This is a genomic window from Streptomyces caeni (assembly GCF_042678285.1).
In the GTDB taxonomy this organism is placed as follows: Bacteria; Actinomycetota; Actinomycetes; order Streptomycetales; family Streptomycetaceae; genus Streptomyces; species Streptomyces caeni.
In genome coordinates, this window is sequence record NZ_JBHUDX010000045.1 from 1 (window position 1) to 80,784 (window position 80,784).

The 80,784-nt window shown below is 69.3% G+C and carries 66 protein-coding genes and 8 pseudogenes; 36 read left to right on the forward strand and 38 right to left on the reverse strand.

Annotation, left to right across the window (positions count from 1 at the left end):
• Positions 1–294 (reverse strand): S26 family signal peptidase (locus ACFSL4_RS15780; protein ID WP_381082930.1); only part of this gene is annotated, 294 nt, incomplete at its 3' end.
• Between the two features lie 743 nt (positions 295–1,037).
• Between ACFSL4_RS15780 and ACFSL4_RS15785 the strand changes: the two genes are divergently transcribed.
• The gene (locus ACFSL4_RS15785; RefSeq protein WP_381082932.1) at positions 1,038–1,565 is read left to right on the forward strand and encodes a hypothetical protein; all 528 of its coding nucleotides are present in this window, start codon (positions 1,038–1,040) and stop codon (positions 1,563–1,565) included.
• Between the two features lie 7 nt (positions 1,566–1,572).
• On the opposite strand, the pseudogene ACFSL4_RS15790 reads toward ACFSL4_RS15785, so the two are convergent.
• Positions 1,573–2,372 (reverse strand): annotated as a pseudogene (locus ACFSL4_RS15790) (IS5 family transposase).
• A gap of 210 nt (positions 2,373–2,582) precedes the next feature.
• On the opposite strand from ACFSL4_RS15790, the gene ACFSL4_RS15795 reads away from it, so the two are divergent.
• Positions 2,583–2,927, forward strand: coding sequence for a GNAT family N-acetyltransferase (locus tag ACFSL4_RS15795; RefSeq protein WP_381082934.1), 345 nt, complete (start codon positions 2,583–2,585; stop codon positions 2,925–2,927).
• A gap of 122 nt (positions 2,928–3,049) precedes the next feature.
• The gene (locus ACFSL4_RS15800; protein WP_381082935.1) at positions 3,050–4,018 is read left to right on the forward strand and encodes an LLM class flavin-dependent oxidoreductase; all 969 of its coding nucleotides are present in this window, start codon (positions 3,050–3,052) and stop codon (positions 4,016–4,018) included.
• 370 nt (positions 4,019–4,388) lie between these two features.
• On the opposite strand, the pseudogene ACFSL4_RS15805 reads toward ACFSL4_RS15800, so the two are convergent.
• A pseudogene (locus tag ACFSL4_RS15805) lies at positions 4,389–4,619 on the reverse strand (Tn3 family transposase); the annotation flags it as partial.
• A 250-nt stretch (positions 4,620–4,869) separates the two neighbouring features.
• Here ACFSL4_RS15805 and ACFSL4_RS15810 point away from each other — a divergent pair.
• Complete coding sequence (locus tag ACFSL4_RS15810) at positions 4,870–5,949, forward strand: BUD32 family EKC/KEOPS complex subunit (RefSeq protein ID WP_381083053.1); 1,080 nt, start codon at positions 4,870–4,872, stop codon at positions 5,947–5,949.
• A 67-nt stretch (positions 5,950–6,016) separates the two neighbouring features.
• Positions 6,017–7,138 (forward strand): annotated as a pseudogene (locus tag ACFSL4_RS15815) (IS630 family transposase).
• Positions 7,139–7,171: 33 nt separating this feature from the next.
• Here ACFSL4_RS15815 and ACFSL4_RS15820 read toward each other — a convergent pair.
• From ACFSL4_RS15820 to ACFSL4_RS15840, 5 genes and pseudogenes are all read right to left on the reverse strand, one after another.
• Positions 7,172–7,972 carry an inositol monophosphatase family protein gene (locus tag ACFSL4_RS15820; protein ID WP_381082937.1) on the reverse strand — a complete coding sequence of 267 codons (801 nt, stop codon included), beginning with the start codon at positions 7,970–7,972 and terminating at the stop codon, positions 7,172–7,174.
• A 138-nt stretch (positions 7,973–8,110) separates the two neighbouring features.
• Entirely contained in the window at positions 8,111–9,400 is a 1,290-nt protein-coding gene (locus ACFSL4_RS15825; protein ID WP_381082939.1) for an SWIM zinc finger family protein, read from the reverse strand.
• Entirely contained in the window at positions 9,397–12,339 is a 2,943-nt protein-coding gene (locus ACFSL4_RS15830; protein ID WP_381082941.1) for a DEAD/DEAH box helicase, read from the reverse strand. The genes ACFSL4_RS15825 and ACFSL4_RS15830 overlap by 4 nt, the downstream gene beginning before the upstream one ends.
• Positions 12,336–14,618, reverse strand: coding sequence for an IS1096 element passenger TnpR family protein (locus tag ACFSL4_RS15835; RefSeq protein WP_381082943.1), 2,283 nt, complete (start codon positions 14,616–14,618; stop codon positions 12,336–12,338). The genes ACFSL4_RS15830 and ACFSL4_RS15835 overlap by 4 nt, the downstream gene beginning before the upstream one ends.
• Positions 14,619–15,086: 468 nt before the next feature.
• Positions 15,087–15,242, reverse strand: a pseudogene (locus ACFSL4_RS15840) (mobilization protein); the annotation flags it as partial.
• Between ACFSL4_RS15840 and ACFSL4_RS15845 the strand changes: the two are divergent.
• Positions 15,241–15,413: pseudogene (locus tag ACFSL4_RS15845) on the forward strand (ectoine hydroxylase); the annotation flags it as partial. The pseudogenes ACFSL4_RS15840 and ACFSL4_RS15845 sit on opposite strands and share 2 nt — an antisense overlap.
• Positions 15,414–15,499: 86 nt before the next feature.
• On the opposite strand, the gene ACFSL4_RS15850 reads toward ACFSL4_RS15845, so the two are convergent.
• Positions 15,500–16,510, reverse strand: coding sequence for a GlxA family transcriptional regulator (locus ACFSL4_RS15850; RefSeq protein ID WP_381082945.1), 1,011 nt, complete (start codon positions 16,508–16,510; stop codon positions 15,500–15,502).
• 70 nt (positions 16,511–16,580) lie between these two features.
• Between ACFSL4_RS15850 and ACFSL4_RS15855 the strand changes: the two genes are divergently transcribed.
• The 3 genes from ACFSL4_RS15855 to darG all read left to right on the forward strand — a co-directional run bounded on the left by ACFSL4_RS15855 (position 16,581) and on the right by darG (position 20,391).
• Positions 16,581–17,888, forward strand: a complete 1,308-nt coding sequence (locus ACFSL4_RS15855; protein ID WP_381082947.1) for an MFS transporter — start codon at positions 16,581–16,583, stop codon at positions 17,886–17,888.
• Between the two features lie 708 nt (positions 17,889–18,596).
• Positions 18,597–19,292, forward strand: coding sequence for a type II toxin-antitoxin system toxin DNA ADP-ribosyl transferase DarT (gene darT / locus ACFSL4_RS15860; RefSeq protein ID WP_381082949.1), 696 nt, complete (start codon positions 18,597–18,599; stop codon positions 19,290–19,292).
• Between the two features lie 37 nt (positions 19,293–19,329).
• Positions 19,330–20,391, forward strand: coding sequence for a type II toxin-antitoxin system antitoxin DNA ADP-ribosyl glycohydrolase DarG (gene darG, locus ACFSL4_RS15865; RefSeq protein ID WP_381082951.1), 1,062 nt, complete (start codon positions 19,330–19,332; stop codon positions 20,389–20,391).
• A 117-nt stretch (positions 20,392–20,508) separates the two neighbouring features.
• Here darG and ACFSL4_RS15870 read toward each other — a convergent pair.
• A pseudogene (locus tag ACFSL4_RS15870) lies at positions 20,509–21,819 on the reverse strand (transposase).
• Between ACFSL4_RS15870 and ACFSL4_RS15875 the strand changes: the two are divergent.
• Positions 21,728–22,360: pseudogene (locus ACFSL4_RS15875) on the forward strand (tyrosine-type recombinase/integrase); the annotation flags it as partial. The pseudogenes ACFSL4_RS15870 and ACFSL4_RS15875 sit on opposite strands and share 92 nt — an antisense overlap.
• A gap of 261 nt (positions 22,361–22,621) precedes the next feature.
• Here the strand turns inward: ACFSL4_RS15875 and ACFSL4_RS15880 are convergent.
• Positions 22,622–23,170 (reverse strand): DUF1062 domain-containing protein, encoded by a 549-nt coding sequence (locus tag ACFSL4_RS15880; protein WP_381082953.1) that lies wholly within the window; start codon positions 23,168–23,170, stop codon positions 22,622–22,624.
• 647 nt (positions 23,171–23,817) lie between these two features.
• Here ACFSL4_RS15880 and ACFSL4_RS15885 point away from each other — a divergent pair.
• From ACFSL4_RS15885 to ACFSL4_RS15900, 4 genes are all read left to right on the forward strand, one after another.
• Positions 23,818–24,834, forward strand: coding sequence for an ATP-grasp domain-containing protein (locus ACFSL4_RS15885; protein ID WP_381082955.1), 1,017 nt, complete (start codon positions 23,818–23,820; stop codon positions 24,832–24,834).
• A gap of 151 nt (positions 24,835–24,985) precedes the next feature.
• Positions 24,986–28,015 carry an AfsR/SARP family transcriptional regulator gene (locus ACFSL4_RS15890; protein ID WP_381082957.1) on the forward strand — a complete coding sequence of 1,010 codons (3,030 nt, stop codon included), beginning with the start codon at positions 24,986–24,988 and terminating at the stop codon, positions 28,013–28,015.
• A gap of 126 nt (positions 28,016–28,141) precedes the next feature.
• Entirely contained in the window at positions 28,142–28,315 is a 174-nt protein-coding gene (locus tag ACFSL4_RS15895) for a hypothetical protein (RefSeq protein ID WP_381082959.1), read from the forward strand.
• 147 nt (positions 28,316–28,462) lie between these two features.
• The gene (locus ACFSL4_RS15900) at positions 28,463–29,176 is read left to right on the forward strand and encodes a response regulator (RefSeq protein WP_381082960.1); all 714 of its coding nucleotides are present in this window, start codon (positions 28,463–28,465) and stop codon (positions 29,174–29,176) included.
• Between the two features lie 4 nt (positions 29,177–29,180).
• On the opposite strand, the gene ACFSL4_RS15905 is transcribed toward ACFSL4_RS15900, so the two are convergent.
• Genes ACFSL4_RS15905 through ACFSL4_RS15925 form a run of 5 tightly spaced genes read right to left on the reverse strand, consistent with a single transcriptional unit; the run spans position 29,181 to position 37,508 of the window.
• On the reverse strand, positions 29,181–30,254 hold the full coding sequence (locus ACFSL4_RS15905) for an acyl-CoA dehydrogenase family protein (protein ID WP_381082962.1): 1,074 nt from the start codon (positions 30,252–30,254) through the stop codon (positions 29,181–29,183).
• A gap of 1 nt (position 30,255) precedes the next feature.
• Positions 30,256–31,410 carry an acyl-CoA dehydrogenase family protein gene (locus tag ACFSL4_RS15910; RefSeq protein WP_381082963.1) on the reverse strand — a complete coding sequence of 385 codons (1,155 nt, stop codon included), beginning with the start codon at positions 31,408–31,410 and terminating at the stop codon, positions 30,256–30,258.
• Positions 31,411–31,420: 10 nt separating this feature from the next.
• Positions 31,421–35,503 (reverse strand): non-ribosomal peptide synthetase, encoded by a 4,083-nt coding sequence (locus tag ACFSL4_RS15915; RefSeq protein ID WP_381083055.1) that lies wholly within the window; start codon positions 35,501–35,503, stop codon positions 31,421–31,423.
• Positions 35,504–35,508: 5 nt separating this feature from the next.
• Entirely contained in the window at positions 35,509–36,633 is a 1,125-nt protein-coding gene (locus ACFSL4_RS15920) for a M20/M25/M40 family metallo-hydrolase (RefSeq protein ID WP_381082965.1), read from the reverse strand.
• On the reverse strand, positions 36,630–37,508 hold the full coding sequence (locus ACFSL4_RS15925; protein ID WP_381082967.1) for a RimK family alpha-L-glutamate ligase: 879 nt from the start codon (positions 37,506–37,508) through the stop codon (positions 36,630–36,632). The genes ACFSL4_RS15920 and ACFSL4_RS15925 overlap by 4 nt, the downstream gene beginning before the upstream one ends.
• A gap of 248 nt (positions 37,509–37,756) precedes the next feature.
• Here ACFSL4_RS15925 and ACFSL4_RS15930 point away from each other — a divergent pair, with 248 nt between their 5' ends.
• The 8 genes from ACFSL4_RS15930 to ACFSL4_RS15965 all read left to right on the forward strand — a co-directional run bounded on the left by ACFSL4_RS15930 (position 37,757) and on the right by ACFSL4_RS15965 (position 46,046).
• Positions 37,757–38,488: a sulfotransferase-like domain-containing protein gene (locus ACFSL4_RS15930; protein WP_381082969.1), complete on the forward strand. Its 732-nt coding sequence runs from the start codon at positions 37,757–37,759 to the stop codon at positions 38,486–38,488.
• Between the two features lie 293 nt (positions 38,489–38,781).
• Positions 38,782–39,192, forward strand: a complete 411-nt coding sequence (locus ACFSL4_RS15935) for a hypothetical protein (RefSeq protein ID WP_381082971.1) — start codon at positions 38,782–38,784, stop codon at positions 39,190–39,192.
• Between the two features lies 1 nt (position 39,193).
• The gene (locus ACFSL4_RS15940; protein ID WP_381082973.1) at positions 39,194–40,246 is read left to right on the forward strand and encodes a BtrH N-terminal domain-containing protein; all 1,053 of its coding nucleotides are present in this window, start codon (positions 39,194–39,196) and stop codon (positions 40,244–40,246) included.
• 43 nt (positions 40,247–40,289) lie between these two features.
• A complete protein-coding gene (locus ACFSL4_RS15945; RefSeq protein ID WP_381082975.1) occupies positions 40,290–41,585 on the forward strand; it encodes a DegT/DnrJ/EryC1/StrS family aminotransferase in 1,296 nt (431 codons plus the stop codon).
• On the forward strand, positions 41,582–42,424 hold the full coding sequence (locus ACFSL4_RS15950) for a transketolase (protein ID WP_381082977.1): 843 nt from the start codon (positions 41,582–41,584) through the stop codon (positions 42,422–42,424). The genes ACFSL4_RS15945 and ACFSL4_RS15950 overlap by 4 nt, the downstream gene beginning before the upstream one ends.
• Entirely contained in the window at positions 42,421–43,377 is a 957-nt protein-coding gene (locus tag ACFSL4_RS15955; RefSeq protein ID WP_381082979.1) for a transketolase family protein, read from the forward strand. Before ACFSL4_RS15950 ends, ACFSL4_RS15955 begins: the two co-directional genes overlap by 4 nt.
• 30 nt (positions 43,378–43,407) lie before the next feature.
• Positions 43,408–44,694 carry an ATP-grasp domain-containing protein gene (locus ACFSL4_RS15960; RefSeq protein WP_381082981.1) on the forward strand — a complete coding sequence of 429 codons (1,287 nt, stop codon included), beginning with the start codon at positions 43,408–43,410 and terminating at the stop codon, positions 44,692–44,694.
• 26 nt (positions 44,695–44,720) lie between these two features.
• Positions 44,721–46,046: an aminotransferase-like domain-containing protein gene (locus ACFSL4_RS15965; RefSeq protein ID WP_381082983.1), complete on the forward strand. Its 1,326-nt coding sequence runs from the start codon at positions 44,721–44,723 to the stop codon at positions 46,044–46,046.
• A 311-nt stretch (positions 46,047–46,357) separates the two neighbouring features.
• On the opposite strand, the gene ACFSL4_RS15970 is transcribed toward ACFSL4_RS15965, so the two are convergent.
• From ACFSL4_RS15970 to ACFSL4_RS16010, 9 genes are all read right to left on the reverse strand, one after another.
• On the reverse strand, positions 46,358–47,869 hold the full coding sequence (locus ACFSL4_RS15970; RefSeq protein WP_381082985.1) for a pyridoxal phosphate-dependent decarboxylase family protein: 1,512 nt from the start codon (positions 47,867–47,869) through the stop codon (positions 46,358–46,360).
• Positions 47,866–48,852 carry an EamA family transporter gene (locus ACFSL4_RS15975; RefSeq protein ID WP_381082987.1) on the reverse strand — a complete coding sequence of 329 codons (987 nt, stop codon included), beginning with the start codon at positions 48,850–48,852 and terminating at the stop codon, positions 47,866–47,868. The genes ACFSL4_RS15970 and ACFSL4_RS15975 overlap by 4 nt, the downstream gene beginning before the upstream one ends.
• Positions 48,849–49,811: a quinone oxidoreductase family protein gene (locus ACFSL4_RS15980; protein WP_381082989.1), complete on the reverse strand. Its 963-nt coding sequence runs from the start codon at positions 49,809–49,811 to the stop codon at positions 48,849–48,851. Before ACFSL4_RS15980 ends, ACFSL4_RS15975 begins: the two co-directional genes overlap by 4 nt.
• The gene (locus ACFSL4_RS15985; RefSeq protein WP_381082991.1) at positions 49,811–51,280 is read right to left on the reverse strand and encodes a methylaspartate mutase; all 1,470 of its coding nucleotides are present in this window, start codon (positions 51,278–51,280) and stop codon (positions 49,811–49,813) included. The genes ACFSL4_RS15980 and ACFSL4_RS15985 overlap by 1 nt, the downstream gene beginning before the upstream one ends.
• Positions 51,277–51,750 (reverse strand): cobalamin-dependent protein, encoded by a 474-nt coding sequence (locus ACFSL4_RS15990; protein ID WP_381082993.1) that lies wholly within the window; start codon positions 51,748–51,750, stop codon positions 51,277–51,279. Before ACFSL4_RS15990 ends, ACFSL4_RS15985 begins: the two co-directional genes overlap by 4 nt.
• Before the next feature lie 42 nt (positions 51,751–51,792).
• Entirely contained in the window at positions 51,793–53,022 is a 1,230-nt protein-coding gene (locus ACFSL4_RS15995; protein WP_381082995.1) for a fatty acid desaturase, read from the reverse strand.
• Positions 53,023–53,162: 140 nt separating this feature from the next.
• Positions 53,163–53,438, reverse strand: coding sequence for a 2Fe-2S iron-sulfur cluster-binding protein (locus ACFSL4_RS16000; protein WP_381082997.1), 276 nt, complete (start codon positions 53,436–53,438; stop codon positions 53,163–53,165).
• A 38-nt stretch (positions 53,439–53,476) separates the two neighbouring features.
• A complete protein-coding gene (locus ACFSL4_RS16005) occupies positions 53,477–54,487 on the reverse strand; it encodes an NAD(P)/FAD-dependent oxidoreductase (protein WP_381082999.1) in 1,011 nt (336 codons plus the stop codon).
• Positions 54,488–54,494: 7 nt separating this feature from the next.
• Positions 54,495–55,466, reverse strand: a complete 972-nt coding sequence (locus tag ACFSL4_RS16010; RefSeq protein WP_381083001.1) for an alpha/beta hydrolase — start codon at positions 55,464–55,466, stop codon at positions 54,495–54,497.
• Between the two features lie 249 nt (positions 55,467–55,715).
• Between ACFSL4_RS16010 and ACFSL4_RS16015 the strand changes: the two genes are divergently transcribed.
• Positions 55,716–56,501 carry an SAM-dependent methyltransferase gene (locus ACFSL4_RS16015; RefSeq protein WP_381083003.1) on the forward strand — a complete coding sequence of 262 codons (786 nt, stop codon included), beginning with the start codon at positions 55,716–55,718 and terminating at the stop codon, positions 56,499–56,501.
• A 109-nt stretch (positions 56,502–56,610) separates the two neighbouring features.
• On the opposite strand, the gene ACFSL4_RS16020 is transcribed toward ACFSL4_RS16015, so the two are convergent.
• Genes ACFSL4_RS16020 through ACFSL4_RS16040 form a run of 5 tightly spaced genes read right to left on the reverse strand, consistent with a single transcriptional unit; the run spans position 56,611 to position 59,469 of the window.
• The gene (locus tag ACFSL4_RS16020; RefSeq protein ID WP_381083005.1) at positions 56,611–57,321 is read right to left on the reverse strand and encodes a 4'-phosphopantetheinyl transferase family protein; all 711 of its coding nucleotides are present in this window, start codon (positions 57,319–57,321) and stop codon (positions 56,611–56,613) included.
• Positions 57,314–57,487, reverse strand: coding sequence for a hypothetical protein (locus ACFSL4_RS16025; protein ID WP_381083007.1), 174 nt, complete (start codon positions 57,485–57,487; stop codon positions 57,314–57,316). Before ACFSL4_RS16025 ends, ACFSL4_RS16020 begins: the two co-directional genes overlap by 8 nt.
• Positions 57,488–57,523: 36 nt before the next feature.
• Entirely contained in the window at positions 57,524–57,754 is a 231-nt protein-coding gene (locus ACFSL4_RS16030) for an acyl carrier protein (protein WP_381083009.1), read from the reverse strand.
• Positions 57,755–57,766: 12 nt separating this feature from the next.
• Positions 57,767–58,591: an aminoacyl--tRNA ligase-related protein gene (locus ACFSL4_RS16035; RefSeq protein ID WP_381083011.1), complete on the reverse strand. Its 825-nt coding sequence runs from the start codon at positions 58,589–58,591 to the stop codon at positions 57,767–57,769.
• Positions 58,592–58,602: 11 nt separating this feature from the next.
• Positions 58,603–59,469: a diiron oxygenase gene (locus ACFSL4_RS16040; RefSeq protein WP_381083013.1), complete on the reverse strand. Its 867-nt coding sequence runs from the start codon at positions 59,467–59,469 to the stop codon at positions 58,603–58,605.
• A 365-nt stretch (positions 59,470–59,834) separates the two neighbouring features.
• Here ACFSL4_RS16040 and rocD point away from each other — a divergent pair, with 365 nt between their 5' ends.
• Both rocD and ACFSL4_RS16050 read left to right on the forward strand, forming a co-directional pair.
• Complete coding sequence (rocD, locus tag ACFSL4_RS16045; RefSeq protein WP_381083015.1) at positions 59,835–61,037, forward strand: ornithine--oxo-acid transaminase; 1,203 nt, start codon at positions 59,835–59,837, stop codon at positions 61,035–61,037.
• A 53-nt stretch (positions 61,038–61,090) separates the two neighbouring features.
• Positions 61,091–61,849, forward strand: coding sequence for an SDR family NAD(P)-dependent oxidoreductase (locus ACFSL4_RS16050; RefSeq protein WP_381083017.1), 759 nt, complete (start codon positions 61,091–61,093; stop codon positions 61,847–61,849).
• A gap of 206 nt (positions 61,850–62,055) precedes the next feature.
• On the opposite strand, the gene ACFSL4_RS16055 is transcribed toward ACFSL4_RS16050, so the two are convergent.
• The 4 genes from ACFSL4_RS16055 to ACFSL4_RS16070 form a co-directional block, all read right to left on the reverse strand.
• Positions 62,056–63,333, reverse strand: a complete 1,278-nt coding sequence (locus ACFSL4_RS16055; protein ID WP_381083019.1) for an MFS transporter — start codon at positions 63,331–63,333, stop codon at positions 62,056–62,058.
• 123 nt (positions 63,334–63,456) lie between these two features.
• Complete coding sequence (locus tag ACFSL4_RS16060; protein WP_381083021.1) at positions 63,457–64,728, reverse strand: ATP-grasp domain-containing protein; 1,272 nt, start codon at positions 64,726–64,728, stop codon at positions 63,457–63,459.
• 6 nt (positions 64,729–64,734) lie between these two features.
• Complete coding sequence (locus ACFSL4_RS16065; protein WP_381083023.1) at positions 64,735–65,619, reverse strand: [LysW]-aminoadipate kinase; 885 nt, start codon at positions 65,617–65,619, stop codon at positions 64,735–64,737.
• Positions 65,620–65,729: 110 nt separating this feature from the next.
• Positions 65,730–65,903: a lysine biosynthesis protein LysW gene (locus tag ACFSL4_RS16070; protein WP_234426526.1), complete on the reverse strand. Its 174-nt coding sequence runs from the start codon at positions 65,901–65,903 to the stop codon at positions 65,730–65,732.
• Between the two features lie 335 nt (positions 65,904–66,238).
• Here ACFSL4_RS16070 and ACFSL4_RS16075 point away from each other — a divergent pair, with 335 nt between their 5' ends.
• Both ACFSL4_RS16075 and ACFSL4_RS16080 read left to right on the forward strand, forming a co-directional pair.
• Positions 66,239–66,439, forward strand: a complete 201-nt coding sequence (locus ACFSL4_RS16075) for a hypothetical protein (RefSeq protein WP_381083025.1) — start codon at positions 66,239–66,241, stop codon at positions 66,437–66,439.
• A gap of 52 nt (positions 66,440–66,491) precedes the next feature.
• Entirely contained in the window at positions 66,492–66,755 is a 264-nt protein-coding gene (locus ACFSL4_RS16080) for a hypothetical protein (RefSeq protein WP_381083027.1), read from the forward strand.
• A gap of 320 nt (positions 66,756–67,075) precedes the next feature.
• On the opposite strand, the gene ACFSL4_RS16085 is transcribed toward ACFSL4_RS16080, so the two are convergent.
• The 3 genes from ACFSL4_RS16085 to ACFSL4_RS16095 all read right to left on the reverse strand — a co-directional run bounded on the left by ACFSL4_RS16085 (position 67,076) and on the right by ACFSL4_RS16095 (position 70,537).
• Positions 67,076–67,756: a 2OG-Fe dioxygenase family protein gene (locus tag ACFSL4_RS16085; protein WP_381083029.1), complete on the reverse strand. Its 681-nt coding sequence runs from the start codon at positions 67,754–67,756 to the stop codon at positions 67,076–67,078.
• Between the two features lie 132 nt (positions 67,757–67,888).
• Positions 67,889–68,932 carry an ATP-grasp domain-containing protein gene (locus ACFSL4_RS16090; protein WP_381083031.1) on the reverse strand — a complete coding sequence of 348 codons (1,044 nt, stop codon included), beginning with the start codon at positions 68,930–68,932 and terminating at the stop codon, positions 67,889–67,891.
• 297 nt (positions 68,933–69,229) lie between these two features.
• Positions 69,230–70,537: an MFS transporter gene (locus ACFSL4_RS16095; RefSeq protein ID WP_381083033.1), complete on the reverse strand. Its 1,308-nt coding sequence runs from the start codon at positions 70,535–70,537 to the stop codon at positions 69,230–69,232.
• 288 nt (positions 70,538–70,825) lie between these two features.
• On the opposite strand from ACFSL4_RS16095, the gene argC reads away from it, so the two are divergent.
• From argC to ACFSL4_RS16115, 4 genes are all read left to right on the forward strand, one after another.
• Positions 70,826–71,857 carry an N-acetyl-gamma-glutamyl-phosphate reductase gene (gene argC, locus ACFSL4_RS16100; RefSeq protein ID WP_381083035.1) on the forward strand — a complete coding sequence of 344 codons (1,032 nt, stop codon included), beginning with the start codon at positions 70,826–70,828 and terminating at the stop codon, positions 71,855–71,857.
• Between the two features lie 139 nt (positions 71,858–71,996).
• Complete coding sequence (gene cysC / locus ACFSL4_RS16105) at positions 71,997–72,560, forward strand: adenylyl-sulfate kinase (protein ID WP_381083037.1); 564 nt, start codon at positions 71,997–71,999, stop codon at positions 72,558–72,560.
• Entirely contained in the window at positions 72,557–73,519 is a 963-nt protein-coding gene (gene cysD / locus ACFSL4_RS16110; RefSeq protein WP_381083039.1) for a sulfate adenylyltransferase subunit CysD, read from the forward strand. Before cysC ends, cysD begins: the two co-directional genes overlap by 4 nt.
• A 2-nt stretch (positions 73,520–73,521) precedes the next feature.
• Positions 73,522–74,850 carry a sulfate adenylyltransferase subunit 1 gene (locus ACFSL4_RS16115; protein ID WP_381083041.1) on the forward strand — a complete coding sequence of 443 codons (1,329 nt, stop codon included), beginning with the start codon at positions 73,522–73,524 and terminating at the stop codon, positions 74,848–74,850.
• Between the two features lie 273 nt (positions 74,851–75,123).
• On the opposite strand, the pseudogene ACFSL4_RS16120 reads toward ACFSL4_RS16115, so the two are convergent.
• Positions 75,124–75,524: pseudogene (locus ACFSL4_RS16120) on the reverse strand (transposase family protein); the annotation flags it as partial.
• A 453-nt stretch (positions 75,525–75,977) separates the two neighbouring features.
• Between ACFSL4_RS16120 and ACFSL4_RS16125 the strand changes: the two are divergent.
• From ACFSL4_RS16125 to ACFSL4_RS16145, 5 genes are read left to right on the forward strand one after another with little or no spacing between them, the layout of a single operon-like run.
• On the forward strand, positions 75,978–76,325 hold the full coding sequence (locus tag ACFSL4_RS16125; protein WP_381083043.1) for a cytochrome P450: 348 nt from the start codon (positions 75,978–75,980) through the stop codon (positions 76,323–76,325).
• Positions 76,322–77,059 (forward strand): thioesterase II family protein, encoded by a 738-nt coding sequence (locus ACFSL4_RS16130; RefSeq protein WP_381083045.1) that lies wholly within the window; start codon positions 76,322–76,324, stop codon positions 77,057–77,059. Before ACFSL4_RS16125 ends, ACFSL4_RS16130 begins: the two co-directional genes overlap by 4 nt.
• Positions 77,052–77,795, forward strand: coding sequence for a hypothetical protein (locus tag ACFSL4_RS16135; RefSeq protein ID WP_381083047.1), 744 nt, complete (start codon positions 77,052–77,054; stop codon positions 77,793–77,795). The genes ACFSL4_RS16130 and ACFSL4_RS16135 overlap by 8 nt, the downstream gene beginning before the upstream one ends.
• A complete protein-coding gene (locus tag ACFSL4_RS16140; protein WP_381083049.1) occupies positions 77,789–79,015 on the forward strand; it encodes an amino acid adenylation domain-containing protein in 1,227 nt (408 codons plus the stop codon). Before ACFSL4_RS16135 ends, ACFSL4_RS16140 begins: the two co-directional genes overlap by 7 nt.
• On the forward strand, positions 79,000–80,283 hold the full coding sequence (locus ACFSL4_RS16145) for a thioesterase domain-containing protein (RefSeq protein WP_381083051.1): 1,284 nt from the start codon (positions 79,000–79,002) through the stop codon (positions 80,281–80,283). The genes ACFSL4_RS16140 and ACFSL4_RS16145 overlap by 16 nt, the downstream gene beginning before the upstream one ends.
• Positions 80,284–80,784: the final 501 nt, after the last annotated feature.

Consider the following 80,784-nt stretch of genomic DNA (forward strand, 5'->3'; position numbering starts at 1 on the left):
TGCCACACGTTCCAGCGACAACAAACGCGGCACTACGTCACATACCGCCCTCTGAGAGTGCTCGGGTGCGTCGATGAGCAGGACATCGCCCCGGCGTATCCCGCTCGCGTCGATCCGTTCGATGAACAGCTGATCGCCCTGACGGTACGTCGGTCTCATGGAGTCGCCCATGACGGTGGCCATCCTGTAGTTCGCGAGGGTATGCACGACGGTCCCTGCCAGGAGGGCCAACCCGACTGATGCCGGCACCCAAGCCGCGTCTCTCAACCTGCTGATCGCTCTTCGCCGCCGCATCGGCGTCCCTTCCTTGAGCCCCGCCCGACAGCTGTGCGGGCCGGCAGAGGCTATGCGGCCTCAGGGGGAAACGCACCCAGGTCCTGGGGGAGCGTGCCACTGTACGAACGACCTGGACGCCATGGGCAGCGACTGCCAGGCTCCGCCTGGGCCGACGGCGTACGGGGCCGGCCCCCACGAGCCGTGCCTGTCGGGGACGCGGCCCGAAGGCTGCTGCCGGGGCTCAGCGCGGCGCAGTGTCGTGGCGTCATGGAGCGTTGACGTCCATGCACATCGCCCCGTCAGTCATGAATCCGGAACCTGTGCGAACCCAACCCCGTACCGGTGGCCCGGCGTGCACGGATATTCGGCAGGTACCCACGGGTACTCGAGTACTGGCGCCAGGGCCCGGCCTGATCCGTACGGGTTGATGCCGGCGTCCTGGCCTTTGAGGGATCTCGGCGGTGCCGAGCGGCCCCCCCGGGCCGCCTGATGGCCCCTGGCCGCGGTGGGCGGCGGCGCCGAGGCCGGGAGGTGGAACGGCCGCTCGCCGGTGGCCTTCCGGGGCGGGAGCGCGCGATGAGTGACCCGCTGATCGCAGGGGTGGACGGTCCCGCCTCCAGCCCGGGCACGGTCGAGCCCGCGGCCCGTGAGGCGCACCTGCGAGAGGTGCCGCTCCGCATCGTGCGCGTTTTCGGCCGTCCTCCATCACATCCAGGCTCCGGGGTACGCTGCTCCGATCCCCCTGACTGGAGGTCATCTGATTGTTCGCCGCACGGGTGCTGGCCGCTGCTCCGGTGGCCCTGGTGGTTCTCTCCCTGTCCAGCTGCTCTTCACACTGGGGCTGCACCGACACGACGGCAGAGCGCGGTGTGGCCGGTGTCAGGGTGCAGGTCGTCAACACGTCAGGGCGGCCCATCGGCGTCACCGCCGAGGTCGTTGACTGGCGCCTTGAACCCCACCCGCAGGTGCCCTCCAGAGGCGACCAGGTTCACTTCCACTACCGCTTCAACGGTGCCGACGAGATCGGTGGCCCTGCATTGGACGCCTGCGCGGTGGACAAGCAACGCGTGGCGTTGATCTGCCAGAGGGTCTATTCCTCCGAGGCGTTCGGGCCAGGTGGGGAGCACACAGGCGACGAGTGGCTCGCTGTCGAACACCCTGGACAGGTGGCCGGAGTGCTGTTGATTCCCAATGACCAGTCCTACGACAGGCGAACGTGCGAGCAGGACGTCAAGGATGGAGGCGGGGTGCACCCTCCAAAACCAGTCGGCGCGGGGGACCACCTGTAAGCCGTTGTCAGTTGGTGAGGCGGCGGCATATGAGGGTCGCGGCGATGGCTGTGAAGGCGAGGAAGTGTTCCGGTTTGCGCTCGTAGCGGCGGTGGGGGCGGCAGCCGGACAGCCAGGACACGGTCCGTTCCACGACCCAGCGGTGCCGGCCCAGGCGCCGGGACGACTCGATGCCCCTGCGGGCGAGGCGGTGCCGGATGCAGCGGGAAGCGAGCCATCGCCGCAGGTGCCGGTAGTCGTACCCCTTGTCTCCGTGCATTTTGCCGGGCCGTCGGCGTCGCGGGCCGCGCCGTGAGCGGATGGGAGGGACACCCCGGACCAACGGGATGAGGGCCTGGCTGTCGTGGAGGTTCGCGGCGGAGATTCAGACCGATGGAGGCAGGCCCTGGCAATCAACGATGAGGTGGGTTTTCGATCCCTTCTTGCCGCGGTCGGTCGGATTCGGTCCCGCCAGCTGCCCCCTTTGAGGGCCCGGGCGCTGACGGAGTCGATCGCGCACCGCGACCAGTCCAGCTCGCCCCGGCACCGAGTTCGTCCAGGACCAAGCGGTGGAGCTTGGCCCACACTGGCCTCGGTCCACTCGGTGAACCGCCGGAAGGCGGTGACCCCCGACAGCCCGAAGCCCGGCGGCAGTTGGTTTCAGGTACGGCACCAGGTGGCCACGAAGCTGATCGCAGCCAGCACCTCGCGGTCCCCTCGCCGACGATGCCCTCCACCCTGCGGGCGAACCGGTGCCGGTGGCACCACCCGCTGGAACAATGTCCACAGGTCTTCCGGCGCCATCCGCTCGACAAGCGCAGCAGTCATCACCCCAGACTGCCGCAAGATCACGCCAACTGAGACGACGTCTTATTGGCCCGCTTGAACATTCCCATGCCGCGGAGTCTGCCAGACGCCCCCGACCAGTCGACGACGACCTCTCTCGCCTGTCGCCTCGGCACCGACAAGGTGGGGAATTGATGCGCTGAGTGGCATGCCCGGCCATGTACCGAATCGAAGAAGCAGTGCCCACGGCGAGTGAGTATCGGACGCTACGAGCCGCGGTCGGTTGGCTGGGCCTCTCCCCCGGAAGAAGCCTGTGAACAGGCTCTCGGAAGAAGTTGCTTCGGGGTGATTGCACGCCATGAAGAGCGCATCGTGGGCATGGCGAGGTTGGTCGGCGACGCAGCCATGAACTCGTTCATCGTCGACGTCGTAGTCCATCCCAACCACCAGGGCGCGGGGCTGGGGCGCCGTATGGTCAACGCTCCAACCGGCTGGTCCAACGCACATGGCATCCGCACGACGTTCCTCATCGCGAGCGCTGATGTCGTTCCCTTTTATGAACCTCTTGGCTTCTCATTCGACCCAGTTGTGTCATGAAGTACGGCCTGACGCCTCGATCGGGGTCGGACATCGCCAACTGAGATGAACTCTAATTCGCGCTCTTCTGCCCGCGGCATAGTGGTTGGCGACGTGACAGTCGGCGACCGTAGGTTGTGCCCATGGTGTCCATCTCAATACAGGCGGATTTGAAGGACGCGAGGTCCTGGAGTGCCCTTGCCCAGCGGTGCGAGGCGGCGGGTTTCGAAGCTCTGCTCGCTCCTGACCATCCGGGTACGGCGGCGTCCCCGTTCGCCGCTCTCGCGACTGCCGCCGCGGTCACAAAACGCGTCGGTCTCGGGTCCTACGTGTCCCATGCCGGCGTCCGGGAACCCCTGCTGCTCGCCAGTGACGTCGCGACCCTCGATGTCGTGTCGGACGGGCGGGCCCGTCTGGCGCTGGGAGCTGGCCATACGCCGGTCGAATGGGCGATGCTCGGGTCGAACCGTCCAGACGTGGGCGGGCGCGTCCAGCGCTTCATCGCGGTGGCGGAGGCGTGCCGTGCGCTGTTGGCGGGGGACGAAGTCACCCTCGACGGCCCGTACGTGTACGCGCGGGCAGCGCGACTGGAATCGCCTCGGCCTGTGCAATCCCGAGTGCCGTTCACTTTCGGGGGTGGCAACTCCACGCTGTTGCGGTGGGCCGGTCAGCACGCCGACGTCGTCGCCCTGAGCGGACTCGGCCGCACATTGGCGGATGGGCACAGTCACGAGACGCGATGGCGAGTCGACGACATCGACAGGCAGGTGGAGTTGATCGAGCAGGGCGCGGTCGGCCGGAAGGCTCCGCCACCGCGTGAAGCACTGGTGCAGGTGGTGGAGATCACCGATGACGCGGAGGCAGCCGCACACCGCCTTGCTGCGCGATTCGGCAGTACCGAGCGCGACGTGCTGTCCTCCCCGTACGTCTGGATCGGCACTGAGGGCGAGATCCTGGAGGCGATGGCGGACCACGAGCGACGCTGGGGCATCACCCGGTATGTGGTGCGCGAACCTGCTTTGGACGCCGCCGAGAACCTGATCACACGCCTCCATCGCGGGAGCGGGGTGGCCAGCAGGCCGAGCCGGCTGACAACTGACCGGCGCGATTGACACGCGGATGGACTGACGCGAAGGTCGGTGGAACGACTTTGGCCGGGAGCTGCTTTGACGCGAGTGATCATGGCCCCTTCCGCTGGCCCGCGGATCGGGCAGGCTTGTAGACCTGCCCGTTAGTGCCCGATGTGGGGCCGTGATCTTCGAGGCTCGCGCCAAAGTGGCTGGCTAACTGGCTGTTCTCTATCCGTTCGCGTGGTCGGTCCGATTCGAGCGGGACCGCACTCAGGCGGTCATCGCGGCATACGTGTCCGGCTTCGTCTCCCCGGGCTGAGGATCAGGCGGCGACCGGCGACTGTATCGTGCGTCGTCTCGCTCCTCGGGGCGCGGGCGTCAATCGAGCTACTGACGAGGCCGGCCGGGCCTGTCAGTCCAGGGTGTCGTCGTCTTCCTCGTCCAGTTCGGACGCTTCCGGGTCGCGCAGCGGGCGCAGGCCCTGGCCGGGGCCGCTGGCCTCGATGTTGAACAGACAGCGGCCCAGTAAGTTGATGTGCCGGTCCTTGAGCGGGGAGAGCCGGGTGATGTCCTCGTCCTTGATGTCGTGGCCCTCGGCACGGAGCCGGGCGATGGCGGCGTGCAGGTAGCGGGTGTTCAAGAGCCTATCCGGGGCAAACGGGTGAACGGGTGAACGGGTGCCGTTTATGCAGGTAGAACGCTTGCGGTCGCGTCCGTGAGAGCTCGGTGTCGGGAGATCTAGTGACGGGGGCGCGTCATCGTCTGAGGCGGCGTCCGGAAATCAGCGTTCCGGGCGACTTCGCGTACCTGCTCCTTCGGCAGGCGTGGCGGATAGGCTCGAAAACGTGCGCGAGATCACCAAAGCCCTGGTTCCGGGCACCGAGGAGTCGTCTATGCACCACCCGGACCCGCGGTATGCCGCGCGGCTCGCCACGTATGGGACCGTGGCCACGCACTTGTCCCTGCTGAGCGACCGTCAGCTCGGCGAGGTCGTGGCCGCCGCCGACCCGCTCGGGTCCGGCATCGGCGGCAGGTCGGCGGAGCTGGACATCGACGGCACGAGGGTGTTCGTCAAACGGGTTCCTCTCACGGACACCGAGTTGCGGCCGGAGAACGCGCGGTCGACGGCGAACCTCTTCGGACTGCCGGTGTTCTACCAGTATGGGGTGGGCTCGGCCGGGTTCGGGGCCTGGCGAGAGCTGGCCGTGCATGTCATGACCACCAACTGGGTCCTCGGGAACGAGTACGAGGGTTTTCCGCTGATGTACCACTGGCGCATCCTGCCCGACTCCCCTCCCGAGGGTTTCGCCGACGCGTTCGGGGGCATCGACGGGGCGGTCGTGCACTGGGAGGGCTCATCGGCCGTGCGTGAGCGGCTGGAGGCCATCGGCCGTTCCTCGTTCAGCCTGGTGCTCTTCCTGGAACACGTCCCGCAGACACTCGCCGATTGGCTGCACGACCACCGGACCGCCGCGCCGGAGGGTAGGGAGGGCTCGCCGTACCCATGGGTGGAGGAGGCCCTGGCGCGCGGGTGTGCCTTCATGAGCTCGCGCGGGCTCGTCCACTTCGATGCCCACTTCGCCAATGTCCTGACCGACGGCCAGCTGCTCTACTTCGCGGACTTCGGACTCGCCCTGAGCTCGCGCTTCGAACTGTCAGCGGCCGAGGCGGAGTTCCTCTCCGACCACCTCGTGTATGACCGCTGCCACACCGTGAGCCATCTGCTCCGCCACCACCTGCCCGATGGTCTGCGCGGCGGTATGGAACACGAGGCGTTCCTGCGCGAGTGGATCGTCGGCCACCAGCCCGATGACGTCCCGTGCGAGATCGCCGCGATCATCGACCGGCATTCCCGAGCTGCATTGGTCCTGGGCGAATTCCACCGCCGCTTTCTCACCGAGAGCAAGCGGACGCCATTTCCGGCCGCCGAGATCGAGGGGGCCTGGGGGACCGCGGTCGCGGTGCCCCACTGAGACCGGCCTTCGGCAGAAGATCGCCGTCAGGACGTCTCGGGACGGGAGGTGTGCCGGGGGTGTTGTGGTGGCAGAGCCTGTCCGTGTGCGCAGACTGACCGATCAGGAGGGGCAGAAGCTGCAGCAGATCGTGCGTCGGGGCAGCACCAGTTCGGTGCGCTACCGGCGCGCGATGATGCCGCTGGCCTCGGCCGGCGGGAACCGGGTGCCGGTGGTCGCGAAGCTGGTGCAGGCCGATGAGGACACGGGCCGGGATGTGATCCACCGGTTCAACGGGGTCGGCCTGGCCTGCTTGGACCCTCGGTGGGCGGGAGGCCGTCCCCGCCTGCTCAGCCCTGACAACGAGGACTTCGTCGTGCAGACGGCCACCACCCGCCCGACCAAGCTCGGCCAGCCCTTCACCCGCTGGTCCATCCGCAAACTCGCCGCCTACCTGCGGAAAGTGCACGGCCGCGTCATCCGGATCGGCCGCGAGGCGTTACGGTGCCTGCTCGCCCGCCGCGGCGTCACCTTCCAACGGACCAAGGCGTGGAAGGAATTGCCCGATCCGGAGCGCGACGCCAAGCTGGACCGCATCGAGGAGGTGCTGGAGCGTTTCCCTGACCGTGTCTTCGCGTTCGACGAGTTCGGGCCGCTCGGCATCCGGCCCACCGCCGGGTCGTGCTGGGCCGAGCAAGGCAGGCCCGAGCGGCATCCCGCGACTTACCACCGCACCCACGGGGTCCGCTACTTCCACGGCTGCTACTCGATCGGCGACGACACCCTGTGGGGCGTCAACCGCCGCTAGAAAGGTGCCGCGAACACCCTGGCCGCGCTGAAGACGATCCGTGCCGCCCGCCCCGACGGGGCCCCGATCTACGTGATTCTCGACAACCTGTCCGCCCACAAAGGCGCCGACATCCGTCGCTGGGCGAAGAAGAACAAGGTCAGCCTGTGCTTCACCCCGACCTACGCGTCCTGGGCCAACCCGATCGAGGCCCACTTCGGACCGCTGCGGCAGTTCACCGTCGCCAACTCCAACCACCGCAACCACACCGCCCAGACGCGGGCCCTCCACACCTACCTGCGCTGGCGCAACGCCAACGCCCGCCACCCAGACGTCCTCACAGCTCAACGCCGTGAACGTGCCCGGATCCGCAGCGAGAAGGGCATCCGCTGGGGCGGCAGGCCCCTCCAGGCCGCAGCCTGACCCAGCCCGACGAAAACCCATGCGGTCACAGCACTAGCTTCGGCAGCGCATCATCGACATCAGCAGCCTGTGGGTCTCGTCGTCGGCGGCAGCCACAAGCCCACGACCTGCCTCCCCAATCGGGGCACCGTCGATCCCGGTGACAACGCAGCCAGCAGCCCGGCACAAAGCGATGCCAGCCGCGAAATGCACGCTCCTGGAGAGGTCGCCGCCATCGGTGACATACGCGGCGCGCTTGCCGGCAGCCACCCAGGCCAGCGCCAGCGTCGTGGATACGACGCGCGGCCGGAAACGTTCGATGAACCCAGGATGGGCCAGCAGTTCCACGGCCCGGAATCCCGGCGCACTCGGGAACGGCGGATCCAGGTTGACGTCCACCAATCGGGTAGCGGGCGTGGGCGTCAGCAGTGCGTCGTCGGCCCCGTCATGCCGCACCCAGGCGGTCGCCGCGTCGGTGAAGAAGACCTCGCCGCTGAACGGGTCGGCCACGGCCGCCGCCCCATCACGCAGCGCCACGTTGACGGCCACCAGCATGTTGCCGACGGCGTAGTTCAGCGTGCCGCACAGGGGATCCACCAACCACTGGCGCACAGCGTCAGCAGCGCCCTGCTGCCCGCCTTCCTCGCCGAGCACCGCGTCATCGGGCCGTGCGGCACGGATGACGCCGAGGATCGTCTTCTCGGCCGCCACATCGGCGGCGGTGGCAAAGTCCCCGGCACCCTTGTCGATGCGGTTGAGCCGCCGGCCGTACATGTTGCGGACCACGTCCGCGCCAGCCCGCGCCCCGGCTATCGCGACTGCAGCATCGTCAGAGCTCGCGTATGAGTCGATCATGCCGTGCAGAGTATCGAGGCGAAGTCACCGCCCCGGCGAACCGTCCTGGTCAGAGCACTGGCCGGACCCGCACGAGGGTCACCCGTGCTGGGGCGCCTCCGCCCGGTCCGCGCGGAAGGACGCCATCCCCGCCCGGTGTCAGCGCCCGATGGCGGCGCGGGCGCTGGTCAGGGCGGCGAGCGGGTCGGGGTGGGCGGGGGCGCACGGCCACCAGCCGGTGCGGCCTGCGAGGGTTTCGCGGGAGTAGGGGTGCCAGCGGCCGTCGGGGCCGTAGCGCAGCTGGATGCCCTCGGCATCCAGGGTCAGGCGGTTGCGCCAGGTCCTGACCGGCGCCGGCCCCTCGGACTCGGCGAGCGCGGTGCGGGCGGCGGCGAGTGCGGCCGGGGCGGGGGTGAGCGGCGTCCGGGCGGTGGTGATGCCGGGGATGCCGCCGTGGCGGGCCGCGCGGACCAGGCGGGCGAAGTCGGCGGGGTCACTCCCCGTGCCGGTGACCAGGCGGTGGAACCACTTCTCGCTCGCGCCCGCGGCGGCGATGCGCACGGCGTCGTCGGCGGCGTCGAGGTGCAGGGTGAGGGTGTGGCCGTCGGCGAGGCCGCGGGCGCGTTGCGCGGTGTCGCTCATCAGGGCCGTGAGGTCGGAGAGGGTGACGGGGCCGGTGCGTGGCGGTTCGGCGGTGAGAGGAGCGGGACGCGGGTCCGGGGAGTCCTCACGGCCGTCGGTGTGCGGGGGCGCGGTGGTGCCACGGGAGCCGGGTGCCTCCTGCGAGGGCGAGGTGAAGGTGCCCTCCCAGGAGGTGAAGGCGTCGCGGGCGAGGACGCCGTACGGGGCGGGAGTGCCGGTGTCCTCGGGAGAGGCCGCCTCGGCCGTGGAGGCGGCCCGGCGGCGGGCGCGCAGCGCGGCGAGGACACTGTCGCGGTCGCGGCCCCGGAGGGTGAACAGCAGGAACGGGTCCTCGTCGATGAGGGTGGCGGTGGCGTAGCACACGGCGGCGCCGTGCTTGCAGGGGTAGCCCCAGTCGGGGCAGGAGCACTCCGGGTCGAGCTCGTGCGGTTGCGGGAGGAGCGGTACGCCGGCCGAGGCCGCGTCGGTGACGAGGGCCTCGGGCATCTCGCCGTCCAGCAGGGCGGCGGTGTGCCCGGCCCGGGCGGCGATGGCGTCGAGCAGGGTGTCCCACTGGGCGTCGGTGAGGACGGGGACGTGGACGGCGGCGTCGTACGGCCAGGGGGTGCTGCCCTCGACCTCGGCCTTGAGCGCGCCGGGCAGGCAGGTGACGGGGTGGACCATGCCCTTGCGGGCGTAGGTGCGGCCGCGGGAGAGGCGGCCCGAGTCGAGGGTGGAGGCCTCCAGGGCGTCGATCCACGCCTGGCCCCACCAGGTGGCGGCGAAGGCGAGGGCGCCGCGGCGCGGGGCCTTGCGGGCCGGGGTCACAGGTCTTCTCCCTCGGCGGTGGCGGACAGGGCGACGAGTTCGGCGAGGTCGGCGTCGGACAGTTCGGTCAGGGCGGCCTCGCCGGAGGCGACGACCTGCTCGGCCAGCGCCCGCTTGGCACCGAGCAGGCGGGCCACCTTCTCCTCGACGGTGCCCTGGGCGGTGAGCCGGTGGACCTGGACCGGGCGGTCCTGGCCGATGCGGTAGGCGCGGTCGGTGGCCTGGTCCTCGACGGCCGGGTTCCACCAGCGGTCGTAGTGGATCACGTGGGTGGCGCGGGTGAGGTTGAGGCCGGTGCCCGCGGCTTTCAGCGACAGCAGGAAGACCGGCACGTCGCCGCGCTGGAAGGCGGCCACCATTTCCTCGCGCCGCCTGACCTCGGTGCCGCCGTGCAGGTAGAGGGCGCGGACGCCGCGGTCGGCGAGGTGGGCCTCCAGCAGCCTGCCCATCTGTGTGTACTGGGTGAACAGCAGTGCGGACTCGCCCTCGGCGACGACGGTGTCGAGGAGTTCGTCGAGGAGCCGGAGCTTGCCGGAGCGGCCCGGGAGCGGGCCCGGCTGGCGCAGGTACTGGGCGGGATGGTTGCAGATCTGCTTCAGAGCGGTGAGGAGTTTGAGGACGAGGCCGCGGCGGGCGATGCCGTCCGCCTTCTCGATCCTCTCCATGGCCTCGCGGACCTGCGCCTCGTACAGCGCGGCCTGCTCGCGGGTGAGCGGGACGGGGTGGTCGGTGGTGGTCTTGGGCGGCAGCTCCGGGGCGATGCCCGGGTCGGACTTGCGGCGGCGCAGCAGGAAGGGGCGGGTGAGGCGGGTGAGTTGTTCGGCGGCGCGGCGCCCGTCCTCGGCGGCCTCCTCGCCGCCGTCCGCGCCGAGGGCGCCGCGCTCGATCGCCCGGGCGTAGCGGTCGCGGAAGGCGGTGAGGGAGCCCAGCAGGCCCGGGGTGGTCCAGTCGAGCAGCGCCCACAGCTCGGAGAGGTTGTTCTCCACAGGGGTGCCGGTCAGCGCCACCCGGGCCCGGGCAGGCAGGGCGCGCAGCCGGCGGGCGGTGGTGGCGTACGGGTTCTTGACGTGCTGGGCCTCGTCGGCGGCGATCAGCGACCACTTGATCCCGGCGAGCCGCTCGGTGTCGCGGCGCAGCACGCCGTAGGTGACCAGGACGAGTTCGCCGCCGGTGAGATGGTCCAGGGTGCGCTCGCCGCCGTGGTAGCGGCGCACGGCGAGGGCGGGGGCGAAGCGCGCGGCCTCGCGCTCCCAGTTGCCGAGCAGCGAGGCGGGGCACACCACCAGGGTGGGGCCCGCGGTGTCGGACTGCTCCTGACGGTGCAGGTGGAGGGCGAGCAGGGTGACCGTCTTGCCGAGGCCCATGTCGTCGGCGAGGACACCGCCGAACCCGAGACGGGTCATGTCGGCGAGCCAGGCCAGTCCCCGCTGCTGGTAGTTGCGCAGGGTGGCGGTCAACCCTCCTGGTACGGCGATCGGTTCGCGTTTCTCGGGTTCGTGCAGCCGGGTGACGAGCTCGCCGAACGCTCCCGCGGCACTCACCTCGATCCGCTCGCCGTCCCGCTCGATCTCGCCGGTCAGGACGGCCTGCAGCGCGTCCAGTGGCGCAAGGGCGCGCTCCTGGCGGCGGCGCAGCCGGGCCAGCAGCTTCGGATCGGCGACCACCCACCGGTCGCGCAGTCTCACCAGGGGGCGGCGCGCTTCGGCCAGCCGGTCGATCTCGGCCTCGGTGAGCCGCTCGCCGTTCAGGGACACCTGCCAGGAGAAGTCCAGCAGGGCGTCCTTGCCGAGGAGGGTGTTCACGGTGGCGCCGGGAGCGGTGGCCGCCCCGATCTCGGCCCGTGCCTCAAGGGCTTTGACCAGATCCTTCGGCCAGTGCACGCGCAGCCCGGCGTCGTGCAGCAGGCCCGCGGCCTCGTCGAGCAGCTGGGTGAGCTCCGGGTCGGACAGGCGCAGCCGGGCGGGCGCGGACTCGGCGAGCAGCCGGGCCAGCGGGGGCCACGACGCGGCACCGCGGCGCAGCGCGAGCAGCGTCTCGGCCTCGGCGCGCGGGCCGAGCAGGCGGGCGGTGCGCTCCGGGTCGGCCCACAGTTCGGCGGCGTCGACGACGAGGGAGGGGTCGGCGGCGCTGTGCAGCTGGAGGGCGGCGTGGAAGGTGCGCTGCCGCCCGGTGGGAGGCTCCACCCGCAGCGAGACGTTCACCAGCGCGGAGCGCTCCGCCTCCACCTGGGCGGTCCACTCGGCGAGTTCGGGGTGCGGGCTGGGCGCGCGGACGGAGTAGGGGTTGCCGAGGGCAGCCAGCGGCGCGGCCGGGGTGCGCGGCAGGGTGTCGGCGAGCGCGTCCGCGAACTCCCGTACCAGGGGGCCGGGTTCGACGATCCGTGTCGGGCGGCTGCCGGGTACGGGTAGGTTGTGGGCGTACGGCGGCAGAGCGGCGGCCAGGTCGTCCAGCGTCCGCTTGCCGTGCGCGCCGAGGGGGCCCAGTCGCCACACGGGACGGCCGTCCTCGGTGAGCGCGGGCTGCAGGCGGCCCTCGCCGATCAGCCGCAGGGCAGTGCGGGCGACGGCGGCCCAGGCGTGCAATGAGGGATGCGCGCCCTGCCCGGGCAGGTCCAGCAGGAGTGCCAGGGCGGTGCCGGGGGCGAGCCCGAACGCCTCGGTCTTTCTGGCCCGTACGCCCTTGCCGTGCGGCAGTACGAGACCCAGCGGCAGCTCGTCCACGGCCGTCGGCGCGGCGGCGGGCACGCGCAGCCCACTGTCCGGCAGCCGGTACAGGGCGAGCCGGCCCAGCCGGTGCGGCTGCCCGGCCGGCGCGGGCACGAACACCGCCGCCCAGCCGCCGGCCGCCAACTCCCCGGCCCAGGTGGCGGCCTCCCGGTCGGCCAGCGGCGGCGCCGGCAGGGGCGCACGCGTCCGCTGCCCGGGCACGGCGATCCTCACGCGGAGCTCCTCGCCTTGAACGCGGCCTTGCGCAACCGCTTGGCCAGATGCCTGTCCCCGTGCATGAGGCTGTCGGCGACGGCGGTCAGCACGGCCTCGCCGTGCGGGTGCCCGGCCCGCCACAGGCCGTCGGCCAGTTCGGCCACCTGATCGCGCACCCGCGGCCCGCCCTCGGGCCCCTGCTCCAGGCGGGCGCGCAGCGCTTCGGGGCCGCCGTCCATGTACGCGTACAGGCCGTCCAGGCACATCCACTCTTGGCCGTGGGCGTCCTGCCCCTCGGCGGGGTCATCGATCCGCCGCAGCCAGGAGGCGGCGGTGTGCGCGCATCCGGGCACACCGGAGACGGCGGCCTTGCGCAGCACCGCGCGCACCCGGCGCCGCTGGTCCGGCTCCGTGTCCTCGGGGTTCTCGGGGTTCTCGGGCTCCCCGGGGCGCTGGGCGGGCAGCAGGTGCTCCAGGACGAGCGGGGCCACGAGCCGCCGCAGCGCGTCGGCCCCCTTCGTGCCGCCGCAGGCGTCGACGAGCTGCACCGCCGCGTCGGCGGGGGCGCGGGCGGCCAGCCAGCCGGCCACCTCCGCCCATACCTCCTTCGAGGAGCGGTAGGCGGCCAGCGCAGCCAGCAGCTCGGCAGCCTCCGCCTGCTCCATGCGCCCCACCACCGGGGCACTCACCCCGGCCTCGACAAGCAGCCGGCGCAGCCCGGCCCGGCCCAGCGGGGTGAGGCGGAAGCGGCCCGGCACGGGCGCGGACAGGCCGGTCAGCAGCCAGTCGTCGTCCTGTTCGGCGCCGGGCGGGGAGTCCGCGGGCCGGTACTCGGCGGCCCCGAACCGCCCCAGCAGCTCTGCCGCCTCCTCCCACTGAACCACGTACAGCGTCTGCAGCAGCGTTCCGGCCGCTCCGTCGGGAAGATCGTCCAGGGTCTCGTCGAAGAAGGCGGAGGCATCCGCCCACTCGCCCTCGGGCAGCCCGTAGCAGTGCAGCAGCAGGCCGAACCCGACCGGCGGGGCCTGGGCGAGCAGCTCGCCGAGCCCGGACATCAGGCGCAGCATCCCGACCGGCTCCGGCAGTTCGGCGAAGACATCGGCGACCGCCCCGGCCAGTGTCTCCTGCCAAGCCGCGAGCAGGGCGGCGTCGTCCCGCTCGTCCGGCAGGGCAGCACCGGAGGATGCCCTCCTGCCGTCGCCGCTCACCTCCACGAACCCGGCGAGCAGCGCCCACTCCCACGGCTCCCGCACGGGCTCCATGTCGGCGGCGCTGCGGATCCCGGCCAGCCGCCGTCGGCGCTCCTCGGCGTCCCCCCACTCGTCCGGTGCGGCACGCCACAGCCCGGCCTCCTCCACGGCCTGCCGGGCGAGCTTCGGCCGCAGCACCCCCTTCGGGGTGAGCTCCCGGCCCGCGCCGCACCAGCGCCCGAGCCGTACGGCCGCCATGAAGTGCCCGACGTCGCGCACATGCCGGGCCAGCTCGGCGTCGTCGGGCAGCCGGATCGCCGGGGCCACGCGTGAGTCCGGGTCCAGGGCCGCAGTGACCAGGCCCCCGACCTCGGCCACGTCCTCGTCGGGCAGCGGGTGCGACTTGCCGCAGGAGGGGCACGGGAACCGGCCACCCTGTTCCCCGACCGGGCTCACGCCGTCCACCGTGAGCAGCGGCAGCCCCTCCAGCGCCCGGTTCAGCTCCGCCACGTCCAGGCGCGCGGGGTCGAACCCGGTGGCGAACATGCGGGCGAGTACGTGGTCGGTGTGACTGCCGTACTCCGGCTCGCCGCCCTCCTCGCCGACCGGCTCGGGCCGCTCGCCCGCCTCGTACCGCTGCAGCAGGTCCTGCAGTGCCCAGACGCCGCCGACGTCCTCGCAGTCCGGCAGCCCCCGCCGCCCGCCCGTGCACATCATCTGCCCGGCCTCGTCCGGTCCGGCCGGGCGGACCTCTTCGACGGTGATCCGGTGCTCCCAGTCGTCTCCGAGGTCGTACGTGTACGACAGCCGCCCTCCGGCTCGCGGCAGCACGTCCGCCAGCGCCACGCCGTCCTCGTCGGCCCACCCGGAGTCGAGGGCGCCGCCGAGCACGTCGCGGAGCGGACCCCACGCCCCCTGCCGCCCGTCCTCGAAGACGTGCAGGTGTGTGCCCTCCCATCCGAACAGCACCTGGATCACCTCGTGCAGGCCGCCCAAGGAGAGCCGCGAGGGCACCCGCACCCGCCGCCACACCGGTGGACGCAGCCCCCGCAGTTCGATCTTCAGATGGTGGACGGTGTGCCTGTCGGAAATCGCAGTGCTCGGCATGCGCCGGGATCTTCCCTTGCTTCAGGACGCATACGCCACCACGCCCCGAGGAGCGGGCGCCGCGCGCCGAATGGCTGACCCGCACCATTCTGGCAGCCGTGCAGGAGGGCACGGTCCGGGTTGGAGGAGATTCACCGGGAGGGGATTGCCGACTGCTTGGCGGGGAGCGTGCACAAGGGCGATGTAGCTCGATAACCCGGCAAGGCCGGTCCCGGCCGACCGGTCGGCTCGAAGAACAAGCGCCGTACACACCGACACCCCGTAGATAAGTAGGTCAAAACAGACACAGTCGGAGCCGGCGGAAAGAAGCAAACACCTCAAACGCCAAGCTCAGGCTGTGGAGCGCTTCTTGGCAGCGACGGAGATCTCGGATGCCTTGAACTTCTCCGCCTGGTGATTGGATACGCCGACCTGTCCCGTCGTGGGATCGGGATCCGGGTACTCGGGGAACCCGTTCTCGCGTACGCAGGCGGCTGCGGCCTGGTTGTACGCGGCCTGGAGGTGGAGCAGGGTCTGCTGAGCGGCGGCGACTTGCTGGTCGTGGTGGCGGAGCTGGCGCCAGCGGGCTGCGGCGATGACGACAAGGATCGCGGCGTCGAGGAACATCGCCAGCGCAGTCCCCTCCGCGGTGATGTCAGACTCGAACCTGATGCATGGTTTCAACGGCAACATCACACCCTTCCCGCGCTCCAACATCTTCATCGTCCACAACAGCGTCGAGAACACATCGGAGGAGCCGTTCGCTGGCCCAAGCCGCGTCCGCAGCACCTCGGCAACCGCGACTTCTCCCGATGACCGGCCGCTGATCGGCGCGGGAGCCGGCACCCATGGGTCCGTTCTGTTCACTCGCGTGGGGCGGTCGTTCTCGGTTGCCCCGCCCGTCATGCCGCGGCGCCGGGTCCGCGGAAGGTGGTGCGGTAAGCGCTCGGCGAGGTCCCCAGCGCCGCGTGGAAGTGCTGCCGTAGATTGGCTGCCGTACCGAGCCCCGCCCGTTCAGCCACCTGCTCCACCGGCAGGTCCGACTCCTCCAGCAGCTCCCGGGCGCGTTCGACGCGCTGCTGTGTGAGCCAGTTCATCGGGGTGGTGCCCACCTCGTCGCGGAAGCGCCGGGTGAAGTTCCGTACGCTCATGGACTCCTGGGCCGCCATCTGGCCCAGCGTGATCGGCTCTGCCAGCCGCTGCAGCGCCCAGCCGCGCGCGGCGGCGGTGGAGGGTGAGGACGGCTGCGGCACGGGGTGGCGGACGTACTGCACCTGTCCGCCCTCCCGGTGCGGCGGCACGATGGTGCGGCGGGCGACGTCGTTGGCGACGGCCATGCCGAAGTCGTGCCGGATCATGTGCAGGCACAGGTCGATCCCGGAGGCGCACCCGGCTGAGGTCAGTACGTCGCCGCCGTCGGTGTACAGCACGTCCGTGTCCAGGTCGACCCGTGGGAAGAGCCGGGCGAAACGGTCGGCATAACGCCAGTGCGTGGTTGCGGCTTGCCCGTCGAGCAGCCCGGCGGAGGCCAGTACGAAGGCGCCCGTGCAGATCGAGGCCACCCGGGTGCCGGGCCGGATACGGGAGAGCGCGTCGGCAAGCGGTCCCGAAAGAGCGGGCTGCTGCTGTTCGTAATCCTCATAGGAGGACAGCACTATCACCGTGTCGGCCTCGGCCAGCGCCTCAGGGCCATGCCCGACATTGACGGTGAAGTCCCCGTCCGTACGTACTCTCCCAGCCCGTAGGGCGCAGGTGATGACCTCGTACAGCGGCTCGCCGTCCGCCGACGCCCCCGCGCGGGCCTGCCCGAACAGTTGGTGGACGATACCCAGCTCGATCGGCAGGGTCATCTGGCGGGCGAGTACGGCAACGCGGTGCCGTACGGAGTGGGAGTACACGGTCCTGTCCTGCATGGCCACATTCTTGCGCATGGCGGCCATCCAGACACTCGCTGGGTGTTCACCGCGCCGACAAGCTGGAGCCATGGCCCAGCATTCTCAGACCCCGTTGACCGACCCCCCCACCACAACACGGCCCAGCTCGCGCGCCGTTTCGCACCGCGCCTGGGCCATCGCCGTCGTCGCGGGCGCAGCCATTGTGACCGCCGGCGCCTTCACGACCGTCCCCGGCCTGCTGATCACACCGCTGCACCAGGAATACGCCTGGGACCGGGGCCAGATTGCGCTGGCCGCCTCCGTCAACATGGTCCTCTTCGGCTTCACCGCGCCCTTCGCCGCGGCCCTGATGGAACGAGCCGGTATCCGCCGCGTGGCGGCGGGCGCCATGCTGCTCATCGCCGTCGGCGCCCTGCTCACCCATGCGATGGCCTCGCCGTGGCAACTCGTACTGTACTGGGGCGTCTTGATCGGGCTCGGCAGCGGCTGCCTGACCATGACCTTCGCCGCCCTGATCACCGGCCGCTGGTTCGTACGGCGGCGCGGTCTGGTCACCGGCGCGCTGAGCGCCTCCAGCCACCTGGGACAGCTGGTCTTCCTGCCGCTGCTCGCCTGGGCGGTCGACCGCTACGACTGGCAGCCCCCAGTGGTCACACTCGCGCTCGTGGCCCTGGCCGTCTCCGCTGTGGTGGCACTGTTCCTGCGGGACCACCCGGCCGACGTCGGCGCACTGCCGTACGGAGGCAAGGAGTTCGTGGCCAAGCCCACCCCCACCCAGGGCGCCGCCCGCCGCACTGTGAAAGTCCTCTTCGACGCCGCCCGCACTGGAACCTTCTGGCTGCTGGCAGGCATGTTCATCATCTGCGGCGCCACAACCAATGGCATCATGTGGAGCAACTGGGTACCCGCCGCACACGACCACGGCATGCACGCGACCGTCGCAGCATCGCTCCTGTCCCTGATCGGCGTCTTCTCCGCCCTGGGCGCGACCCTCTCCGGCTGGCTCACCGACCGCTTCGACCCCCGTCGACTGCTGGCCGTCTACTTCACCCTCCGCGCGCTCACGCTGCTCGCCCTGCCCCAGGTCCTCGCCGCGTCGATACACCCCACCTTGATTGTCTTCTCCATCATCTACGGACTCGTCGACGTGGCGACCGTTCCGCCGGTCATCGCCCTCAGCCAGCGCGCATACGGCGACGACGGCCCCATCGTCTTCGGATGGACCAACTCCGCCCACCAGCTGGGCGCAGGCGCCTCGGCCTTCCTGGGCGCCACCGCCCGCGATCTGTTCGGCACGTACGACGTCGTCTGGACCGCGCTGAGCGCGGCCTGCCTCACCGCGGCCTTGATGGCGCTGGTCGTACGGGCCCCGAGTACCGCCGAGCTCGCCGTGTAGCACGTACTCCCCTTACGCCGCGTACTGCCGAGCACGTCACACCACCGCACTCAACTCACATCTCCACACAACCGCAGGAGATGTTCGCCATGACCGATTGGACCGTCACCGCCGCCTCCTCCGTCCCCGTGATTGCCCAGACTTCGAAGCATTCGGAGACAGTGCTGTGGGCCTACTGCGGTGCCGACAACGATGACTCCTTCGCTGTCGTCTCGCATCACCGCACTTCCGTCGGCACCACTGCGTGGCTGCGCCGCTCCTGCGGCACCCTGCAGATCCGAATGATCAGCCGCGCAGGTCTGCCGCAGTTCGATGAGGCTCAGGCCGAGGCGCCGCTTGCTCTGGTTCCGCGCAGGTCGCCGGCGCGCCGGGCAAGAGCCCCGACGTTCCCAGGGAGGGCACTGACGTTCCCATGGGAGACGCTGCCTGACCGCTCGTTCCCAGGGCGTTCCCATTCAAGAGAAAAAGGCCTTCGGAGACCAACTCCGAAGGGCCTTTCTCATGCTCCGTGCCTGGTCAGGCATGGTGCCCCCGGCAGGATTCGAACCTGCGACACCCGCTTTAGGAGTTCCTTCCGTGAGTGTCCAGGCCAGGAACTTGGTCGACTGTCGCCGCCGTCAAGGTGCAGGAGCTGTACCTTTGGATACGGCAACGTCCACTGCCGTTGCAGTCAAGGATCGCCGTCAAAGCTACTGCCACGAGGCATGGTTGACGGTCAAGCAGCTGACGTCGGCAGTCACAACTGTGGTCTACTCAGCTCTTGTGATGAACGTTGGGGAACAACCGCTGTTCCACTTCACGCACGTGAGCAATCTGCGCGACATCCTCGCCGAGAAGCAGTTGGTCTCGGACACCGTCATGCAGGGCCGAGGGGGCGTGCTGAGAGAGTGCGGAGACAGGGCGGTCAAAGCTGAACGGCGATCGCGACAGATCACTGTCCCGCCATACGGTTGTCCAGCCGACTACGTCCCGTTCTACTTTGCCCCACGCTCCCCCATGCTCTACGTAATCAGCCGGGGCGGCGTGGCCACCTACCAGGACGGGCAGCCTCCACTCGTCTACCTGGTCACGTCCGTCGACGGCGTCGTGGAGTCCCACAGGCCTTACGTGTTCAGCGACGGCAACTGTGCAAGCGCGATCACCAGGCACTTCACCGACTTGAGTATGATGCCAAGCGTTGTCGACTGGGAGATTATGGCTGCACGGTACTGGAACAACACGGCCGACGACGGGGATCGCATGCGCCGACGCATGGCGGAGCTACTAGTGCACGGTTTTCTGCCCGTGACAGCTGTGCATGAGGTGGCGACCTACGATCATGAACACGCTCAGCAAGTACGACACCTACTGCGGGAGGCAGGGGCGGAGCTTCCGGTGAGTGTCAGACCCGAGTGGTACTACTGACCTCGCGGTAACGAACGAGCCCCAAGGAAGGACAGCGATGATCACGCGCGGCACCGGCAACCTGCTTCTAGCAGATGTCGATGCCCTTGTTAACACGGTCAATACCGTGGGCGTCATGGGCAAGGGCATCGCCTTGCAGTTCAAGCGGGCCTATCCGGAGAACTTCAAGGACTACAAGGCGTCCTGCGATCGTGGCGACGTCATGGTCGGCCGGATGCACGTACATGAGGTTGAGCAAGTGGGCGGCCCACGGTTCATCATCAACTTCCCGACGAAGCGCCACTGGCGCGCGCCCTCACGGATCGAAGACGTCGCCTCGGGGCTCGTAGCACTGCGTGACGAAATTGTCGAGCGTGGGATCAAGTCCATCGCAGTACCACCTCTCGGTTGTGGAAATGGCGGACTTTCCTGGCATGCGGTTGAGCCAATGATCTGTCAAACTTTGGGAACTATTCCCGGGGTCGAGGTTCGCGTTTACGAGCCGTCTGGGGCTCCTAATGCGTCATCGATGCCAAACGCCACTCAGGCACCCGCAATGACGCGTGAACGCGCAGCATTTCTCGCTGCGCTCGATCGGTACATCAGAAGCGGAATTTCGCGCGGCCTTGCTTTTGAGCCACGCGTTTCGCTTCTTGAGGCGCACAAAGTTGCCTACCTTCTGCAGAAGTTGAATCTAACGCTGGGGCTTCACTTCGAGAAGGGTATCTACGGCCCGTACTCGCAGCCCCTTGATAGGGCAGTCTCTGCGATGGAAGGTCACTTCGTCACGGGTTTTGGCGACGGCACTAGTGGAGCCCAGGCAATTCTGGAGCTCAATAAAGACTCCGTCAATGAAGCTGAGCAGTTCCTGAAGCAGCACCCAGAGTTCGAAAAAATCGCGGCCAGGTTCGAAGTTCTAACAGCAGGTTTCGAAGACGCGTTCGGCATGGAACTCTTGAGCACCGTTCTCTTCGCTGCTGAAGAACTAGTGACGCCTCCGCCAAGCCCCGAATCGGTAACGGCGTGCATTAGGGCATGGAATCACCGAAAGGAGCGCCTCTTCACGGAGGCCCACGTCCAAACAGCATGGCAACGCCTGTCTGAGGCTGACCTGCTGTAAGGATCTGAGACGCGACCGGTCACTTGGCGGCGCAACCCCCACTGTGCGAGCTGCCGTAACAGTGCAAGTCAATCGCTCATGGCGGAGTAGCTCAGCTTGAGATAAAACCTGCGGTGCTCAGGGGGTTCCCTGTTCGATCTGTCGCCCGTCAGTTCTCCTGGGGTCTTCGAGCAGGGCGTTGCCCACGGCGTAGAGGGGGGCTTTCCGCTTGTTGTGGCGGCCGGGTGGGCGTCCCGGTCCGGGGCGGGAGAGTTTCGCCGGGTTTGTGAGGACGGGCAGTGACCTGCGGACTTGGCGAAACCCCCGGCGTACGCGGCCGGGCGTGAGGCGTTCGGGGGGCAAGGCGCGTTCCCACGGGCGCCGGAGGTCCTCGGACAGGGGGCGGGCGAGGCGGAGCTGGGTGTAGGCAGCCATGACGAGGACGGTCCAGCGGTCGGCGGCGGCGGGCTCGCGCAGGCGGGGGCTGGTCCAGCCGAGGTGCTGTTTCCAGTAGCGGAAGGTGTGTTCAAGATCGAATCTGCGGAGGAAGCAGGACCAGATGGTGTCCGCGAGCGTGGCGTCGGTGCCGGTGCCGGTGCGTGACCACCACAGCCACAGCGGTTTCGGGGTGCCGCCGGAGCGCAGGCGCTCGACGCCGAGGCGGATCACAGTGCCGGGCACGAGTGGCAGTTCGGGTTCGGGGTGATGGCTCCAGACTGTCTGCCGACTGAGCTTGACGTGCAGCCGCTCGAAGCAGCGGACCCGCACGTGGCCGTAGGTGTCGAGTTCGTGTGTCCTCTCGTGCAGGGGACGTCCCCATGTGTCCGGGGTGTGGAACTCGAATCTGCTGCCGTGGCGTCGGGGCCGGCCGCCCTTGGGGCCCACGCCGCCTTTCGCGGGTGGGTCGCGGTAGAGAACGCGGTCGCCGCGCATGCGGACGCACACCTCGACGGGCAGACCGGCGAGTTGGTGGGCGAGGTAGGGGCCGTCGTAGCCGCAGTCGGCGACGATCCGGATCGGCTCGTCGCCCTAGCGCCGGCGTCCCAGGGCCACGATCTTCGTGACGACCTCGCGCAGTTGGTGGGCGGTGCGTTGCTGGACGTGGTCGCCGGGGCGTAGGCGGTAGGCGTCGAGCGGGGCGGTCCAGGAGGTGCGTCCGCCGGTCAGGGCGGCGACGATCGAGTAGGCCCAGCCGGGGATCATTTCGTGGGTGCCCTCGGCGCGTCCGCAGGTGTGGCAGAAGGTGCGTTGGTCGCTGGTGTTCGCGTCGGGGCGCGGCCACGGGGTCACGTCGACGGCCAGGACGATGCCGCCGCCGGGACCGCGCGGGAGGTCACGCAGGGCGAAGGACCAGTTCAGGCGGATCCATCCTTGGTCGCTGGAGGAGACGCTGGCCTTCCTGGAGGCCGCGCGCAGCGACCCGCTGTACGCCGCGTTCGTGCTGGCCATCGCTATGGGTCTGCGACGCGGTGAGTTGGTGGGGCTGCGCTGGTCGGATGTGGATCTGGACAACCGCGTGCTGCACGTCCGCCAACAGACGCAGCGCCGCAGGGGAACGTTGTACGACGACGACCTCAAGAGCCGCCGTAGCCGCGTGGTGCCGATGCCCGCGCTGTGCATCGCGCCGCTGCGCTGGCACCGGCTGAGGCAGCGCGAGGCGTTCGCGCGCACGGGCGTCACCTGGTCGGAGTCCGGTTACGTCTTCGCCACGCGGAACGGTCGGCCGGTTGAGCCGCGGAACGTCTACCGGTCCTTCACGCGGGTCGCGGCCGGTGCGGGGCTGCGGGTGGTCCGGCTGCACGACGCACGGCACGGGTGCGCGACGCTGCTGACGGCGGCCGGCGTCGCCCCGCGGGTCATCATGGAGATCCTGGGGCACAGCCAGATCAGCATCACGATGGACGTGTACACGCATGTCGTGCACGACACCCAGCGGGAGGCGATCAGCCACATGGACCGCCTGCTCAGGCGCCGCCGACCGGCCGCCTGAGAGGCGACTGCCGTCATATGGTGCCGTCAAAATGGCCCGGACCGTGATCGGTCCGGGGCCTTTTGCCTGGTGCCCCCGGCAGGAGCAGCAAAACATGGGAAGCGGAGCCGTCGCGGACACGGGGCGGGACGCTGGTGGTGACGGCGGCCGTCTCGCTCTGACCCCGGCGTACAGCCCGACTCGTCTGCCGAGGCGCGTTCACCAGCCTTCCGGGCCTGTCCGGCGGATCTTGCCGGACAGGCATCTGGTCCCGAGGAGGGCTCAGCGCTTGAGCGTGAAGGTGAAGTCGCCGGAGAGCTTGCCGCTCAGCCGGACTGCCGAAACGAGTTTCCCGTCCGTGATCAGTTTCTCGACCTCGGCCCGTGAAAGACCGCAGCCTTCAGCGATCAGTCGTACCGGCCGGACGGGGATCCGCGCCGCGAAGCGGACCGAGACGTCGATCACGTCGCGGTCCAGGTGATCCGATCCGCCGGTGTCGAGACGCCAGGCGTCGTCCCAGTCGAGGGCGATGCGATTGCGGCGCCGCACGACCGGATCCTGGAGCAGTTCAGCCGCCAGGTGGGGGTCGTTGTCATGCAGTCGGTCCAGCAATTCGGGTCGTACGGAGCGCACGTTCATCCGCTCCATGACCGTGAGCTTTGTGGTCTCCCCGCAAGCGGTACAGAGCGCGAGGAGCCAGACGTCGATGAGTTTGTGGTTCGCGTTGACGCGGAATTTACCGCTTGTCCGGAAGCTGTCGGACGCGCACACGTGGCAACGGCGGCGAATGAGCGGCAGACAGACGGGTTCTACTACCCAGGTCTCGAGCACAGAGGTACACCTGTTTCAGTGAGAAGCTCGCAGCAAAAAGAAGCGCGACGCACATGCGCGACGCGCGACGAATTAGCGCTCGGGAGGCTTCACAGGGTGTACAACGGTATGTCCTTGACTAGACGACTCGGCTCGGCAGCATGGTAGTGATACACGGCGACACTGTTCCACTGATTTTCGGACATCTCACCGCCAGGTTCTGTATATCGATCGGCGTGTCATAGCCGGTGGTATCGGGGTGACTTGCGCTGGTCGCCCCGGCGAGTACAACGGACGCTACGGAGCACGGTCACTCTGTGCGTCCGCGACAAGTTCAACCGCCAGGACGCATCGCGTTGACCTTCCTCCGCTGCGGCTGCACATCTCGCTTACTCGTCTCCGAGCCCCCTGGTGCCACTCTCGGCAGGAGCCGCACACCTGCCGCCTTGTGCGGTCGGCTGTCACCACCTTGGTCACACGTCAGCGTGCCCTCGCGGGGCCGAGGGCTGCAAAAACGTTCGGTGTACCTGCTGATCACGGAAGATGCGCCGATGACCGGTGAGAACGTGAGTCGAGAAGAGCGCTGAGCCGTCGGCGGCCGAGGTTGCCCGGTGGGGGGGGAAGGGAAGGGGAACGGGGAGGGAAGACCGCACTGCACAGTGGCGTGTATGGGTGCATTCTCTCCTAGAAGCTCGCAGCTCAGGCTGCTCCTGGTGATGCCGAGTCACCAACTCGTGCGAAAAGGAGCCGAGCGGGGGTTCCGTATCTGGTCGGTGTGGGATCCGTCGCAGTTGGAGGCCGACTTCGCGCCGCGCGTCGAAGAGGTCTCCGAGGAACTGCTGCTCACCGATTTCACCGACGAGAGCGGACTGCGCGAGACTGTCGCGCGGACCGTGCGGCGCTATGGCATCGACGCCGTGCTGCCCTGCGGCTTCGGCGGTTCCATCCTGCCGGTGGTCCAGGAGGCATGGCAGCTGGGCCTGTCTCCGAACCCTCCGGCGGTGTACGAACGGCTCCAGTCCTGCCAAGGGGAAGACCGGGCCCCTGCAGAGGCTCCCAGGGTGAGCGTCGAGACGCTGACCGTGGACGGAACCCATCACTTCGTGGGGATGACGGCTCAACGCACCACGGGGCCACCGCACTTCCTCGTGACGGGATACCTCCACCCGGCGCCGTTGACCGACGACGAACAAAAGATCATCTCGGCGGCGGTCGAGGAGCGACTGACGGCGAGCGGATACCGCTTCGGCCCGGCTCACACAGAGGTGGCGCTGCTGCCCTACGGGCCGCGGATCGTTTCCTGCCGCCCGCACCTGGGCGCCGACCGTATCCCCCTGCTCGTCGAGATCGCGCGCGGCTTCGACCTGGAGGCGGCGGTCTTCACGGCCCTCCTGGGCGGCCGCCCGGTCGTGCCGAAGGCTTCCCAGTACGCGGAGGTCGGTTTCTTCCTGCTGCCCGAAGGGCGGCTGGAGACGTACACCGGCACGGAGGACATCGCCGTGACCCCATGGGTCCGTGGAGCGCGCTTTCCGTACACGGTCGGCGACCGGATCGCGTCAGTCGGAGATTCGCGCGCCCGGCGCGCCTACGTGGTCGTGGAGGGGAGCACACCGGAGGTCACCCGCGAACGAGTCGCCAAGGCGCGAGAGGATCTTGTCGCCGATATCCGGCCAACTGCCTGGTGACGCGCACCGGGTAGTTATGTTTTCCTTCTGCACGAGGCGAAGGCAGGGGGGACGAGACGCGGGATCCGGCATGCCCGGTGCATGTGCCCCGCGAGAGGATCTACCCTCTGTGGCGTGTGTCCCATCTCATCGCTGACGAGGGGAGGACAAGGTGCGGGCCGCGGCATCGGGTCGAATTGAAGGCGGCGCAGGTCTCAGACCAGAATTCGCCGTTCTGGGATCTCTGGAAGTCCGTAGCGGCAGCGAACTCGTATCGGTCAACGGGGCTTTGCAGCGCCGCGTTCTCGTGATGCTGCTCCTGGAGGCGGGGCGCGTCGTGCCCGTCTCCCGTCTGGTGGCGGCCGCATGGAACGACGAACCGCCGGACAGTGCCGAGCACCAGGTGCGCAAGACGGTTGCCAAGCTGCGCAGCCGCATTCCGCACGGTCCTGACATCATCGTCACCGACGGACCCGGATACCGCGCGGTCGTCGACATCGAGCAACTCGATCTGCTGTGCCACCAGAGGCTGTTGAGGCAGGCCAGGGCATCACTGGAGGCGGGGGAGACCGAGCGGGCCGCGGCACAGTTGCGTGAGGCGCTGGCACTGTGGCGAGGGCCCGTGCTGTCCGGTTCCGGCGGCCGTGTGGTCGACGCGGCCTCGACGGCTCTGGAGGAGCAGCGGCTGACCGCCGCCGAGCAGCTCTACGATCTGTGCATCGACGCGGGTGGGGCCGCCGAGATCACGGGTGAGCTGCGTGCCCTCGTCGACGAGCATCCGCTGCGCGAGACGCTGCGCAGCCGGCTGATGCTCGCCCTCTACCACTCCGGCCAGCAGGCCGCCGCGCTCGACGAGTTCGCCCGTACCCGAGGGCACCTTGCGGACGAACTGGGCATCGACCCCGGCGCGGAGCTGACCGGACTGCACGAACGCATCCTGCGCCAGGACCCGTCGCTCACCCGCCCGGAACGCGCCGTGTCCCGTGTCCCGCACCAGGTGACCGAGGCTCCGCACGCGCTGCCGTTCGACGTGTCCGACTTCTCGGGCCGCAGCTCGGAGCTGGAGTGGGTCTGCGACGCGGCCAGGCGCGCCCTGGAGGGGGCACCGACGGTCCTGGCCCTCGACGGCATGGGCGGCGGCGGCAAGACGGCACTGGCCATCCGCGCCGCCCATCAACTGGCCGAGCAGTATCCGGACGGCAGTCTCTTCATCGACCTGCACGGCTTCACACCGGGTCAGACGCCGCTCAGCGCGTTCCAGGCGCAGGGCGACCTGCTCGCCGCCGCCGGTATCCCCAGCGAGGAGCTGCCCACGGTGCCGGCGGGACGCGCCGCGCGGTGGCAGTCGTACATGCGGGGCCGCCGCATGCTCCTGGTTCTGGACAATGCCGCCGCCTCGGAGCAGGTGCGGGAGCTGATTCCAGCCTCGTCCGACAGCCTGGTCCTGATCACCAGCCGCCCGCGGCTGACCGGACTGGACGGAGCCGAATGGCTCTCCCTGGGCGCCCTTCCGGAGCCGGACAGCCACCAGATCCTGCGTAACACCCTCGGTGCCGAACGCGTCGAGAGGGAACCGGTCGCGGCCCGTGAGCTGCTGCGACTGTGCGGAGGACTACCGCTGGCGGTCCGGATCGCCGCCGCCCGGCTGGCGAACCGCCCGCAGTGGACGGTCCAGCGACTCGTCGAACGGCTGCGCGACCACGACCGACGCCTGGACGAACTCACCAGCGAGGGAAGGGGAGTGGCGGGCGCTCTGCTGCTGTCGTACCAGTCCATGCCCTGGGAACAGCGAACGGCCTTCCGGCTGCTGGGGCACCACCCCGGACGCTATCTGGATGCCGAGGAGGCCGCCGCACTGCTGGACACCGATGTGCTGGCGGCCGAGGACGTGCTGGAAGAACTGGTGGACGTCCGGCTGTTGGAGGCCAGGGAGCCGGGGGTGTACGCGCTGCACGATCTGGTGCGCAGCTTCGTGCAACGAGTCGCGCAGAGCCAGAAGGCGCCAGAGGACGGGCAGGCGGTGCGGCGACTGATGGATCACTACCTGATCGTGGCGGAACATGCCTGCGACATGCTGTTCCCCGGACGGCGCCACTTCGGGGACGTCGACGAAAAGGGTCAGGAACGCGACGAGTTCGATCACAAGGACAAGGCGCTCCAGTGGCTCGACCAGCACCGCGAGAGTCTGCTGGCGGCGGTGGACGCCGCGTACCACGAGGGACTGCTGTGGCACGCGGCGCGGCTGCCGCGTGAGTTGGGTTTCCACTCCAGCATCCGCGCCTACGACGCCAGCGCGAACGCGGCGTTGGAGAAGGGGGTCAGCGCGTCGCGACTGCTCGGGGACCGGTCATTGACCCGGCTGAACCTGATGAATCTGGCCATGGGCAAGTGGCGGCTGGGGCAGTTGAGCGAGGCCGTCGCCCGGCTGGAGGAAGCCGTGGACCTGTCCCGGCAGATGGACGATGTGCACAGCGAGGCGGAGTGCCGGGCCCGGCTGGGACAGGCGTGCAACAGCATGGGGGAGCTGGAACGCGCTCTGCAGCTGTGCCAGGAGGCCAACGCGCGAGCGCAGGAGCTCGGCTTCACCCGACTCGACGGCTCGTCGCTGAGCACGCTCAGCCTGGTCCAGGTACGGCTGGGACTGTTCGACGAGGCGGCGGCATCGGCGGAGAGGGCGGTGGCCATCTTCGACTCGATCAAGGAGATACAGCTCTCCGTGGACGCGCTGAGCAATCTCTCCCAGGCGATCGAGCGACTCGGCCGCTTTGAGGAGGCGCTTGCCTGGGCCGATGCGGCGCTGGAGCGGTGCCAGCGCATGAGCATGCCCTCGGTGCTGCCGCTCGTACTCGCCCGCAGAGCCGATGTGCTGGCGCGCATGGGGGAGCTGGACGAGGCGGCGGACAGCGCCGACCACGCACTCGCCAAGGCCACCAGCAGTACCGACGACATCCACCGTGCCACCGTGCACCTCTCGGTGGCGCGCGTGCGGTACGCGCAGGGGGACCTGGACACGGCGCAGGCTCAGCAGCTTCTGGCCCACGAGATCGCCTGCCGTATGGAGTTGCGCTACGACGAGGCCTGCGCGCTGTGGGGCCTCGGCCGTACCGCCGAGGCCCGGGGAGACTCGCAGCTGGCCCAGCAGCACCGCTCGGCGGCGGACAACCTCTTCTCCCTCATGAAAGTGCCGGAGAACGCACGCTGAGCCCCGCAGGTCTGGCGGGCCTACGGCAGGGGGATCGGGCGGGTGTCCGGAGGGGAACGGGCAGGGAAGGCAGATCGCGAACATCAGTGGAGTCGAAACGGCCTTCCTCTCCAAAGGAGTTCACCCATGCGCTTCGCCCCTGTCGCCGCCGCCTCCGTCATCGCTCTCGGGGCGCTCCTGGGGGGATTCACGGTCTCCTCCGACGCCGCCGCGCCGGGGACGGCCCAGCAGCGCACCGTCGCCTTCGCCTCTTCGACGGACCTGATCGTCTCCGGGACGGACAACAACGGCAACGGCTGAGCGGGTGGGCCGAACCCACCGGTTGCGGACCACCGGTCCAGCCACCCGGAAGAGTCACTGCTCTGGGGCGAGCCTCGCGATATCGGGGCGCCGCGATCCCGTTCGTGACAGCGAGGCTTCTACCCAATCCTCACCAGGGGGAACATCATGACCATTCGGGTGCTCATCTGTGATCAGCTGCCCGTGATCGCGGACGGTCTCAAGACTCTCCTCGACGCGGTTCCGGACATCGACGTGATCGGCACGACCCGCAACGGCATGGAAGCCATCGTTCTTGTGCGCACCATGCGGCCCGATGTCGTGGTCACCGATCTGGACCTCCAGACCATTCCCGGCCTTGAGATGATCCGCAGACTCGGCAAGGAGGATGAACCGCCCAGCGTCGTCGTGTTCACCGCGTCCGACGCCGACAAGACGGTGAGCGACGTGCTGCACGCCGGCGCGAGCTGTCTGCTCGGCAAGGACGCGAGCCCGCAGGAGCTGATCACCGCGATCCAGGCGGCAGCCGCCGGACAGACCATGCTCGCGCCCAACATAGCGGAGCGCCTGGTCACTTGGTTCCGTGCGCAGTCGGAGCCCCAGGAGGCCGCGACGTGCCCGGAGATGACCGAGCTGACCCCACGGGAACGGGAAGTGACCAGGATGGTCGCGCTTGGCATGTCCACCGAGGAGGTGGCCCGCGAACTGATCATCGGTGAGGCCACGGTCCGTACCCATCTCTACCGAGTGCGGACCAAGCTCGGCGTCCGCGACCGCGCCGAACTCGTGTCACTGGCCTACCGGACCGGACTCACCCACTCGGCCGGCCGACCCGTCGGCGACGAGAGAATGACGTCGACGGGGAGCCTGCGCGCCAGTTGATCCCCTACGGCCGGAATGCCGCCGCGACCGGAAGTTCCGTGCCGGCCGCGGCGCGCCGCGCCGTTCGGATGCGGTCGGCGCCGACCATCCGCCACAGTGCGGCGGGATCGCCGTACCGGACGGACTCGGCCGCGGCCAGCCGGAAGTACCGGTGCAGGCCCAGTTCCGCCGTCATCGCGCGCACCCCGCAGCTCTGCATGCTCAGCCGCACCACGTCGCCCGCGGTCTCGGCGGCCATCGCCAGCGCCATGACCGGCGCGGTGCCGACGGGGTCCGGCTCCGAGTCGACCGACCAGGCCCCCCGGTACACCGCCGCCCTGGTTGCGCGCAGCGCCACCAGGGCTCGCGCCAACGGGAAGGCGACCGCGGGCAGATCACGTAGCCTGGTGCCGAACTGCCGCCGGAAACCGGTGTATTCCACCGCGGCCCGGTGCGCGCCGTCGGCGATGCCCAGCAGGTAGGCGGCCTGCCTCAGGCGCGCCCGGGTGAGCGGACCGGTGGGCGAGTCGTCCAGAGTCCCGAGCACGTCCGCCGTGGTGACCGGCGTGGCATCGAACCGGACGACCGGCGGCCAGCACCCGCTCTCCGTGGTGCAGCCGGGCGCCCCGCGCTCCACCGCGACGAGTACCGGCTCGCCGCCCATCCTGGCGGCCACCAGAAGTGTCCCGGCGCTCACGTCGTCGACCGTGACCGCGCCGGTCAGCTTCCAGCCGCCCGCTCGCGGGGTCGCGGTGACCCCACTGCCGACCGGCAGCGCTTCCCAACCCGCCAGTGCCGCGCCGGCCGGACCGCCCATATCGGCTGCCGTCGCGTCGGCCCGGTAGGAGTTTCCGCAGGCCGCGCGGCCGAGCTCCTCGCTGACCAGCACCCCGGCCGTCAGGCCGAGGCCGAGGCCGCCGGCGGAGGCCGGCCGTTCGAAGTCGGCCGCGCCCAGTTCGTCGAGCACCGTCCGGGTGGGGCCGAGGGCTCCGTCGGCCACCGGTGCGCCGTGCAGCTCCATCCGGGCGGGGACGCCGGCAAGGCCCGTACGCAATGCCTTGCGCAGCCGGATGACGAGCGGATCGGGAGTGAGGTCCATGTCAGTGCTCTTCCTGTCCGATGGAGTCGAACGCAGCGGCCATGATCTGGAGCATCACCTCGGAGGTCCCTGCCGACAGCGTCAGCCCCGGCGCCTCCCGGTAGGCGGAGTCCAGGGTCACAGCGGCCCTGATGCGGTTCGCCCGCTGCTCGGGGCTGGGGATGCCGACGGCCCACGCCGCGATGCTCTGGGCGAGTTCGCTGCTGTGGTACTTGGCGACGGCCGTCGATACCTGGTCGATCCGGTCCGACGCGAGGCCGGTGAGGACCTCCCAGGCGAGGACATGGTCGGCCGTCAGCGCGCCGTACCAGCGGCCGATCTGCTCCAGGCGGTCGTCGTGCGAGGAGCCCGGGTCGCCGTCGATCAGCGCGTCCAGTGCGGCCTGGAGCCAGTGCTCCGCCTTGAGGTGGTAGTCGAGACCGGTGCGTTCGATGGCCAGTGCCTCGTTGAGCAGCGGCCACCCCTCGTCGCGCGGACCGAGGAGGTCGTCGCCCGACACCGGAACCGAGTCGAGATCCACCCGGTGGAAGTGCTCGTCGCCGACGCCGGGTATCACCGACACCGTCACACCGGGGGCGCCCATGTCGATCAGGAACAAGCTGATTCCCCGGTACTTCCCAGCACCCGGCGTCGTACGGGCCGCACACAGTCCGAGGTCGACGAAGCGTGTCTTGAGGCTGAACACCTTCGTACCGGTGATCCGGTAGCCGTCGCCGTCGGGTTCGGCCACGGCCCGCAGCGCACCGAGATCCGATGCCGCGTCCGGTTCGGTGTAGAGCACCGAGGCGAAACTCTCACCGCGCGCCAGGGCGGGCAGATACCGGCGCTTCTGCTCGTCGTTGCCCGCCATCAGCAGGAACTGGCCGACGATCTGGACGGTGTTGACGTGGAAGGTGTCCGGCACTCCCGCGCGCACCAGTTCCTCGGCGATGATCGCGGCATCGGTCAGCGGGCGGCCCTCTCCGCCGAACTGGACGGGCCAGTGCACGGCGAGCAGGCCCAGCTTGCCGAGCAGCCGGTAGAGCGGACGTGCGTCCGGCTCGACACCGTCAGCGCCGGTGGCCTCCGCCGCCGCGGCGCGCACCTCGGCGGAGCGCAGGGCCCTGCGCACCTCCGCCCGGAACCGTTGTTGATCCTCGGTGAATCCGAACCGCATGTACGTCTCCTCAAAGGGCGAGCGTCTCTTCGATCGCAGCGACGACCCGGCTCAACGCCGGTTCCGTGAAAAGGGTGTAGTGGTCGCCGGGTACGCTTTCGGCCCGGAACGGGCCCGCGCACACCGTCCGCCACTGCTCCTCCATGGCGATGTGGGGCGACGCGGTGAGCACGGTGACCGGTCCGCCGTACGGGCCCGACGGGCGGTACGCCCGCATGGACAGGGCGGAGAACCGGAACGTCTCGAAGCGGGAGGCCAACTCCTGCTCGGTGAGGTCCAGTTCGACGCCGAGACGGGTCAGTGTCTCCTTGACATCGGCCACGCCGACGGCCGGGTTGTCGAGGACCGCGCGCACCTGAGGGCCGTCGCGTCCCGTCAGCCTGGCGACGTCGTGCACGAACCGCTGCCGTACCGTCGCCTCGTCGAGGGGGACGGAGTCCTCGTCGTAGGCGGCGTCCAGCAGGACCAACGGCGGTCGTTCCCCGGTCTTCTGCTCGATCCGCCGGGCGACCTCGAAGGCGAGCACACCACCGTAGGACCAGCCGGCCAGGCAGTACGACGGGGGCAGGCCGGCTTCCATCAGGGAGTGCGCGATCCTGGCGGCGGTCGCCGCCAGTCCGTCCTGCGGAGCGATGAGGGCGTCGCGTGGATCGGCGGCGAAACCGGTCACCCCGATGTCCTCGCGCAGTGCCCTGGCCAGCGGTATGTAGCAGAACAGTTCACCGCCCGACGGATGCAGCAGGATCGCCTGCGCTGGACCTGACGCACGCATCAGCACCGGTGGCCGGTCGTTGCCCGACGCGGTTTCCTGTCCGGACAGGCTCTCCAGCGCATCGAGCGGATCGCCGTCGTCATCGCGCCGTGCGGCGCGGAAGGTGTCGATGACGGCGGCCAGGTGGGCGACGGTGGGCGAGGCGAAGAAGTCGCCGAGCGCGATCTCCACCCCGAACCTGCGGTTGATCGCCGACATCAGCTGCACGGCCTGGAGGCTGTTGCCGCCGGCCAGGAAGAAGTCGTCGTGCACGCCCATCCGGTCGTCGTGCAGCAGGGGAGCGAGCACATCGCGCAGCAGTCCGCGCTCCGTCGCGGTGAGCGTCTCGTCGCCGGCCCCCTCGCCCGTACGGCTCAGGTCCGGTGCGGGCAGCCTGCGCCAGTCGACCTTGCCGCTGCTGGTGAGCGGAAGCTCGTCGAGGACCACGAAGTACGACGGGATCATGTACGACGGCAGGAGCGTGCCCAGATGTTCGCGCACCGCCGGCACCTGCTGCTCGGTGACCCCGGTCAGATGGCCGACCAGATGCTTGTCCCCGTTGCCGTCGGTCCACGCACGTACGCTGACCGGCCCGATTCCGTCGAAGCCGGTCAGCGCCGACTCCACCTCGCCCAGTTCGATCCGCAGTCCGCGGATCTTGACCTGCTGGTCGATCCGGCCGAGGAAGACAAGCCGTCCGTCCGCCAGCCGTTTCACCAGGTCTCCGGTCCGGTACAGCCGTCCGCCGGGCGCGGTGCCGAACGGGTCGGCGATGAACTTCTCCGCGGTCAGCTCCTTGCGGTTGAGGTAGCCGCGCGCCAACCCGCCTCCACCGATGACCAGCTCACCCGGCACGCCGATTGGCACCTGGCGCAGGTCGCGATCGAGTACGTGGGCCACATGGTTGGTCATGGGCAGGCCGATCGGCGGTGAGGTGTCCCAGCTGCCCGCGCACTCCTCCACGATCATCGTCACCGTGCACTCGGTCGGCCCGTAGCCGTTGAACAGCCGCCTGCCCGGGTTCCACCGGTTCACCAGCTCACCGCTGAAGGCCTCGCCGCCGACGAACGCGATCCGCAGGTCGGTGAACCTCTCGGGCGTCAGCAGCGGCATCACGGTCGGAGGCAGGTCGATGACGGTGATGCCGGCCTGCTCCATCAGCGACTGGAGCCGCTCGACGGACAGCCGTTCGTCGTCGGTCGCCAGGCACAGGCGGGCTCCGGTCAGCAGCGCCGAGAACGTCTCGAACACGGAGACGTCGAAGGTCACCGAGGCGAACCCGAGCACCCGGTCGGCCGGTGTCAGGTCGAACAACTCCCGCGTGGAGTCGATGAAGTTGACCACACCCCGGTGCTCGAGCAGCACACCCTTCGGCTTGCCGGTGCTGCCGGAGGTGTAGATGACGTACGCGACGTCGCCGGGCCGCGCCGCAAGCGGGGGGTTGTGGTCGGGCAGCGCCGCCAGTTCCTCGCGGACGTCGTCCAGTGTCACGACGGGCGCCTCGACCTCGCTCAGGGTCTTGCCGGCCTCGGCGTGTGCGATCACCATCCGCACGCCCGCGTCGGCGGCGATCTCCGCGACACGCCCGGAGGGATGCGCCGTGTCGAACGGCACATAGGCCGCGCCGGTCTTGAGCACCGCGAGGATCGCGGTCGGCATGTCTACGTCCCTGCGCAGACACAGGCCGACCCGAGCACCCGCCTCGACGCCGCGCTCGCGCAGCAGGGCGGCGAGCCGGTTCGCCCGGGCGTTGAGTTCGGCGTAGCTGGTCTCGACGCCGGCGACGACGACCGCCACGCCGTCCGGAGACTCGTGGACGCGCGCCTCGAACTCCGCCGCGACGGTCGATTCGCGCATCGGCCGCATCGGGCCCTTGCCGACCTGGGCCAGGAACTCCTTGTCCGCCGGGCTCAACACCTCGGCGGAGGACAGGGGGGCGTCCGGGGCGGCGGTCAGGGTGTGCAGCAGCCCGTCGTAGTGGCGGGCGAACCGGACGATGCTCTCGGCGTCGAACAGGTCGGTGTTGAACTCGATGGCCAGGAGGGCGTCGACTCCGGGAGCCGCCTGCTCCGCCAGGTTCCAGCTCATGTCGAACCGGGAGGTGCCGGTCCGGACGTCCTCGTGCGAGGTGGTGATACCGGGCAGGCCGGGCGTGGTGTCCGCGCTCTCCACACCGAACACGATCTGGAAGATCGGTGAGCGCGACGGGTCGACGACCGGATCCACCGCGTCGACCAGCTTGTCGAACGGCAGGCCGCCCCGCTCGGACGCCTCGGACGAGATGCGCCTGACCCGCTGGACCAACTCGCGGAAGGTCGGGTCGCCGGAGACGTCCGCGCGCAGTACCCGCATGTCGGTGAAGAGGCCGATCACCGAGGACACGGCGTCGTGCCGCCGGTTCGCGTCGGGCGAACCGATCACCAGGTCGTCCAGGCCGGAATAGCGGTGCAGCAGTGTGAAGAAGGCGGCGACGAGGACGTCGAACGGGCTCGCGCCCTCCTTCCGGGCCAGTTCCCCCGCCTGCTCCAGGGCCTCGTGCCCGACGGTGCAGCGGACTTCGCCGCCCGCGAAGGTCCGGGTCTCGCCCCGTGGCCGGTCGGTCGGGAACTCCAGTACCTCGGCCCCTGCCAGCCTGTCCCGCCAGTACGCGGCGAGTTCGTCCAGATCCGCTCTGCCGAGCTGGTCGCGCTGCCACACCGCGTAGTCCGGGTATTGCACGGGAAGGCCGGGCAACCGCGGTGCGTCACCGTCACGCAACGACCGGTACAACTCGGCGAGTTCACGCATCAGCACGCTGCGCGACCAGGCGTCGCAGACGACGGAGGGTACGTGGAACAGGAACAGGTGGTCGTCCGGCGCCACCCTGATCAGCACCGCGCGCCACATCGGCGTCCCGCTCAGGTCGAACGGTTCGTCGACCCGTCGCTCGACCAGTGCCCGCGCGGCGGCCAACCGCTGCTCGTGGTCGTCCCCCGCCGCCTCGACCACCGGCAGTTCGACCGGGACCTCGGTGGCGACCACCTGCATCGGAGCGCCCTCACGCGCCACGATCGTGGTCCGCAGCGCCTCGTGCCTGGACACGACCGCGGCCAGCGCTGAGGCCAGCGCGTCGGTGTCCAGTCCGCCCCGCAGACGCAGGCACAGCGGCGTGCCGGAGGCAGGGCTGTCCGGCGCCGGGTGGTCGAAGAACCGTAGGGTCTGCTGGGCGTGCGACAGCGGCGTCGGACCTGTGGTGCCGCGCGATGTGGGACCTCGCCTCGCCACGGCTTCCGCATGTTCCCTCAGCCGGGTGAGGAACTGCGCGCGGCGCTGTGCGGGCAGCGCGGCAAGGCGCTGGGTCATGTCGGTCACCTGAGACTCCTCACGGGCAGCGGCGCGTCGCACGCACGGTCGTCCGTGCGCACGGGCAGGTGGGCCAACTCCGAGATGGCAGTGGACAGTACGTCGATGCCGCGCAGGTAGTCCGAGAGCACGATGTGCTCGTCGTCGGCGTGATCGAGGCTGCTGTCGCCCGGGCCGTAGGTCGCCATCGGGACGTCCCAGACCTCGGCGAGGGTGTTCATGTCCGAGGTGGCCGTCTTCACCACGAGGCGTGGCCGGGCGTGCAGTTGCCGGATGCCGGACACCAGCGCGCGCACCGCCGGGTCGGCCCGGCCCACCCGGCAGGCCGCCACCGAGTTCAGCACTTCGAGGTGGCCGGCCGGCAGCCGGTCACACAGCCCGCTCACCAGCTCGTCGACGTCGAATCCCGGGGGGATGCGGATGCTGAGGTCCGCCGTCGCCGTCGTCAGGTCGCCGTTGAGCCGGCACAGGGTCGCACCCGGCCGGTCGAACACACCATGGCTCGCGTCCGGACCGAGCAGATCGACCAGCGCGTCCCAGCAGGCGACGGCCAGTTCGGAGGCCTTCGGCACCGGGTTGCTCGGGTGGGTGGCGGGACACTTGACGGTGTAGCGCAGGTCCAGCTTGCCCTTGTAGCCGAGTACCACGCTCGACCAGCCGCTGGGTTCGCCGATGATCAGCGCGTCCGGCCGGGCGTGGGTGGCGCGGATCGCCATCGCGCCACGCGAGCGCGGGGTCTCCTCCTCGACGACGCCGACCACCACGATCCGGCCGGGGAAGTCCACCGCGCCGGCCGCGGCACAGATCATCGCCGCGAGCGGTCCCTTCGCGTCCACCGCGCCGCGGCCGTAGAGCCTGCCGTCCTCGGAGCGGACCGGGAACTGGCCCGAGACTGTGTCCATGTGCCCGAGGAGCATCACGGTCGGGCCGTCACCGCGCTCGATCACGCCGATCGCATTGCCCACGCCGTCGATGTGCGCCCGGAAGCCCAGGTCCGTCATCGCTTCGGCCAGGTAGTCGGCCAGTTCGCGTTCCTGGTAGGACGAGGAGGGGATCTCCAGCATCTCGCGCAGCAGTCCGGCGGCGTATGTCTCGGTGACGTTGCCGGAAGAAGTGAACGCCCAGTTCATCGTTGCGCTCGTTCCAGCAGGTGGTCGACGATGTGGTTCGCGACGTCGACCCGGTCGGCGAGCGCGGATTGGAAGCCGGAGAACTCGACCCGGTGATTGACCTCCAGGACCAGCAGTCGACCGTCGCGGTCCTCGATCAGATCGACACCGGCGATGTCGGCGCCGACGGCGGCGGCCGCGTTGAGGGCGAGCTTGTCGATCTCCGGTGTCACCTCGCACAGCCGGGTCTGCCCGCCGAGTGCCACATTGGTGCGCAAGGACTCACCGGTGCGGTAGACGGCGCCCAGTACCTGGCCACCGACCACGATCACCCTGATGTCCCGGTCGGGCTTCTCGATCAGCTCCTGCACGTACCCGAGGTGCGACTGCGGGCCGGGCAGTGCGGCGGCGTACTCGAGCACCCCTTCCGCGCCGGCGCGGTCGGGCAGTTGGACCACCAGCCGGCCCCACGAGCCGACCAGCGGTTTGATCAGTGCCGGGTAGCCGATGGAGTCCAGGGCGGCCAGTGCGGCCTGCGGGGTGAGGCCGAGCGCGGTGCGCGGAGTCGGTACCCCGGCCGCCTCCAGGGCCATGGTGGTGCGCCATTTGTCACCGCACACCTCGGTCGCGTCCGCGCTGTTGACCACATCGACTCCCGCCGCGGTCAGGCAGCGGGCCGCGTACGCCGCGCGGACCTGACCGATCTCCCGGTTCAGCGCGAGACTCCAGGGCTGGTCACGCTGACCGGCCAGGAACCACTGCCGGCGCGTGTCGACATGGTCGAAGGGGACACCTCGCCGGTCGAACGCGTCGAACAGCCTCTTCTCGTCCGCGCCGACCCTGCTGGCTAGCACCGCGATCCTGCGGTCACCTGGGCGCTCCGGTGTCGCTGACACGTGACCTCCGTATTAGAACCACTGGTTAGTCGGACGGCACGACCGGCCTTCCGCGTAGAAAGGAAACTATGGGCAAACCGACACCGTGTGAGTCCGCGGCAAGCTTATTCGCAAGTGCTCGTTGTGTTGGCTCTCCCCCCTGCGGTTGCGAATTCTGATTACCCGGCTCCGGCGGCCGCTGTGCCACTCTTGAATGGATTTGAATATCTGCTGCAATAGTTCACTGCCGTCAGAGATGAGGGGGAATTGTGGGACACGAACCGGAGCGGATCCCGGTGCTCGCCATGTGGAGCGCGCCGCGCTGCCGCTCCACCGCGTTCGCACGGATGATGGCGGAGCGAGACGACCGCGCCGTCGTGCACGAACCGTTCTCCCGAGTGGTCGACTTCGGTGAGGTGGAGGTCGGCGACCGGATCGCGCGCAACGAGCAGGACGTTCTCGCGGCGCTGCGTGCCATCGCCACTCGGAAGCCGGTGTTCTTCAAGGACACCACGGACTTCCACTACCCGGCGCTCCTCGCCGACGATGATTTCCTCTCAGCCGCGACGCACACCTTCATCATCCGCGACCCGGCCGAGGCCATCGCGTCGCATCATGCGCTCAACCCGAACCTCGGCCGCGACGAGATCGGCTTCGCCCGGCTGCATGAGATCTTCACCGCCGTGCAGGCCGCCACCGGCACCACGCCGGTCGTGATCGACTCTGATGACCTGCTGGACCGGCCGGCCGAGACCGTGCGGGCCTACTGCGCGGCGGTGGGCATCCCCTTCCTTCCGGACGCGCTGAGCTGGGAGCCGGGCATGCGGTCGGAATGGCAGTCGACCAGCAAGTGGCACAAGTCGACCAGTGAGAGCGCCGGCTTCACCCGAAGCAGGAGCGGCGGAGCGGAGGCGGTCGCGGCGGACCCGGTGCTGCGCGCCTACCGCGATCACCACCTGCCGTACTACGAGAAGCTGCGCGCCGTCGCGCTCCGGCCATGACCACTCGGACCGGAATAGTCGACATGATTACCCGGCGAGTGCGCCTGACGGCGATTCGGGTATTCAGGGTAGTCACGGTGCGGAGGAAAAGTCTGAACGACGGGGCTAGGTTTGGAATGTAAGGCGGTGTTTCAGTGAGTGTCAGAACAAGAATGTACGAACCGGTCGACATTTCCGGCCATCGCAACAACACGGCTATCTCCGCGGCGACGGAGACCAGAACGGGCGCATTCAATGTATGGAGAAACTCGTTCGCGGCCGAATACCTGCCCGCGGGCAGGAGCCTCGTCCACGTGGCCGGTGTTCCCTTCGAGTTTCCTCCGGTCTGCGACGGACCGGACAATGTCCGCTGCGCCGGACAGTTCATTCGTGTGCCCGAGGGCCGCTACGACTGGATCCATGTCCTGGCGGCGTCCGAACGGCGCTGCGAGGACACCGTCGAGCTGAGCTTCGCCGACGGCTCGGTCGACACGGAACCGCTGCGGGTCTCCGACTTCTGGGCGGCGCCCGCGTGGTTCGGCGAGGTCAAGGCGTTCGAGAGCCTCGTCATGCACTATCCGCACCACGTGCAACGAGGTGTGCCGGCAGTGATGTGGGCGCAGCGCGTGCCGGTCACCCGGCGGGCCGGCCTCACCGGCATCCTGCTGCCCCGCAATGTCGCGGTGCACCTCTTCGCGGTCACCCTCCAGCGGACGGAGACCTGACATGACCGTCGACGTGACGACACGGACGTACATGATCAGCGGACCGGAACCCGAGTGGTGGTACCGCGACCTCGTCAGCTGCCTCCAGTCCACGTTCGGTTCGGTCCTGATACGGGAGGGGGCCGACGCACTGGCCGTGCTCGGCGCGGGGTGGCGGTTCCTGCATCTGCCGGGTGACGTCAGGTCCGAGGAGTTCTACTACCCGTGCCCCACCGACGAGTCCGGTGGCACCGACCTCGGTGCCGCGCTGGCACCCCACCACGAACTGCACGCGCGCTGGTGGCAGCCCGCCGACGAGAACGACGTCTGGCGGGAGGTGCGTGCCGCGCTGGCCGACGACCGGCTGGTCATTGCGGCCGTGGACAACTACCACCTGCCGTTCCGGCCCGCGTACGGAGACGTGCACGCCGCGCACCTCGTGGTGATCTACGGCCTCGACGAGACCCGCGGGGTGGTGTACGTCTCGGACGCGATGCCGCCCGCGTTCCGCGGTGCCGTCCCGATCGAGAAGTTCCTGCTGAGCTGGGGTTCCGCCAACCCCACCGACGTCCAGGACGCGTTCTTCAGCGACTCACGGATCGGCCGACGCTGTCTCGACGTCCGCCTCGACGCCCCGCCGGCGCCCTTGACGCCCGAACTGCTCGGCGGCTGTCTGCGCACCGACGTCGACAGCTTCACCACGGCCGGCTCCGCCCGTACCGGTCTCGCCGGATACGACGCGTTCGCCGCGGAACTGCTCGAGCGGTGCCGGGCCGCGGACGCCGGCGCGCTGCGTGAGCTGTACCCGTTCGGCTGGGCCATGCAGGCGCAGGCGTCGCTCCACGGTGAGCTGCTGCGTCGCTGCGGCCGCGAATGGGACGATCCGGCGCTCGCCGGAGCGGGCCGCGCGGTCGAGGCCGTCGCACACGCGTGGACCGGACTGCGGTTCACCGGTGCACACGGACTGTCGGACCCGAGCGCGGCCGCATCCGACATCGCGCACCACGCCACGACGCTGCGCGGCGCGTACGAGCGTGCGGTCGCTGCCGTCGGAGCGGCGGCGGCGCGGCTGTGACCACACGCATATCGACCACCGTGGCCCTGTGGAGTGGAGAGTGATGAGCAAGCTGGCAGCGTTCGGCGGCACGGCGGCCGTGCCGAGGGATCGGCGCCGTGTGCAGTGGCCGTTGGTCGAGGAGGAGGACCGCAAGGCCGTCTTGGGCGCGCTCGACGGCGCACGGCTGGTGTCCGACACCGACGGTGTGAATCCGGTGTCCGAACTGGAGGAGAACTGGGCCCGTCGTTTCGGTTTCGAGCACTGCGTCGCGGTGTCCAACGGCACTGCGGCACTGGCCCTGGCGCTGGCCGCGCTCGGCGTCGGACCGGGGGACGAGGTGATCGTGCCCGCGCTCAGCTTCATCGCGACCGGCCTCGCACCGGTGCACCAGATGGCCGTTCCGGTCTTCGCCGACATCGACCCGGTCACCTTCACCGTCGACCCGGACGACCTGGAGCGCCGGATCACCCCCAGGACCAAGGCGATCATCCCCGTGCACCTGCACGGCGCGCCCGCCGACATGGACCGGATCACCGCGATCGCGCACAAGTACGGCCTCGCGGTGATCGAGGACGCCGCACAGGCGCCCGGGGCCACCCATCGTGGGCAGCCGGTCGGCGGGATCGGCGACGCGGGTGCCTTCAGCCTGCAGGTCAGCAAGAACATACCGACCTGTGGCGAGGGCGGCCTGCTGGTGACCCGCGACGCCGAACTGGCCGAGGCGATGCGCCGCGGCAGGCAGTTCGGCGAGGTGATCGAGGCCGGCCGCGAGCGCGACTACGTGTCCTACGGCCTGGGCTGGAACTACAAGATGAACGCCCTCCAGGCCGCGTTCACCACCGCGCAGCTCGCCCGGTACGACGGCTACGAGCGAGCGCGGCAGCACAACGTCACCGAGTTCCTCGCGCGGCTCTCGGAGCTGCCCGGCCTGCAGGTGCCGACCGCGCCGCCGGACACCACCCACGCGTGGCACATCCTGCGCTTCCGGTTCGACCCGGCCGCGTTCGGCCTGGACGGGGCGCGGCCGGAGGCGCTGCGCTCGGCTTTGCGGCGACTGCTGCGCGCCGAGGGGGTACCGATGTCGCAGTACCAGCTCATGCCGCTGCCCGACCAGAAGGTGTTCGTGGACCGCGCAGGCTTCGGCTCGGGCTACCCGTGGTCCGTGACGGGTGCACGCGGAACGGTCGCGGGTGCGGGCTACCCGGTGACCCGCGCGGTGATCGCCGACTCCCTGACCATCCAGAAGCGTCACCTCCACCCCGGGGCGGGCGAACTGCTCGGCCTGTACGCGGACGCCTTCGACAAGGTGTGGGCGAACAGGGACATGGTGGCCACGCTCGCGAAGGCGGCTTCATGACCGTCACCCCGGTCCTGGAACGGGACACCCTGGACACGGTCGCCGCACGTATCCGCTCCCATGTCGTCGACATGTGCGCGGGGCCCGAAGGCGGCCATCTCGGCGGTGCGTTCTCCTGCGCCGACGTGCTCGCCGCACTCTACTTCTCGGTGCTGAACGTGGACCCGCTGCGGCCGGACGACCCGGATCGCGACCGCTTTCTGCTCAGCAAGGGCCACGCCGCCGTCGGCCTCTACGCGACGCTGGCCGAACGGGGCTTCTTCCCGGTCGAGGAACTCGCCGGATACGGCCGCCCAGGCAGCAGACTGATGGGCCATCCGGTGCGCGCGGTGCCCGGTGTGGAGTTGCCGACCGGATCGCTCGGCCACGGACTCGCGCTGGGTTGCGGGTTCGCGCTGGCCGCCCGGTACGCCGGGCGGGATGCGCGCACCTTCGTACTGCTCGGCGACGGCGAGCTCCAGGAGGGCTCGGTGTGGGAGGCGGCCATCGCGGCCGCGTCGCTGCGCCTCGACCGGCTGGTCGCGGTGGTGGACCGCAACGGTCTGCAGCTGACCGGCTCCACCGACGGCATCGCGCCGATGGAACCGCTGGCCGACCGCTGGCGCAGTTTCGGCTGGGCGGTCCGCGACGTGGACGGCCACGACCCGGACCGACTGGCGGGGCATCTGGGCGCCGCGCCGTGGGAACCGGGCAAGCCGAGCGTGCTGATCGCCCGCACGGTCAAGGGTCACGGGCTGCCGTTCCTCGCCGGCCGCAGTGCCAGCCATTACGTGACCCTGTCACCGCGCAACCACGCGCGGGCGGTCCGCGCCCTACGGGACACGAAGGGGGCCGGATGAGTCGCGCGACCCGGGAGGCGTACCGGGACAGTCTGCTGCCGCTGCTGCAGCGGCATCCGGAGCTGATGTGCCTGGACTCCGACACCGGTCTGTTCAACGCCGAGTACGCCGAGGCGGCCGGCGACCAGTACCTCAACGTCGGTATCGCCGAGCACAACCTGATGGGCATCGCCGCCGGGATGGCGGCGTGCGGGCGGATCCCGTTCGTCAACACGATGGCCGCCTTCGCCACGTCCCGGGCACTGGAAGCGATCAAGATCGACATCGCCTACAACCGGTTGCCGGTCCGCGTCATGGCCACCCACGGCGGTCTCGCCGCGGGCCACCTCGGTCCGACGCACCAGGCCCTGGAGGATCTCGCCGTGATGCGGGTACTGCCCGGGATGACCGTGGTGGTGCCCGCCGATGCCGCCGCCACGGAGGCGTTCGTCGAGCAGAGCCTGGACCTGCCCGGACCGCTCTACGCCCGGCTGGGCCGCAAACCGACGCCGGACCTGCCCGCGGCCCCGCCGCCGGTCATCGGGAAGGCGCAGACGCTGCGGCAGGGCGGCGATGTGGTGCTCGCCAGCTGTGGTCCGTACCCCGTGCTCGCCTGCCTCGCCGCGGCGGACGTCCTGGCCGGACAGGGCGTCGAGGCAACCGTGTTGAACATGCACACCCTGCGGCCGTTCGACACGCAGACGCTGGCGGCCGCGGCCCGGCCGGCCTCGCTCGTGGTGACGCTGGAGGAGCACTGGCGCGGCGGCGGTCTCGGTGGCGCAGTGGCCGAAGCACTGGCGGAGGCGGTGCCCACGAGAGTGCTGAGGCTCGGCATGCCGGATCAGTTCGTCGACACGGTCGGCAACCAGGAACACCTCGTCAGCCACTACGACCTCACCGCGGAGCGGGTGGTGAGGACGGTCCGTACCGCCCTCGACCGCGGACGCACCGACCTGATCACCTCCCACTCGTGACACTTGGACCCTTCGAAGGAGGCAAGTGCCGTGGAGACCACGAGCAGCCATGTAGTCCATATCGGCTTCGCCGAGCAGCACATCGACTCGATCGAGTTCGGCGAACACCAGGTGTCCCTGCTGGTGCACCGGCATGTCGCCGAGCGCATGTCATATGCGGCGCGGCAGCGGTTCGCCCGCATCGGCGTCCTCGACGTGCCGCACACGCTGGACTTCGAAGACTACGACCGGGCCGTTGACCAGATGATCCGCCTGGTCGACGAGTTCGCCGCAGAACTCGGCCCCCCGACCGCCGTCGTCGCCATGTATGAACAGGTCACTCTGCCCGCGGCGCGCTTGCGCGACCACTTCGGTGTGCAGGGAGTCGACACCGACACGGCGCTGCTCTGCCGTGACAAGGTCCGCATGAAGGAGGTCATGCGGAGCGGCGGCATACGCGTCCCCGCGTTCTGGGCGGTGGACACGACCACTCCGCACGCCTACCTCGAGAAGATCGCGGAGGCTGTGCCGGGCCGGATCGTTCTCAAGCCACAACGGCAGGCCGGCAGCTTCGGCATCATGGTCTTCCGCGACGGCACGGAGTTCCTCGCTCATGCCCGGGCCCACGGAATCCCCGACGATCACGAGGTCGAGGAGTTCATCGAAGGCGAAGTGTGCCATGTCGACGGAGTGGTGCGGGACGGTGAGATCCGTTTCGTCAGCGCCTCTCGGTACATCGGAGACTGCCTCAACTTCCAGAGCGGCGAGCAGCATCTTTCGGCCGTCACATTCGACGACGCCCCGACGCTTGCACGGATCACCGATTTCACCGCACTCGTACTGAATTCACTGAGGCTGCACACCAGCACCTTCCATCTGGAGCTGTTTCTCACCCCCGACGACGAGCTGGTCTTCCTCGAGGTCGGCAACCGCTTCGGCGGCGCCTACATCAGCGATTCCATCCGCGCGGTCTACGGCGTGGATCTGGTCCGCGAGTCCGTCCTCGCCTGCATGGGCCTGCCGTCCGAGGTCGGGACCGTCACCGGCATCCTCGACCACGAGGGTGTCGGCGCCTCCGGCTGGCTCTACTCCGCACTGCCGGAGAGCGAGCCCTGCGTGGTCAGGCGGATCCGGGGCCTCGACACGTGCCCGGACTCCGTGGTGCTGTCCGACATCCCCCGCATCGGCCAGACGATCAACGACGACATCACGGCCTTCCCCACCGCCGGCAAATTCGCGTTCTCCGGAGCGACCACGGCGGAAGTCGAGCGGGACATACGGCGGTTGGCCGCCTCCTATTCCCTCGAAACAGCTCCCCGGAGGATCCCGCACATCTGACCCGCACCACACGGAAAGGTGTATTCATGATCACAGGCAGCGCCAGTGGTGCCATCTTGCAACTGGGGGATCTGCACAGCTCCTTGTCCGACCCGGTGCTGAGTTCCATGACGCTCCTCAACGAGATCACGGGGCGATTTCCGGAGGCCGTGTCCTTCGCGGCCGGGCGGCCGTACGAGGAGTTCTACGATCCGCTGCAGATCCACGACCACCTGGAGCGATTCCGCAAGTATCTCGAAGTGGAGCGCGGCCTTGACCCCGACCAGGTACGGACAGCGCTCTTCCAGTACGGACACACCAAGGGGCTGCTGACGGACCTCCTGGTGCGGCACCTGGCCGTCGACGAAGGGGTGAGCGTCGTCCCCGAGTCCGTCGTGGTGACCACTGGTTGCCAGGAGGCGATGATCCTGCTGCTGCGCGCCCTGCGTACGGGCGGTGAGGACGTCATCCTGGCTCCGGCACCGACCTATGTGGGTTTCCTCGGGGCGGCACGCCTGATGGACATGCCGGTTCTGCCCGTCGCGGAGGGCACCGGGGGCATCGACGTCGAGAACCTGGTGACACAGATAGGCCGGGCCCGGCAGCGGGGACTGAACCCGCGCGCCTGCTACGTGGTGCCGGACTTCGCCAACCCCAGTGGGCTCAGCATGAGCCTCGCCGATCGCCGGCGGCTCCTCGACGTGGCGGAGCGGGAGGACGTCCTCATCATCGAGGACAACCCGTACTCCCTGTTCAACGCCGACGGCCGGCGCCTGCCCTCGCTCAAGTCGCTGGACACCGCTCAACGCGTCGTGTACGTCGGCTCGTTCGCCAAGACGGCCTTTCCGGGCGCTCGCGTGGGCTACCTGGTCGCCGACCAACTGGTCTCGGGCATCGGCGCCGGCGAGGGCCCGCTGCTGGCCGACCAGCTCGCCAAGCTCAAGAGCATGCTGACGCTGAACACGTCGACCATCTCCCAGGCCGTGATCGGTGGGAAGCTGCTGGCGAACGACTGCAGCATGACCAGGGCCACCCAGCGTGAGACGGACGTCTACCGTCGCAACCTCGCCGCGGTCCTGGCCGGCCTGGACAGGCACTTCCCCGCTCCGGACGACGGCTCGCGTCCCCGGACGACCTGGAACGTCCCGGGCGGTGGCATGTTCGCGGTGGTCTCCCTGCCCTTCGAAGCCGACGCTGCGATGCTCGAGTACTCGGCAAGCCGGTTCGGGGTGCTGTGGACCCCGATGCGCTACTTCTATCCCCAGGGTGGAGGTACGCACCAGATCCGTCTCTCCTTCAGCGTGCTCACCCCCGAACGGATCGAGGAGGGTCTCGCGCGGCTCGCCGCCCTCGTCCGCGACCGTACGGCCTGATCGTGCGGCAGCGAGTTTCGTCGGCGCCCCACCTGGACCGGAAGCCCCACAGGTCTTTGACCTGCGGGGCTTCCGCGTTTTCCAAGTTCTACGGCCGACGGCTGCGACCGCTGTCCATGGAGACGGAGGTGAGCGGGGTTGAAGCCGGAGGCAGCCGAGCCCCGGTTCGGGGTGAGGCCGGAAGCAGCCTCACAACGTGGGGCGGACCGGCACGGAGATCTCAGCCGGCGGTTGCGAACCGGGTTGGTCGGCACCGTATTCGGTGCCGACTCCGCCTTCCTGCCCGGCCCTGCCGTCCTGCTTGCGTGCCGCTAACGCCCCGCTGCCGCCTGCCCCGCGAGTTCCCGGGCCGTGGCCGTGACGTCCGTGAGCAGGGCGTCGATGTCGTCCTCGGTCGTCGTCGGATTGAGGAAGACCAGCTTCAGATGGACCCGCGGCGTGCCGTCCGGTCCTGCGATATTCGTACGGGCGAGCAGGGCGCGGCCGTCCGCCATCAGCTTGCGGCGTACCGCCGCGTTCAAGGCGCTCTCGTCCGCCACCGGGTTCCCGTCCTCGGCGGCACAGCGGAAGATGACCGTGGTGAGCAGCGGGTCCGCCACAAGCTCCAGGCCGTCGGTGGCTGCGATCCGGCTCGCCGCGTAGCGCGCCTGGTCGTGGCAGGTGTCCACCCACTCGCCCATGCCCTCCCGGCCGACCGTGAGGAGCGTGGCGGCCATCTTGAAGGCGTCGGAGCGGCGGGTGGTCTGGAGCGAGGTGCCGAGCAGGGCGGTGAAGCCGAGGGTCTCGTCGTCGGACGGGTTGAGGTAGACGGCCTGCTCGTCCAGGCACTCCATGTGCTTCCGGTCACGGACCACGATCACGCTCGAAGAAGCCGGGGTCCAGCCGAACTTGTGCAGGTCGAAGGCGACCGAGTCGGCCCGGCCGAGGCCGTCCAGGAGCGGAGCCAGTTTCGGTGAGAACAGCGCGCCGATGCCGTACGCGGCGTCGACGTGCAGCCAGATCCCGTACTCGGCGGCGAGGTCCGCCAGTTCGGGCAGCGGGTCGAAGGAGCCGTGGTCGGTGGTGCCGGCCGTGGCGACGATGGCGACGGGGACCTCGTCGGCGTCGAAGCCGTCGACGATCCGGCGGGCTTCGACGGCGAGCATCCGGCCCCGGTCGTCCACCGGCACCTTCACCACGGCGGACCGGCCGAGCCCCAGGAAGCCGGCGGCCCGCGCGACCGAGAAGTGGGCGGCTGCGGAGCACAGGATCCGGGGGCGGACCGGGCGGCCCGCGAGCCCCGTCGCCGACACCTCGCCGGTGTCCTTCAGTGCACGGTCCCGGCTGAACAGCAGGCCCATCAGGTTCGAGATGGAGCCGCCGGGCGTCAGGGTCCCGCCGGCCTTTGCGCCGAAGCCGATCCAGGAGGCCATCTCCTGGATGAGCCGCCGCTCCAGTTCGAGCGCGAACGGGCCGCTCTCCCAGGCGTGCAGGGACTGGTTGAGCGCGGCGGCGAGCAGTTCGGCGGCGGCGGACGCGGCGGTGGGCGCGCACTGCATCCGGGCCGCAGCCGAGGGGTGGGTGAGGTCGACGGCCCACATCGCGTACGCCTCGAAGAGCTCCGTCACCCGCTGCGCGCTGGGCTCGTCGGCGAGGAACCGCCCGCCGCCCAGCACCTCGCGCACCGCGGCGACGGCCGCCTCGGGCCCGCCGGGCGCCACCGGGCCGTCCCGCTTGAGGGCGGCGTCACCGAGGGCGCAGAGGGCCGTGTCCAGGAGGCTCCTGAGCTGCTCCAGACCCTCCGGACGGCCTGCGAGGGCTGCGTTCCTGCCAGTGGAGATCATGACTTCTGGGTTCCTTCGGAGAGGGTGGGAGAGGGGGTGGGGGCCGGGTCCGGGGCGGGGGTCCTGCGGGAGCCGCGGATGACGCCGATCGAGGCGGCCACGACCGCGATCAGGCCCGCCACCTGGGCCGGGGAGAGGGTCTCGCGCAGGACGACCAGGGCGACCAGGGCGCCGATCGCCGGTTCCAGGCTGAGCAGTACGCCGAAGACCAGGGTGGACACCCGGCGCAGGGTCTCCATCTCGCAGGTGTACGGGACGAGCGAGGACAGCATCGCGACACCGAAGCCGAAGGCGAGCACCTCGGGACGGGCCAGCGCCTGCGTGCCCTCCGCGAGCCCGGCCGGCAGGGAGCACAGCGTGCCGAAGGCCATGGCGAGCGCGAGCCCGCCGCCGGGCAGTACCGCCCCGACCCTGGCCGACAGCGGCACGTACGAGCCCCAGAAGACGGCGCAGGCGAGCGCGATCAGCAGGCCGGTGAGGCCCGCCGCGCCGCCCTGCCAGCCGAGGAGCGCGATGCCGGAGGCCGCGAGCACGATCCACAGCCGGTCCCCGGCCCGGCGCGAGGACATGCCGGCGACCACGAGTGGCCCCGCCATGCCCACGGTGAGCGCCACCCCTACCGGCATCCGGGCCATGGCGAGGTAGAAACAGATGTTCATGCCCGCGATGGCCACGCCGAGGGCGGCCACGGCGCCCGCGGTACGCCGGTCGAGGCGCACGGCGGGCCGCCACCACAGCAAGAGCACAAGGGCCGAGAAGCCGAGCCGCATCAGGGTCACCGTCGCCGGGCCGACCGTGCCGAACAGATGTTTGGCGAAGGTCGCGCCCAGTTGGGTGCTGACCATGCCGATGAGCATCAGCGCCGGCGCCGGGACCACGCCGATGCCCCGGCGGCCGGCGGCGGCATCCGTCCCCGCGCCCGTTCCCGCGCCCGCACTCGGGCTCCGGACAGCGCGCGCGCTCGTTCCGATGTCGACGCTCATGGCGTGAGCAGCACCTTGCCGGTGGTGCCGCGGCCTTCGAGCAGCTCGTGCGCCCGAGCCGCTTCGGCCAGCGGCAGCCGCGCCCGCACGTTCGGGCGTACGACGCCCTGGGCGACGTAGCGGAACAGCTCGGCGGCCGCGGCCCGCAGGGACGGCGCGTCCGGCACGTGGTCGGCGAGGGTGGGACGGGTCAGATAGAGCGAGCCGGAGGTGCGCAGCAGCTCCACGTCGATGGGCGGTACGGGGCCGCTGGACAGGCCGCAGACGACGAGGGTGCCGCGCCGACGCAGGGCCTTGACGCTGGTCTCGAAGGTGGCCGCGCCGACCGAGTCGTAGACCGCGTGCGCGCCCTCACCGCCGGTGAGTTCGCGCACGGCCGCCGCGAACCCCTCGTAGGGGACGGCGTGGTGGGCGCCGGCCGCCAGGGCAGTCTCCTGCTTCTCCTTGCTGGATGCGACGGCGACGACGTTCGCGCCGCGGTGCGCGGCCAGCTGCACGAGGAGCTGGCCCAGGCCGCCGGCGCCGGCGAGGACGACGACGGTCTCGCCGGGCTCCACCGGGTGGGTGGTGTGGCTGAGGTAGTGCGCGGCGAGGCCCTGGAGCAGGACGGCGGCCGCGTGGTCGAGGGGCACTGTCTCGGGGACCGGGACCAGCTTGGCCGCGGGGACGGCGGTGTACTCGGCGTAGGCGCCGAGCTGGGTCGCGTAGGCGACGCGGTCGCCCGGGGTGACGTCGTCGACGCCCTCGCCGACGGCGGTGACGATGCTGGCGGCCTCCTGGCCGGGGACGAGCGGGTACGGGGCCGGGTAGGTGCCGTTGCGGTAGTAGACGTCAATGAAGTTGAGGCCGACGGCGGCGTTGCGGACGACGACCTGGCCGGGGAGGGCGGCCGGTTCGGGGAGCTCTGTGAGGGTGAGGGCGGAGGGGCCACCGGCCTTGGTGACGTGGACGGCTCGCATCAGATCGATTCCTCGGTTCGCGGGGTGCGGGGGGTGGAGACGGGCGTGGGGGCGGAGCGGGGCGGAGCGGCGGACGGCTTCTGCTCCTGGAACACGTGGCGGAAGTGGTTGATGTCGTCGGTGAGGCCCCGCATCAGCGCGTCCATGCCGGGATCCGGGCCGTCGACCGCGTGCAGGAGCTCGGTGTTGCGGCGCACATGGGTCGGCGAGAACGGCAGCGCGCCCGTCGACAGGTAGCGGATGGCGCCGGAGGGGTCGCGCCGCGGGATGAGGTCGGAACGGGCGTACCGGCTGGCGCTGAAGGGGATGTCGAGGCGGCCCTCCGCGAACGCCTCGGTGATCGCCTCGATCAGATCGGCTTGCTCCAGGAGCGGCTCGACGAGGTCGGCGACCTCTGCGAGGATCCACTCCGTTTCCCGGCTCACCTGGTCCTCGTCGACGGTGATGAAGCCGAGGAGCGGCGAGTTGGCGCGGTCGGCGAGCCGCAGGCCCTCCACGTTCGCGGCCGTGTCGGGGATCCCGTACGCTTCCTGATGGGTCTTGGTGATCAGCTTGGAGGCGCCGCCGAGCCGGGCGACCAGCGCACCGTAGAAGATCAGGTCCTCCGCGTTGCTCCGCTGCCGGGGGAAGACACCCATGAACTCGTGGAGCACCGCGTGGACGGTGATCCCGGCGGGGAGATAGCGCTCGGCCAGCACGGGGATGCTCCGCAGGGCCGCGACATCCTGGGCGAGATGGCCGCTTTGCGGGTATGCGACGGAGATGCAGCGGACTCCGGCGCGGGCGGCGAGCACCGCCTCCAGGACGCTGATGGCGAGGCTGATGGAGGGCGGCACGAGCACGGCGGTGAGCGTGCCGAACAGTTCACGGTCGATGACCACGCCGTGCTCGGCGAGCTCCCCGCATCGGCGGTCCACGTCCTGCCAGGCGCCGAGGGACTCGGCGAGCGGCACGGCCTTCGAGTAGGGCAGGTTGTACGAGATCCCGCCGCCCTCGAAGGAGGTGATGCCGGAGGCCACGGACACGTCGAACAGGATGCGGGCGTCCGGGGAGCCGTGCCGGATCTCCAGCGGCGCCGCGATCAGCTCGTTGAGCTCGCGGCCGCGCCGCCAGCCGTGGGCCACCATCGGGTAGCCGTTGAGGTCGGCGGGGCGGAGGTTGAGGGTGCGCAGCGCCTCCTCGAACCGCAGCAGCCGGGTGTGTGAGTCGATGGTGAGGGTCAGGATATCGGGCGCGGCCTCGGCCTCCAGGGTGGCGAGGAGGGCCTTCATCTCCTCGTGTCCGCCGACGCCGCAGCGCGGCTGGATCGCCACCCTGCCCTGCGCGCGGCACCGGTCGAGGACCTCGGCGGCGGTGGGCTTGCCGAGCGAGGTGATGTACACGGCGGACTCGGCCGGCGTCGGCAGCGGTCCCGCCGTCGTGTCGGGGCGCAGTGCCGTGTCGAGCGCCGGGAGCGAGGTCAGGCTCATGACGCCGCCAGGCCGAGGGTCACGGCGGCGCGCTCGCGCTCCACATGCAACGCATCGAGCAGGCTGGGCAGTTCGGACGGGTCGCCCAGGATGTGGTCCACGCCGGCAGCATAGAGGCGGTCGTGCGAGGAGCCGTCCTTGTGACTGCCGACCGACAGGTTGCCGCCGACGATCACGGGGCAGGCGATCAGACCGGACTGCTTGGCCCGGTCGAGCCCGCGCAGGTCCTCGTGGACGTGGCCGTTGAGGCTGCCGATGATGACAGCCTCGGCCTCGGGGTGGCGGGCGCACGCCTCGGCGAATTCCTCGACGGGGGTGCAGGTGCCGAGGTTGACGACGTCGAAGCCGAGGCCGCGCAGAAAGAAGGCGATCAGGTGGTTGGCCACGGCATGGCTGTCGCTGGCCGCCACGCCGAGGATGACCTTGCGGGTGGCTGTCGAGCGGATGAGCTGGTTCGGTACCGAAGACATCAGAAATTCCTCATCGTCCGGGTCGCATACGTCAGTCGTCCGTCAGTCGTCGAAGGCCGCGAACAGCTCGCGCTTGCTGACCGCCTTCAGCCGGTTCACGTCGAACTCCTCGGCATCGGCGGCCGACAGCGAGTCGAAGACGTGGGAGATCGCCGGGATCAGCCCCCAGACCTCGTGGTAGGGCGGCCAGCCCTGGTGTCCGGAGTCGATGTCCTGCTGGCGGGCGAAGACGTAGTCCGCCCACTGCGGGGCGGCCGGGTAGCGGTGGTGGAAGTCGTGTACGACGGTGTCGCCGGTCAGGACCAGGTAGCGCGACGGGGCGTGCAGGAAGACCAGGCGCAGTGTCCAGCGGGTCCAGGCGCCGGCCCGGCGGGCGAGGGGCAGATCCGGGGAGGGCAGCGCGTCACCGATGAAGATGGCGTTGGTCAGGCTGGAGAAGTACGCGCGGCCGTGCCGGGTGGCGATGCCCGGGACGGGAAAAGTGTGCTTGACGCACAGCCGCAGGGTGTTGCTGATCTGGAACAGCGGGAACAGCGGTACGAACCAGACGACGAGCAGGGCTTGCCAGGTGCCGGTGAGCACCGTGGCGGTGACGGCCGTGCCGTACAGCAGGAGGGCCGACGTCTTCTCGCTGCGGGCCGATTCGCTCCAGAAGGAGCGGATGCGGGACACCGTGAAGTTGAAGTGGAACCGCGGTGAGACGAGCTTCAGCAGCAGCCTGCGCCACAGCTGACGGCGCGTCATAGCCGGGTGCATCTGAAGGCTGACCAAGAACGCCTGGACGGTGGGGTCCTTGAGCGTCATGTGCTGCGCCGCGTGGTGGTCGCGCACGTGCTCCCGGCTGTAGCGCTGGAAGTTCTGGATGATGAGCAGGCTGGAGACGGCATGGCCGATGGCCCGGTCCACTCGACGTCGGCGGTACATGTTCCGGTGCGAGCACTGGTGATAGACCATCATGCGCAGGTTGCGCATCCCGTGCAGGGTCACCGCCCAGCCGACAGGCAGCAGCAGCCCGTGGCCGAGGGTGTAGGCGAGCACGCTGACCAGCGTTCCCAGCACCACCGAAACCGTGGCGGTGGCCAGGTGGAAGCCGGGTGTCCAGCCCGGGGACACCTGCCCCGGCAGTGCCTTGCCGGTGAACAGCGTGGCCGGGAACTGCAGCAGCCGGGGCAGGCGCCGCATTGTCTCCCTGGGGTCGTCGGACGTGGCCTGCGGGGACGCCGACGGCTGGGTGGTGGGCACTCTCGGGGCCGACGAGTCGATCACGGTCATGGAAACTCCTCTGCGTGCACGGACGGAAGATGCGAAGGTGGTATGGCGGTGCGAGCCGAGACGGGCGAGGTGGGCCCTGCCGCGGGGGGACGAGTCGGCGGACCGGGACTCCTGGTGCCCGCCTCCGCCCCGCAGGGCCCTCACTGCTCCGCCGCGACCTGGACAGTCGCGGCGTCCATGAGGCGGCACTGGCACGCGAGACGGAAGTCGCCGCCTGTCCGTCCCAGGTCCTCCAGGAAGTCGCTCTCCTCGGCGTCCATCTCCCCGAGCGAGTCGGATCCGTCCAGCACCTCGATGACGCAGGCGCCACAGGCGCCCGACTGGCATCCGAAGGGGATTACCCGGTGAGAGGTCTCGTTTTCGAGGTCGGTGAGCGGTGCACCGGCCGGGAGGAGGATCTCCAGGCCGTGTGGCATCAGGGTGAGTTTGTTCAGAACCAACGCTGTCTCAGCTCCTACGCAGGGACCAGTTCGGGATGGGCGTCAGAGGAGTGGCCGGGGGCGAGGCGGGCGCCGGGGCGCAGTGCCACGGCGGCGTGGTTGACGGCGGTGGCGGCCTCGCCGAAGCCGACCGAGATGAGGGGAACGCGGCCCGTATAGGTGCAACCGTCGCCGACGGCGTACACCCCGGGAAGGCTGGTGCGCATGGTGGCGTCGACGCGGATCTGCCGGTACTCCAGCTCCATCCCCCAGCCGGCCAGGGGACCGAGGTTGGTGGTGAAACCCAGTGCGGTGATCAGCGTGTGCGCGGGCAGGTTCAATGTGCCGCCGTTCTCGGTGCGGACGTCCACGGAGCCCAGGCGACCGGCTCCGTGACAGGCGATCACCTGGGCCTCGGTGATGACGCGTACGGAGGCCCCGTACAGCTGCCGCACACTGTGCTCATGGGCACGGAAGGACGCCCGACGATGGACGAGGGTGACCGACCGGGCGATCGGGGCCAGCGCCAAGGCCCAGTCCACCGCGCTGTCCCCACCGCCGGCGATCACCACGTCGCGGGCCCGGTGCTCCTCCAGGCGCGGCACGTGGTAGACGACGCCTCGGCCCTCGTACGGAACCGCACAGGGCAGCTTGCGCGGGGTGACCTTGCCCAGACCGGCGGCGACGAGGACGGCTCCGGCGCGGATCCGGGCACCGCGGTCGGTGCCGAGGATCCAGCGGGGGCCGTCCGCCGCCAGGGTGGTGGCCGCATGGCCGAGCAGGTAGCGGGGCCCGAAGGGCGCTGCCTGGCGCACCAGGTTGTCGACGAGCTCGCGGCCCGTGACGGCGGGGTGCGCAGCGACGTCGTACAGCAGCTTCTCGGGATACATCGCGGCCACCTGACCGCCCGGTTCGGGCAGCGCGTCGATGACCGCGGTGCCCAGGCCGCGGAAGCCCGCGTAGTACGCGCCGTACAGGCCGGTGGGGCCGGCACCGACGATGGCGAGGTCGACGTCGAGCAGGCCGCTTTCGGGCTCGGACGTCACTGGTGTTTCAGGTGCCACTACTCTCACATCCAATGTCATTCAGCCCCAACCGCCGGCGCAGGAAATCGACGATCCCGTCCAGTGCCTCCCTGGCGGTGTCGAGGACTGCCGCCATGGACAGAAACCCGTGCGGCAGATCCGCGTACTGGTGGTGCTCCACCGGCACCCGGGCGAGCGCGAGTGCCTCCGCGTAGGCCTTGCCCTCGTCGCGCAGTGGACAGAACTCGGCCGTGATCAGGAGTGCGGCGGGAAGTTCGCTGTGGTCCGTTGCGTTGAGCGGTGAGGCGTAGGGCGAGTCACCGTCGGCAGGATCGGCGAGGTAAAGGTCCCAGAACCATGGGACCGAGTGGCCGTTGAAGAACATCGGATCCCTGTTCTCGCGCATGGAATCCGTCGCCGAGCCGTAACGCATCGCCGGGTAGACAAGCACCTGCGCGCTGATCCGCGGTCCGTCCTCGTCCCTGGCCATCAGGGAGACCGCCGCAGCCAGGGTGCCGCCGTTGCTGTCCCCTGCGACGGCGATGCGTGAACCGTCCACGCCGATCTGGGATCCGTTCTCCGCCACCCATTTCACGGCGGCGTAGCAGTCGTCGACAGCTGCCGGGAACGGGTGCTCGGGCGCCAGTCGGTAGCTGACGGAGACGACCACGCAGGAAACCATGCTGCACAGTGCACGGCAGAACGCCTCGGACGTGTCCAGGGAGCCGACGACAAAACCGCCGCCGAAGAAATAGACCAGTACGGGGAGCGGGTCTTCGCTTTCGGTCTGCGGGCGGTAGACCCTGAGCGTCATCGGGCCGGCCGGACCGGTGATATCCATGTCGAATATCTCTTTGGGCTGTTCGATCCAGTCCCAGACCGAGGCTTCCGTTGCGGCATCCGCTTTTCTGGCCTCTTCCACCGACATGGTGTAGAGCGGGGTGAACCCGGTTGCCAGGCGATAGTTCCTGATACCCTCAACGACGGGATGAAGCGGCATTAAAACGCCCCCATTTCTTCGATGTCGACGGTGCAGGACGAGGTGCGCGAGTCGCACCGGAGAAGAACGCTACGATCGCGTCGACACCATGCGCGTCCGCGACAAGTTCATGTGCGGGGCACATTGCGTTGATCTTTCTTTCCCGCGGCTAAGCATGCTGCTTACTCCGCCATGACCTCGTCCGTGCCACCCTTTCCCTCGACAACGGTCCAAAGCCCCATGCGGAATCGAGGGGAAGTACGCCGCATCATGACCATCGAAAACCTTGAGAAACGCCCGGATGCGCACCCCGCACGGGTCTACGACTACTTCATAGGCGGCGAGAACGGTCTTGAGGCCGACCGGGCAGCCGGTGCCTGGATCCGTATGCAGGCCCCCGACCTGCTGACGACGATGCAGGCGAACCGCGCCTTTCTGTCACGGGCGGTGCGCTGGCTGGTCCAGCAGGGCGTCGACCAGTTCATCGACATCGGTTCCGGCTTCCCCGTGTCGCCGAACACGCACGAGATCGCCCTGCGGGAGTCCCCTTCGGGTTCCGTCGTGTACTGCGACGTCGATCCCGCGGTCGGGCGGCGCACGCGCGAGCTCATCGCCGGTCAGAAGGGAGCGGGCTTCGTACTGGGCGACATCCAGAACCCCGACGAGCTGCTGGCCCAGCCCGCCATCCAGGCGCTGACCCGTTCCGGCCGTCCGGTGGCCTGTCTGCTGGGGGCGGTCCTGCACTTCGTGCCGGAAAGCGCGGATCCGGCCCGGATCACCGCGGCTCTGCGCGAAGCCCTGCCCCGGGGCAGCTATCTTGTCGTCTCCCACATCGCAGGCGACGTTCCCTGGGGGGACCGTAACGACGAGGAGACGCTGAAGCGTGCTTTCGAGGACATGCATCCTCGAGCTCGCGAACAGGTCGCTCGCTTCTTCGGTGATTTTGAACTGGTCGCACCTGGTGTAGTGCTGGCATCTCAATGGCATCCCACCGGGGAGACGGCCGGGCCTCATCCCGAATCTGCCATTTACGGCGGAGTCGCTCGCAGGATCTGAGCTCCGGGGTGGAAGGTGATGCAGGCACACGGCCGCGGGCCGCAGGGGGCTCTTCCCTGCGGCCCGCGGTGATTTTGTGGAACCACGCGGTGGATTCGCCGGCGCACAGCTACCTGTGGATTCGGCTGTGAGGGAGCAACGACGCGAACACCTGCGCGGCATACCTGACAAGGTCCGTGCCGCTGCGGACGGACAGAGAGGGTGCGCGTCCGAGCACCGCGAGCGACCCCACGTACGGGGCAGGCAGCGCAAGGTCCCTGAGCGTGTAGTCCTCCGGGCGGCCAAGTTCCTCGGGCAGCGCACGCAGCGTGGAGCCGAGAACCTCGATGCGCCCCGGATGGATCTCAAGTCCCTTGCCGGCGGCCTTGAGCACGGCTTCCTTGCGCGTCCACAGTCGTGCGAAGCCGGCGTAGTCCGGACAGGTTGCGCGCTCCCGCTCCGTCAGCGCCGCGGCCGGTGGCTGCACCCCGGCCGTGGCGTCCTCGATGTCGAGGCCGACGGTCCGGTCTGAGACGGCGACCGCGGCGAGCCCTCCGGCGTGAGAGAGCGAGAAGTCCAGAGCTGGGTCGGCACACTCCACGACCGGTTTCCCATGTCCCGGGTCACCGCAGTGGGCGCAGGTCCGGTCGAAACTCAAGGCCGCCGGATCCCGGCCCAGCTTCTCGCCGAGGACGAGTCGCGCCAGCACCCATGCGGCGAGAGCACGATTGCGGTCCGCCTCGCGCAGGATCCGTCGACGGCGGGCGCGGTCGCGCCCGTCCAGGAGGACGGCGAGCGACTCGGGCACCTGGTCGACACCGACGTACCAGACGTCAGCCATGGACGCTCTGCTCCACCATGCGGTTCGGACCGCCGAGTCCGGGCCTGGCGCTGCACCCGGCGACCCGGCCCTTCTCCTCGCACTCCGGCCCGGGCAGCTCTCCGGGCCGCCACAGCGGGGTACCGCCGAGGAGCGCACCAGCCGGCATCCCGGGCACGACGTTCACGACGCTCCTCCGTCTTGTCTCGTTCAGGCCGGCGGTTCAGGCCACCGGTGCGAAGAAGGTCTCGTTGATCCGGTCGATGGTGCGGAAGTCGGCCACGCTCAACGAGCTGACGTCGATCTGCCTTCCGGTGAGCTCCTCCAGAAGATCGATGAACTCCAGGAACGAGACCGACGCGATGAGCCGGGATTCGATGAGATCGGTGTCGCCGGCGATCTCTCCGTCCAGATCCGGGTTCTTGGACCGGATCCAGTTGATGATTTCGTCCATGTTCACACCTTCCTAGGCTGCCGATTCGTTGACTGCGACGAGCGCCCGCTGAGGGTCGCCGTGCACCTGCAGAAGCGCATGGACCCAGCGCTCCACACCGAACGCCAGACACCCGCTGTAGGCGGATTCACCGCCGAAGGAGATGTTCAGGCGCTCCCCGAAGAAGTTGCGGTGGCGGTTCACCGAGGCGATGGCGGTCCCGTCGTCCGACACGAACTCGAACTTCACCGGATCCAGCTGGTTGAGGACCGACCGCGCGCCGTCAGCGAGGTAGAACGGATCGGTCGCGGGCTCCTTGCGTATCTTGATCCCGAGCTGGTCGGCCAGGCTCAGGACGAGCTCGGTCGACCGGCTCAGATGGTCCACCACACCTTCCTGGCTGCCGATGTAGAGCGCTTCGCGCATATGGAAGGCGCGGAGCCGACGCAGGCCGTCGTAGTGCTCCTCGTTCCTGAAGCAGCGACCGACCGCCGTGATGACCTCGGGGGTGCCGATGTCCCGTCGCTGCCGCGACACCAGCAAGCCGTAGCACGTCGCCGTGGGCAGGTAGCAGCCGGTGGGGACGAGACGGTGCTCGGGGGACGGAGCCGTGGTCTCCCCACGCGCCAGTTCCTCACGGGCCTGGTCCGTGAGCGTGGCCACGGGCAGTCCGAGGTGGGGGAAGTTGCGGAAGAAGTCGAGGCGTGCCAGGTCCTCCTCGGGGAGCAGAGCCGGGCCGGCCACCGGTCGGGCGCCCAGCGCGGAAGCGATGTCCTGGAAACGGGCCTCAAGAGCATCGAACAGGGCGGTCTCCTCGGATTCAAGGACCGCGATTCCAGGTGCGACAAACGTCGGCATGAGATCTCCCGTCAGTGGAACAGGCCGATGCGTCGATAGAAGTTGTTGGTTCGTTCGATGATGCGAGCGTTGATCGGCGCCCTCGCCGGATCAGCCATGACGGAGGCACGGAATCGCGCGGGATTTGCGATACCGGCATCCTGGTAGGCGTCGCGGCTGTACAGCATCTGGATGATCAGGTCGATGTAGCCGCGCAGATAATGGCCGACCTCTTCGACCTCCTCGGCGGAGTGCGTCCGGCGAACCTCGTCGAAGAGCGCCTTCACGAGCTTGCCGCCGAAAGCGATGTGCCGGGACTCGTCGCGGTGGTGGATTCGGTTGACCGCTCGCACCGTGTCCGGGAGTTTCTCGTCGGCCGCCATGTGGGCGTTGAAGTAGTCACCGATCTGCTCGAAGATGAGGATCTGGCTGAAGACGATGAAGTTGTTCATCTCCGGCGCGCGCTCATCCGTCGGGAACACCATCCGCCGGTCCGGATAAATGCGACCGGCATAGCGCAGACAGAATTCAGCGAAGAACCACATGTGCTCGTTCTCTTCGCCGATGAAGTGGTGGAAGTACGGCGTGGGGATCTCGTAGCCGGGCGTGTGGATGCGGCGCATCACCTCGATGAGCAGCTCCCTGATGCCGTGGGCGATCAGGCTGTAGAGGTTGACGCTCTCCCAGCGCGAGAGTTCCACGAGTTGTTCGTGGCTCAGCTCCCGTTCTGCGGCAGTGCCGTGGACGGACAGCAGCTCCCGACTCATCCACAGATCGTCCGGCGTGATGGATTCGGGCCACTCGAAGGTCCGGTACGGGTTGTAGTAGTCGTCGACAGAGACGTCAATGAGTCTGCGTACAGCCCGGGCGAATTCTTCCGTCCACTCGATCGTCGACACCGCTGACACGTGACCTCCGTAACAGGACCATTGGTTGATGGGCCGACACGACCGGTCTGCCGCGCCGAGAAGGACCGTATGACCGTGCGGACACCTGTGCGTCCGCGACAATTTCATTCGCGGGGAGACACCGCGCTGACTTTGCTCTCCTGCGGCTGAACGTCTCGCTTACCGCGACGGGAGTCGGTTCGCTCCTTGCGCGGTCGGTCGTCCCGGCGGACACCATGGATCGAGTAATCGGAGCGCGTAGTCGCGGTGCGTTTGTCGCGGACGCGTGCGGCGGGGGTGAGTTCGTAGTTTCCCCATGTGGCACAGATCGTCGACGACAACGGCCCCGTCAGGGAGCCCGCAAAAGGAGTATCGCCATGACTGTGGACGTCCTCTCCTCTCAGGACCACATGGACCTTGCCACGCGCTGGGGGGCTCATGACTCCGTGCCGTTCCCCGTGGTGCTCACCCATGGGGAAGGCGCCTGGATGAACGATCTGGAAGGCCGGCGCTATCTCGACTTCCACGGGGGGTACTCCGCAGTCAACTTCGGTCACCAGCACCCCGACCTCATCACCGCGGCGAAGGCACAACTCGACCGGCTGACGCTGAGCACCCGTGCGTTCCACCACGATCAGTACGCGCCGTTCTGCCGTGAACTGGCCGAGCTGACGGGCACCGAGATGGTCCTGCCCTCCAACTCCGGCGGCGAGGCTGTCGACACCGCGGTGAAGATCGCCAGGAAGTGGGCCTACCAGGTCAAGGGCGTGCCGGACGGAGCCGCCGAGATCATCGTCGCGGGCGCGAACTTCCACGGCCGCACCACGACCATCGTCTCGTTCTCCACGCACCCGAACCACCAGGCCGGTTTCGGCCCGTTCACGCCCGGCTTCAAGGTGGTGCCGTTCGGCGACATCGAGGCGCTGCGTTCGGCGATCACCGAGAACACGGCGGCGGTCCTGCTGGAACCGATCCAGGGCGAGGCCGGCGTGGTCGTTCCGCCGAAGGGATATCTCGCCGAGGTCCGTGAACTGTGCGACGACAGCAACACGTTGTTCGTCGCCGACGAGGTCCAGTGCGGACTGGCCCGCGCCGGCACGACCCTGGCGCTTGACCACGAGGGTGTCCGTGCGGACGTGTACACCCTGGGCAAGAGTCTGAGTGGCGGACTCCTGCCGCTGTCCGCGGTGATCGGCCGCGCCGACGTCCTCGGCGTGATCACGCCCGGCGACCACGGCTCGACCTTCGGCGGCAACCCGCTGGCGTGCGCGGTCGGCCGCGCGACCGTGCGACTGCTGGCCACCGGGGAGTTCCAGGAGCGCTCCCGCGAACTCGGCGCGCACCTGCACTTCCGCCTCAACGAACTGGACGGCGTCTGCGAGGTCCGTGGGCGTGGCCTGTGGGCCGGTGTGCAACTCCGCGAAGAGCGTGTGGCCGGGCGCCGGGTGACCGAGGCACTGGCCGAGCGCGGCCTGCTGTGCAAGGAGGCCAAGGGACACCTCCGGGTGGCGCCCCCGCTGGTCGTCACCCGCGAGGAGATCGACCTCGGCGTCGACATGATCGCCGACGTGCTGGCCTGAACCGGACCGCCGTATCGGGCTGACTTGACCATCGAGTGGACTGGAGAGAACTCATGAGTGATTTCGCAGGACTGGTCGCGATCGTCACCGGCGGTGCGTCGGGAATCGGTCTGGCAACGGCGAATCTGCTCAGCAGCAGGGGAGCCCGGGTCGCCGCTCTCGATCTGAAGCCGGAGGGGCTGCCGGACGGCATCATGGGCGTCCAGGTCGACGTCACCGACGACGTCCAGGTCAAAGCCGCCGTCGACGCCGTGGTCGAGCGGTTCGGCAGGCTGGACGTCGTGGTGAACAATGCCGGCATCGGCGCCATAGGGGACGTCACCGCGAACGGTGATGACGAGTGGTTGCGCGTACTGGACGTCAACGTGGTCGGGATGGTCAGGGTCGCCCGGCACGCGATACCGCACCTGCGGCGCTCACCCGCCGCGTCGATCGTCAACAGCTGCTCGATCGTGGCGTGGGCCGGAGTGGAGCAGCGGGCACTGTATTCGACCAGCAAGGGGGCGGTGTACGCGCTGACGCTGGCCATGGCGGCGGATCACGTCCGCGAGGGCATCCGGGTCAACTGCGTCGCCCCTGGCTCCGCGGACACCCCCTGGATCGGCAGGTCGCTGGAGCAGGCGGCGGATCCGGTGGCCGCCCGGGCCGCGCTCGACGCGTTCCAGCCCACGGGGCGTCTGGTGACGGCCGACGAGGTGGCAGGCGCAATCGCCTACCTGGCGAGCCCGTTGTCGAGCGCTTCGGTGGGCACGGTGCTCGCTGTGGACAACGGCATGCACGGCCTGCGGCTGCGGCCCCGGGGCCAGGCGTAGGCCGGCGGGCCGGAACACGCCGCCGCGGGCCGCAGGGGAGAGAACCCCTGCGGCCCGCGGCGTTTTCGTGGAAACCACGGCCGCGACAGGAAGTGGAACCACGACAGCGACAAGAAGGCGTGCGGCGCCCCGTACAGCGCCCGTGTTTCAGGGAAGCCGAAGCCGGGGTCAGCATGCTGACCCCGGCCGAGGACGGAGTGCCTCCGTCAGGTGGTGCGCCCAGGTGGTGCGTCGCCGGGCCGGGAAACCGGTTCGTCGGCTACGGCGTCCGGCCCGCGCAGCCGCAGACTGAGCTGGGCGCACACCAGTCCCAGCACGCCGACCAGGGTCCACAGCACACACGGGGCGATCGCGTACACGGCAGCGCCGATGACCGGTCCGGCGCCCGTACCGAGCGCGTATGCGGCGCCGTACAGCCCCTGGTAACGCCCGACCATCCCCGGCGGAGTCAGATTCGCCAGGTGGGCCTGGACGATGGAGGAATACGCCATCTCACCGAACGTCCAGATCACCACCGTCGCCGCCAGCAGGGACATTCCGGCGGTGAACCCGGACAGCGCGAGACCGCCGCACGTGAGCAGGTTGGCGACGGCCAGCACGTACTCCGGCCGGTACCGCGAGATCACGCTGGTGATGGGCAGCTCCAGCAGCACCACCAGCAGACCGTTGAGCCCCATGAGAAGACCGAAGTCACGCGCGCTCAGCCCCACGTCGTCGACATGCAGGGGCAGGCCGACGGCGGTCTGGATGTAGGCGAACATGGAGAACACGGTCATCAGCAGGAATCGCACCAGCGTGCGGTCGGTGAGCACCTGCCGGTACCCGACCGCCGGGTCCGCCCGTGTTTCCGCGGTGCCGAAATCCGACCGCGGCTGCGGTGCGTCGCGCAGCAGCACGGCCACGATCACGCCGAACAGCAGGAGCGTGGCAGCCTCCACCAGGAAGAGCCCCGCATAGGAGATGCTCGCCAACACGCCGCCGAGCACGCCGCCCAGGGTGGAGCCGATGTTCTGGGCGAACCGGAGCACCCCGAAGGCCGCGAGCCGTTGCTGGGCGGACGTCACGGAGTCGATCAGCACCGCCGCCATGGCCGGCCGGTAGATCTGCGACACCAGGCCGATGAGACCGACCACGGCGATGATCGCCGGGAGCGGTCCGAGGAACGGCACGGACGCCGTCAGCCCGGAGGTGACCATGACGGACAGCAGGATGGCCCAGCGCCGGCCGATGGTGTCGGTGAGATAGCCACCGATGACATTGCCGAGGACCCGGCCCAGACCGGACGCGCCCAGCACGAGCCCCGCGGCCCCGGCGGAATGACCGCGCTGGGTCACATACAGCACGATGAACACCGGCAGGAAACTGCCGGCCTGGAGGATCAGGTTGCCGAGGCTGACGATCCAGACCCCGCGGGGCAGACCGCGCAGGGCGTCACGGAATCGCAGCTCGCCGGCGCGCGCCCGGTCCGCCGTCTCCGCACTCACGCCGCCGACTCGGCGCGCACGTGGACCGCCGTGACCGGCTGCCAGCCGGCGGGTATGACATTGCTGGACAATGTGGCTCCTCCGTCTGGTGCGCCGCACTCGGACTGAGCGGCCCGGGGTCTTCTAGCGGGGGCTGTTGGCGTAGAGGTGGTCGCGTTCGATTTCCCGGAGCTTCCGGTAGTCCGCACGGAGCTGTTCCGGATCCTCGGATATGAGGATCACGTACCCCGGCTGGGTCGCCACGTCGACCGTCCGGGGAAGCGGGTCCCCCGCCGGATGCGTCGTGACGGCGTGGGCGTAGGACGGGAGTGCACGAATGGCGGCCATCGCCTCGTGGGACGGGGCCACACCATGATCATTCGGGTTGATGAGATGCACATACCGCAGACCTTCCAGCAACTGGTACGCGGTGGTGGGCAGTCGGTCGAACTCGTCGGGGTCCACGACGGACAGGCCTACGAGCTCGATCTGGTTGGTGCCCAGGCAGCGACGGGCGATATCCGGAACCTGCCCGCCGCCGAAGCGTGCGGCACACTCGACGAGCACCGGTCCCTTGGCGGTCATCATGATCTCGGTATGGCTGGCCCAGTTCCGGACCTCCAGGGCGTCGAGCACTTGGTGGGCATAGGCCTCCACCGTCATGGCCTGCGGATCGTCCGGTGACAGCGGCTCGTTGTAGTCGTAGATGATGTTGCCGCCGGGGAGCCGCGTCTTGTAGTACCGCCAGATCTCGGCGGTGTGGTGCCTGCCGTCCCGGCTGACCGTGTTGACGAAGTACTCGTCCCCGTCCAGGAACTCCTGTGCGAGGACGACCGTGTTGGGCAGGCCGTGGCGGTCGGGACTGGTCATGATCTTTTCGTGGACGGCACGAACCTGATCCGCGGACGAACACGCCACGACGTTGTCGGTGCCGCAGCTGGAGACCGGTTTGAGGACGACCGGATAACCCGCGGTCGTCTCGGCCCACTCGATGATCTCGTCGGCATCGGCCGAGACGATCGTGGCCGCGGATTCGACGCCCGCGGCGTGCAGGGCCAGGACCATGTCGTACTTGTTGCGGCGGGACGTCGGCCGGCTCATCCCGTTGCCGGGAGTGCCGAGTTCGGCGGCGAGCCGGTCGGTCAGCTCGACGCCGGACTCCCCGGAGGAGATCACCGAACCGACCTCGAGCTCGCGCAGCGCGGACGCGGTGGCCGCGACGTCGCCGTGGTGCCGCACATTGGCCACGAAGCCTTCGGGGAACGGCAGCCGGACCAGGTGGACGTCGGGGTGCGGCGACTGGACGTGCACGCACTCTATGCCGAGCCGGTTCATGACGGGCAGAAGGAGGCGTCCCATCGCGAACGCGTCGACGAACGCGACGCGCCTGGTTTGCGCCGAGGAACTGCTTGGCATCGTCAACTACTTTCTTGGGGTGGATACCGCGGACGGAAGGGCTTGGTCGAGCCGGTGATCGGATCGCGGACTCATCGTCACGGCGGTGCCGGATCCGGCCAGGGCCCGGCTGACCGGGTCCGGCACTCGCCCATCCGCGATACGGACCGACGGCACCCCGCCGGTCAGCGCCTCCCGCGCCGCGACGAGCTTGAGCGCCATGCCACCGCCGATGCGCCGACCGGGCGCACCGGCCGCGGGTACCTCGTAGGTGCTCAGCACGCTGGTCTCGTCGGAGGGATCGGCGAGCACACCCGGTGCGCCGGTCAGCAGCACCAGTCGGTCGGCGCCGAGTGCCGCCGCGAGCGCGGCCGCAACCCGGTCGGCGTCGACGTTCACCGGCTGACCGTGCTCGTCGATCGCGGGCGGCGAGACCACCGGCACGAAGCCGGAGCGCAGCAGGGATTCGGGGAGTTCGGTACGCACCTCGCCGAGCCGGCCGCTGAGGTTGTCCCGTATTAGGGTCGTGCGGCCGTCCACGACGGAGCGCACGACGGACTTGCGGCGGGCGCGCAGCATGCCGCCGTCCAGGCCGGTGAGACCGACCGAGGGCACCCCGAGCCTGGAGAGCTCAGCGACGATCTTCGGTTTGACCCCGCCGGCCAGCGCGAGGACGACCACCTCCAGTGTCGCCGGGTCGGTGTACCGGGTGGACACCTTGTCCGGGGCGACGAGGGTGCGTTGCGGGACACCGAGTCTCCCGGCCAGTCGTGCGATCTCCCCGGAACCGCCGTGCACCAGGAGGATCGACTGTCCTTCGCCGGCGAGCCCGGCGACGTCGGCGCAGATGCCCGCGGCGTCCACGGACGGATTGCCGCCGCACTTGATGACCATGAGCGGTCTGGTGGTCACAGTGTCTCCAGTACGCGGGGAATCGGACGGGATACGGGGCGGGGAGGGCCGACCGTCTCTACGCGGGCCTGGTCGAGCCCCGTTGTATCGCGCGTGCCTGCTCGCGGCCGCTACTCTCCCCAGTCCTCTTCGACCTCGGGCGCGCGGGCGAGCACCATCGGACTCAGCGCCACGATCTCCAGTTCGCTTCGGCAGCCCGCGCAATCGATGATCTCGTTGAGCCGCGCCGATTGGCTGATCTGCACCTCGTCCTCACATTCAGGACAGGCCTGCATGGTGGGCATGCGGTGAATTCCTTTCAATCGGTTGTTCCGAGGCGGACCGCCGGTCTGCCGCGTCGAAAAAGACGGTACGGCCGGGCCGACGTCAGATGCGTCCCCGGTGAATGCATTCGCGGAGACACGTCATGTTGATCTTTCTCTCCTGCGGCTAAGCGCGTCGCTTACCGCGGTAAACGGAGCTCGTGGCCGAAAGGGCCTTGAATCAACGCGGCGCATCTCCGTCATTGAATTTGCCGCGGACGCGCACGGTGCTGATCTGCGCGTAGCTTTTTTCATGCGGCAGGACGGTCGGAGGTGGCCGTCTGGGCCGACCCTTGGCCCTCGTCGATCGGAGAACCATGCGTACCTCACGCCTCTTCGGCTACCAGCAGCTCCACGAGGGAGCCGTCCTGATCACCCGCCAGTGCCGCACCGTCAATGTCGTGCGCGGTCAGGAGCAGGTGTCCGAGCTGCTGTCGGCTCTCAAGAGCGAAGACGCTCAGGTCGTGCTGTCCCGCTATGCGAACGGAGCCCGGGCGACCGCCTCACCGGCCCGGTGAGCGATGGCCGTTCCCGTACTTCGGGGTCGGGGGTCGGGCGCGGACCCGGGCGGTGGAGAAGGCCTTCGGTATCGAGCCGGGCCTGATGGTGCGGCGGATGCCGGTCCGCTCCGGCGGCAACGCGGTCGGCCGGCAGGCCGCCTGGGCCGGGAGGACGTGGACGGACTCACCCGCGCGGCGGGCGGACGGCGCTGCAAGACGCGAGAACGTCGCCGCCCGCGCCGAGGTGATCGCCGTGAAGCGTCGCGTCGACCCCTGGCCGAGAACGAGACCAGGGGGCGCTCGGGCGTCGGCCGAGGCGTGCACCGGGCCCTGAGCGGACGGTGACCGGACGCTCCCCGGGCAGCCGCCGGGTCCGGCCAAGCGGCCGGTTGGTCCTCTGTCACCTCGGCGAGGTGCCGCTGGGGATCGGTGACGTGACCGACCCGCCCACGTCGCCCAGTTCACCCGCGGGGTTCCACTCCACCGCTGTTCCGCCCGGCTGCTCGAAGGAGCCGGGTACCTGGCGGGGCGGAGCAGTGACAGCGGTCCTCGCCAGGCTGCCGGGCCCGGATCCGAGGATCTTCGTGCGCTCCGCCCCGCTTCCCCGTGTTCCCCGGCGCCGGCCGGGTGTACCTGCCTCAGAGCTCTTCTTCGTCAGCAGAACTCCAGGAAGAACATGTCGCGGTACCCCTCCGGAGTCGCCGGGGCCACCCGTACCGGAGACACGGAATGCAGACCCGTGCGGTCGTCCAGGAATATGTAGTCTCCGGGGTCGCTCAGGGTGTGGGTCAGCACCGGTGACTCGGCGTTGTCGTAGAGCGTGCTGACCCCGCCGGTGACGCCCTTCCGCGCGATCAGCATCATGACGATGTGCTCGACACCGTCCCGGTGGATTCCCTCCGGGGTCGGATTCCCCGCTTCCTTCTCGTTGGCGACGATACGGTGCTGATGGATGCTGATCCGACGGACAGAAGCCACACGTTCACCGTCGGGTGTGATCTCCGCGATGCGTGCGACGAAATGGGCCAGCATCCGCCGGAACACGGAAGTATCCAGCAGAGCCTGGTCGATCGGCTCGAAGCGGCGGACGATGCCGCCGTTCAGACGGTTTATCTCCTTGCTCTGCAGGAAACCGTCCTGGGTGACCGACGCGACGGCGCCGTCGGCGACGGTGTATGAAATCACGGAGTGCTTACGGTGACGGTAAGTGCCGCCGTCTCCCATGTACAGGTCCAGCGGCAGGTCCTCCCAGAACCGGCTGAACTTGTCCCAGTCGTCGCTGTCCCGAAACAGGTCGTTACGCGCATTGCCGAGTGTGAACTTCAGTCCATCCATTCTCTCGGTCTCCTCCGGTCAGGGGCAGAAATTCGAGTTGCCGCGTCGTTGGGACGCTACCGGCGTGCGGGTGCGTTGTGCGTCCGTGACAGACTTATCGCCGGAACGCATCGCGTTGACCTTCAGGGAATCTCATACGACGTGCCATTCACCGACGGTGCTCAGAACGTGCGCCGCGCGAGCGCGCAACTCACTCACGGAATCGGCGGTGATCGCGAAACGTAGAAAGTAGTTCTCCTGCTCCAGGTCGGTCACCTGGTAGCCGTCGACGACCACCGCCTTGACGACGCCCGGGAGTGCGCACAGGTCGTCCTCCGTGGCGCTGATCTCCACCCGGCCGAGCTCCTCGGCTTCCACGTCGACCCACCCGATGATCGTCCGGTCGCGAAGCGGGCCCAGCCGTTCCAGCGTGAACTCGCCCAGCGCCATGGAGACGATCGCCTCCACCGGGTCGATCCCGCTGATCTCCTGTATCGCCGTCGGATACATGCCGCCACCGAAACGGGGATTGATCTCCACCAGCTCCGTCCGGCCGTTCTCGTCGGCCCGGCCCTCGACGTGCAGCCAGAGTTGGTCGAGGCGGAGGTCGGCGCAGAGTGCGTCGAGCATCCCGGTCAGGACAGGCACACCGGCACGCACGTGATCCTGCTGCGGCGGATGGACCCGAAGCCCCGCGTCGTGGTGCCTGACGTCGTCGTGGTCGGGCTTCTCGACCGCCAGGACCGGATGGAAGCGGCCGTCCACGACGGGTCCGTCCACGGAGAACTCGACACCGGGCAGATACTCCTCGATGATCATTTCCGTGTCGCCGAAGCCGCGCTCCGCCAGGTGGCGCTCATAGGCGAGGAGCTCGGCCGGGCCGTCCACCCGGCGAACCAACCGCGAGGCCGTGGACTCACGCGAGGGTTTGACGATGGCGGGGAAGAAATCCACCTCCGCCGGGTTGTCGCAGAAGCCGATGGAGGACAGCCCCAGGCCTCGCATACGCTCTCGGACCAGCGTCTTGCTGGCCAGCACATCGAGGCCGACGCCGGCGCCCGGAAGGCCGTAGTGCGCGGCCAGACCGCCCTGCCAGGGGAGCAGCGGTTCCATCAGGTTGACGACGGAGATGGGGACGATGTCGCGCTCGTCGAGCCGGGCGATGAGCGTGGGCAGGTCCTCGCTGTCCCAGTCCACCACGACATGGTCATCGCATGTGTCGCGGTGGCGAGTGTCCGGAATCTCGGATATCAGTACCGACCGGATTCCGCGGGCTCGCAGCTGATCGGCAGCAGGGGCCACGGCGCCGGCATTCCATTTGGAGAGGATGAGTACGGATTTCACAGAGGGGCCTCCAGATCTTACATCCAGGTCTGGCATCAAGAAACACGGGCCAGCATCAAAAATGGCAGGACTGGGTCGCACCGTGGTAATCGAGAGGCTCAACCGCAGGAGAGCCAGGTCAACACGCTCGCGGGTGCGTTTGTCGCGGACTCACCTGACGTCGGTGCGGTCGCACTGTTCTGCCGGTTCGCCGGCGACCGGGGTGTCGGCAGCCGAGGCCGGCAGCGGAACCTTCCTCGTGCCCACGGTCCGGACGCCGGAGAACAGCGCCCCAAGGAACGCCAGGGCGCCGACCGCCGCCGACACCCACAGGGCGCGGTGCAGGCCGATGTTCGAGGCGAGCGCACCGGAGCACAGCGATCCGACGGGAAGCGTGCCCCACATGACGAACCGGATCGTGGCGGTCATGCGGCCCATGAGCGGTCGCGGGGTGATGCTCTGACGCAGGCTGACCTGGTTCACGTTGAAGAGCACCACGCCGAACGACTGCAGGAACAGGCCGCAGGTGATGACCACTTCGGGGGCCGAGGTGGGCGCGGCGGGGGTGAAGAGAGGACCGACGCCGTTGAGGAGCGCACCCAGCACGATGCTCGGCCCGGTGCCCAGGCGATGCGACAACCTGCGGGCCACGACGGCCCCCAGGACGACGCCGAGAGACCCGATCGCCATCATGGTGCCCAGTTTGGCGGCGGAGAAGCCCAGTTCACGCACCGTGTAGGTGGTGAAAATGGCTGCGACCATGCCGTAGGAGAAGTTGAGGAGCCCCCCGACCCCGGCCAGCGGGGCCAGCAGGCGATGGTGACGTACGAAGGTCAGACCCTCGCCGACCTCCTTCCACAGCACCGACCAGGTCGTCCGGTTGCCGTTCGTCACCACCGGCTTCTCCCGCTCGGCAGGGATGCGCGACACCATGAACGCGGAGTACAGGAAGGACAGGGCGTCTGCGCCCAGCGCGACCGGGGCCTTCAACGCCGAGATCAGCCAGCCGCCCGCGCTGGGGCCGATCAACTGCGACGCGGACCGCGCCAGTTCCAACTGGGCGTTGCCTTCGGTCAGCTGATCGGTCTCGACGACGTCCGGCAGATACGACTGGTAGGCGACGTCGAAGAACACGGTGGCGACACCCTGCCCGAACGCGACCAGATAGAGCTGGCCGAGGGTGAGCATGTCCAGCGCGTAGGCCAGCGGGACGGTGAACAGCAGCAGCCCGCGGAAGAGGTCGGTGCTGATCAGAATGGGCCTTCGGCGCATCCGGTCGACCCACACCCCGGCAGGCAGACCGATCAGTAGGAAGGGCACGATCTGCGCGGCGGTGAGCACACTGACTTCGAACACACTGGCGTGCAGCACCTGGAGGGCGGCGAGCGGCAGCGCCAGGAAGCCGATCTGGCTGCCTATCTGACTGACGCCCTGCGCGGCCCGCAGCCGCCGAAAGTCGGGGTTCTGAGTGACCCTCATCTGGTCCGTCTTTCCCTCGGTGACGTGATGGCAGCGCTGGGAACGCCGCACTGAACTCCACGACGCATATGGGCCGATCTCAAGATTGGCACATACAGCGCTCAGGTCGGGTAATCGAGGTGATTAGTCACGCGCCAGGAATCTAAGTCGGACGCCTCCTCGAGGCTGTGTTCGTCGCGGACGCGCGTGAGGCGCGCGGGTTCGTAGTTTTCTTCGCATGGGCCGTCGGTTCGGACCGGAAGGAGTCGTGGTGATGCGTCGGCGTGTTGCAGCGCGGGGGATACGGTCGTGACGCGGGTGGCGGTGGCCGGTGCGGCCGGTTATATCGGCGGGGAGTTGCTGCGGCTGCTGCTGGGACATCCCGAGGTCGAGGTGGTGGGCGCGGTTTCGTCCCGTTTCCCAGGGAAACGGGTCGACGGTGTGCATCCGAATCTGCGGTCCGTCACCGATCTGACGTTCTGTTCGGCAGACGAGGTCGGAGAGTGCGACGCGGTGTTCCTGGCGCTGCCGCACCGGGTGGCGATGACCCAGATCGATCACTGGACGCAGCGGTCCAAGCTCGTCTTCGACCTGACCGGGGACTTCCGGCTCGATGACACCGAAGTCTTCAGGCGCTACTACGGCGAGGAGCACCGGGCTGCGCATCTGCTGGGCGATTTCGTGCCAGGCATTCCCGAACTGCACCGCGACCGTCTGCGCACCGCGGACCTGATCAGTGTTCCCGGTTGCATGGCCATGGCCGGCGTACTCGCCCTGTACCCCCTGGTGGTCCGGGACCTGATCGATCTGGAGCAAGGCGCTCAGTTCGACGCGCGTACCGGTTCCAGCGGGTCCGGGGCCACGGCCGGCCCTGCCAACCTGCACGCCGAACGCAGCGGTTCCATGCGCGTGTTCGCGCCCACCGGACACCGCCACGAAGCCGAGATCTCGCGGCATCTGGGCCTGTCGGCCGCGATGACCGCCACCGGCGTCGAAGCGGTCCGTGGGATCCAGACCATCTGCCACGCCACGCTGCGCCCCGGCGTGGACAAGCAGACCGTGCGCCGGGCCTTTCGCGAGCAGTACTCCGAGGAACCCTTCGTCCGGGTCGTCGCGCACCAACGCGGCACCTTCCGCTACCCCGACCCGAAGATCCTCCTGGGCTCCAACTACTGCGACGTCGGCTACGCGGTCGACGAGGACAGCGGTCGCCTGACCACGATCGCCGCCCTGGACAACCTGGTCAAGGGCGGCGCCGGCAACGCCCTGCAGTGCCTCAACATCCGCATGGGTCGGCCCGAGAACCTCGGCCTGACCTTCCCCGGTCTCCACCCCCTGTGAACCCCCGCCGATGACTGGAGAGACCGTGACCACCCATCCGCTGACCGTCGTCACGAGTACGCACGGGGACCGGCATCACAGTGCGCATCTCCGGTGCTGGGGCGCCCACCCAGAGCTCACGCGAAAGGGAGATCCGCACATGAGCGAACCGAATGGCACATCAGCCGAGTGGCAGGGCGGCACGGTCTGGCTGACCGGCCTGCCGAGCGCGGGCAAGACCACCATCGCGGCGGGTCTCGCCGAGCGACTGCGCGCCGATGGACACCGGGTCCAGGTGCTCGACGGTGACGAGGTCCGTGCCGCACTCTCCGCGGAGCTGGGGTTTTCGAAGGAGGACAGGGACACCAACGTGCGGCGGATCGGCTACGTGGCCGGACTGCTCGCCGAGCACGGCGTCACGGTGCTGGTGCCGGTCATCGCCCCCTACGCGCTGTCCCGCGCCGCGGTCCGCGACCTGCACACGGCGCGCGGCATCCCCTACATCGAGGTGCACGTGGCGACCCCGGTGGAGATCTGCGCCGACCGGGACGTCAAGAGCCTCTACGCCAGGCAGGCGGCAGGCGAACTCAGCGGTCTCACCGGCGCGGACGACCCCTATGAGGCGCCGATCGATCCCGATCTGCGGGTCCACACAGAGCACCGGACGGTTGAGGAGTCGGTCCGCCAGGTGCGCGCGCTGCTCACGGCACGGGGTCTGTCATGACCGCCCCGGCGCGGGTCGTGCCCGCCGGCCGTCCCGGACGCATCGGCCCGCGAGCGGAACCGGTGCCCCCGCTGACGCACCTCGAAACCCTGGAGGCCGAGGCGGCCCACATCTTCCGCGAGGCGGCGGGGCAGTTCGACCGGTCGACGCTGCTGTTCTCCGGTGGCAAGGACTCGATCGTCATGCTGCACGTGGCCCTCAAGGCGTTCGCCCCGGCGGCACTGCCGTTCTCCCTGTTGCACGTGGACACCGGCCACAACTTCCCCGAGGTGATCGCCTACCGCGACCGGATCGTCGAGAAGCACGGCCTCCGGCTCGACGTGGCGTCCGTGCAGTCGTACATCGACGACGGAACGCTCCGCGAGCGGCCGGACGGCACCCGCAATCCGCTCCAGACGTTTCCCCTGCTGGACGCCATCCGCGACGGCCGCTTCGGCGCCGTGTTCGGCGGCGGCAGGCGCGACGAGGAGAAGGCACGCGCCAAGGAGCGGGTGTTCAGCCTGCGGGACGAGTTCGGTACCTGGGAGCCGCGCCGACAGCGGCCCGAACTGTGGCAGCTCTACAACGGTCACCACCAGCCGGGCGAGCACTTCCGCGTCTTCCCGCTGTCCAACTGGACGGAGCTGGACGTCTGGCAGTACATCGAGCACGAGGGCATCGAACTGCCGGAGATCTACTTCGCACACTGGCGCAAGGTGTTCCAGCGCGACGGCATGTGGCTCGCGCCCGGCGACTGGGGCGGCCCCCGGGACGAAGAGTCCCTGTCCGAGCGGCGGGTCCGGTACCGCACGGTCGGTGACATGTCCTGCACCGGCGCGATCGACTCGTCCGCCTCGACGGTGAGCGAGGTGATCGCGGAGATCGCCGCGAGCCGTGTGACGGAGCGCGGCGCGAGCAGGGCCGACGACCGGCTGTCCGAGGCAGCCATGGAGGACCGCAAGCGGGAAGGGTACTTCTAGACATGTCAACAGGCGGCGCGGAAGCGGCAGATCAGACGTGCTCCACCGGCCGGCTCCCGGGTGGGCTGTTGCGGCTGGCCACCTGCGGGTCGGTCGACGACGGCAAGTCCACCTTGGTCGGACGGCTGCTCTACGACACCAAGTCCGTCCTCGCCGACCAGGCGACGGCCATCGAGGAGGTGTCCCGCAGACGGGGTCAGGACGGCCCCGACCTGGCTCTGCTCACCGACGGCCTGCGGGCGGAACGGGAACAGGGCATCACCATCGACGTGGCCTACCGCTACTTCGCGACGCCTGCGCGCCGGTTCATTCTCGCGGACACCCCTGGTCATGTGCAGTACACGCGCAACATGGTCACCGGCGCCTCCACTGCCGACCTGGCGGTGATCCTTGTCGACGCGCGCAACGGCGTGGTCGCGCAGACGATGCGACACGGCGCGATCGCGGCACTGCTGCGGGTACCGCACGTCGTGCTGGCGGTCAACAAGATGGACACCGTCGGCTACCGAGAGTCCGCCTTCACGGCGATCGCGGACGAGTTCGCCCAGCGGGCGCGCGAGTTGGGGATCGCGGACGTCACCGCCATCCCGATGTCCGCGCTGACCGGCGACAACGTGGTCGAACCGTCAACCAGGATGGACTGGTACGACGGCGGCACACTGCTGTCCCACCTGGAGAACGTGCCGGTCGGGGCGGATCCGGTCGGCAAGCCGCTGCGCCTGCCGGTGCAGTACGTGATCCGGCACCCCTCGGAGCACCGGCGGGTCGTGGAGCGCTGGCCGACCGGACAACTCGCCTCCGGCGTTCTCGAGGTCGGCGACCGCGTCGTCGTACAACCGTCCGGGGAGACCAGCACGGTCGTCGGCCTCAGCGTGCTCGGCAAGGAGACCGACAGTGTGCGGGCACCGCAGTCGGTGGCCGTACGACTCGCCGACGAGATCGACATCTCCCGGGGTGACATGCTGACCGCGGGCCCTGCTCCACAGTTGCTTCGGCACATCACCGCCAATGTGTGCCATCTGCACGATCGCCCGCTGCGGGCGCGACAGCGCGTGCTGCTCAAACACATCACCAGGACGGTCCCGGCGATGGTGGAGCGGATCGACTACGGTATCGAGGTCACCGACGCCCGTCGGCTGCCCTGCGAGGACGGTCTCTCTGTCAACGACATCGGCGGCATACGGATCCGCACCGCCGAGCCGCTCGCCGTCGACGACTATCCGGAGAACAGACGAACCGGCTCGTTCCTGCTCGTCGACCCGCAGGACGGGGCGACGCTCACCGCAGGGATGGTCGACGTGCGAACGGAGGACCGACACCTTCAGGCGTAGCGGCTTCCGTGTGTGGTGCCGTTCACGGCGGAAACTCAAGCAGGGTGGTCACTGGCCGGATACTGACGCCGCGGAGTCGCTCACCGATCCGCGCGGAGCCGGGCGCTTTGTTTCCGGACGGGGGGTGAGAGACCCCCGGCACCCGGCTGGCGCAGCAGCCGGGTGAAGCAGAGGGCAGCCGCCATGCCGAGGAAGCGTAGGCGTGGCGGCGGCTCGGGTCCCTCCCGTGAGGACCGGGACGAAGTGAACATGGGAACCACGCAGGGTCTGCCCCGGCACCGTCAGAACACGGGTGAGACGAGCAGCTGCACGACCGCAGAACTCCCCTGCCATCTCTGACGCTTGGCCTGTCTGCCGCACTGTCCGGCGCTGATGACGTTCCAGCCCCCGGCGATCTGCTCGCCGAAGGTCTGGCGCCGGCATCCCGGAACCGGGCGGACCAGCCGCAGTACGCGCAACCGGATGACGACCCGGCGGCCGTCCACCGGCACGTCCGCCATCGTTCGCCGGTGATACCCGTGCACCTTCGACGTCGGCGTCCCGCACATCGGGCATGACACCGGATCGTTCCGACTCCTAGCCGTGACCACCGCCTCGACATCATCCGTCACGCCTTCCACGGCCACCGCAGACAGGCCCGGAAACACCGTTGCTACAAGAGAGCCGGCGTCCACCGCAGCTGGTGATCACAGTTGGGCAACCAGCGTCACCACCGACTACGGGACAGGCCCAGAAGTTGTAGTGCGCACAGTGGATAGTCGTGGTGACTGCACCGGATAAGCCTGATGTTTCTGTCTCCGTTCAACCTGTGCCCTGACACTGGTGCTCGGTGCGGGGAACTCACCGTCGCAGTGTATTGAGGAAGGGCGCGGTGCCGAACCAGCAGTCGGCAGAAGCAGGGCTTGCATCGGACTCACCGAGGCTGGCCGGTGAGAGCGCGGAGTGCGTGCAGGTCCTTGCTCTGCTTATCCAGAATCTCGGACGGTGCGGGCCGACCTCGAGAGGGAGACGAATAGCATGACAGTCGAAATCGTTGAATCGATATCCGATCGGCTCGTCGGAAACAAGGTGCACCGCGCCTTCGTCGACCATGAGTTTAGGGTACTCGTCCACCGCAGTAGCTGGTGGTGGCGGAACGAGGCGCCAGGCGGGACGTGCGGATCCGTGACATCACGGTGCACGCGGGCGACGCGGTCGTCGCGTGGCTGGGTTCGGCCAACCGGGACGAGGCCGTGTTCTCGCGGTCCGACACGTTCGACATCCGCAGGCGCCCCAACAAGCATGTCGCCTTCGGTGTCGGCCCGCACTACTGCGTCGGGCACACCGTCGCCAGGGTCGCGCTGCGGGTCCTGTTCCACGAGCTGCTGACCGGCTTCGCCGACATCGAGGTCGTCGGCGAACCCGTGCGGCTGCGGTCGAACTTCATCGCGGGATACACCAGCCTGCCGGTGACGGCACGAGGAGTACGGCCATGACGAGCGGATCGACTGTTCCCCTGCGCAGGTGGCTGCCCCGGCCGCTGCGGGAGACTCCGTCGCGGATCTTCTGCCTGCCCTATTCGGGCGCGGGCGCCTCCATGTTCGGCCGGTGGCCGGACGTCGCGGGCGATACCGGACTCTGCCCGGTGCAGTTGCCGGGCCGGGAGAATCGGCTGCGGGAACCGCACTTCGGGACCTACGAACAGCTCGCAAAGGACGTGGTCGAGGCGCTGCTGCCCGCCATGGATCGTCCCTTCGGACTGTTCGGGCACTGCAGTTCCGCGCTGATCGCGTTCGAGATCGCCGTCGTGCTGCACCGCGAAGGGTTGCCGATGCCACGGCGGTTGTTCTGCTCCTCCCAGGTCGCGCCCCATGAAGGCCCCGGTGGCAGCTACTTGACGATGACCGACGAACAACTTCGCGCGGAACTGGTCGCGCTGAGTACCAACGAGCTCGACGACACCGTCCTGGACGTCGTCACCGAGGTGCTGAGAGCGGACGTCGAGGCCAACAAGGCCTACAAGCCGGCAGAGCCGGTGCTGCTGGACACCGCGATCACCGCGATCGGCTGGTCGGCCGACCACGAGGTCGCTCCCGAGCGCATGAGCGGGTGGGACCAGTACTCCAAGAGGGTCCACCGGGTGGTGCTGCCGGGCGTGCACCACACGTTCCTCGACGCCCCGGCCGCGCTGCTGACACAGTTCGTCGACGGAATGGTCTCGGATGACTGAGGTGCGGACCTGCCGGATCGCCCGAGCCCACAACGGCCCACCCGGCAGCGCGAACGGTGGATACGCGTGCGGGATGTTCGCCAGGAGCGCCGTCGACGTGGTCGGGACGGCCGTGGTGGTCCAGTTGCACGCGGCCCCACCGCTCGACACCGAGCTGGCCGTCCACGCGCATCGCGGGCGAGCGCTCGTCTGGCACGAGGACGAGCTCGTCGCGACGGTTTCCGCCGTGGTGCACGACCAGTCGGCGGTGGCGCCGTTCGTCACCGTCGCCGCCGCGGAACGGGCGAGCACGTTCTTCGCGGGCGCGGCGGCGCACCCGTTCCCGGAGTGCCTCGTGTGTGGAACCGCCAGGACCGACCCGGCTGCGTTGCATCTGACTCCGGGGGGTGTGGACGGTCTTCCGGGTGTTGTCGCGTGCATCTGGGCCCCCACCGGCGACCCGGACCTCGACACCGTGTGGGCCGTGCTGGACTGTCCCGGCGGCTGGACCCTCGACCAGAGCGGCTCTCCTTACGTGCTCGGCAGGATGTCCGCGCGCGTCCACGCGGTCCCTCCGTCCGGCGAGCCCGCGATCGTCGTGGCCCAGCACATCGCGACCGTCGGACGGACCGCGCGGGTGGTCAGCGCACTGTTCGGTCCGGACGGCACCGAGTTCGGCCGGGCGGAGGCCACCTGGGTCCGACTCAGTGCTTCTTCCGATCCGGCGCCGAGGAAAAGGGAGCGTTTTCGATGGTGACTGCGAACCTGATCGACCTGTTCGAGGAGCAGGCGCGCCGACGACCGGACGCCGTCGCGGTGGTCTGCGGTGAACTGTCACTGTCCTATCGGGAGCTCGACAGCCGGGCGAACCGGCTGGCCCGCCTGCTGGCCGGGTCCGGCGCACGCCCCGGTGCGTTCGTCGGGGTGTGCCTGCCGAGGTCCTTGGACCTGCCGGTGGCGCTGCTCGCCGTGCTGAAGACCGGCGCGGCCTATCTGCCGTTGGATCCGAGCTATCCCGAGGAACGTGTCGCGTGGATGGTGCAGGACGCGGACCCGGTCGTGGTCGTCGGCACGTCGGAGGTGCTCCGGTCCGGGGACCCCGTGCTCCTGCTGGACGATCCGGCCGTGGCGGCCCGGCTGGCGGACACCCCTGGCGGCGCTCCGCCGGTCGTGCGGGATCCCGGCGACGCCGCCTACATGATCTACACCTCCGGGTCGACGGGACGGCCGAAGGGAGTCGTCGTCGCGCACGCCAACGTCATGGCGTTGTTCGCCGCCGCCCGCGACCTGTTCGACTTCGGGCAGGACGACGTCTGGACGCTGTTCCACTCCTACGCATTCGACTTCTCGGTCTGGGAGCTGTGGGGCGCGCTCCTCCACGGCGGCACGCTGGTGGTGGTTCCGGTCGACACCGCCCGGTCCGCGCCGGACTTCCTGCGACTGCTGGCCGACCGGCGGGTCACCGTCCTCAACCAGACCCCGTCGGCGTTCTACGAACTGGCACGAGCCGATGCCGAGGACCCGGTCACCTCCAGCCAATTGGCTCTGCGCTACCTGGTCTTCGGCGGCGAGGCGCTCGACCTGGCGAGGCTGGAGGAGTGGTACGGGCGGCACGGTCCGGGCAAGCCCGAGCTGGTGAACATGTACGGCATCACCGAGACAACCGTGCATGTCACCCACGCCGCCCTCGACCTCGACCGGACGGCCGCGACCGGCCTGGTCGGCCGGCCGCTTCCCGGCGTTCGATGCTACGTCCTGGACGACGGGTTGAACCTGGTACCGCCCGGTGTGGTGGGCGAGCTGTACGTGGGCGGCGTGGGCGTGGGATGGGGTTACTGGGGTCGTGGCGGGTTGACGGCCGACCGGTTCGTGCCGGATCCGTTCGGTGGTGACGGCGAGCGGCTGTACCGGACCGGCGACCTCGTGCGCTGGGGCGCTGGGGTTTGGAGTACTCGGGGCGGATGGACGACCAGGTGAAGATCCGGGGGTTCCGGATCGAGCTGGGCGAGGTCGAGTCGACGCTGGCCCGGTGCCCTGGAGTGGCGGACGCAGTGGTCGTCGCCGGCACGAACGGTCGGGGCGAGCGGTGCCTGGTCGGGTATGTCACCCCGGGCAGGTCGGACGGTTCGGTGAACCCGTCACAGTTGGGCGTGGTCGCGCGGGAGTTCGCCTCCCGGTACCTCCCCGCCCACATGGTGCCGGCGGTGGTCATGGTCTCCGCGGAGTTCCTGCTGACACCTACCGGCAAGGTCGACCGGCGGGCGCTTCCCGCACCGACGTTTGACGTGTCGGCCAGTCGCCCTCGCTCGCCGTTGGAGGCGGTGCTGTGCACGTTGTTCGCCGACGTGCTCGGCATCGACGAAGTCGGCCCGGACGACGGGTTCTTCGACCTCGGCGGGCACTCGCTGGTGGCGACGAGTCTGGTGAGCCGGGTGCGGACCGCGCTGGGGGTGGAGCTGGGAGTCAGCGCCGTGTTCGAGGCACCGACACCGGCCGCGCTCGCGCGGCTGGTCGCGGGGCACACCACTGAGGGCGGGGCCCATGACGTACTGCTCGAGCTGCGCGGGCACGGCAGTCAGCCACCGCTGTTCTGCATCCATCCGTCCAGCGGGATGAGCTGGTCCTACGCCGGTCTGCTGCACCACCTCGACCCGGAGACGCCGCTGTACGGACTGCAGGCACCGAGCTTGAGCGGCGACTCCGTCCTGCCGCAGACCATCGAGCAGTTGGCGGCGGACTATCTGTGCCGCATCCGTACGGTACAACCGAGTGGACCGTACCGGCTGCTCGGCTGGTCGTTCGGTGGTCTGGTCGCCCACGCGATCGCGGTCCAACTCGAGCGGGAAGGGCAGCAGGTGGCGTTGCTGGCCGTGCTGGACGTGACGCCGGTGGCCGCCGAGACCGATGGCACGCAGGCGGAGGGCCTTGCCGACGACACGCTCGACGAGGCACTCGCGGAGGAGATCGGCGATGCCAGCCTGCCGGAGGAGACGATCGCCCGGATCACCGCCACCGCCGGGCACAGCAGCCGGCTGCGTGACCGCTTCACCCCCGGCCGGTTCGGCGGTGATCTGCTGCTGTGCACGGCTGGACCGAATGCACTGGCCGACGACTGGCGCCCGCATATCGGCGGCCGCATCACGACCCACGAGATCGCCACCACACATCTCCGGATGATGCGCCCCTCGGCGTTGACCCAGATCGGGCCTGTCCTGGCGGCCGCGCTCGCCGGCGGGGACCGGTAGGTGTCATGCCGAGCCTGGTGCGGGGCAAGTTCTCGGGTGTGCACGGCGGTGGTGAGGTCGTCGAGTGTGAGTTCCCCGACGAGCAGGGCCGCGGCCGCGGCGGTCGGGGAGCAGTCCGGCGGCGAAGCCGGCGGCACGAGCACCGACTGGTCATCCGGCCCGGTGGGGGGCCGCGTCAACGACCTGAAGGCGCTCGAACGCAGCGTGTCCGTCCGAGCGAAGCCACCGCTGCTGTGCAAAAGGCTCCTCCCGACCGCCGCCGGCCGCCGACACGGCCGGCCCCTGGACGATGCGCTCGGACCCGGTTGTCGTCACGGACGATCGGCCGGACGCGCTCCAGGCGCGGCAGCACCCGCATGAGGCGGGCGGTCGGATGCCGAGCCCCGATACGGTTCGCCGTCCGCCCCGCGGCGTCCTCACCGCCGCGCGGGATGTCAGAATCCGATGGCCTCGCGCAGCAGCAGGACAGTGCCGCGCCCGGGCTGCGGCTCGGCGTTGAGG

Excerpts from the sequence above, each read along its gene's own strand:
- ACFSL4_RS16075 (WP_381083025.1), top strand. The coding sequence starts at position 66,239 with ATGCGTACCTCACGCCTCTTCGGCTACCAGCAGCTCCACGAGGGAGCC.
- ACFSL4_RS15980 (WP_381082989.1), bottom strand. The coding sequence starts at position 49,811 with ATGCGAGCCGTCCACGTCACCAAGGCCGGTGGCCCCTCCGCCCTCACC.
- ACFSL4_RS15810 (WP_381083053.1), top strand. The coding sequence starts at position 4,870 with ATGCACCACCCGGACCCGCGGTATGCCGCGCGGCTCGCCACGTATGGG.
- ACFSL4_RS16070 (WP_234426526.1), bottom strand. The coding sequence starts at position 65,903 with ATGCCCACCATGCAGGCCTGTCCTGAATGTGAGGACGAGGTGCAGATC.
- ACFSL4_RS16140 (WP_381083049.1), top strand. The coding sequence starts at position 77,789 with ATGGTGACTGCGAACCTGATCGACCTGTTCGAGGAGCAGGCGCGCCGA.
- ACFSL4_RS15835 (WP_381082943.1), bottom strand. The coding sequence starts at position 14,618 with ATGCCGAGCACTGCGATTTCCGACAGGCACACCGTCCACCATCTGAAG.
- ACFSL4_RS15900 (WP_381082960.1), top strand. The coding sequence starts at position 28,463 with ATGACCATTCGGGTGCTCATCTGTGATCAGCTGCCCGTGATCGCGGAC.
- ACFSL4_RS15995 (WP_381082995.1), bottom strand. The coding sequence starts at position 53,022 with ATGACCGTGATCGACTCGTCGGCCCCGAGAGTGCCCACCACCCAGCCG.
- ACFSL4_RS16115 (WP_381083041.1), top strand. The coding sequence starts at position 73,522 with ATGTCAACAGGCGGCGCGGAAGCGGCAGATCAGACGTGCTCCACCGGC.
- ACFSL4_RS16060 (WP_381083021.1), bottom strand. The coding sequence starts at position 64,728 with ATGCCAAGCAGTTCCTCGGCGCAAACCAGGCGCGTCGCGTTCGTCGAC.
- ACFSL4_RS15855 (WP_381082947.1), top strand. The coding sequence starts at position 16,581 with ATGGCCCAGCATTCTCAGACCCCGTTGACCGACCCCCCCACCACAACA.
- ACFSL4_RS16145 (WP_381083051.1), top strand. The coding sequence starts at position 79,000 with ATGGACGACCAGGTGAAGATCCGGGGGTTCCGGATCGAGCTGGGCGAG.
- ACFSL4_RS16050 (WP_381083017.1), top strand. The coding sequence starts at position 61,091 with ATGAGTGATTTCGCAGGACTGGTCGCGATCGTCACCGGCGGTGCGTCG.
- ACFSL4_RS15895 (WP_381082959.1), top strand. The coding sequence starts at position 28,142 with ATGCGCTTCGCCCCTGTCGCCGCCGCCTCCGTCATCGCTCTCGGGGCG.
- ACFSL4_RS15915 (WP_381083055.1), bottom strand. The coding sequence starts at position 35,503 with ATGACCCAGCGCCTTGCCGCGCTGCCCGCACAGCGCCGCGCGCAGTTC.
- ACFSL4_RS16015 (WP_381083003.1), top strand. The coding sequence starts at position 55,716 with ATGACCATCGAAAACCTTGAGAAACGCCCGGATGCGCACCCCGCACGG.
- ACFSL4_RS15800 (WP_381082935.1), top strand. The coding sequence starts at position 3,050 with ATGGTGTCCATCTCAATACAGGCGGATTTGAAGGACGCGAGGTCCTGG.
- rocD (WP_381083015.1), top strand. The coding sequence starts at position 59,835 with ATGACTGTGGACGTCCTCTCCTCTCAGGACCACATGGACCTTGCCACG.
- ACFSL4_RS15885 (WP_381082955.1), top strand. The coding sequence starts at position 23,818 with ATGGGTGCATTCTCTCCTAGAAGCTCGCAGCTCAGGCTGCTCCTGGTG.
- ACFSL4_RS15945 (WP_381082975.1), top strand. The coding sequence starts at position 40,290 with ATGAGCAAGCTGGCAGCGTTCGGCGGCACGGCGGCCGTGCCGAGGGAT.
- cysC (WP_381083037.1), top strand. The coding sequence starts at position 71,997 with ATGAGCGAACCGAATGGCACATCAGCCGAGTGGCAGGGCGGCACGGTC.
- ACFSL4_RS15955 (WP_381082979.1), top strand. The coding sequence starts at position 42,421 with ATGAGTCGCGCGACCCGGGAGGCGTACCGGGACAGTCTGCTGCCGCTG.
- ACFSL4_RS15850 (WP_381082945.1), bottom strand. The coding sequence starts at position 16,510 with ATGCAGGACAGGACCGTGTACTCCCACTCCGTACGGCACCGCGTTGCC.
- ACFSL4_RS15985 (WP_381082991.1), bottom strand. The coding sequence starts at position 51,280 with ATGAGCCTGACCTCGCTCCCGGCGCTCGACACGGCACTGCGCCCCGAC.
- ACFSL4_RS15950 (WP_381082977.1), top strand. The coding sequence starts at position 41,582 with ATGACCGTCACCCCGGTCCTGGAACGGGACACCCTGGACACGGTCGCC.
- ACFSL4_RS16095 (WP_381083033.1), bottom strand. The coding sequence starts at position 70,537 with ATGAGGGTCACTCAGAACCCCGACTTTCGGCGGCTGCGGGCCGCGCAG.
- ACFSL4_RS16085 (WP_381083029.1), bottom strand. The coding sequence starts at position 67,756 with ATGGATGGACTGAAGTTCACACTCGGCAATGCGCGTAACGACCTGTTT.
- ACFSL4_RS16130 (WP_381083045.1), top strand. The coding sequence starts at position 76,322 with ATGACGAGCGGATCGACTGTTCCCCTGCGCAGGTGGCTGCCCCGGCCG.
- ACFSL4_RS15905 (WP_381082962.1), bottom strand. The coding sequence starts at position 30,254 with ATGGACCTCACTCCCGATCCGCTCGTCATCCGGCTGCGCAAGGCATTG.
- ACFSL4_RS15820 (WP_381082937.1), bottom strand. The coding sequence starts at position 7,972 with ATGATCGACTCATACGCGAGCTCTGACGATGCTGCAGTCGCGATAGCC.
- ACFSL4_RS16020 (WP_381083005.1), bottom strand. The coding sequence starts at position 57,321 with ATGGCTGACGTCTGGTACGTCGGTGTCGACCAGGTGCCCGAGTCGCTC.
- ACFSL4_RS15975 (WP_381082987.1), bottom strand. The coding sequence starts at position 48,852 with ATGAGCGTCGACATCGGAACGAGCGCGCGCGCTGTCCGGAGCCCGAGT.
- ACFSL4_RS15920 (WP_381082965.1), bottom strand. The coding sequence starts at position 36,633 with ATGAACTGGGCGTTCACTTCTTCCGGCAACGTCACCGAGACATACGCC.
- cysD (WP_381083039.1), top strand. The coding sequence starts at position 72,557 with ATGACCGCCCCGGCGCGGGTCGTGCCCGCCGGCCGTCCCGGACGCATC.
- ACFSL4_RS16010 (WP_381083001.1), bottom strand. The coding sequence starts at position 55,466 with ATGCCGCTTCATCCCGTCGTTGAGGGTATCAGGAACTATCGCCTGGCA.
- ACFSL4_RS16035 (WP_381083011.1), bottom strand. The coding sequence starts at position 58,591 with ATGCCGACGTTTGTCGCACCTGGAATCGCGGTCCTTGAATCCGAGGAG.
- ACFSL4_RS15940 (WP_381082973.1), top strand. The coding sequence starts at position 39,194 with ATGACCGTCGACGTGACGACACGGACGTACATGATCAGCGGACCGGAA.
- ACFSL4_RS15970 (WP_381082985.1), bottom strand. The coding sequence starts at position 47,869 with ATGATCTCCACTGGCAGGAACGCAGCCCTCGCAGGCCGTCCGGAGGGT.
- darG (WP_381082951.1), top strand. The coding sequence starts at position 19,330 with ATGATCACGCGCGGCACCGGCAACCTGCTTCTAGCAGATGTCGATGCC.
- ACFSL4_RS16135 (WP_381083047.1), top strand. The coding sequence starts at position 77,052 with ATGACTGAGGTGCGGACCTGCCGGATCGCCCGAGCCCACAACGGCCCA.
- ACFSL4_RS15965 (WP_381082983.1), top strand. The coding sequence starts at position 44,721 with ATGATCACAGGCAGCGCCAGTGGTGCCATCTTGCAACTGGGGGATCTG.
- ACFSL4_RS15990 (WP_381082993.1), bottom strand. The coding sequence starts at position 51,750 with ATGTCTTCGGTACCGAACCAGCTCATCCGCTCGACAGCCACCCGCAAG.
- ACFSL4_RS15910 (WP_381082963.1), bottom strand. The coding sequence starts at position 31,410 with ATGCGGTTCGGATTCACCGAGGATCAACAACGGTTCCGGGCGGAGGTG.
- ACFSL4_RS16000 (WP_381082997.1), bottom strand. The coding sequence starts at position 53,438 with ATGCCACACGGCCTGGAGATCCTCCTCCCGGCCGGTGCACCGCTCACC.
- ACFSL4_RS16030 (WP_381083009.1), bottom strand. The coding sequence starts at position 57,754 with ATGGACGAAATCATCAACTGGATCCGGTCCAAGAACCCGGATCTGGAC.